102 protein-coding genes, 1 tRNA gene and 2 pseudogenes (1 of these 105 only partly in view) are annotated in these 112629 nt (G+C 65.3%); 53 read left to right on the top strand and 52 right to left on the bottom strand.

The window, feature by feature from the left end; all coding sequences use genetic code 11:
- Window positions 1–3353, top strand: partial view of a hybrid sensor histidine kinase/response regulator gene (locus ARADN35_RS0104620; RefSeq protein WP_029413282.1) — the 3' portion only. 2824 nt of this gene lie to the left of the window's left edge; 3353 of the gene's 6177 nt are visible here — the last part of the coding sequence; its start codon lies beyond the left edge, outside the window; it ends in the stop codon at window positions 3351–3353.
- A gap of 112 nt (window positions 3354–3465) precedes the next feature.
- A complete protein-coding gene (locus ARADN35_RS0104615) occupies window positions 3466–4644 on the top strand; it encodes a PilT/PilU family type 4a pilus ATPase (RefSeq protein ID WP_050812445.1) in 1179 nt (392 codons plus the stop codon).
- A gap of 9 nt (window positions 4645–4653) precedes the next feature.
- On the opposite strand, the gene ARADN35_RS0104610 is transcribed toward ARADN35_RS0104615, so the two are convergent.
- On the bottom strand, window positions 4654–6138 hold the full coding sequence (locus ARADN35_RS0104610; RefSeq protein ID WP_035197741.1) for a cryptochrome/photolyase family protein: 1485 nt from the start codon (window positions 6136–6138) through the stop codon (window positions 4654–4656).
- Window positions 6139–6159: 21 nt separating this feature from the next.
- Here ARADN35_RS0104610 and ARADN35_RS0104605 point away from each other — a divergent pair, with 21 nt between their 5' ends.
- The 9 genes from ARADN35_RS0104605 to ARADN35_RS0104565 all read left to right on the top strand — a co-directional run bounded on the left by ARADN35_RS0104605 (window position 6160) and on the right by ARADN35_RS0104565 (window position 13483).
- On the top strand, window positions 6160–6759 hold the full coding sequence (locus ARADN35_RS0104605) for a YqgE/AlgH family protein (protein ID WP_010459509.1): 600 nt from the start codon (window positions 6160–6162) through the stop codon (window positions 6757–6759).
- Window positions 6756–7175: a Holliday junction resolvase RuvX gene (ruvX, locus tag ARADN35_RS0104600; protein ID WP_010459507.1), complete on the top strand. Its 420-nt coding sequence runs from the start codon at window positions 6756–6758 to the stop codon at window positions 7173–7175. Before ARADN35_RS0104605 ends, ruvX begins: the two co-directional genes overlap by 4 nt.
- Window positions 7172–7693 (top strand): bifunctional pyr operon transcriptional regulator/uracil phosphoribosyltransferase PyrR, encoded by a 522-nt coding sequence (gene pyrR, locus ARADN35_RS0104595; protein ID WP_010459505.1) that lies wholly within the window; start codon window positions 7172–7174, stop codon window positions 7691–7693. The genes ruvX and pyrR overlap by 4 nt, the downstream gene beginning before the upstream one ends.
- Window positions 7690–8658: an aspartate carbamoyltransferase catalytic subunit gene (locus tag ARADN35_RS0104590; protein WP_225584808.1), complete on the top strand. Its 969-nt coding sequence runs from the start codon at window positions 7690–7692 to the stop codon at window positions 8656–8658. Before pyrR ends, ARADN35_RS0104590 begins: the two co-directional genes overlap by 4 nt.
- Window positions 8659–8737: 79 nt before the next feature.
- Window positions 8738–10033: a dihydroorotase gene (locus ARADN35_RS0104585; RefSeq protein WP_010459501.1), complete on the top strand. Its 1296-nt coding sequence runs from the start codon at window positions 8738–8740 to the stop codon at window positions 10031–10033.
- 27 nt (window positions 10034–10060) lie between these two features.
- Entirely contained in the window at window positions 10061–10798 is a 738-nt protein-coding gene (locus tag ARADN35_RS0104580) for a lysophospholipid acyltransferase family protein (protein ID WP_010459499.1), read from the top strand.
- Between the two features lie 207 nt (window positions 10799–11005).
- Window positions 11006–12238 (top strand): Yip1 family protein, encoded by a 1233-nt coding sequence (locus tag ARADN35_RS0104575; RefSeq protein ID WP_010459497.1) that lies wholly within the window; start codon window positions 11006–11008, stop codon window positions 12236–12238.
- Between the two features lie 298 nt (window positions 12239–12536).
- Window positions 12537–13097, top strand: a complete 561-nt coding sequence (locus ARADN35_RS0104570; protein WP_035197737.1) for a DUF4166 domain-containing protein — start codon at window positions 12537–12539, stop codon at window positions 13095–13097.
- Window positions 13094–13483, top strand: a complete 390-nt coding sequence (locus tag ARADN35_RS0104565) for a thiol-disulfide oxidoreductase DCC family protein (RefSeq protein ID WP_010459494.1) — start codon at window positions 13094–13096, stop codon at window positions 13481–13483. Before ARADN35_RS0104570 ends, ARADN35_RS0104565 begins: the two co-directional genes overlap by 4 nt.
- A 118-nt stretch (window positions 13484–13601) precedes the next feature.
- Here the strand turns inward: ARADN35_RS0104565 and ARADN35_RS0104555 are convergent, their stop codons facing one another.
- Window positions 13602–14666: an ABC transporter ATP-binding protein gene (locus ARADN35_RS0104555; protein ID WP_010459491.1), complete on the bottom strand. Its 1065-nt coding sequence runs from the start codon at window positions 14664–14666 to the stop codon at window positions 13602–13604.
- 117 nt (window positions 14667–14783) lie between these two features.
- On the opposite strand from ARADN35_RS0104555, the gene ARADN35_RS0104550 reads away from it, so the two are divergent.
- Entirely contained in the window at window positions 14784–16421 is a 1638-nt protein-coding gene (locus ARADN35_RS0104550) for an ABC transporter permease (protein ID WP_010459489.1), read from the top strand.
- 60 nt (window positions 16422–16481) lie between these two features.
- On the opposite strand, the gene ARADN35_RS0104545 is transcribed toward ARADN35_RS0104550, so the two are convergent.
- The 16 genes from ARADN35_RS0104545 to ARADN35_RS0104470 all read right to left on the bottom strand — a co-directional run bounded on the left by ARADN35_RS0104545 (window position 16482) and on the right by ARADN35_RS0104470 (window position 34864).
- The gene (locus tag ARADN35_RS0104545; RefSeq protein ID WP_010459486.1) at window positions 16482–17828 is read right to left on the bottom strand and encodes an extracellular solute-binding protein; all 1347 of its coding nucleotides are present in this window, start codon (window positions 17826–17828) and stop codon (window positions 16482–16484) included.
- 23 nt (window positions 17829–17851) lie between these two features.
- Window positions 17852–19393: a methyl-accepting chemotaxis protein gene (locus ARADN35_RS25880; RefSeq protein ID WP_081474564.1), complete on the bottom strand. Its 1542-nt coding sequence runs from the start codon at window positions 19391–19393 to the stop codon at window positions 17852–17854.
- Window positions 19394–19448: 55 nt separating this feature from the next.
- Window positions 19449–20273: a carbohydrate ABC transporter permease gene (locus ARADN35_RS0104535; protein WP_029413279.1), complete on the bottom strand. Its 825-nt coding sequence runs from the start codon at window positions 20271–20273 to the stop codon at window positions 19449–19451.
- Window positions 20274–20288: 15 nt separating this feature from the next.
- On the bottom strand, window positions 20289–21164 hold the full coding sequence (locus tag ARADN35_RS0104530) for a carbohydrate ABC transporter permease (protein WP_029413277.1): 876 nt from the start codon (window positions 21162–21164) through the stop codon (window positions 20289–20291).
- Window positions 21165–21176: 12 nt separating this feature from the next.
- Window positions 21177–22508, bottom strand: a complete 1332-nt coding sequence (locus ARADN35_RS0104525) for an extracellular solute-binding protein (RefSeq protein ID WP_010459479.1) — start codon at window positions 22506–22508, stop codon at window positions 21177–21179.
- A gap of 29 nt (window positions 22509–22537) precedes the next feature.
- A complete protein-coding gene (locus tag ARADN35_RS0104520) occupies window positions 22538–23644 on the bottom strand; it encodes an ABC transporter ATP-binding protein (protein ID WP_029413275.1) in 1107 nt (368 codons plus the stop codon).
- Window positions 23645–23659: 15 nt separating this feature from the next.
- Window positions 23660–24403: a cytochrome b561 domain-containing protein gene (locus ARADN35_RS0104515; RefSeq protein WP_010459476.1), complete on the bottom strand. Its 744-nt coding sequence runs from the start codon at window positions 24401–24403 to the stop codon at window positions 23660–23662.
- Between the two features lie 169 nt (window positions 24404–24572).
- A complete protein-coding gene (locus ARADN35_RS0104510) occupies window positions 24573–25502 on the bottom strand; it encodes a YncE family protein (protein WP_029413271.1) in 930 nt (309 codons plus the stop codon).
- A gap of 2 nt (window positions 25503–25504) precedes the next feature.
- Window positions 25505–26446: an SMP-30/gluconolactonase/LRE family protein gene (locus ARADN35_RS0104505; RefSeq protein ID WP_029413269.1), complete on the bottom strand. Its 942-nt coding sequence runs from the start codon at window positions 26444–26446 to the stop codon at window positions 25505–25507.
- A 2-nt stretch (window positions 26447–26448) separates the two neighbouring features.
- Window positions 26449–27894 (bottom strand): aldehyde dehydrogenase family protein, encoded by a 1446-nt coding sequence (locus ARADN35_RS0104500; protein ID WP_010459470.1) that lies wholly within the window; start codon window positions 27892–27894, stop codon window positions 26449–26451.
- Window positions 27895–27902: 8 nt separating this feature from the next.
- Entirely contained in the window at window positions 27903–28832 is a 930-nt protein-coding gene (locus tag ARADN35_RS0104495) for a dihydrodipicolinate synthase family protein (protein WP_010459469.1), read from the bottom strand.
- A 9-nt stretch (window positions 28833–28841) separates the two neighbouring features.
- Window positions 28842–30014: an L-rhamnonate dehydratase gene (locus ARADN35_RS0104490; protein WP_010459466.1), complete on the bottom strand. Its 1173-nt coding sequence runs from the start codon at window positions 30012–30014 to the stop codon at window positions 28842–28844.
- 32 nt (window positions 30015–30046) lie between these two features.
- A complete protein-coding gene (locus ARADN35_RS0104485; RefSeq protein WP_010459464.1) occupies window positions 30047–31078 on the bottom strand; it encodes a 4-hydroxythreonine-4-phosphate dehydrogenase PdxA in 1032 nt (343 codons plus the stop codon).
- Between the two features lie 32 nt (window positions 31079–31110).
- Window positions 31111–32211: an ABC transporter substrate-binding protein gene (locus ARADN35_RS0104480; protein WP_010459462.1), complete on the bottom strand. Its 1101-nt coding sequence runs from the start codon at window positions 32209–32211 to the stop codon at window positions 31111–31113.
- A gap of 26 nt (window positions 32212–32237) precedes the next feature.
- A complete protein-coding gene (locus ARADN35_RS0104475) occupies window positions 32238–33347 on the bottom strand; it encodes an ABC transporter permease (protein WP_010459459.1) in 1110 nt (369 codons plus the stop codon).
- Window positions 33344–34864 carry a sugar ABC transporter ATP-binding protein gene (locus ARADN35_RS0104470; protein WP_029413266.1) on the bottom strand — a complete coding sequence of 507 codons (1521 nt, stop codon included), beginning with the start codon at window positions 34862–34864 and terminating at the stop codon, window positions 33344–33346. Before ARADN35_RS0104470 ends, ARADN35_RS0104475 begins: the two co-directional genes overlap by 4 nt.
- Before the next feature lie 214 nt (window positions 34865–35078).
- On the opposite strand from ARADN35_RS0104470, the gene ARADN35_RS0104465 reads away from it, so the two are divergent.
- Window positions 35079–36017, top strand: a complete 939-nt coding sequence (locus tag ARADN35_RS0104465; protein ID WP_010459456.1) for a LysR family transcriptional regulator — start codon at window positions 35079–35081, stop codon at window positions 36015–36017.
- A gap of 184 nt (window positions 36018–36201) precedes the next feature.
- On the opposite strand, the gene ARADN35_RS0104460 is transcribed toward ARADN35_RS0104465, so the two are convergent.
- Window positions 36202–37641 (bottom strand): aldehyde dehydrogenase family protein, encoded by a 1440-nt coding sequence (locus tag ARADN35_RS0104460; protein ID WP_010459453.1) that lies wholly within the window; start codon window positions 37639–37641, stop codon window positions 36202–36204.
- 321 nt (window positions 37642–37962) lie between these two features.
- A complete protein-coding gene (locus ARADN35_RS0104455) occupies window positions 37963–38691 on the bottom strand; it encodes a FadR/GntR family transcriptional regulator (RefSeq protein ID WP_010459451.1) in 729 nt (242 codons plus the stop codon).
- Between the two features lie 127 nt (window positions 38692–38818).
- Here ARADN35_RS0104455 and ARADN35_RS0104450 point away from each other — a divergent pair, with 127 nt between their 5' ends.
- The 10 genes from ARADN35_RS0104450 to ARADN35_RS0104405 all read left to right on the top strand — a co-directional run bounded on the left by ARADN35_RS0104450 (window position 38819) and on the right by ARADN35_RS0104405 (window position 50268).
- A complete protein-coding gene (locus ARADN35_RS0104450) occupies window positions 38819–39637 on the top strand; it encodes an NAD-dependent epimerase/dehydratase family protein (RefSeq protein WP_029413265.1) in 819 nt (272 codons plus the stop codon).
- An 8-nt stretch (window positions 39638–39645) separates the two neighbouring features.
- The gene (locus ARADN35_RS0104445; protein WP_010459448.1) at window positions 39646–40542 is read left to right on the top strand and encodes an SMP-30/gluconolactonase/LRE family protein; all 897 of its coding nucleotides are present in this window, start codon (window positions 39646–39648) and stop codon (window positions 40540–40542) included.
- Window positions 40543–40599: 57 nt separating this feature from the next.
- Window positions 40600–41577 carry a TRAP transporter substrate-binding protein gene (locus tag ARADN35_RS0104440; protein WP_010459446.1) on the top strand — a complete coding sequence of 326 codons (978 nt, stop codon included), beginning with the start codon at window positions 40600–40602 and terminating at the stop codon, window positions 41575–41577.
- Between the two features lie 68 nt (window positions 41578–41645).
- On the top strand, window positions 41646–42134 hold the full coding sequence (locus ARADN35_RS0104435; RefSeq protein ID WP_010459444.1) for a TRAP transporter small permease: 489 nt from the start codon (window positions 41646–41648) through the stop codon (window positions 42132–42134).
- Between the two features lie 216 nt (window positions 42135–42350).
- Window positions 42351–43643, top strand: a complete 1293-nt coding sequence (locus tag ARADN35_RS0104430) for a TRAP transporter large permease (protein ID WP_010459442.1) — start codon at window positions 42351–42353, stop codon at window positions 43641–43643.
- A 176-nt stretch (window positions 43644–43819) separates the two neighbouring features.
- Window positions 43820–45394 carry a galactarate dehydratase gene (gene garD, locus ARADN35_RS0104425; protein WP_010459440.1) on the top strand — a complete coding sequence of 525 codons (1575 nt, stop codon included), beginning with the start codon at window positions 43820–43822 and terminating at the stop codon, window positions 45392–45394.
- Window positions 45395–45477: 83 nt separating this feature from the next.
- On the top strand, window positions 45478–46413 hold the full coding sequence (locus tag ARADN35_RS0104420) for a DMT family transporter (protein WP_010459438.1): 936 nt from the start codon (window positions 45478–45480) through the stop codon (window positions 46411–46413).
- A gap of 10 nt (window positions 46414–46423) precedes the next feature.
- Entirely contained in the window at window positions 46424–47536 is a 1113-nt protein-coding gene (locus ARADN35_RS0104415) for an aldose epimerase family protein (RefSeq protein ID WP_010459435.1), read from the top strand.
- A 76-nt stretch (window positions 47537–47612) separates the two neighbouring features.
- Complete coding sequence (locus ARADN35_RS0104410) at window positions 47613–48602, top strand: catalase family protein (protein ID WP_010459434.1); 990 nt, start codon at window positions 47613–47615, stop codon at window positions 48600–48602.
- A 145-nt stretch (window positions 48603–48747) separates the two neighbouring features.
- A complete protein-coding gene (locus tag ARADN35_RS0104405) occupies window positions 48748–50268 on the top strand; it encodes a DegQ family serine endoprotease (RefSeq protein WP_010459432.1) in 1521 nt (506 codons plus the stop codon).
- A 51-nt stretch (window positions 50269–50319) separates the two neighbouring features.
- Here ARADN35_RS0104405 and ARADN35_RS0104400 read toward each other — a convergent pair whose 3' ends face one another.
- On the bottom strand, window positions 50320–51348 hold the full coding sequence (locus ARADN35_RS0104400) for an ABC transporter substrate-binding protein (RefSeq protein WP_010459431.1): 1029 nt from the start codon (window positions 51346–51348) through the stop codon (window positions 50320–50322).
- 193 nt (window positions 51349–51541) lie between these two features.
- Between ARADN35_RS0104400 and ARADN35_RS0104395 the strand changes: the two genes are divergently transcribed.
- From ARADN35_RS0104395 to ARADN35_RS0104385, 3 genes are all read left to right on the top strand, one after another.
- The gene (locus ARADN35_RS0104395) at window positions 51542–52201 is read left to right on the top strand and encodes a response regulator transcription factor (RefSeq protein ID WP_010459429.1); all 660 of its coding nucleotides are present in this window, start codon (window positions 51542–51544) and stop codon (window positions 52199–52201) included.
- Window positions 52198–53538 carry an ATP-binding protein gene (locus ARADN35_RS0104390; RefSeq protein WP_010459428.1) on the top strand — a complete coding sequence of 447 codons (1341 nt, stop codon included), beginning with the start codon at window positions 52198–52200 and terminating at the stop codon, window positions 53536–53538. The genes ARADN35_RS0104395 and ARADN35_RS0104390 overlap by 4 nt, the downstream gene beginning before the upstream one ends.
- Window positions 53539–53779: 241 nt before the next feature.
- Entirely contained in the window at window positions 53780–54772 is a 993-nt protein-coding gene (locus tag ARADN35_RS0104385; RefSeq protein WP_010459426.1) for a 2-dehydropantoate 2-reductase, read from the top strand.
- On the opposite strand, the gene ARADN35_RS0104380 is transcribed toward ARADN35_RS0104385, so the two are convergent.
- Window positions 54773–55264 (bottom strand): Lrp/AsnC family transcriptional regulator, encoded by a 492-nt coding sequence (locus tag ARADN35_RS0104380; protein ID WP_010459424.1) that lies wholly within the window; start codon window positions 55262–55264, stop codon window positions 54773–54775. It abuts the gene before it with no gap.
- A 97-nt stretch (window positions 55265–55361) separates the two neighbouring features.
- Between ARADN35_RS0104380 and ARADN35_RS0104375 the strand changes: the two genes are divergently transcribed.
- The gene (locus ARADN35_RS0104375; protein ID WP_010459422.1) at window positions 55362–56252 is read left to right on the top strand and encodes an EamA family transporter; all 891 of its coding nucleotides are present in this window, start codon (window positions 55362–55364) and stop codon (window positions 56250–56252) included.
- 144 nt (window positions 56253–56396) lie between these two features.
- Window positions 56397–56618, top strand: a complete 222-nt coding sequence (locus ARADN35_RS0104370) for a hypothetical protein (RefSeq protein WP_010459420.1) — start codon at window positions 56397–56399, stop codon at window positions 56616–56618.
- 39 nt (window positions 56619–56657) lie between these two features.
- Here the strand turns inward: ARADN35_RS0104370 and ARADN35_RS0104365 are convergent, their stop codons facing one another.
- Entirely contained in the window at window positions 56658–57485 is an 828-nt protein-coding gene (locus ARADN35_RS0104365) for a hypothetical protein (protein WP_010459418.1), read from the bottom strand.
- A 182-nt stretch (window positions 57486–57667) separates the two neighbouring features.
- On the opposite strand from ARADN35_RS0104365, the gene ARADN35_RS25875 reads away from it, so the two are divergent.
- Entirely contained in the window at window positions 57668–58066 is a 399-nt protein-coding gene (locus ARADN35_RS25875) for a hypothetical protein (RefSeq protein ID WP_010459416.1), read from the top strand.
- Window positions 58067–58155: 89 nt separating this feature from the next.
- Here ARADN35_RS25875 and ARADN35_RS28780 read toward each other — a convergent pair.
- The 12 genes and pseudogenes from ARADN35_RS28780 to ARADN35_RS0104305 all read right to left on the bottom strand — a co-directional run.
- Window positions 58156–59154, bottom strand: a pseudogene (locus ARADN35_RS28780) (DUF3387 domain-containing protein); the annotation flags it as partial.
- A 72-nt stretch (window positions 59155–59226) separates the two neighbouring features.
- Window positions 59227–61479, bottom strand: a pseudogene (locus tag ARADN35_RS0104355) (type I restriction endonuclease subunit R); the annotation flags it as partial.
- Window positions 61480–61780: 301 nt separating this feature from the next.
- The gene (locus ARADN35_RS0104350; protein ID WP_010459410.1) at window positions 61781–63190 is read right to left on the bottom strand and encodes an ATP-binding protein; all 1410 of its coding nucleotides are present in this window, start codon (window positions 63188–63190) and stop codon (window positions 61781–61783) included.
- Window positions 63190–64458, bottom strand: a complete 1269-nt coding sequence (locus ARADN35_RS25870) for a restriction endonuclease subunit S (RefSeq protein ID WP_081474563.1) — start codon at window positions 64456–64458, stop codon at window positions 63190–63192. Before ARADN35_RS25870 ends, ARADN35_RS0104350 begins: the two co-directional genes overlap by 1 nt.
- Entirely contained in the window at window positions 64448–66064 is a 1617-nt protein-coding gene (locus ARADN35_RS0104340) for a type I restriction-modification system subunit M (protein WP_010459407.1), read from the bottom strand. Before ARADN35_RS0104340 ends, ARADN35_RS25870 begins: the two co-directional genes overlap by 11 nt.
- Before the next feature lie 157 nt (window positions 66065–66221).
- Window positions 66222–66296 (bottom strand) — tRNA-Arg (locus ARADN35_RS0104335).
- A gap of 54 nt (window positions 66297–66350) precedes the next feature.
- Window positions 66351–69881 carry a translocation/assembly module TamB domain-containing protein gene (locus ARADN35_RS25865; RefSeq protein ID WP_010459405.1) on the bottom strand — a complete coding sequence of 1177 codons (3531 nt, stop codon included), beginning with the start codon at window positions 69879–69881 and terminating at the stop codon, window positions 66351–66353.
- A 942-nt stretch (window positions 69882–70823) separates the two neighbouring features.
- The gene (locus ARADN35_RS0104325) at window positions 70824–72776 is read right to left on the bottom strand and encodes an autotransporter assembly complex protein TamA (RefSeq protein ID WP_081474562.1); all 1953 of its coding nucleotides are present in this window, start codon (window positions 72774–72776) and stop codon (window positions 70824–70826) included.
- A gap of 135 nt (window positions 72777–72911) precedes the next feature.
- Window positions 72912–74099: a vWA domain-containing protein gene (locus ARADN35_RS0104320; protein ID WP_010459402.1), complete on the bottom strand. Its 1188-nt coding sequence runs from the start codon at window positions 74097–74099 to the stop codon at window positions 72912–72914.
- A gap of 18 nt (window positions 74100–74117) precedes the next feature.
- Entirely contained in the window at window positions 74118–74720 is a 603-nt protein-coding gene (locus tag ARADN35_RS0104315) for a GNAT family N-acetyltransferase (RefSeq protein ID WP_010459400.1), read from the bottom strand.
- Between the two features lie 16 nt (window positions 74721–74736).
- Window positions 74737–74982, bottom strand: a complete 246-nt coding sequence (locus tag ARADN35_RS0104310) for a hypothetical protein (protein ID WP_010459397.1) — start codon at window positions 74980–74982, stop codon at window positions 74737–74739.
- Entirely contained in the window at window positions 74983–75837 is an 855-nt protein-coding gene (locus ARADN35_RS0104305) for an AAA family ATPase (protein WP_010459395.1), read from the bottom strand.
- 106 nt (window positions 75838–75943) lie between these two features.
- Here ARADN35_RS0104305 and ARADN35_RS0104300 point away from each other — a divergent pair, with 106 nt between their 5' ends.
- Window positions 75944–76606 (top strand): c-type cytochrome, encoded by a 663-nt coding sequence (locus ARADN35_RS0104300; protein WP_010459393.1) that lies wholly within the window; start codon window positions 75944–75946, stop codon window positions 76604–76606.
- A gap of 94 nt (window positions 76607–76700) precedes the next feature.
- Here ARADN35_RS0104300 and ARADN35_RS0104295 read toward each other — a convergent pair whose 3' ends face one another.
- Complete coding sequence (locus tag ARADN35_RS0104295) at window positions 76701–77135, bottom strand: DUF1841 family protein (protein ID WP_010459392.1); 435 nt, start codon at window positions 77133–77135, stop codon at window positions 76701–76703.
- 200 nt (window positions 77136–77335) lie between these two features.
- On the opposite strand from ARADN35_RS0104295, the gene ARADN35_RS0104290 reads away from it, so the two are divergent.
- The gene (locus tag ARADN35_RS0104290) at window positions 77336–77557 is read left to right on the top strand and encodes a hypothetical protein (RefSeq protein WP_029413244.1); all 222 of its coding nucleotides are present in this window, start codon (window positions 77336–77338) and stop codon (window positions 77555–77557) included.
- A gap of 217 nt (window positions 77558–77774) precedes the next feature.
- On the opposite strand, the gene ARADN35_RS0104285 is transcribed toward ARADN35_RS0104290, so the two are convergent.
- Complete coding sequence (locus tag ARADN35_RS0104285; protein ID WP_010459389.1) at window positions 77775–78575, bottom strand: IclR family transcriptional regulator domain-containing protein; 801 nt, start codon at window positions 78573–78575, stop codon at window positions 77775–77777.
- A 90-nt stretch (window positions 78576–78665) separates the two neighbouring features.
- Between ARADN35_RS0104285 and ARADN35_RS0104280 the strand changes: the two genes are divergently transcribed.
- From ARADN35_RS0104280 to ARADN35_RS0104260, 5 genes are all read left to right on the top strand, one after another.
- Window positions 78666–79367, top strand: a complete 702-nt coding sequence (locus tag ARADN35_RS0104280) for a 3-oxoacid CoA-transferase subunit A (RefSeq protein WP_010459386.1) — start codon at window positions 78666–78668, stop codon at window positions 79365–79367.
- A 29-nt stretch (window positions 79368–79396) separates the two neighbouring features.
- A complete protein-coding gene (locus ARADN35_RS0104275; protein WP_010459384.1) occupies window positions 79397–80050 on the top strand; it encodes a 3-oxoacid CoA-transferase subunit B in 654 nt (217 codons plus the stop codon).
- Window positions 80051–80196: 146 nt separating this feature from the next.
- Complete coding sequence (gene pcaF, locus ARADN35_RS0104270; protein ID WP_010459382.1) at window positions 80197–81408, top strand: 3-oxoadipyl-CoA thiolase; 1212 nt, start codon at window positions 80197–80199, stop codon at window positions 81406–81408.
- 20 nt (window positions 81409–81428) lie between these two features.
- Window positions 81429–82157: an SDR family NAD(P)-dependent oxidoreductase gene (locus ARADN35_RS0104265; RefSeq protein ID WP_029413241.1), complete on the top strand. Its 729-nt coding sequence runs from the start codon at window positions 81429–81431 to the stop codon at window positions 82155–82157.
- A 146-nt stretch (window positions 82158–82303) separates the two neighbouring features.
- Complete coding sequence (locus ARADN35_RS0104260; RefSeq protein WP_010459378.1) at window positions 82304–83317, top strand: Bug family tripartite tricarboxylate transporter substrate binding protein; 1014 nt, start codon at window positions 82304–82306, stop codon at window positions 83315–83317.
- Window positions 83318–83366: 49 nt separating this feature from the next.
- On the opposite strand, the gene ARADN35_RS0104255 is transcribed toward ARADN35_RS0104260, so the two are convergent.
- Complete coding sequence (locus ARADN35_RS0104255; protein ID WP_244265844.1) at window positions 83367–84068, bottom strand: TetR/AcrR family transcriptional regulator; 702 nt, start codon at window positions 84066–84068, stop codon at window positions 83367–83369.
- A 47-nt stretch (window positions 84069–84115) separates the two neighbouring features.
- On the opposite strand from ARADN35_RS0104255, the gene ARADN35_RS0104250 reads away from it, so the two are divergent.
- Together ARADN35_RS0104250 and ARADN35_RS0104245 are read left to right on the top strand one after the other, a co-directional pair.
- The gene (locus ARADN35_RS0104250) at window positions 84116–84532 is read left to right on the top strand and encodes a hypothetical protein (protein WP_010459374.1); all 417 of its coding nucleotides are present in this window, start codon (window positions 84116–84118) and stop codon (window positions 84530–84532) included.
- 80 nt (window positions 84533–84612) lie between these two features.
- On the top strand, window positions 84613–85017 hold the full coding sequence (locus ARADN35_RS0104245) for a VOC family protein (RefSeq protein ID WP_010459372.1): 405 nt from the start codon (window positions 84613–84615) through the stop codon (window positions 85015–85017).
- Window positions 85018–85066: 49 nt separating this feature from the next.
- Here the strand turns inward: ARADN35_RS0104245 and ARADN35_RS25860 are convergent, their stop codons facing one another.
- Entirely contained in the window at window positions 85067–86419 is a 1353-nt protein-coding gene (locus ARADN35_RS25860) for a benzoate/H(+) symporter BenE family transporter (protein WP_010459370.1), read from the bottom strand.
- Window positions 86420–86485: 66 nt separating this feature from the next.
- Between ARADN35_RS25860 and ARADN35_RS0104235 the strand changes: the two genes are divergently transcribed.
- Complete coding sequence (locus ARADN35_RS0104235) at window positions 86486–87988, top strand: aminotransferase-like domain-containing protein (RefSeq protein WP_010459368.1); 1503 nt, start codon at window positions 86486–86488, stop codon at window positions 87986–87988.
- A 112-nt stretch (window positions 87989–88100) separates the two neighbouring features.
- Here ARADN35_RS0104235 and ARADN35_RS0104230 read toward each other — a convergent pair whose 3' ends face one another.
- Window positions 88101–88706 (bottom strand): short chain dehydrogenase, encoded by a 606-nt coding sequence (locus ARADN35_RS0104230; RefSeq protein WP_010459365.1) that lies wholly within the window; start codon window positions 88704–88706, stop codon window positions 88101–88103.
- 130 nt (window positions 88707–88836) lie between these two features.
- Between ARADN35_RS0104230 and ARADN35_RS0104225 the strand changes: the two genes are divergently transcribed.
- Complete coding sequence (locus tag ARADN35_RS0104225) at window positions 88837–89754, top strand: LysR family transcriptional regulator (RefSeq protein ID WP_010459364.1); 918 nt, start codon at window positions 88837–88839, stop codon at window positions 89752–89754.
- Window positions 89755–89793: 39 nt separating this feature from the next.
- On the opposite strand, the gene ARADN35_RS0104220 is transcribed toward ARADN35_RS0104225, so the two are convergent.
- The 8 genes from ARADN35_RS0104220 to ARADN35_RS0104185 form a co-directional block, all read right to left on the bottom strand.
- Complete coding sequence (locus ARADN35_RS0104220; protein ID WP_010459361.1) at window positions 89794–90198, bottom strand: hypothetical protein; 405 nt, start codon at window positions 90196–90198, stop codon at window positions 89794–89796.
- 148 nt (window positions 90199–90346) lie between these two features.
- Window positions 90347–90823, bottom strand: coding sequence for a PaaI family thioesterase (locus tag ARADN35_RS0104215; protein ID WP_010459358.1), 477 nt, complete (start codon window positions 90821–90823; stop codon window positions 90347–90349).
- A complete protein-coding gene (locus tag ARADN35_RS0104210) occupies window positions 90820–91524 on the bottom strand; it encodes a transglutaminase-like domain-containing protein (protein ID WP_010459357.1) in 705 nt (234 codons plus the stop codon). Before ARADN35_RS0104210 ends, ARADN35_RS0104215 begins: the two co-directional genes overlap by 4 nt.
- A 117-nt stretch (window positions 91525–91641) precedes the next feature.
- Window positions 91642–92289, bottom strand: a complete 648-nt coding sequence (locus ARADN35_RS0104205; protein ID WP_010459355.1) for a trimeric intracellular cation channel family protein — start codon at window positions 92287–92289, stop codon at window positions 91642–91644.
- Window positions 92290–92418: 129 nt separating this feature from the next.
- A complete protein-coding gene (locus ARADN35_RS0104200; protein WP_010459352.1) occupies window positions 92419–92766 on the bottom strand; it encodes a hypothetical protein in 348 nt (115 codons plus the stop codon).
- Window positions 92763–93617, bottom strand: coding sequence for a hypothetical protein (locus ARADN35_RS0104195; protein WP_010459351.1), 855 nt, complete (start codon window positions 93615–93617; stop codon window positions 92763–92765). The genes ARADN35_RS0104200 and ARADN35_RS0104195 overlap by 4 nt, the downstream gene beginning before the upstream one ends.
- Before the next feature lie 112 nt (window positions 93618–93729).
- A complete protein-coding gene (locus ARADN35_RS0104190; RefSeq protein WP_010459349.1) occupies window positions 93730–94890 on the bottom strand; it encodes a PepSY-associated TM helix domain-containing protein in 1161 nt (386 codons plus the stop codon).
- Window positions 94891–94925: 35 nt separating this feature from the next.
- The gene (locus ARADN35_RS0104185) at window positions 94926–97130 is read right to left on the bottom strand and encodes a TonB-dependent siderophore receptor (RefSeq protein ID WP_029413234.1); all 2205 of its coding nucleotides are present in this window, start codon (window positions 97128–97130) and stop codon (window positions 94926–94928) included.
- Between the two features lie 313 nt (window positions 97131–97443).
- On the opposite strand from ARADN35_RS0104185, the gene ARADN35_RS0104180 reads away from it, so the two are divergent.
- A complete protein-coding gene (locus ARADN35_RS0104180; RefSeq protein ID WP_010459344.1) occupies window positions 97444–97842 on the top strand; it encodes a DUF7668 domain-containing protein in 399 nt (132 codons plus the stop codon).
- 65 nt (window positions 97843–97907) lie between these two features.
- Here ARADN35_RS0104180 and ARADN35_RS0104175 read toward each other — a convergent pair whose 3' ends face one another.
- On the bottom strand, window positions 97908–99338 hold the full coding sequence (locus ARADN35_RS0104175) for a Fic family protein (protein WP_010459342.1): 1431 nt from the start codon (window positions 99336–99338) through the stop codon (window positions 97908–97910).
- 210 nt (window positions 99339–99548) lie between these two features.
- The gene (gene kefC / locus ARADN35_RS0104170; protein ID WP_010459340.1) at window positions 99549–101456 is read right to left on the bottom strand and encodes a glutathione-regulated potassium-efflux system protein KefC; all 1908 of its coding nucleotides are present in this window, start codon (window positions 101454–101456) and stop codon (window positions 99549–99551) included.
- Window positions 101457–101697: 241 nt separating this feature from the next.
- On the opposite strand from kefC, the gene ARADN35_RS0104165 reads away from it, so the two are divergent.
- The 4 genes from ARADN35_RS0104165 (at window position 101698) to ARADN35_RS0104150 (ending at window position 104849) form a co-directional block, all read left to right on the top strand.
- A complete protein-coding gene (locus tag ARADN35_RS0104165) occupies window positions 101698–102336 on the top strand; it encodes a LysE family transporter (RefSeq protein WP_010459339.1) in 639 nt (212 codons plus the stop codon).
- A 108-nt stretch (window positions 102337–102444) separates the two neighbouring features.
- Window positions 102445–103062, top strand: coding sequence for a ParA family protein (locus ARADN35_RS0104160; RefSeq protein WP_010459337.1), 618 nt, complete (start codon window positions 102445–102447; stop codon window positions 103060–103062).
- 96 nt (window positions 103063–103158) lie between these two features.
- Complete coding sequence (locus ARADN35_RS0104155; RefSeq protein ID WP_029413226.1) at window positions 103159–103623, top strand: MaoC family dehydratase; 465 nt, start codon at window positions 103159–103161, stop codon at window positions 103621–103623.
- A gap of 284 nt (window positions 103624–103907) precedes the next feature.
- Window positions 103908–104849, top strand: a complete 942-nt coding sequence (locus tag ARADN35_RS0104150; protein ID WP_010459335.1) for a LysR family transcriptional regulator — start codon at window positions 103908–103910, stop codon at window positions 104847–104849.
- 26 nt (window positions 104850–104875) lie between these two features.
- On the opposite strand, the gene ARADN35_RS25855 is transcribed toward ARADN35_RS0104150, so the two are convergent.
- Both ARADN35_RS25855 and ARADN35_RS0104140 read right to left on the bottom strand, forming a co-directional pair.
- Window positions 104876–105403, bottom strand: a complete 528-nt coding sequence (locus ARADN35_RS25855) for a tRNA (cytidine(34)-2'-O)-methyltransferase (RefSeq protein ID WP_010459333.1) — start codon at window positions 105401–105403, stop codon at window positions 104876–104878.
- Window positions 105404–105475: 72 nt separating this feature from the next.
- Window positions 105476–106198, bottom strand: coding sequence for a ComF family protein (locus ARADN35_RS0104140; RefSeq protein WP_029413224.1), 723 nt, complete (start codon window positions 106196–106198; stop codon window positions 105476–105478).
- Window positions 106199–106232: 34 nt separating this feature from the next.
- Here ARADN35_RS0104140 and ARADN35_RS0104135 point away from each other — a divergent pair, with 34 nt between their 5' ends.
- The 8 genes from ARADN35_RS0104135 to ARADN35_RS0104100 all read left to right on the top strand — a co-directional run bounded on the left by ARADN35_RS0104135 (window position 106233) and on the right by ARADN35_RS0104100 (window position 112595).
- Complete coding sequence (locus ARADN35_RS0104135) at window positions 106233–107135, top strand: class I SAM-dependent methyltransferase (protein ID WP_029413221.1); 903 nt, start codon at window positions 106233–106235, stop codon at window positions 107133–107135.
- A 151-nt stretch (window positions 107136–107286) separates the two neighbouring features.
- Complete coding sequence (locus tag ARADN35_RS27175) at window positions 107287–107763, top strand: DUF2244 domain-containing protein (protein ID WP_029413218.1); 477 nt, start codon at window positions 107287–107289, stop codon at window positions 107761–107763.
- A gap of 59 nt (window positions 107764–107822) precedes the next feature.
- The gene (gene coxB, locus ARADN35_RS0104125; RefSeq protein WP_010459324.1) at window positions 107823–108992 is read left to right on the top strand and encodes a cytochrome c oxidase subunit II; all 1170 of its coding nucleotides are present in this window, start codon (window positions 107823–107825) and stop codon (window positions 108990–108992) included.
- A gap of 30 nt (window positions 108993–109022) precedes the next feature.
- Window positions 109023–110657, top strand: coding sequence for a cytochrome c oxidase subunit I (ctaD, locus tag ARADN35_RS0104120; RefSeq protein WP_029413216.1), 1635 nt, complete (start codon window positions 109023–109025; stop codon window positions 110655–110657).
- 5 nt (window positions 110658–110662) lie between these two features.
- The gene (locus tag ARADN35_RS28355) at window positions 110663–110779 is read left to right on the top strand and encodes a cytochrome oxidase small assembly protein (protein ID WP_010459319.1); all 117 of its coding nucleotides are present in this window, start codon (window positions 110663–110665) and stop codon (window positions 110777–110779) included.
- Window positions 110780–110792: 13 nt separating this feature from the next.
- Window positions 110793–111431 (top strand): cytochrome c oxidase assembly protein, encoded by a 639-nt coding sequence (locus ARADN35_RS0104110; RefSeq protein WP_010459318.1) that lies wholly within the window; start codon window positions 110793–110795, stop codon window positions 111429–111431.
- Entirely contained in the window at window positions 111428–111652 is a 225-nt protein-coding gene (locus ARADN35_RS0104105) for a DUF2970 domain-containing protein (protein WP_010459315.1), read from the top strand. Before ARADN35_RS0104110 ends, ARADN35_RS0104105 begins: the two co-directional genes overlap by 4 nt.
- A 61-nt stretch (window positions 111653–111713) precedes the next feature.
- Window positions 111714–112595 (top strand): cytochrome c oxidase subunit 3, encoded by an 882-nt coding sequence (locus ARADN35_RS0104100; protein WP_029413213.1) that lies wholly within the window; start codon window positions 111714–111716, stop codon window positions 112593–112595.
- Window positions 112596–112629: the final 34 nt, after the last annotated feature.

Genomic DNA, 112629 nt, shown 5'->3' with positions numbered 1-112629 from the left:
CCACAGCGGGTCCTGAGGTGGGCGCTCCGCCGCAGGTCACCGTGTTGCCTGATGAGCCGGTGGCGGATGGTGCTTTTGCGCTGCCTGTCGAATTGATGGACGCAGCCGAGCCGCTGGAGGTGCAGAACCTGGCAGAGCCGGAGCCGATGCTGCCAAGCACTGATGAGCTGGAATCTGTGGCCCAGGAGGAAGTGCCTGCAGAAGTCGCAGAAGATGTGGCTGCGGGAGCGGCTCCTGAAGAACCACAGGTAGCCGATGCGCTGGCGCAGGAACTGGAGGACAGTGCAGGTGATGAAGCGGTCAAGGTCATTGACACGCTGCGCATTGGCATCCCGCTCTACAACGTTTATTTGAACGAAGCCGATGAGTGGTCGCGCCGACTGGTGACCTGCTTGCAGGAATGGTCGCTGGAACTGCATGAACCTCTGCCGGACATGGCGGTGGCGCTCGCGCACTCGCTGGCGGGCAGTTCGGCCACGGTGGGGTTCAATGCCCTGTCGGAGATGGCCAGGGTGCTTGAACATGCGCTGCAGCACGTGCAGTTGCAGTCTGGCGGCACACAGGAGCAGGCCGAGGCCTTCATGGCGGCAGCCGAGGATATCCGGCGTTTGCTGCACCAGTTCGCAGCGGGTTTCCTCAAGGAACCCAGCCAGGAGGTGCTGGAGCAACTGCGTCAGATCTTGCAAACCGAGGTGGACAACACCTTGTCTCCACCCGAAGAAGAGGCTGCAGGCGAGTACCTGTTGGAGCAAGAGCCAATCACTCCAGTGGAGGCAGAAGCAGCGCAGCCGTTGCCCCCAGTAGAACCTGAACCCGACGTGGCAGCCATGTCGGAGCCCACGCCGGTCGTGGTGCCCAGGGGGCATGTGGCTCCCGCTTTGTCTGCCGTGGTCCACGACCACGACCACGACCAATACGTTGATGACGCGATTGCCCACGCTGTGGCACTCGGTTCGGATGTGGATGACGACATTGACGCGATCGACGTTATTGATCCGGATCTGTTCCCGATCTTCGAGGAAGAGGCTGCAGAGCTGTTGCCTCAGCTCGGTGGCGCGTTGCGTCAATGGGCCTCGCGCCCCGACAACCTGGGTGCCCGCAGTGAAGTGCTGCGTGCGCTCCACACCCTCAAAGGCAGTTCGCGCTTGGCCGGTGCCATGCGCCTGGGTGAAATGGCCCACCGGCTGGAGTCCGCTATCGAGCAGCTAGACGCTGAAACGGTGACAGCGGACCAGATCGAGCCTTTGCAAGGGAGTTTTGACGGTCTTCAGGCGAACTTCGACGCACTGCGCGCCATTGGCCAGGGGCCCGCTGATACGGTGGTCTCTTTGCCGGTGGAAACACCGCGCACCCGTCCCGAAGCCTCCGAGGCACAGGTGGCTCCAGCATCTGCCGCTGTCCACGCATCGGTGACGCCTGCCGCCCCAGCGGTACGCATGCCTGGTCCGTCGCAGCTTGCGCCTTTGCGCGTGGCCGCCAATCAGTCGGTGCGCGTGCGCGCCCAGTTGCTGGACCGCCTGGTCAATCAGGCGGGTGAAGTGATGATCAGCCGTTCGCGGCTGGACGTGCGATTGGGGCAGTTCCGCAGTTCGCTGACCGATTTGTCGGGGAACTTGGACCGCCTGCGCCAGCAGTTGCGGGACATCGAATTGCAAGCTGAATCGCAGATGCAGTCGCGCCTGGCCCTGTCGAAGGATTCCGCTGCCGGCTTCGATCCGCTGGAGTTTGACCGCTTCACCCGCGTCCAGGAACTCACGCGCATGATGGCCGAGTCGGTGAACGACGTGGCCACCGTGCAGCGCAACCTGCAGCGCGCCATGGAAGGTGCGGAAGATGACCTGATTGCCCAGGGCCGCCAGGCGCGGGAACTGCAGCGCGACTTGTTGCGCACCCGCATGGTGGAGTTCGAAGGCATCGCAGAGCGCCTGTATGCCGTGGTGCGGCAGGCCTCCAAGGAAACCGGCAAGCAGATCAAGCTTGATATTACCGGCGGCTCCATCGAAATGGACCGTGGCGTGCTGGATCGTATGACCCCCGCGTTCGAGCATTTGTTGCGTAACTGCGTGGCACACGGTATCGAAGATCCCCAGGTGCGCACGGCAGCGGGCAAGCCTGCTTCGGGCACGATCACCGTGGAGTTGCACCATGAAGGCAACGACGTGTCGGTGGAGTTCCGGGACGACGGGGCCGGGCTGAATCTGCCCCGCATCCGTGAAAAGGCGCTGGCGCAAGGCATCGTGGCGCCTGATACCGAGCTGAGCGATACCGAGGCTGCCAACCTCATTTTCATGCCCGGGTTCTCCACGGCCTCCGAGGTGACCGGCTTGGCAGGGCGGGGCATTGGCATGGACGTGGTGCGTGCCGAAATCAACGCTTTGGGCGGTCGGATCGAAACATCGACAGAAGCTGGCAGGGGAGCCGCCTTCCGCATGGTGCTGCCCTTGACCACGGCGGTGACGCAGGTGGTGATGCTGCGTGCCGGTGATCTGGCGATCGGTGTGCCCGCCAACGTGGTCGAGATCGTGCGGCGCACCTCGGCGGCAGACCTTGAAGTTGCATACCGCACCGGCCATTTCGACGATGGCACGGAGCAGCTGCAGTTCTTCTGGTCCGGGGCGCTGCTGCAGGCTTCTGCGCGCAGCAACGAGCCGGCTGGCAAGACGCGACCTGTGGTGATTTTCCGCAGCGCATCGCAGCGCATCGCCATGCATGTGGACGAAGTTCTGGGCAACCAGGAAGTCGTGGTGAAGAACCTCGGCCCTCAGTTGTCCCGTTTGCCCGGCTTGGCCGGCATGTCGGTGTTGGCGTCGGGTGCCGTGGTTCTGATCTACAACCCTGTGGCGTTGGCCACGGTGTACGGAGATCAGGTGCGTGCCGCCAGCGCAGGTCTGCCTTCAGTCCTGGAGGCTGATGGCTCATCAGGTGCTGGCAAGTCGGTCGTTTCTCCCCAGCTTGCTGGCCCCAGCCAGGTGCCATTGGTTTTGGTGGTGGACGATTCAATCACGGTGCGCCGGGTCACGCAGCGGTTGCTGCAGCGCGAAGGCTACCGTGTTGCGCTCGCTGCCGATGGCTTGCAAGCGCTGGAGCGCCTACAGGAAGAGCGTCCGACCGTCGTGTTGTCTGACATCGAAATGCCCCGCATGGATGGTTTCGACCTGGCGCGGAATATTCGTGCAGACGGTGCCTTGCGCGACCTGCCCATCATCATGATCACCTCGCGCATTGCTGAAAAGCACCGCGAGCATGCCATGGAGCTGGGCGTCAACCATTACCTGGGCAAACCGTACTCCGACGAAGAACTGCTGAGCCTCATTCAGCACTACGCCCGCATCGCGGCGACCGCAGAGGCCTAGCCAGCATGCAGATGCACCACAGGCCTGCCTTGAACCGGCGGGCTTGTGGCCAGCAAATGCACGCATTGATTCCGGCAGCTGCTTTGTCAGTTCCGTTCCAGAGGTTGTCCTGATGGAATCGCCGGCAACTGCTTCCTCTCCCGACCCCCGTCTCCTGGCTTGTCTGGCCGTGGTGGTGCGGGAAAAGGCCTCTGATCTTTTCATCATGGCGGGCGCGCCGCCAACGCTCAAGCGCCAAGGGGTGTTCGTGGCACTGGGGCAGCAACTGCTTTCGGCAGACGATGTCAGGCAGATGGCGTACTCCATCCTCCGCGAAACGCAGCGGCAGGAGTTCGATGCCACCATGGAGTGCGACCTCTCCCTGCAGACCCCGGAGGGTGAGCGGTTTCGTGTGAATGTGCACCGGCAGCGTGGCCAAGTGGGCATGGTGATCCGTCATGTCAGTGCCCACATCCCTAGCCTGGAGGCGCTTGGTCTTCCGCCCGTACTCCAGCAACTGGCATTTCTCAAAGGGGGGCTGGTGCTCACGGTGGGGTCGGCAGGCTCGGGCAAGACCACCACATTGGCGGCGTTGCTGGACCACCGCAATGCGCACACTGGCGGGCATATCCTGACGGTGGAAGACCCCATTGAGTACTTGCACACCCACAAAAAGTCACTCGTGACACAGCGCGAGGTGGGGCTCGATACGCTGTCCTACGACGAGGCCCTGCGCCGCGCGATGCGCGAGGCCCCGAACGTCATCATGATCGGCGAGATCCGCGACCGGGCCACCATGCAGCACGCGCTGCACTATGCCGAGTCCGGCCATCTGTGCGTCTCCACGTTGCATGCCAACAATGCGAACCAGGCGGTGCAGCGCATCCTGAACTTCTTTCCTGAAGAGGCCCACCGCCAGCTGCTTATGGACCTCTCCCTCAACCTGCGCGCAGTCGTGGCGCAGCGCCTGGTGGCGGGGCGGGCGGGCGGCCTCGTGCCTGCCACCGAGATCATGTTGCTCACGCCCTACGTGGCGGAGCTGATCCAGAAGGGCCAGATTGATGAGCTCAAGACTGCTATCACCCGCAGCGGCGAGCAGGGTATGTGGAGCTTCGACCAATCCTTGCTGGCCATGGTCGAGTCCGGCGCCATATCTCCCGAAGAAGCGATTGCCAACGCCGACAACCGCACCGATGTGCGGTTACGACTTCGGCTGGCGGCCGGTGCTTCGCTGGGGAGCGAGGGCATGCAGATGAGTCCCGACGAGCCTGCCGGGCCAGATAGCGTTCCACCGCCTACCGCGCGCCGTTGAGTGTGGGGCTCAGGCTGCGGCTGACTTCACTACTGCATACCGTTCCAGGGTGCGGTGCCGCGCCGTGTCGTGCTCCACCACCGGTAGCGGGTAGGTATCCCCCAGCCGCACTCCTGCACCTTGTAGTTCCATGGGGCGTGCCAGCCAGGGCGCGTGCAATGCCTTGGTGGGTAGCCCGGCCAGCTGCGGCAGGCAGCGGCGGATGAACTTGCCCTCCGGGTCAAACTTCTCGCTCTGGCTGACCGGATTGAAGATGCGGAAATAAGGCTGTGCATCGCACCCGCTGGAGCTGGCCCATTGCCAGCCACCGTTGTTGGCGGCCAGGTCGAAGTCATTGAGGTGCGTGGCAAAGTAAGCCTCGCCCCAGCGCCAGTCAATACCCAAGTCTTTGACCAGAAAGCTCGCCACCACCATGCGCAGGCGGTTGTGCATATAGCCCGTCTGGTTGATCTGCGCCATGGCGGCATCTACCAGCGGATAACCCGTGCGCCCCTCGCACCAGGCGGCAAACAGGGCGTCGGCCTCGGGGCCGGACTCCCACTGGATCGCGTCATACGCGGGCTTGAAACTGTGGCCCACCACATGGGGGTGGTGGTGCAGGATCTGAAAGTAGAAGTCCCGCCAGATCAGTTCGCTGAGCCAGGTCGTAGCGCCCGGGTTGCCTTGCAGCATCAGCCCGTGCGCGGTGCGCGCGAGCAGGCGCGGCGAGATGGTGCCAAAACGCAGGTGCACGCTGAGGTAGCTCGGCCCTTTGACCGCCGGAAAGTTGCGCGTGTCCTCATACCGCTCAATGCGGCCGAGAAAATCATCGAACAACTGCTGTGCGCCGCTGGCACCGGTCGGCAGCTTGAGCTGCGACAGGGCCGTGGCCTCGAAACCCAGCGACGCCAGGGTCGGCACCGCTTGGCGGTGTTCCTGTGGGCGGGGGGCCAGGCGGTGTGCATGGCGTTCCACAGGGTAGCTTGTGAGCTGAAAGGCATCCACCTTCTTGAGCCAGGCGTTCTTGTAAGGGGTGAACACGCTGTACGGGTTGCCGGTTTGCGTGAGCACCTCGCTGCGTTCCAGAATGGTGTGGTCCTTGAAGGTGTGAAAGGCCCTTCCGGCAGTGGCCAGCTGTGTGCGCACCTGGCTGTCGCGTTCCAGGGCCTGGGGCTCGTCATCGTGGTTGGCAAATACAGCTTGCACGCCCAGCGCGTTGGCCAGTGCCGGAATCGCATCGCTGGCCACCGCGTGCAGCACGATAAGGCCACCCTGTGCATGCCCAGAGAGCATGCGCAGCGTTTCATCCAGTTCCACCAGCGACTCGCGGATGAACTCCACCCGCCGGTCAGTCCGGGGCAGGGCATTCAGGATCTCGCGGTCAAAAACAAAGGCGCAATGCACCTGCTGGCACTGCGTGAGTGCGCGGTACAGGGCGGCCTGATCGTTCGCGCGCAGGTCGCGGCGGAACCAGACAAGACCGCTGGGGTAAGAGGGCTCGGAGGAGGGGGCCATGTTCACCGTTAAAATTGCCGGATGTCTTTCGATTCTGCGCCCATCAACCTGACGCATCACTTCCTGATCGCGATGCCCGGTCTGGAAGATGAGTCTTTCTCGCGCAGCGTCGTTTACCTGTGCGAGCACAGCGAACGCGGTGCACTCGGCCTCATCATCAACAAGCCTTCGGACATCACCCTCAAAGGCCTTTTTGACAAGGTGGACCTGTCCTTGCGGCGTGAAGACCTCACCAAGGAGCCCGTGTTCCAAGGCGGCCCGGTGCAGATCGAGCGCGGCTTTGTGCTGCACGAGCCCATGCTCGTTGACAGGGTCGAAACCGATGAATCGGTCTATGCCTCCACCATGACCATCCCCGGCGGGCTGGAGATGACCACTTCCAAGGACGTACTCGAAGCGCTGTCCACGGGCGCAGGCCCCCGCCGCGTGCTCATCACGCTGGGCTATTCGTCGTGGGGCGAGGGGCAGCTCGAATCCGAACTGGCCGAAAACGCCTGGCTCACCGTGGCGGCTGACCTCTCGGTGATCTTCGACACCCCTGTGCCCGAGCGCTACGACCGCGCCCTGGCGCTGCTGGGCCTCAAGGCCTGGATGCTGTCGCCCGAGGCGGGGCACGCATGACCGGCTTGCCCGCTCAGCCAGCCGTTCCTGCGCATTTCCAGACCTTTCTTGCTTTCGATTTTGGCCTCAAGCGCACGGGCGTGGCCACGGGCAACCGCATGCTGCGCAGCGCCACGCCGCAGGCCACCATCAAGGCCGAGGGCGATGCCCGTTTTGTGCAGGTGGCGCAGCGCATCAAGGAATGGCAACCCGACGCACTGGTGATCGGCGTGCCCTACCACCCGGACGGCGCGAGCCACGAGAACACCGAGCGCGCGCTCAAGTTCGGCCGCCAGTTGCGTGGGCGGTTTGGTTTGCAGGTGTTCGAGGTGGACGAGCGCTATAGCACCACCGAGGCCATCGCGGGTGGTGCCAAGGATGCCGACGCTGCGTCGGCCTGCATCATCCTGGAACAGTTTTTGAGGAATCTTCCATGAGCAACCCCTCTCCTGCAGCTTCTGGCAGCCTCGTGCTCGATGCCGAAGCGCTGTACCGCGAACTGTTGCGCGGCGTGCGCAGCATGCTCACACCCACCACGCGCCTGGCGGGCATTGCCTCGGGCGGCGCCTGGCTGGCGGAGCGCTTGCAAAAAGACCTGGGCCTGGAAGGGCCCGCTGGCGTGCTGTCGTCAGTGATGCACCGTGACGACTTTGCCCAGCGTGGCCTGTCGGCCAGCGCGCAGACCGCGCTACCGTTCGACGTGAACGGTGCCGATGTGCTGGTGCTTGACGACGTGCTCTACACCGGCCGCACCATCCGCGCCGTGCTCAACGAGCTGTTCGACTATGGCCGCCCCGCCAGCGTGCGCCTGGCCGTGCTGGTGGACCGGGGCGGGCGCGAGCTGCCCGTGCAGGCCGACTTTGCGGCTGCACGTGTGGCCTTGCCTGCCACCCAGTCGCTGGCGCTGGCGCGCGACGACAGCGGTACCTTCCACTTCCAAGTCAAAGAGGCCTGACCGTGCTGAAGAAGCGCAACCCCCAACTCAACGGCAACGGCGAACTCATCCATCTGCTGTCCATCGAGGGCCTGCCGCGCGACATCGTCACGCACATCCTCGACACGGCTGCAAACTTCGTCAGCGTCAACGACCGCGAGGTCAAGAAGGTGCCGCTCCTGCGCGGCAAGAGCGTGTTCAACCTGTTCTTCGAGAACAGCACGCGCACGCGCACCACGTTCGAGATCGCCGCCAAGCGCCTGTCGGCCGACGTGATCAACCTCGACATCGCGCGCAGCTCGGCCAGCAAGGGCGAGTCGCTGCTGGACACCATCGCCAACCTGTCGGCCATGGCGGCCGACATCTTCGTGGTGCGGCACAGCGAATCGGGCGCACCCTACCTCATCGCCCAGCATGTGGCGCCCCATGTGCACGTGATCAACGCGGGCGATGGCCGCCATGCCCACCCCACGCAGGGGCTGCTGGACATGTACACCATCCGCCACTACAAGAAGGACTTCAGCAACCTCACGGTGGCCATCGTGGGCGATGTGCTGCACTCGCGCGTGGCGCGCTCCGACATCCACGGCCTGACCACGCTGGGCTGCGCCGAAGTGCGTGTGGTGGGCCCACGCACCCTGGTGCCGTCGGACATGGCGCAGATGGGCGTGCGTGTGTGCCACACGCTCGAAGAAGGCATCAAGGACGCGGACGTGATCATCACGCTGCGCCTGCAGAACGAGCGCATGAGCGGTGCACTGCTGCCGTCGAGCCAGGAGTATTTCAAGAGCTTTGGCCTCACGCAGGAAAAGCTGCAGCTGGCCAAGCCCGACGCCATCGTCATGCACCCCGGCCCCATCAACCGGGGGGTCGAGATTGACTCCGCTGTGGTCGATGGCAAGCAGAGCGTGATCTTGCCGCAGGTCACGTTTGGCATTGCCGTGCGCATGGCCGTCATGTCCATCGTTGCCGGCAATGAGGCATGAAGCCCGGAATGAATACTCCTGTTTTCATAGCTGTTAGCGCTTATTCAATAAGCGCTAACAGCCAATTTGGCTTGAAATCATGAAGATACTGATCCAGAACGGCCGTGTGATCGACCCCGCTTCGGGCCTCGACCAGACCTGCGACATCGCCATCGCGGCGGGCCGCATCGTCGGCGTCAACCGCGTGCCGCCCGACTTTGCGCCCAAGCGCGTGGTGGACGCCACGGGCTGCATCGTGCTGCCCGGCCTGGTGGACCTGGCCGCGCGCCTGCGTGAGCCCGGCCATGAGCACGAAGGCATGCTCGAATCCGAGATGGCCGCCGCAGTGGCCGGGGGCGTGACCAGCCTGGTGTGCCCGCCCGACACCGACCCCGTGCTCGACGAGCCGGGCTTGGTGGAGATGCTCAAGTTCCGTGCCGAGAAGCTGCACCAGTCGCGCCTGTTCCCGCTGGGTGCGCTCACGCGTGGCCTCGCCGGCGAGGTGCTGACCGAGATGGCCGAGTTGACCGAATCGGGCTGCGTGGGCTTCGGCCAGGCCGAGGTGCCCCTGGCCAGCACCCAGGTGCTGCAGCGTGCGCTGCAGTACGCCGCCACCTTTGGCTACACCGTGTGGCTGCGTCCGCAGGAGATGCACCTGGGCAAAGGCGTGGCGGCCAGCGGTGCGCTGGCCACGCGCCTGGGCTTGTCGGGCGTGCCCGTGGCAGCCGAGACCATTGCGCTGCATACCATCTTCGAGCTGCTCAAGACCACCGGTGCGCGTGTGCACCTGTGCCGCCTCAGCAGCGCGGCCGGTGTCGAGCTGGTGCGCCGGGCCAAGGCCGAGGGCCTCCAGGTGACCTGCGACATCAGCATCAACACGCTGCACCTGACCGAAAACGACATTGGCTTCTTCGACAGCCGCGCGCGCCTGACGCCCCCACTGCGCCAGCAGCGCGACCGCGATGCCCTGAGCGCGGCGCTGCTGGATGGCACCGTCGATGCGCTGGTGTCCGACCACACTCCTGTTGATGAAGACGCCAAGACGCTGCCCTTTGCCGAGGCCGAGCCCGGTGCCACGGGGCTGGAGCTGCTGCTGAGCCTGGCCCTCAAGTGGTCGCAGGACAGCGGCGTGCCGCTGCAGCGCGCGCTGGCTACGGTTACGTCCGAACCTGCGCGCGTGCTGGGCAACGCCCTGGGCACCTTGCAGGCCAGCGTGGGCCAGATCGTGGAAGGCGGCGTGGGTGACCTGTGCATCCTCGACCCACAAGTCTCTTGGATCGTGCAGGACGACGCGCTGTGCAGCCAGGGCAAACACACGCCATTCTCAGGCTATGAACTGCCCGGCCGCGTGCGCATGACGCTGGTGGGCGGCCAAGTGGCCTTTGACCGCGCCTAAGCACGTGCGGCGCGGAGAGGCACTGCGGTGAAGTCTTTGCGCGCCAGCTGGCGCCTGCTGCGCCTGCTGGGCCACATTGCCAAGGGTCTGGCCATCGTGGCGCTGCGTTTCCCGGCGCTCACGCCGGACCAGCAGCATGCCCGGGTGCAGGTGTGGTCGCTGCAGCTATTGGCGCACCTCGGCATCAGCCTGCGCATTCAGGGTCAGCCGCCGCTCACCGGGCCGGTGATGCTGGTGGCCAACCACATCTCGTGGCTCGACATCCCCGTGATGCACGCGGCGCGGCATTGCCGCTTTGTGTCCAAATCGGACGTGCAGGGCTGGCCGCTGATTGGTACCCTGGCCACGGCTGCGGGCACGCTCTATATCGAGCGCAGCTCGCGCCGCGACGCACTGCGCATGGTGCGGTCCATGCAGGAGGCGCTGGAGCGTGGCGAGGTGCTGGCCGTGTTCCCCGAAGGCACCACGGGCGACGGCCGCGAGATGCTGCCCTTCCATGCCAACCTGCTGCAGGCCGCCGTGGTGGCGCAGGCGCCGGTGCAGCCCGTGGGCCTGCGTTTTGCCGACAAGGCGACGGGCGCCACCAGTTTTGCACCCAGCTACATCGGCGACGAAACCCTGGTGGGCTCGATCTGGCGCACGCTGTGCGCGCCCCCCATCGAGGCCGTGGTGCATTACGGCCCACCCGAGCGCGCGGGCGAGCGTGACCGCCGCACCTGGACGCAGCACCTGCACGATACCGTCGATCGGTTGCGGAACGCCTGAGTCGCCGGCTGGGTGCATCCCGGGTTGGCCGGTGGTGCCCGCCAAGGTGGCCTTGGTGGGCAAAAGCGTGCATATTCCACGTTTGCAGCCGCGTGGGTTGCACATCCGGTCTCAATGCCACGCAATTTCCCGTATCGTCCGCGTCTTTCGGCCTGCCAGCGCACGCAAAAGCGCTTGCAGGCCCGCCAACACTGCCGGGAGGGCACCATGAACCTGATTGAGCGCGCCAAGAGCATTCTTTTGCAACCCAAGGAGACCTGGGCCACCATCGACACGGAAAGCACCGATGTCGCAACCCTGTTCACCCGCTACGCCATGGTCCTGGCTGCCATTCCGGCGGTCTGTGGATTCATCGGCATGTCGCTGATTGGTTTTGGGGGCTTTGGCGTCACCATCCGCACGCCCTTCGTCGCCGGGTTGGTGAACATGGTGGTGTCGTATGTGCTGAGCCTGGTGGGGGTGTTTGTGCTCGGGCTCATCATCGACGCGCTGGCCCCCACGTTTGGCGGCCAGAAGAGTCCCATCCAGGCGCTGAAGGTGGCGGTGTACGCCAGCACGGCCGCGATGCTGGGTGGGGTGTTCAGCCTGCTGCCCGCGCTGGCCATGCTGGGCCTGCTGGCGGCGCTGTACTCCATCTACCTGCTCTACACCGGCCTGCCGGTGCTCATGAAGAACATCCCCGAGAAGTCGGTGGTCTACACCGTGGTGGTCATCATCGCGGCCATCGTGATGGGGGTGATCATCGGTGCCGTCAGTGCGCTTTTCCTGCCCCGTGGCGGTGCGATGTTTGGCGGGGCCGATGCACCTTCCATCACCATGAACACGCCGGGTGGCAAGGTCTCCATCGACACCGCCGGCCTGGAGGCCGCGGGCAAGAAGATGGAAGAGGCCGCCCGCAAGATGGAAGAAGCCCAAAAGAGCCAGGACCCCGCCGCCATCGCCGCCGCCGCTGGCAATGCGGCCAAGGCGGCTGCAGGAGCGTTCGGTGGAGGCCAGGCCATTGCCGCGCAATCGCTCAAGGGGGCGCTGCCAGAAAAGCTGGCAGGCCTGCCGCGCACGGGCTTTGATGTGCAGGACGGCGCGGCCCTGGGCCTGCCCACCAGCCAGGCCAGTGCGCAATACGGCAACGATACCCGGCAGGTGCGCCTGGAGATCGTAGACATCGGGGGCCTGGGGCAGGTGGCGGTGATGGCCATGGGCATGGCCCAGGGCGAAAAGGAAGACAAGACCAGCGCCGAGAAGACCTGGCAGGAAGGCGGCCGCACCCTGCACCAGCGCTACGAAAAGGATGGCAGCCATGCCGAGTTCAAGACCATCCTGAAGAACGGCCTGGTGGTCAGCATCGAGGGTGACAACATGGGCGCCAAGGAGCTGCAGGGCTTCATGTCGCAGGTAGACCTCAATGCCCTGGAAGGCTTGCAGCGCAAGGGCAAGTCCTGAGAGGCTGAGAGTCTTTTATCCATATCCATGCCCGCCCTGCACGTCAAAAAGCCCCGGATCGTCGTTGCAAATGCTCGCCATAGCCCGAGCTATGGCTGTGCTTTGCGCCTGGATCCGAGGCGTTTTGGCGCGCCTTTCGGGCTCGGCTAAAAAAACTCTCAGCCTCTGAGTGCGCGGGGCTCCCTGTTCAACCCGACAGGCCGACTGATGTCGGCCTTTTTCTTTCTTGCAGGCGGTCGGGTGGCTGGCGTGGCAGGCGATAGACTGCATTGAGGCGATCTTCCCCAGCCCCCATCACATGCACCCTTTGTCCTTGTACCAGCGCGCCATGGGCCCCGCATACCTGCGTCTGACGCCGGCATTGGCGCGGTTTCACGCGTTGTCGGGACCACAGCGTTTGTCGGGCCATGTGCTGGTGGATGCCCCCGCCAACTGGCTGGCGCGTGTCCTGGCCCTCGCACTGGGCGCGCCCCAGCGTGCTGCGCAAGGGCCGATCTCCTTCGAGCTGGATGCGCGCCCGGATGCTGAGGTGTGGACCCGCCACTTTCCCGCGCAGACCATGCAGTCCACCTTGCGCGGGGCGGCAGGCCGGGTGGTGGAGCATCTGGGGGCAGCGCGGTTGACATTTGTGCTGCACGAGACCGAAGGGCGCCTGGTGATGCAACTGCAGCAGCTGCATTTTTGCGGCATACCCTGCCCGGCGTGGCTGCGCCCCCAGGTGGTGGCGGAGGAGACCGGGGTGGGCGATGCGCTCCACTTTCATGTGCAGGCCACCGTGCCGGGGGTGGGGCGTGTGGTCCGCTACCAGGGGCACCTGATGGTGCCACCGGATGCTGTATCGGCGGGGGCTTCTGCATGATTGTGGTGTTTGATGGGCAGTGCCTGCTCTGCAACGGTTGGGTGCAGTTTCTGCTGCGGCACGACCCTGCGCAGCGCATCCGGTTTGCATCCATCCAGAGCGCGGCAGGGCAACAACTGCTGGCGCGGGCGGGGCTGAAGGTGGATGGCTTGCAGACCCTGCTGGTCATTGACGGCGACCGCAGCTGGCAGCACACCGCCGCCATCCTACAGGTGTTGCACACCCTGGACTGGCCCTGGCGGCTTGCGTGGGTGGGCTGGCTGATGCCCGCACCGGTGCGCGACGCGCTGTACCGCTGGGCGGCGCGCAACCGCTACCGGATCTGGGGTCGGTCAGACACCTGCATGGTGCCGTCGCCAGAGACCGCGGCGCGTTTCCTGGATTGATGGCGTGCCAGGGCAGCGTGGCTGCGATGGGCTACGGGGTGATGATTGTCAAAAATGATAGCTTGTCGCGCTTTGTAGATAAGCGCTAGAGCCCATTTTTATTCGAATTCTCGAACCGTCATCCCCGGGGGAAGGTCACCACATGGTCTACCTCTGCGCGGATGCCGATCCACTCGCCCAGGGCATGGTCGTGGTGGCTGGGCACGTGGGCCAGCACGGTGTGGCCACTGGCCAGGCGCAGCGTGTACAGAAACTCCGAACCCCGGAACGACTTGCGCACGATCTGCGCCTGCACGGGGGCATGGTCGTCGTGCACGATGTCATCGGCGCGCAGCAGCACATCACATTCGCCACCGGGGTAGCTGCCGGGCAGGGGGCATTCTTCCAGGTCGGTCAGCTCGCCCAGCGGCGTTTGTGCCACCACGTTGTTGCCGCGCTGCACCAGCGTAGCCGGGGCGAACACACCGTGGCCGATGAAGTCGGCCACAAACCGCGTGGCGGGGCGGTGGTACAGCGTGTACGCATCGTCCCACTGGTGCAGGTGGCCTTCGTTCATCACACCAATCACGTCACCAATGGCAAACGCCTCGAACTGGTCGTGCGTCACAAACAGGGCCGTGGCACCTGCCGCTTTCAGAATGCCGCGCACCTCGTGCGCCAGGCGCTCGCGCAGGTCCACATCCAGGTTGGAGAAAGGCTCGTCCAGAAGCATGAGCTGGGGGCGCGGTGCCAGGGCCCGCGCCAGTGCCACGCGCTGCTGCTGCCCGCCGGAAAGCTCGTGCGGAAAGCGGTTCTCGCTGCCTTCCAGCCCCACCAGCTGCAGCACTTCGGTCACGCGCGCGGCCTGTTCGGCCCGGGGCAACTGGTGGATGCCAAAGGCCACATTGCGGCCCACGGACAGGTGCGGAAACAGCGCGTAGTCCTGGAACACCATCCCAATGCGCCGCAGCTCGGGCGGCACGCTCAGCGTGGCGCTGCTGACCACACTTTTGGTCAGGCGGATCTCGCCGCCCGTCACGGGCTCCAGCCCCGCCACAGCGCGCAGCAAGGTCGTCTTGCCGCAGCCCGAGGGGCCAATCAGTACACCGATATCGCCTGCGTGCAGGCCCAGCGTGACACCTTCTACCGCTGCATGGGGGCGGCCTGTGTAGTGCACTTGGAGTTGGGAGACCTCTAGAAACATGCCGTGATTCTAGGTGGGCAGGGGCGAATGCTTAAAATTCGCATTTGCATTCCAGAACGTCGCCCGGCCTGAGCCCGGCCACGGGTGTGCGCTTCTTCCCTCTGCCGAGCCCTTGCCTTGCGCCGCACGCCTTCTTTTGCCCTTCGCACCGTTCCCCTGATCCTGTTCGCAGGTTTTCTGGCGCTGCCCGTGCTGGCGGTGCTGGCGTCGTGGCTGCCGTTTTCGTCCGCCGGGCAGGGCGATGCGCAGGCGGGCGCCATCCTGCGGGAGATGGCGGCCACCGTGTTGCCCGGTTATGTGTGGACCACGCTGTGGCTGAGCGTGCTGGTGGCCCTGGGTGCGGCCATTGTGGGCACGGGCACGGCGGCGGCCGTCACGCTGTTCGACTTTCCGGGCCGCCGCACGTTTGAATGGCTGCTGCTGTTGCCCCTGGCCATGCCCGCCTATGTCACGGCGTATGCGTACACCGACTTCCTGCAATTCAGCGGCCCGCTGCAGGTGGGCCTGCGCAACACCTTTGGCCTCGAAGGCCGCCTGCTGCCCGAGGTGCGCAGCCTGGGCGGTGCGGTGTGGGTGTTCATCTTCTCGCTCTACCCCTACGTGTACCTGCTCGCGCGCACGGCGCTCGGTGAGCGCGCGGCACACCTCATGGAAGCCGCGCGTCTTTTGGGCGCGCCGCTGCCGCGCCGCATCCGTGCCGTGGCCCTGCCCCTGGCGCGCCCCGCAGTGGCGGCGGGCGTGGCGCTGGTGCTGATGGAAACGCTGGCCGACTTTGGCGTGGCCAGCTACTTCGGCATCCAGACCTTCACCACGGGCATCTACAAGGCCTGGCTGTCCATGGACAACCGGCTGGCCGCCGCGCAGCTGGCCACCATGTTGCTGGTGGTGGTGATGGCGCTGCTGCACCTGGAACACCGCGCGCAAAAACGCATGCGTTTTGCTACGGGCGGCGGGCGTGCAGGGTCGGCCGAGGCGCAGCCGCTGGCGCTGCGCGGTGCGCGCCGCTGGGCGGCCTGGGCGGTCTGCACCGTGCCGGTGGTCATGGGTTTTGTGGCCCCCGTGGCCTTCATGCTGCGCCCTCTGGCGTCCGACTGGTCGGTGCTGCCCTGGGAGCGTTTCATGGAATGGGCCTGGCACAGCGTGCGCCTGGGGGGCATCACCGCCGCGCTGGCGGTGGTGATCGCGCTGGCCCTGGCGTTTGCGGTGCGCCGCCAGCCCGACGCCGTGACGCGCGGCGTGGTGCAGCTGGCCAGCGTGGGCTATGCCGTGCCGGGTGCCGTCATCGTGGTGGGCCTGCTGCTGCCCGTGGGCTGGCTGCAGGCGGCCATGCCGCAGTGGGGCGTGGGTGCGCTGGTCACCGCCACGGCGTTTGGCATCGTTTGGGCCTATCTGGTGCGGTTTTGTGCCGTGGCCTTGCAGTCCCTGCAAAGCGGCTACGCGCGCATTCCGCTCAGCCTGGATGACTCCGCCCGCATGCTGGGCATCGGTAGCCCCGGCCTGTTGGCGCGCGTCCACTGGCCGCTGCTCAAGCGCTCCACGGCCGCCGCGGCGCTGCTGGTGTTTGTGGATGTGATGAAGGAACTGCCCGCCACCATGGTGCTGCGCCCCTTCAACAGCGATACGCTGGCTGTGGTGGCCTACCAGTTGGCGCGCGACGAGCGCCTGGGCGAAGCCGCCTTGCCGTCACTGGCGCTGGTGGCGGTGGGGCTGGTGCCGGTGATTTTGCTGAGCCGGGCGTTGCGCAGCAGAGTGTGATCACCGCTTCTATCTGCTCGGGGTTGCTCGCCGCTCGGGCAGGACTCCCCGGCGGTGGTCTCAGTGGTGTGCAGCACCCACCAAGTAGCCTTCTCTTCGCATGATCGCGGCGACTGCCATGGCCGCCTTGTCCAGCGCCGGCTGCGCCGCGCTTTTGCCTTGCAGAACCTGGTGGACCGCCGCGCCCAGCACCTCCGTGTTGATCTCATCCCAAGGCGGGATGATGGGGCGCCAGTTCGGGTCGGCGTCGTTGATGCTGTGCCGCAAAACGGAAAACTCCGGGAACCGGGCCAGCAAGGCCGCATCAGCCAACGTGGATTGGCGTTGGGGTGCGCCGCCCAGTTCAGCGACTGCCTTGTCCTGCGCTTTGGCCGTGAGCCACTGCAGGAGAAGGAACGCGGCATCAGGGTTGCGCGCTTTCTGAGGAATCGCCAGCCCCAGACCACCCGATTGTGCGGAGTGGCGACTTCCTTTGGGGTGCCGCGCGTAGGCCACCTTGCCGTCCACGCGTGACTTCGTGGCGTCACGCACCGCGCCAAAGACGATGGTGGAGTCCAGGTACATCGTTGCCTGTCCCTGAAGGAACGCATTCATCATGGCGCTCTGGTCAAAGTCGAGCGCCCCGGCGGGGCCGGTTTCCATCACCTGGCGCAGCAGGTTCAGGGCCCGCACGCCCGAGGCATCGTTGAAGCGGGGTGTCCAGTTGTTCTCAAAAATCTTCCCTCCGATCGGGTTCAGGTGCAGCAACCATGCGTGTACACATTGGTGCCCGGCCTTGCCACGTGAGGTGAGGGCGCCAAGCCCAGTCTTTTCGCGCAGCCTGGGCAACATCCGCTCCAGCTCAAAGTAAGTGCTGGGTGGGGCGATCTGGTGGGCGTCAAACAGGTCCTTGCGGTAGGCAAGGATGGAGGTTTCTGCACCGTAGGGCAGGCCATACAACTGCGCAGAGCCGCCTGCCAGGTAGCCTTTCCAGCCGCCGACGAGGCCAATGTTTTCCAGATAGCCCGGAACGATGTCCTTGAGGTCAAAGTCGGTGGGCGTGAACGCGGCGTTCTCCAGGTATGGCGCCAGAGGCCGGATCAGGCCTCTCTTGACGTATTCACCCTTCCACATCGCCACGTAGCAGACCAGATCGAAATCGCAACTGTCCTTTTGCATCTCCGCCAGCTGCAGGCGTTTCATTTCAGGCAAAGGCTGTGGGTCGGTATCGACGCGTATTCCCGTTTCCCGGGTGAACGCGGGCAGCAGCTTGCGCATGGCGTCGTAGTGGGGGTGTGTCGGAATGCTCATGCGCACCGTCTGGCCGCGGTAGGGCGCGTAGCGTTCCTGTGCGTGGCTCGTTGTAGGGTGCAGCCATGCGGCGGCAGTCCATGATCCCAGGTGTCCCAACAGGTGGCGGCGTTGCATCGCGTGTATCTCCAGGGTGGTGGTCAGTGGGTATCTACAAGGTAGATGCCGGATGAGACAAAGGTGTTTTCAACCCGCTGGACAAACGCCTTTTTCACCATGATTTTCTGGGTGACCGGATTGAAAATATGGTACGGAGCGGACCAGCCCGAGCCCTGTTGCAAGGCCAGATCCCGTGAGTTCTTCACGATGGCGGTTCCGTTGGCGTCCCTCATGTCGATGAGGTTCTTGCCGACGTTGCCGGGGTTTGCTCCGTGCGCCAAGCTCACGCCGTCAATGCTGTAGACGGTGATGTAGAGATCACGGTCCTTGAACGCGCTGCCGTGCGTGAACTCCAGGTAGGCGCGCTCGGCACCCAGGCGCTCAATCAGGTCGACAGCCCTTTGCACCTGGGCCTGCGCTTCGGCGGGCGAGCCATTGAGCGTGAAGGCATTGACGGACTCCACCAGCCTGCCGACCTGTGCGCGCAATTGTTGGGATGCGCCGGCGGTTTGCTCCACCAGGGCGGCGTTCTGCTGCGTGGATTCATCGATCACGGTCACCGAGTGCGCCAGCGCCTCGATTTCCTGTCGCTGCAACTGGCTAGCCTGCGTGATCTCTGCCATGACATCCCGCATGGACGAGAGCGCCTTGCCGATGTCCGACAACCTTCCCGTGGCCTGCCCTACCTGTTGCACACCTTCGCCAATGCGGGTGGCACTGCCAGCGATGATCTGCTTGATCTCGCGGGCGGCTTCGGCGCTGCGCTGTGCCAGCGAACGCACTTCGTCGGCGACGACGGCAAATCCCCGGCCGTGCGCTCCGGCGCGCGCTGCTTCAATGGCCGCATTCAACGCAAGAATGTTGGTTTGAAAGGCGATGCCATCAATCAGGGCAATGATTTCGTAGGCCTTGCCTGACTCTGCTGCGATCGCCTCCATGGTCTTTTGCACTTCTTTGAAGGCATCACTTCCCCGTTGGCCGGAGGCTGAAGCATGTTCCGCCATCGTGTGCCCCGCATCCGCCGCATCAGCGACGCGGTGCACATGGGCGCTGAAGGCTTCGACTGCGGTGGTGGTGTGTTGCAGTGCAATCGCTTGTTGTTCAGTGCGCGCGGACAGGTCGGTGTTGGCATGCGATATCTCGTCGCTGGCGGTGTCCACCTCCTGGGCGCCGCTGCGGACCTTGAACACCACCCGGGTCAGAGACGCTTGCATGTCACGCAGTGCCGAGACCAGCGCTGAGAACTCGTCTTGCCCGGGGTCGAAAATGAGGCTCGTCAGGTTGCCGCCTTTCACATCGTCGGCAAACCGCTGCGCCACCGATACCCGTTCGGAAATCCGGCGCGTCACCCAGGCCGCGATGCCCAGCAAGCAGGCTGCAACCAAGGCCACGGTAATCCACAGCGCGGAGGATGCATACGCCGCCGCTCCTGGGACCCCGGTCGCAGATTCCGACGCTGGAAATTTCAGCCTATTCAGCTGCGCATGGACATGCCACGCGCCCGCAAAAAGCAGCGTGAGCACGGCCAGTGTCAGCAGCAGCATCTGGCCACCAATACCGATGTTCTTTGAAAGGAGTTTCATAGGGCTTGCGGCGGTCAAGGTGGCAGAGGCGTCGTTTTGCGCTCAGATGGACAGATCAGCCTTTGACAGCTCCGGCAGTAAGGCCGGTGATGATCTGGCGCGCCGCAACGAAGGTGAAGATCAGGGGAGGAATGGCAATGAGGCTTGCCATTGCCATCACACGGCCCCAATCCACACCCATGTCGGTGATGAAAAGCGATGCAGCCACGGGCAGCGTGCGGGTGTGCCGATCGGTGAGCACCAGGGCCAAAATGAACTCGTTCCAGGCGATGCGGAAAGTGAAGATCGATGCCGCGGCGAGACCCGGTGCCATCAGTGGCAGCAACACTTTGGTGAACACGCGCAAGGGACCGCATCCGTCGATGGCGGCGGCCTCTTCGAGCTCGATAGGCACCTGCAGCACAAAGCCGTACAGCAACCAGATCGTGAAGGGCAGGTTCACCGCCACGTACAGCAACACCAGGCCCCAAAGGCTGTTGACCAGATGCCACTCGTTCCAGATGAGGAACACCGGAATGGCCAACACTGCCAGTGGGACCGTGCGCAGCAGCAGCGTGGTGTAGGCCAACGTGCGTCGCCCGGGAAACTGAAACCGGGCGAGCCCGTAGGCCGCCATGCATCCAAGCACCAGCGTGATGGCGGTGGAGACAACGCCCACGAACAGGCTGTTGTAGAGGTAGCGGTCGAACTTGTCTTCCTGCAGCACCGCGCGGTAGTTCTCCAGCGTGGGCGCAAAAATGAAGTTCAGGGGATCGGCAAAAATGTCCACCTGCTGGCGCAAGCTGGTCGCAAAAATGACCACGATCGGGGCCATGCAGATCACCGCCAGGGTGATCAGCATGGCGTAGTGGGACATGCTAATAAAAGGCGAGCGTTTCATGGAGGGGAACCCGGGTTATCTGCGGTTGTCGAGTGGGTTGGAGATTCGCAGCGCGACCCACGACAGCCCCGCGACGACGACCAGCAGCAGCACCGAGATGGCCGCAGCAACGCCCAGCTGCTGTCCCACAAAAGCTGTCTTGTAGATGTGCAGTGCAAGGATTTCGGTGGAGTCTCCGGGGCCGCCAAAGGTGAGCACATAGATCACCTCCAGCACCCGGAAGGCATCCACCAAGCGCATCATCAGCGTGATGGCGATGACATGCGCAATCATGGGCAGCTTCACCAGCAGCGTCATCTGCCACCAGTTGGCGCCATCGATGCGCGAGGCCTCGATCACCGCACCGTCCACGTTGGCGAGCGCGGCCACCATCATGATGAAAACAAAGGGCGTCCACTGCCAGATGTCCGCGATCACGATGGCCGCAAAGGCCAGCGTCGGGTCGGCCAGCCAGGTCAGCGGTGCAATGTGCAGCAGACCCAGCACCGCATTGATGATGCCGAACTGTGCATCGAACATGTAGCGCCACGCCAGGCCCACGGCAATCGGCGCGATCATCATCGGAAGGATGAACAGGGTGCGAAAAAACGCAGTGCCACGCACCGGGCGCTCCAGAGCCAGTGCGAGGGAAATTCCCAGCACCATCTCTGCGGTAACACAGACCGCCGCAAATACCAGGGTGGTCCACAGTGACGACCAGACCCTGGCGTTGCTGAAGGCCGAGACGAAGGCGTCCAGACCCACCCAACGGGCATCGCTCCAGGGCGTGCCCATGCTCCAGTCATACAGACCGAGCTGGATCGCAGAAAAGACGGGATAGAGGCACGCCGCAGCCATGATGACAACGGCGGGCCCAAGGTAGAGGGCCGGAACCCACGAGGGAGTGCGCATGGTGCCCTGGCCTCAGACCTTGTAGCCTGCTTCGCGCATCATCTGTGTGACGGGCGCGACCAGATCGTTCAACGCAGCTTCTGCGGTCTTTTTGCCGGTGAGCGCCTCGGAGATTCCAATGCCCAGCGCCTGGACGTTGATCTTGTCCCACACGGGGATGATCGGGCGCCAGTCGGGGTTCGAATATTTGAGGGCTTCCTTGAAGGTAATGAACTCGGGGTACTGGCGCACGAGGTCTGCATCAGAAAGCGTGGAGTTGCGCGTGGGTGCTCCGCCCACCTTGGTGACGGCCCTGTCCTGCTCTTTGGACGTGAGCCATTGCATCAGCAGAAAGCCCGCGTCCGCGTTCTTCGCATTCTTGGCGATGGCAAGCCCCAGGCCGCCAGACTGCGACGCCCTGCGCGTACCGGCCGGGTGCAGTGCCCAGCTCACCTTGCCTGCCACCTTGGACTTGGTCGGATCGTTCACCAGGCCGGCCAACGAGGTGGAATCGAGGTACATGGCTGCCTGGCCCTGCAGAAAGGCGGTGTTGCTTTCACCCTGGCCATACCCCGCGATGCCCGCGGGGCCCGTGGCGACCACTTCCTGCAGAAACTGGAGTGCTTCCACGCCGATCTTGTCATTGAAGCGGGCGCGCCATTGGTCATCGAACACGCTGCCGCCCAAGGGGTTCAGGTGCAGCAGCCAGGCGTGTACGGCCTGGTGGCCAGCTTGACCGCGCGATGCCAGTGCGCCGATGCCCTCCTTGTCCTTGATCACGCGCAGCAGCTTGCGGAACTCGGTGTAGTTCTCTGGCGCCTTCAGGTTGTGCTTTGCAAAAATGTCATTGCGGTACGCCAGCACCGATGTTTCTGCGCCGTAAGGCAGGCCATAGAGTTTGGCGCCGGGGCCGGCAAGGTAGCCCTTGGGACCGCCTACCATGCCCAGGTTTTCTAGGTAGACCGGGATGATGTCCTTGAGGTCGTAGGCGGGGTCTGCAAGCGCCGGGTTTTTCAGGAAAGGTTCCAGTGGCTGGATAAGGTTCTTGGAAACGTACTCACCCTTCCACATCACGACATAGCTCCCCAGGTCGTAGTCGCCCTGGGGCTTGGCCATTTCGAGCAACTGCTTTTCTTTCATGCGCCCCATGGCCAGGCGATCCGTCTCGATCTTGATGCCGGTTTCCTTGGTGAACTCCGGCAAGATCTTCACCATCGCGTCGTAGTGTGGATGGGCCGGGATGCTGAAGGTCACGGTCTGGCCTGCGTACTTGGCGTAGCGGTTTTGTGCCCGCGCGCCGCTGAGCGGAAGCCCCGCGCCAAAGACCGTAGTGCCCGCACTTTTGACGAAATCGCGTCTTTTCATGGTGTTGTCTCCTGGGTAAAAACTGTGGTTCATGTGCGCAACGAGCGGCCTGAATCGGTCTCGAACACGTGCATGTCCTGGGGATCGAAATCGAGGTGGATGTTCTGGTGCAGCGACGCCTGGGCATTGCCCGGCAGCATGGCCGCCACCCGCTGGCCGCCGGGGGTGTTCATGTGCCCGACCACCTGGCTTTCGGTGCCCAGGTACTCCACGACATCCACCTGCAGCTTCAGCAGCGGCCTCTCGTTAGTGCCGGTGCTGGTACTGGGGCGAAACGCCTGTGGCCGTATGCCCAGCGTCAGCGCCTGGTCAGGCCGGGGCGATTGCCCAATGAGCCAGTCGGGAGCTGGCCACGCAAAGCCTTCGCCCCGTAAAAGCCCCACGCCGTGTTCCTGCGTATAGCGGGCTTTGAAGAAGTTCATCGTTGGGGTTCCGATGAAACCCGCCACAAAAATGCTGGCGGGCCGTGTGAACACTTCCGACGGCGTCCCGATCTGCTGAATGCGGCCTTTGTCGAAGATCACGATGCGAGACGCCAGCGTCATCGCTTCGATCTGGTCATGCGTCACGTAGACCGTGGTTTTGCCCAGACGCTCGTGCAGGATGGCGAGTTCGGCCCGCATGTGCCCGCGCAGCTTGGCGTCCAGGTTGGACAGGGGTTCGTCAAACAGGAACACCTTGGGTTCGCGCACGATGGCGCGCCCGATGGCCACACGCTGGCGTTGCCCACCCGACAGCTCCTTGGGCTTTCGGTTCAGCAGATGCTCAATGCTCAGGATCTTCGCGGCGGTACCGACTTTTTCGGCGATCTCGGCTTTAGGGCGCCCCAGGAGCCGCAGCGCAAACGACATGTTCTCTGCCACGTCCATGTGCGGGTACAAGGCGTAGTTCTGAAACACCATCGCGATATCGCGCTCCATCGGCGCCATGTTCGTGACGTCGCGTCCTGCGATGAAGATCTTTCCCTCCGAGGCCTCTTCCAGGCCGGCAATCATCCGAAGGGTGGTGCTTTTTCCGCAACCGGATTCACCCAGCAGTACAACAAATTCCCCCTCGTGGATCGTGAGGTCCATCTGTTGCACGACCGTCACATCGCCGAAGCGTTTGACCACGTTATTTAGTTCAAGTCCTGACATGGGTTCTCCTGGTGTCTATTGCTTTGTGGGTCGCTGGGGGCCCTGGCGGGCCGGTCCAAACTTCGTTGTCCATTCGGATGCCGCGTACCGCCGAACACCCCAGCCCGTGGGGCGCTTGCGACTGGCTTGGGTGCCGGTGTCTGGCCCCCAGATGGCTTGGTAGGTGTCCATGCACCGCCCTTGCCGTTGCATCACGACGAAGACCACCACCAGGCTGATCCACCACAGCCCGATGGCCAGCCACATCCAGCGGGGAGCGTCTGCCGCGGTGAGTCCGGTGAATACCGCAGCGACCGCAATCAGCAGCGCCAGGTAGCCTCCCGCCTTGTGCGTCCATTCGAATGTGGTGCGCCATGGCGTCATGTCGTAGTGGTCTCCGGCCATCCGCGGGTCGGTGGGGCCACCCTTGCTGCCCCGACCCCATGCCACGCCAATCTGCAGCACGCCCAGCGCGACCACCGTCCACCCCAACCTGGCATGCCAGAGCGCCGCTGCGGTGCGGCCCGAGCCCTGTCCCCAGGCGAGGTAGAGGCCGAAAAGCATGGCGATGACGCCCGTGTATTGCAGGCACCGGTGCGCGCGCCACCAGGCCTTGTTGTCCTTGACCTGCGGCCAGTCCTGCCCCGGCGTGACCTTGAAAAACCGCGCGGCCATCACGCCCAGGGGCAGCACAAAGGCCCATGCCAACACCATGAGCCGCGCATGCCAGTAGGCCCACGGCGCAATGCTGTGGGTCGGTGCCCCGCTGATGGGGGTCATAAGCCAGTGAAGCCAATCAGTCACGGTCTAGTTCTCGCAGAGGGGGGCCACGTTGTTGGAGGATGGAAGGACCACGGAGGCACGCAATCGGTGGAATTTGGGCGTAGCTCGGCCCGCGCGCCCACGGGGGGCACGTGCACGAACCGAAGTTAATTAGTGGTGGATTGCTTTAGAGCCTGACGACACGCGATACGTCGGGCTCACGTTGCGTGGACATCCAGCGATCAAAGCAAAGGGTGGTGAGGTTGAAGTACCCCAACTGGTCGTTGTCCTGGCTCACCAAGGCCAGTGGCTTGGTGGGGTGCAGGCTCAGCGCAATGGCGCGCGCCTGCATTGGAATGTGAGCGATCTCTTGCAGCGTCTCGGGGTCCACAATGGACAGGCTTCGCTCGCCGTAGTTCGTGACGATGAGCCGGCCGTCTCGGCTGAGGTACAGCCGTGTGGCGTCATCGCGCGAAGGTGCGCTGCGCTTGACTTGCATCGTGTCCGTGTCGATGGCGCACAGCGTGTTGCTCCAACGGCAGGTGACATACAAGGTCTTTTCGTCTTCGCTTAGCGCATAGCCTTCCGGCTTTTCCCCCGGGCTGCAGGCCACGGGCGAGAAGGTGGCGTCGTAGGGCCGAACCTTCGTGACCGTGTGGGACAGCAGGTTCATGGAGTACGCCGTCTGGCCATCGCGCGTCAGCGCGAAGAGATGGCTTTTGATGCCTCCGGTGGGGACCGCGCGGCGGGGGGCGACATCTGTGGCCGGGTGGTCCAGCACCACCAGTTGGGCACGGTCTTCGCTCAGTGCGTAGAGCCGGTCAAGGTTATCGATCTGCAGCCCGTGCAGGCGGTTGAATGGCGCAATGTTGATGGTGCGTTCGAGGCGGCGCTCTCTGATGTTGATCTGGAAGATGCTGGTGCCGCCCTGGCCCAGATGGCCCGAGGTTTCCACGCCATAGTGGCCGATGTAGGCAAAGTCCTGCCGGGAATCGACCACAAACTCGTGCGGAAATTCGGGCAGTGCAATGCTCGCCGTGCGCTCACCACTCTCCAGGTCGTAATAGCTAAAGCAGTGGCTGCATTTTTCGACAAGCAGCAGTACATCACGGGTCATGGTCATTGATCTCCAGAGGTGTTGAGCGAAACGCGGTACAGCGAGGTACTTGCGGCGATGAAGAGCGACTGGCCGTCCCTACCGCCGAAGGTCAGGTTGCCGACCTTCTCCGGGACCGGGACGCGTGCGAGCAGCGTTCCGTCGGGGTGGATGACCTGCACGCTGTCTGCGCTGCTGGTGTAGACCCAGCCTTGGCGGTCGACCCGAAAGCCGTCTGCCAGCCCGGGTTCTATGACAGCCAGCACGCGGGGCCTGTGCAGTTGTTTTCCCTCGACCTCAAAGGCCACGATGTGGTGGTTTCCGGAGCCGTCCTGCCGCAGCGCGGCAGAGGTGTCGCTGACGTACAGCAGGCGCTCGTTGGGCGAGAACGCGATGCCGTTGGGCTCTTCGATGAAGTCGCTGGCGATCTCCAGCGTGTGGTTTGCAGGGTCGTAGCAGAAGACGTAATTGCCTGCCAGCTCGCTGGATGCCTTGTGGCCTTCGTAGTCACTGAGGATGCCGTAGGGCGGGTCGGTGAACCAGATGGTTCCGTCGCTGCGCACGACGATGTCGTTGGGTGAGTTCAGGCGTTTGCCAAGATAGCGATCCACGATCACCGCGTCTGGAGTGTCTGCATGGATTTGGCCATTGACCAGCGGGGTGCGAACGATGGCGCGCAGGCCGTGGGAGCAGTGCAGCAGATGGCCCTCGAGGTCCAGGGTGTGGCCGTTGGTGAACTCCACGTTGCTGCGCCACACCGTCATTCCGTCAAGGGCCGACCAGCGCAGGATGCGGTTGTTGGGAATGTCGCTCCACAACACACAATCATCCTGCGACAGCCACACGGGCCCTTCGCTCCAGAGGGCCCCCGTGCACAGGTGCTCCAGGCGCGCGCCGCGCAGCACGTGGGAGGCTCGTGTGTCGAGAATTTGCGGCGGCAACAGTGCGTCAGTCGTCGTGGTCATGGTCATGCCAAGGTGTAAGCAGTCTTGATGCTGGTGTAGAAGTCGCGGGCGTAGCTGCCTTGCTCTTTGGGCCCGTAGCTGCTGCCCTTGCGCCCGCCAAAAGGCACGTGGTAGTCGACCCCCGCCGTAGGCAAATTCACCATGCACATCCCCGCCTGGATGTGGCGCTTGAAGTGCGCAGCGTGTTTCAGGCTGGTGGTGGCAATGCCGGCGGACAGCCCAAAAATCGTGTCGTTGGCGGTGGCCAGCGCCTCTTCGTAGTTCTTGACGCAGACCACACTGGCCACCGGGCCAAAAACTTCTTCCAGGTTGATGCGCATGGCGTTGGTGGTGTTCGTCACCAGTGCCGGCGCCAGGAAGTAACCTTCTTGGGCACTGCCGGTGTGGCAAGGCACGCGGTGGCCGCCGGTCACCGTGCTGCCTTCGCTGCGCGCGATGCCGATGTAGAACTGGTCCTGCTCGAGCTGGCTTGCCGATACCACCGGCCCAATGTCCGTGCCTTGCGAGAGCGCGTCCCCCACGCGCAAGCTGGCCATGCGCTCCTTAAGCGCCACAACGAAGCGGTCGTGAATACCTTGCGTCACGATTAGTCGGCTGGAGGCGGTGCATCGCTGCCCGGTCGAATAAAACGCCGATTGCGCGGAGAGCTCGACTGCCTGCTTCAGGTCAGCATCGTCAAGAATGACCTGGGGGTTCTTGCCGCCCATTTCCAGCTGCACCTTCTTGAGATTGCGCGCGCAGGCCTCTGCAATCCTGCGGCCCACTCCCACCGAGCCGGTGAAGCTCACTGCGTCCACCCCGGGGTGTTCCACCAGCGCTTCACCGACCACGCTGCCTTTGCCCATGACCAGGTTGAACACGCCTTCGGGAATCCCACTGCGCGCGATGATGTCCGCCAGCGCCCAGGCACTGGCTGGCACCAGGTCTGCTGGCTTGAAGACGACACAGTTGCCCCAGGCAAGTGCTGGCGCAATTTTCCAGGCCGGAATGGCGATGGGGAAATTCCAGGGCGTGATCAGCCCGACCACGCCCACGGGTTCGCGCGTGATTTCGACCCCAACGCCCGGCCGCACCGAAGGTAAAAGTTCTCCGCTCAGACGCAAAGACTCCCCGGCAAAGAACTTGAAGATATGGCCGGCCCGCGTCACTTCGCCAATGCCTTCCGGCAGGGTCTTGCCTTCCTCGCGGGACAGCAGTGCACCCAGCTCTTCGCGGCGCGCCAGAATTTCGGTGCCAATGCGGTCCAGCGCGTCGCTGCGTGCCTGCACCGAACCCGTGCTCCAGCTGGGCAGTGCGCTGCGAGCCGCGGCGACGGCATCGTTGACGTCGCTGGTCGACGCCATGGCGTATTCGCCGATGACGTCCGCCAGGTTGCTGGGATTGATGTTGGGGCTCAGTGAGTCGCCTTCGCGCCACTCGCCGTTGATGAAGTTGGGATGGGTTTTCATGCTTGCTTTCAACGCGCCCAGCGCAGCACCAGCGGGTCCAGCCGGCGCGCGATGTCGATGAGGCCGCGGCGCACTTCAGGGTGCATGGCCGGGAAGGGGTGGCGGCCCGCTTCGCAGGCGATCACGCCGCCTTCCTTCATCAAGGCCTTGGCCGTCAGGATGCCGCCCTGGCGGTTTTCGTGGTTGATGAGCGGCAGCCAGCGCTGGTAGAGCGCAAAGGCCTGGTCCATGTCACCCTGGCGGTGCGCCTCAATGATGGGGCGAATGCCATCGGGGAAGGCGCCGCCTGTCATGGCGCCGGTGGCACCCGCATCCAGGTCGGCCAGCAGGGTGATGGCCTCTTCGCCGTCCCACGGGCCTTCGATGGCCGCGCCGCCCAGGCGGATCAGCTCGCGCAGCTTGCTGGCCGCACCCGGCACTTCGATCTTGAAGTAAGCCAGGTTCTCGATCTCCCGCGCCATGCGGGCGAGGAAGGGGGCCGACAGCACGGTGCCGCTGGCGGGGGCGTCCTGCACCATGATCGGGATGCTGATCGCATCGGACACACGGGCGTAGAACTCATAGATCTGCGCTTCGGGCACGCGAAAGGTGGCACCGTGGTAGGGCGGCATCACCATCACCATAGCGGCGCCCATGTCCTGTGCGGCGCGGCTGCGCTCGGCGCAGACCCGGGTGCCGTAGTGGGTGGTGGTGACGATGACCGGCACGCGGCCGGCCACATGTTCCAGGGAGACGCGGGTCAGCGTCTCGCGCTCGGCGTCGGACAGCGAGAACTGCTCGGAGAAGTTGGCCAGGATGCAGAGGCCATCCACACCGACGTCGATCATGAAGTCGAGGCAGCGTTTCTGGCTTTCAAGGTCGAGTGCACCCGACTCGGCGAATGTCGTCGGAACGACGGGGAAGATGCCCCGGTAGCGGGGGGCTTGGGCGGATGCCATGGCTGCGCCTTATTCGGTGATGACGAACTGGTCGAGGAACTCCGTCTTGAGCGTGAGGCCCAGGCCGGGGGTGTGGTCGTCCAGTTGCACAAAGCCGTTGTCTGCCACCGGTTCGCCCGCAAAGATGTAATAGAACAGCTCATTGCCGACCTCCACGTCGAACATGGGGAAATACTCGGCCATGGGCGAGGCGAGAGTGCTCATGGTCAGGTGGTAGTTGTGCATCTGCCCGGCGTGGGGAATGACAGGCACGCTGTAGGCCTCGCACAGCGCGTTGATCTTGTGGGCCGCCGTGATGCCGCCCACGCGGTTGGTGTCGTACTGCACCACGCTCACGGCCTTGCGGTCGAGCAGCTGCTTGAAACCGTAGAGGCTGAATTCATGCTCGCCGCCTGAGATCGGGATGCTGGTCAGCTGGTTCAGTTCGGCATAGCCATCCACGTCGTCGGCGATGACCGGCTCTTCCAGCCAGCGGGGCTCGTACTTCTCGAGCTTGGGCAAGATACGCTTTGCGTATTCGACGTTCCAGCCCATGTAGCACTCGAGCATCAGGTCGGCGTCGTAGCCGATGACTTCACGCACTGCGGCCACCGACTTGAGGTTCTCTGCCACGCCCTGTTGCAGGTGGGCCGGGCCGTAGCCAAACCGCATCTTGAAGGCGGTGAAGCCCTGGTCCTTGAAGGTCTGGGCCTCCTTTTGCATTTCATCGAGATCCGTGCGGTAGAGCTTGCTGTAGTAGCAGGGAATTTTTTCCTTGGTGCGTCCGCCCAACAGCTTGAACACCGGCTTGTTCACGCTCTTGCCCAGGATGTCCCAGATGGCTAGGTCCACCGCCGAGATGGCGCCCATCGTCACGCCCTTGCGGCCCCAGGCGTGGGTGGCGCGGTACATGCGCTGCCACAGGTATTCGTAGTCCCAGGGGTCCTGGCCAATGACCAGGGGCGCCAGGTACTCGTCGATGATGGCCTTGGCGATCTTGGGCGCCAGGGCCACGTTGCCCAAGCCCACGATGCCGTCGTCTGTCTCGATTTCCACCACGGTCCATGAGTGGAAGCGGAAGGTGCTCATGGTCTCGGTCTTCGAATAGACGAGGTCCATGGCGTTGGAGCAGAAGTTGCCCTGGGGTGGAACGGTGGGGCCCTTCCATTCAAAGACACGGGCGCGGACGGATTTGATTTTCATGAGGCTTCCTCCTGATGTGTGGGGTATCTGGGTCAATGGAATGCGATGCCGTCGCGGTAGGACTGGCCCATGCGGCACGCGATACGGAAGGCATTGGCTGTGGCGTCGACGCTGGCGGTGCCTTTGCCGGCAATGTCGTAGGCCGTGCCGTGGGCGGGGGTCGTGATGGGCACCGGAAGCCCTCCCTGGACCGTGACGCCCCGGCTGAAGCCCAGCAGCTTGATGGCGATCTGGCCCTGGTCGTGGTACATGGTGACGATGGCGTCGAACTCGCCGTCGCGTGCCTTCAGAAAGATGGTGTCCGCCGGGAACGGGCCCGCAATCGGCAGGCCCTGTTCGTTGAGTGTCTTGACGGCCGGAATGATCGTGTCGATTTCTTCGCGGCCACAGGTGCCGCCGTCACCGCCATGGGGGTTGAGGGCGGCCACGGCCACGCGAGGCTGTGCCACGCCCGCCGCCTGCAGCGAACGGTAGATCAACTGGGTGGCTGCAATGATCCGCTCGGGCGTCAGGTAGCGGCCCACGTCCAGCAGAGGCACGTGCGAAGAAATGCGCGATGTCCACAGCGTGCCCAGCGTGTTGAATTCGCAGAAGTAACCGGTCACGCCCAGGTGCTGGGCAAAGTGGTGCAGCTCGTCCTCGTGCTGCAGGCCACCTTGCTTCATGGCAAATTTGTTGAGGGGAGCAAAGCAGATAGCGTCCACCTGCCGCGCCAGGGCGGCGTCCATGCACTGGTCCAAAACCTTGAGCACCGACTTGCCCCCCGGAGCCTGGGCCATGCCGCGTGTCACCTGTTCGGGTGCCACGGTCTGCACCTCCAAAAACGCGGGCTGCGAAAAGTCGCTGCGATGGCGCACGGCCGCGAGGCTTTCCACGCCGACGGTGGGGACCGTTTTGCCCGCGATGCGCTGTCCTTCCTCCCACAACCAGCGGTCGCCGACCAGCACCACATTGGCCAGGCGCATCAGCTCTTCCTGCGCCATCAATCGGGCGATCAGTTCGGGGCCGATGCCGGCGGGGTCACCAAGGGTCAGGGCGACCACAGGTTGGGGAGAAGAAGACATGCGTGAACTCTCTTGGTAGTGAAATGGCGGGCTTACTTCGCCCAGATTTTTTTGTAGGCGTCGCGGTAGCCGTTGTCGGGGTCGAAACTGTTTTTGGGACCGCCGTCGCCCTTGATGTTGTCTGCCGTGACCAGGTGCACGGGCGTGGAATAGCCGCTGGCTTTCTCGCCAGCGAGGGCGCGGTTGATCTCGTCCACCATCTGCCAGCCGTGCAGGTTCAGCGGCTCGGGCACGGTGCCTGCCTGGAAGCGGCCGGTGCGGATGCGCTGGTAGGCCGATTCGGAACCGTCGCCGCCCGACAGGTTCTTCAGATCCTTCGCCGCACCACCCGCCGATTGCAGCGTGGGCCCCATGAAGTCGAAGTACAGATCGTTGATGCCCAGCGAGTGCGTCCACTTGGCGCCATGGCGCTGAATCAGCGAGGTGGTCAGTTGCGGCATGCGGTTGGAGGTGTCTGCCAGCGGCGTGTCCTCCACCCCCAGCAGCGTGCAGCCGGTGCACTTCTTGATCACGTCTGCCATGGCATTGGACTTGGCAATGGCCACTGCGTAGGCGGAGTCCGTGAACACCACCACGCCGGCCTTGCCGTCGGAGGTGGCTACCGCATGCAGCGCGGCGATCTCGGCGACGTCCTGGGCGTTGGTCGTCACATTGAAGAACATGCCGTCCACTGCGCCTGCTTCCTTGGCCGCGTGCCAGCCCACCACGGGGATCTTGCTGCCGGTGGCGGTTTTGACGCCTGCAGCCTGTTCCTTGGCGTCGAAACCGCCCAGCAGGATGCCCGCGGGTTTGAGCGCGATGGCCTGATTGAAAGCGGCCGTTCGGCCTTGCACCGTGCCTTGACCGTCCAGCACACGAATCTTCCAGCCGATGGCCTTGGCGGCTTCCTCAGCGCCCTTGGACACGCCAAGCACGCCGCCGTTGCGCATGTCGGAGGCCACGTAGACGATGGTTTTATCGGCTGCCGCCTTGGGGCCCGTGGTGGGCCCATCCCATTTCGTCTTGGCGCTGGTGGCAGCAGCCACCTTGGCCTTGGCCGTGGCCAGGAAGTCCTGGGCACCGGCCATGCCGTTGAGCCCGGCGCACAGAGCGGCCGCCAGCAGGGTGTGGCGAAGGGTGGTGGATGTTTTCATGGTGCATGTCTCCTTTTTTATAGGCCTCAGACCGAGGCAGTTTTCGCGGTGGGTGCGCCGGATGGCGCGGGTGTGGGCTCGGTAGCCAGCTGCTGCTGTGCAATGCGTCGCTTGATCGACTGACCACGCTTGCGCTGTGCGTAGCCGGCGATTCCGATGGAAACCAGGAGGGTCAATCCGTTGAACAGCGGCTCGACATAGAAGGCGCCGCCAAACTGCTGGATGCCCGAGATGCCTACGGCAAGAATGGCGACGCCGACCAGCGTGCCCCAGACGTTGACCCGGCCTGGCCGGATCGTGGTGGAGCCCAGAAATGCGCCGACCAGTGCGGGCAAAAGGAATTCCAGCCCCACACCCGCCTGCCCGATCTGCAGGCGCGATGCGAGCACCACCCCGGCAACCGCCGACAGGGCGCCGGATGCGACGAACGCCCCCATCACGCAGCGCTGCAATGGAATGCCGTTGAGCACTGCGGCTTTGGGGTTGGAGCCGATCACGTACAGGGCGCGGCCAATGGGCGTGTGCTCGCTGACCAGCCACAGGATCACCGCGATGCCCAGCACGTAGAACGCTGTGATGGGCAAGCCCAGCAGGTCGCCGCCAGCCAGCGCCAGGAATCCATCCGGCAGCTCGCCCAGCACCTGGCGCCCGCCGCTGTGCCACAGCGCCACCGCGTACAGCACGGTGCCGGTGCCCAGCGTGGCAATGAACGAGTCAATTTGCGCCTGCTCCACCAGGATTCCGTTGAGCAGACCGAAGAGCGCACCACAGGCCAGCACGATGAGCACCGCCACGGGCCACGAGATGCCAAACTTCGTCTGCAGACTGATCGCCAGGATGTGCCACAACACGATGCCGTAACCCACCGTGAGGTCGATCTTCCCCGTCATCATCGGGATGGTTGCGGCCAGCGCCAGCAACGCAATGACGGCCTTGTCCGCCAGGATGGAGCGCAGGTTGAACAGCGTAGGAAAGCTGTCAGGCAGCAGCACCGAAAACAGCGCGATCAGTGCCACAGTGAGGGCGGGCAGGCCATACACCGGGACATGCCGGCTGACCCTGCCCAGCAGGCTCGTGGTCTTTCGGTCGAATGAGGGGTCCGGCTCCAGCGCGGTGGGTTTGATGGATGAGCTCATGCTGTGGCCTCTGTGGAAAGTGGGGAAGGTTGACCTGACGCAGCCACCAGCAGGCCCGCCACCGTGAGGGCATCGCCTGACAGCTCGGTGGCGACGCGGCCGTCGCGAAACACCAGTGCGCGGTTGCAGACGTTGGCCACCTCTTCAAAGTCGGTAGAGACCACCAGCACACAGGCACCGGCGCAAGCCTGGGCGTGCAAGATGGCGTAGATCTGCTGCTTGGCGCCGACATCGACACCGGCGGTGGGCTCTTCCAGGATGAGGAGCGGTTTGTTCAGATGCATCCAGCGCGCCAGCACCACCTTTTGCTGGTTGCCGCCGCTGAGGTTCTGGATGTCCGCGTGGGGCGCGGGTGGGTTCACGTCAAACCGCTGGATCAGGCCTTGCGCCTGGGTGTGTTCGGTGCGTCGCGTCAGCCGTGCCAGCAGCCGGCCCAGCACCAGCCCCGGGTTGGGAAACAGGTTTTCCTGCACCGACAAGGTGGGTGCCAGGTTTTCTTCGATCCGGTCTGCCGCGACCAACGCCACGCCCAGTGCAATGGCCTGCGCCGGGTTGCGTGGCGCGATGCGCTGGCCGTTGAGCGCGATCTGCCCGCCCGCCAGGTCTGACAGGCCAAACAGTGCGCGGCTGATCGCCTCGTGCCCGGCATCGCGCAGGCCGATGAGGCCCAGCACCTCTCCACGATGGGCGGTCAGCGTGACCGGGCCGGCGTTGGCGGTGTACACGTCCTGTAGTTGGAGGACCACTTGCTGCGTGGCGCTGCTGGCCTTGCGGGTGGGCACTTCGAACTTGCGGCCCACGATGAGTTCGACCAGCGCGTGTTCGTTGGTCTCGGCCGTGTGGCGCACTCCCACCAGCTTGCCGTCGCGCATGACGGCGGCGCGGTCGGAAATGTCCATGACCTCGTCGAGCCGGTGCGACACGTAGACCATCGCCACCCCTTTGGCGCGCAGTTGGCGCAGCAACTGGAACATGCGCTGTACGTCGGCCATGGGGAGACTGGCCGTGGGTTCATCCAGCACCAGCACACGGGCATTGGTGTCGAGCGCCCGGCCGATGGCGAGCAGGGACTTTTCAGTGCGGGTCAGCGTGAAGACGCGGCGCATGGGGTCGATGTCGCAGCCCACATGCGACAGCACGCGGCGCGCATTGGCCTGCGCCTGCTTCCAGTCGATGAACAGCCCGTGGCGGCGGGGAAACCCCATGCCGATGGCCACGTTCTCTGCCACCGTCATCCATTCCACGAGACCCAGGTCCTGGTGGATGAACGCCATGGCATGCCGGTCGTGTGTCTGGCCACGCCAGGCGCTTTCGGGGCGCCCCTGCAGGGTGATGCTGCCACTGTCCTGGCTGTAGACCCCGGCGAGGATTTTGATGAGCGTGGATTTTCCAGCGCCGTTCTCGCCCAGCAGGGCAAGAATCTCACCGGCATGCAGGTCCAGCGAGACGTCGTCCACGGCCTGGGTACCGCCAAAGCGCTTGCTCAGGTGGCTGATGGAGAGCATGGGTGGGCTCACGACAGTTCCTTTGCCAGGCGTGTGGATCGGCGTTCGACCGGGGCCGGCGAGGGCTTGCCAGTACAGGCCGTTGCGCCTGTGGCTGCGTCCGCCTTTCGCTGCCATGAGAGCTTGCTCATGTCTGTCTCCTTTATTGGTATGCGGCCGATCTTAGGAATGTGACTGATTCCTGTATATTGAAACTATTTGATTAAATGATTCCTTGGGGTTATCAATGGAGCAGACCACCGACACCACTTCCCAATTGCTCAATCGCTTGCGAATGCGGCAGGTGGCGTTGCTGTTGGCGATTGACGAGCACCGCACCCTGCATGCCGCCTCCCAGCGCATGGGCATGACCCAGCCTGCGGCGACCAAGATGCTTCACGAACTGGAGGACGCGCTGGGCCAGCGGCTGTTTGATCGGGTGGGGCGTGGCCTGCAGCTCAATGCGGCAGGGCAGGCGGTGATGGGCACGTTTCGCGGCATGCGCGGCACCATGGAGGCGCTGAACCGGGAGCTCCAGGCCCTGCGCCTGGGAGGCGCTGGCAAGCTGTGCATCGGCTCCATCATGGCGGCTTCGCCCGAGCAGCTCACGGACACGCTGATTCGGCTGAAAGAGGACTACCCGCTGCTGTCCATTGAAATTTCAGTGGACACCAGCGACCGGCTGGTCGACCAGATGCGCGAAGGCGCACTGGACCTGGTCATCGGGCGCATGCTGGGCCCGGTGCGTGACAACCTGCTTTTTCGGCCGATCGGCGAGGAGCCTCTGTCCATCGTCGTGGCCACCGACCACCCGCTGGTGGGGCGCAAGCGAGTGCTGTTTGAGGACATGCTGCAGTTTCCGTGGATCCTGCAGCCGCACGGCAGCCCGATGCGCGAAGTGCTTGACCAGGAGTTCCGGGACCACCACGCTGGCTTTCACAGTGGGCTGATCGAGACCTCGTCCATCCTGACCACCACCAACCTCATCTTCAAGACACAGATGATCGCGGTGATTCCCGAGTCCAGCGCCAGCCGTTATCAGGCCCACGGGCTGCTCAAAATACTGCCCTACACCATCAGCCACCGGTTGGCTGCCTATGGGAGCATCGTGCGCAGCGACCGGCCCGTGGGCAAGGCCGCTGCCCGGTTTCTTGAGCTTCTGCACGCCCCCTCCCAAGAGGGGTAAGAGCCCATCGCTGGATGGCCAGGGGCCGCTGGCGCCTTGCCTAAAACCCCATTTGTAGAGAAATGAATATTGCTATCAAAAAAATAGCTGCTAGCGCTTTATAGATAAGCGCTAGCAGCCATTTTGACCACATTTTCACCGCGCACCAGTGGTGCGCCGCCCGGTCCGGGCGCTTGCGCTGGCTTTATGCCTGCGTGTACGCCGTCTTCACCGTCGTGTAGAACTCGGCGGCGTAACGTCCCTGCTCGCGCGGGCCGTAGCTGCTGCTCTTGCGGCCGCCAAACGGCACGTGGTAGTCCACGCCGGCCGTGGGCAGGTTCACCATCACCATGCCGGCTTGCGCGTGGCGCTTGAAGTGGGTGGCGTGCTTGAGGCTGGTGGTGGCGATGCCGCTGGCGAGGCCAAACTGCGTGTCGTTGGCCAGGGCCAGCGCTTCGTCGTAGTTCTTCACGCGCTGCACGCTCACCACGGGGCCAAAGATCTCTTCGCGGTTGATGCGCATGCCAGGCGTGGTTTCGGTGAACAGGGCGGGGCGCATGTAGTAGCCGGGCGCGCCATCGGCGTTCTTCTCCAGGGCTTCGCCGCCGAAGGCGAGCTTGGCGCCTTCCTGCTGGCCGATGCCGATGTATTCCAGGTCTTGCGCCAGCTGGCGGTCGTCCACCACGGGCCCGATGTCGGTGCCGGCCTTGCGGGCGTCGTCGACCTTCAGGGTTTTCATCTTCTCGATCACGGCGGCCACGAAGCGGTCGTGGATGCCTTCGGTCACGATCACGCGGCTGCTGGCGGTGCAGCGCTGGCCGGTCGAGAAGAAACCGCTGTTGACGGCAGCGCCCACGGCCACGGCCAGGTCGGCGTCATCGAGCACCACGAAGGGGTTCTTGCCGCCCATCTCCAATTGCACCTTGGCGCCGCGCGGCACGCAGGCCGCGGCCACGCGCTGGCCCGTGCCCACCGATCCGGTGAAGCTCACGCCGGCAATGCGCTCGTCTTCCAGCAGCACCTGGCCCACTTCAGCGCCGCGGCCCATCACCAGGTTGAACACGCCGGCTGGGAGGCCCGCGCGGTGCAGGATGTCGGCCAGCGCCCAGGCGGAGCCCGGCACCACTTCGGCGGGCTTGAACACCACGCAGTTGCCGTAGGCAAGCGCGGGCGCGATCTTCCAGGCTGGGATGGCAATGGGGAAGTTCCACGGCGTGATGATGCCGATCACGCCCAGTGGCTCGCGCGTGATCTCGATGCCCACACCCGGGCGCACCGACGGGATCAACTCGCCGCCGGGGCGCAGCGCCTCGCCCGCAAAGAACTTGAAGATGGCGGCCGCGCGGCCCACTTCGCCGATGGCTTCGGGCAGGGTCTTGCCTTCTTCGCGGGCGAGCAGGTCGCCCAGCTCGGCCTTGCGCGCAATGATCTCGTTGCCCACTGCGTCCAGGATGTCAAAACGCTGCTGGGGCGTGGACAGGCTCCACGCGGGGAAAGCCGCATGCGCCGCTGACACGGCTTCCAGGGTTTGCTCGCGGCTGGCCACGGCGTAGTCGCCGATCACGTCGCGCGTGTCGGAGGGGTTGGTGTTTTGGTAAGTGCGGACGCCGTCGGTCCAGGCGCCGCCAATCAGGTTTGCATGCATGGTGGTGTGGTGGTTAGGAGGAGGGGGTTGAGAAAAAGGGCGGTCGCATGCCGAGCGCGCATGTTGCGCAGCGCAAGCAGGCTCTGGCACCCAGAAAGTCTTTCAATGTGCGCTGCGATGCCTCGCTACCGGCACATCCTGGTGCCTTGGAAGGTGCCGCAGCCCGCGAGCGTGCCGTGCCGTGTCAAATTGCGTTGTATGTCATCGTACAACATAAGGAGATCCCTTGGATTTCGGGTAACTACTGATGGAACAAACGGGCACCTCGCCTTCCTTCGGATTCACCCAGTTCATCAAGGAGCGGCGAGCGTGTAGGGCGATTCAGCTCGCTTCGGCCTGCGCACGCCGCCGGCGTTCGCGGCTGTTGGCCAGGTGTGTGCGCATGGCGGCCCGGGCGCCGTCGGGGTCCTGGCCCACGATGGCGTCATAGATGCTTTCATGCTCGCCGTTGACCCGGCGCAGGTACTGGCGTCGCTCGTCGTTGACCGAATCCATGGCGGCCAGGCGAGCGCGCGGAATGATCATGCTGCCCAGCGTGCCCATCAGTTCGGCGAAATGGCTGTTCTGCGTGGCGCGTGCGATTTCCAGGTGGAACTGGAAGTCCGCCGCCACAGCGTCGCGGCCCGCATCCACGGCGGCAGCCACGGCGTCCAGCGCCTCGCGCATGGCTTTCAGGTTGGCTTCGGTACGGCGCTGGGAGGCCAGTGCCGCCGCCTCGGTTTCGACGCCGATGCGCAGCTCCAGCACGGCAATCACGTCGCGCAGTGTGCTGAACTGGTCGGGGGTGATCTTGAAGCCGGGCGCCTGGCCCAGCCCCAGGACAAAGGTGCCGATGCCGTGGCGCGTTTCCACCAGGCCAGAGGCCTGCAGCTTGGAAATCGCCTCGCGCACCACGGTGCGGCTCACGCTGAACTCGGCCATGATGGCCGCCTCGGTGGGCAGCTTGTCGCCCAGTGCCAGGCGGCCGTCGCGGATGCGGTCTCCCAGGGATTCGACAAGCTCCAGGGCCAGGGTGCGGGGCTTGCGGCGAAGCAGGGTATCGGTGGTCATTTCTTGGTGTTATCCCTATGGGGCGCCGGGGGCAGAAGCGGTACATTGCTCTTCGTTGTACGACAACTGATGACGTTCAACAGAATCTGTCGCCACTGTACCAAGAACCTCAGCCTTTGTAACTGCCATGCCTTGCCATCCGACGCCCATCCGTTTCCAACGCCTGCTATTGACCGGGGCTGCCGGAGGGTTGGGCCAGGAGTTGCGCTCGCGCCTGAAGGCCTACTGCACCACGCTGCGCCTGTCGGACATCGCAGACCTGGGTGTTGAGGCGGAGGGCGAGGAAGTGCGCCCCGCGCGGCTGGAAGATGCAGGCGCCGTGCTCAGCCTGCTGGACGGCGTGGATGCCGTGATCCACCTGGGCGGCGTGTCCACCGAGCAGCCCTGGGACCTGATCCTGCAGGCCAACATCGTCGGCGCATACAACCTGTACGAGGCCGCCCGCAAGCAGGGCGTCAAGCGCGTGGTGTTCGCCAGCTCCAACCACGTCACCGGCTTCTATCGCCAGGACGAAGTGGTTGCTCTGGACGACCCTGCCCGCCCCGACGGCCTGTACGGCCTGTCCAAAGCGTTTGGCGAAGACCTCTCGCGTTTCTATTTCGACCGCTACGGCATCGAGACCGTGTGCCTGCGCATAGGCTCCTCGTTCCCAGAGCCGCGCAACCGCCGCATGCTGGCCACCTGGATGAGCTACGACGACCTGGAGCGCCTGGTCGTCGCCAGCCTGACCGCGCCGGTCGTGGGCCACAGCACCATCTACGGCATGGGCGACAACACCACCACCTGGTGGGACAACACCCTGGCGCGCCACATCGGCTACCGCCCGCAGGACAGCTCCGAGCCCTTCCGCGCCAAGGTCGAGGCCGCCGACCCCCACCCCGACCTGACCGACCCCGCCGTGATCTACCAGGGCGGTCCCTTCGTGCGCACCGGCCCTTTCGAATGAGCGCCCCGATGACGCCTTCCGTGGACCTGCTGCTGCCCGACCACCGCGACCAGGTGGGCGAAAGTCCGGTGTGGAGCCCTGCCGAGCAGGCGCTTTACTGGGTGGACATCGAAGGCCGCAAGCTGCACCGCTGGACCTATGCGGACCAGCACGTGCAAAGCTGGGAGACCAGCGAACGGCCCGCCTGCATCGCGCTGCATTCGGCCGGTGGCTTGATCGCCGGCATGGACACGGGCGTGTTCCACCTGCGGCCCGATGCCTCGGGCGCGCTGGCCGCCACGCTGCTGGCAGGCGTGGACCACCCCCAGCCCGGCATGCGCTTCAACGACGGCCGCTGCGACCGCCGGGGCCGCTTCTGGGCGGGCACCATGGTGCGCGACATGTCGCTGGCTCAGCCTGCAGGCAGCCTGTACCGCATGGACGCACAGCGCGGCCTGTCGGCACCGCAGGTGCAAGGCCTGATCACGCAAAACGGCCTGGGCTTCAGCCCCGACGGCAAGACCATGTACCTGAGCGACAGCCACCCGAGCGTGCAGCAGATCTGGCAGCTGCCATTGCACGACGATGGGTCTCTGGGTGAGCGCTCGCTGTTTGTGGACATGCGTGATCTGCCCGGCCGGCCCGACGGCGGCGCGGTGGATGCCGACGGCTGCTACTGGATCTGCGGCAACGACGCAGGCGTGGTGCACCGCTTCACGCCCGACGGCCGCCTGGACCGTTCCATCACAGTGCCCACCAGCAAGCCCTCGATGTGCAGCTTCGGCGGCCCGGGGCTGGATGTGCTGTTCATCACCTCCATCCGCCCCGGGCAGCCGCAGGGCGACGACGTGGCGCTCGGCGGCGCCCTCTTTGCCACCCGGCCCGGTGTGGCGGGGTTGCCGGAAACACCCTATCGGAGCGCCTGAGGACAACAGGCCCCGGAACTCTCCCCAATTCACAACACTTCAACCCAGGAGACAACCATGAAAATCCCCCATCTGTTTGGCCGCGTCGCATTGGCTGCCAGCGTCCTGTTCGGCGGCCTGGCTGCGCAGGCCACGGAGTTCCGCTCGTCGGACATCCACCCAGAGGACTACCCCACCGTGCTGGCCGTGCGCCACATGGGCGAGACGCTGTCCAAGGCCACGGGCGGCAAGCACAGCATCAAGGTGTATGCCAAGGGCTCCCTGGGCATCGAGAAGGACACCATCGAGCAGACCAAGCTGGGTGCGATTGCCATGACGCGTGTGAACGTCGCGCCGATGAACAACATCTGCCCTGCGACCATGGTGCCCACCATGCCTTTCCTGTTCCGCGACAAGGAACACATGCGCAAGGTGCTCGATGGCGCCATCGGCGACGAGATCCTGAAGGACTGCGAATCGCAAGGCTTCGTCGGCCTCGCGTTCTATGACTCCGGCGCCCGCTCGATCTACACCGTCAAGAAACCGGTCAAGACCCTGGCCGACGTCAAGGGCCTGAAGGTGCGTGTGCAGCAGAGCGATCTTTGGGTGTCGCTGCTCGAAGCCATGGGCGCCAACGCCACCCCCATGCCGTTCGGCGAGGTCTACACCGCGCTCAAGACCGGGCTGGTGGACGCTGCCGAGAACAACTACCCCAGCTACGAAAGCTCGCGCCACTTCGAAGTGGCCAAGTACTTCAACAAGACCGAGCACTCGATGGCGCCGGAGATCCTGCTGTTCAGCAAGCGCGTGTGGGACACCCTGAGCGCCGATGAGCAAAAGGCCATCCGCGCTGCAGCCAAGGAATCGGTGGGTTTCATGCGCAAGATCTGGGACGAGCGTGAAGAAAAGTCCCTGGCCACGGTGAAGGCCGGCGGCGCGCAGATCGTCGAGATCGACAAGGCAGCCTTCAAGACAGCCATGAAGCCCGTCTACGACAAGTTCCTGAAGGACCCCAAGCTCCAGGACATGGTCAAGCGCATCGACGCGGTGCAGTAATTTGCACGAGCCCCGGCGAACTGCGGTGCGCTGGGGCCCATCCCATTTTTGTCTTCTGAATGTCTCTTATGTATACGCGTCTCTGCGCTTTCATCGCGCGCACCTGCCTTCAGCTAGGTGTCGGGGGGCTGGTGCTGCTGGTGTGCGCCGTGCTCTATCAGGTCGTTGGCCGCTACATCTTCAACAACACACCCACCTGGGCCGAAAGCAGCGCCGTGCTGCTGGTGCTGTACGTGACCATGCTGGGCATGGCCGTGGGGGTGCGTGATGCCGGACACATCGGCCTCGAATCGTTCCTGGTGCTCGCGCCCGACTGGCTGCGCCACAAGCTGGAAATCGTGATCCACGTGCTGGTGTTGATCTTCGGCGTGGTCATGGCCTGGAACTGCGGCGTGCTGGCCGAGTCCGTGGCGCCCTACAAGATTCCCACGCTCGGCATCTCCGAAGCGTTCAAGTACGTTCCCCCCGCGCTCGCTGGTGTGCTGGTGGCGATGTTCTCGCTCGAGCACATCATCGCCCTGGTCCGCGGCACAGAGGTCGAGCCCGCCTGGCATTGAGATGAACGACACCCCCCTGAGCGCCTGCGGCGCTTCCCCCCGCTCTCGCATGGCTGCGCCACGCGGGCAGAGGGACGCAGCCCTCGCTGCGGGGCGGCCCTTGCTCGGCTGCCCTGGCAGGGGTCACGCCCGCTTCATGCGCTGTGCGGAGATGACCGAAGCGGTCCCTGCATGCGTCCCTCCGCACCCTAATGTTCCAGTAAAGATTCCACCATCATGGCGTTGACCATTCTGTGCGTGACCTTCACGCTCCTGCTGCTGCTGGGCGTGCCCGTGGCCTTTTCCATCGGTTTGTCGTCACTGGCGACCATCCTGTATGAAGGCCTGCCGCTGGCGGTGGGCTTCCAGCAGATGATTTCGGGCATGAACCCGTTCTCGTTCCTGGCGATTCCGTTCTTCATCTTCGCGGGCGAGATCATGATGTACGGCGGCATTGCCGACCGCATTGTGGTGTTCGCCAAGAGCGTGGCCGGCCATGTGCGCGGCGGGCTGGGCATGAGCAACGTGCTGGCCTGCACGCTGTTCGGCGGCGTCTCGGGCTCGCCCGTGGCCGACGTGTCTGCCATGGGCGCCGTGCTCATCCCGCAGATGAAGAAAGAGGGCTACCACGCCGACTACGCGGTGAACGTGACCACGCACGCCTCGCTGGTGGGCGCGCTCATGCCCACGTCGCACAACCTGATCATCTTCACGCTGGCTGCCGGCGGCAAGGTGAGCATTGCCGCGCTGATCCTGGCCGGCATCGTGCCTGCGCTGCTGCTGACCGTGTGCAACCTGCTGGCCGCCTACCTGGTGGCCGTCAAGCGCGGTTACCCATCGGGCACGTTCCCCGGCTGGGAGATCGTGTGGATCTCGTTCCGGGCGTCGGTCCCCGGGCTGGCGGTGGTGGTCATCATCATCGCGGGCATCTTGTCGGGGGCGTTCACGGCCACGGAGTCCGCCTCGGTGGCGGTGATCTGGGCGTTGCTGCTGTCGGTGTTCGTCTACAAGAAACTCACCCGCGAGCAGTTTCTCAAGGCCGCCTCCAAGGCCGTCAAGACCACGGGCACCGTGCTGCTGCTGATCGGCATCTCATCGATGTTCGGCTACCTCATCGGCCTGTACGGTGTGGCCGAGCTGACCGGTGAGGCACTCAAGTCCATGAGCACGTCGCCGTGGGTCATCTTCCTGTGCGTGAACATCATCCTGTTCATCCTGGGCACGTTCCTGGACATGGCGGCCACCATCCTGATCTGTACGCCGATCTTCCTGCCCATCTGCCAGCAGTTCGGCATGAGCACCGAGCAGTTCGGCATCGTGATCCTGATCAACTGCGCGCTGGGGCTGAACACGCCGCCGGTGGGGACCACGCAGTTCATTGGCTGCACCATCGGAGGCATCTCCGTGGGTGAGGTGATGAGAACCATCTGGCCGTTCTACAGCGCGCTCATCGTGGCGCTGATGCTGGTGACGTACGTGCCGCAGTTCTCGATGTGGTTGCCGGACCTCGTGCTTAAGGGTGGTGGGTGAAGCGCGGGGGGCTGGCCGCAACCAGCCGGCCCCCTGCCTTGGCTTGTCCACCGGGTGTGACGATGTGAAGGCAGTGCCATGTGCGCGGCGCCTGGGATGACCCTGGCAGCGGCATGGCGCGATTTTTTGTGCAAGCTGTGTAGCGCCAGCAAGAAGTTAAAGAAGTGACAGACCCGATGCGAGAAGCCCTCACCATCCGCATGCATGCGGAAGACAACGTCGCCATCGTCGCCAACGACGGTGGCCTGCCCGCCGGCACCGTGCTGCCGCCGGGCGTGCCCGGTGCAGGCATCGCGCTGCGCGACAAGGTGCCCCAGGGCCACAAGGTGACACTGGCGGACATTCCTGAAGGTGCCGTGGTGCGCCGCTACAACGTGCCCATCGGCTACGCGCTCAAGGACATCCCCGCAGGCAGCTGGGTGCACGAGCGGCTGCTACAGATGCCTGCAGCCCGTGCGCTGGAAGGCCTGCCCATGGCCACGGTGAAGCCCCCGGTGCTCGAACCCCTCACTGGCTACACCTTCGAGGGCTACCGCAATGCGGACGGCTCGGTGGGCACGCGCAACATCCTGGCCATCACCACCACCGTGCAGTGCGTGGCCGGCGTGGTGGCGCAGGCCGTGCACCGCATCAAGACCGAGCTGCTGCCGTTGTTCCCGAACGTCGACGACGTGATCGGCCTGGAACACACCTACGGCTGCGGCGTGGCCATCGACGCGCCCGACGCGGTCATCCCCATCCGCACGCTCAAGCACATCAGCCTGAACCCCAACTTCGGCGGCGAGATCATGGTGGTGAGCCTGGGCTGCGAAAAGCTGCAGCCCGACCGCCTGCTGCCCCCGGGCAGCTTCCCCATCACCGACGAGCGCGACGCCGCACTCGGCCCCGAGACGGTGTGCCTGCAAGCCGACCACCACGTGGGCTTCATGTCGATGCTCGACGACATTCTGCAAAGCGCCAGGCCCCACCTCGCGCGCCTGAATGCCCGCCGCCGCGAGACCATCCCGGCCAGCGAGCTGGTGCTGGGCGTGCAGTGCGGCGGCAGCGACGCGTTCTCGGGCGTCACCGCGAACCCGGCCGTGGGCTTTTGCGCCGACCTGCTGGTGCGCGCCGGCGCCACGGTGATGTTCAGCGAAAACACCGAGGTGCGCGATGCGGTCGAGCAGCTCACCAGCCGCGCCGCCACGCCCGAAGTGGCCGAAGCCATCGTGCGCGAACTGGGCTGGTACGACCGCTACCTGGACCGCGGCCGCGTGGACCGCGCGGCCAACACCACGCCGGGCAACAAGGCGGGTGGCTTGTCCAACATCGCCGAGAAGGCCATGGGCTCCATCATCAAGAGCGGCACCGCGCCCGTCTCGCATGTGCTGGCCCCCGGCGAGAAGCTGCGCCGCGACCAGCGCGGCCTGGTGTACGCCGCCACGCCCGCCAGCGACTTCATCTGCGGCACGCTGCAACTGGCCGCTGGCATGAACCTGCACGTGTTCACCACCGGCCGGGGCACGCCCTACGGCCTGGCCGAATGCCCCGTGGTCAAGGTGGCCACACGCAGCGACCTGGCGCGCCGCTGGCACGACCTGATGGACATCAACGCCGGCAAGATCGCCGATGGCGAGGCCACCATCGAAGACCTGGGCTGGGAGATGTTCCGCCTGCTGCTCGACGTGGCCAGCGGCCGCAAGAAGACCTGGGCCGAGCACTGGAAGCTGCACAACGCGCTGGTGCTATTCAACCCCGCACCCGTCACCTGAACCCCGCCGGGCCCCGGCCCTTTGTGTTCCCTCTTCAACAGCCCTTGCCTGCAAGGGCTGTTGTCCTTGAAAGACCGTTTCTCATGGGTCACACCCGATTTTCCGACCGCAAGGTCGTGGTGGCGCTGGCGCTGCTGTGTTGCCTGCTGTGGGGCAGCTCGTACCCCGCCATCAAGACCGGCTACGCCTGGTTTTGCATTGCCAGGAGCGACATTCCCTCGCAGCTGGTATTCGCCGGCTGGCGCTTTCTGGGCGCGGGGCTGATCCTGCTGGCCTGGGCCGTGGCCACGCGCAAGGCCATCTGGGGTCTGGGCTTTGCAGCAGGGCGGCAGCTGATAGTGCTTGGGCTGGCGCAGACCACGCTGCAATACGTGTTTTTCTACGTGGGGCTGGCGTACACCACAGGGGTCAAGGGTTCGATCATGAATGCCACGGGCACCTTCTTCAGTGTGCTGCTGGCGCACTGGGTCTATCACAACGACCGCCTGAGCCACGCCAAGCTGTGGGGCTGTCTGGTGGGCTTTGTCGGAGTGATGGTGGTCAACCTGGGTCGCGGCACGTTGGACATGGATTTCACGCTGCTGGGCGAGGGCTTTGTGGTGATCGCCGCGTTGGTGCTGGCCGCGGCCAGCATCTACGGAAAGCAGGTGTCGCAGCGCATGGATTCGGTGGTCATGACCGGCTGGCAGCTGGGGCTGGGTGGCGCCGCGCTGCTGGCCATCGGCGGGGCGCTGGGCGGCTCGCTCACCGGCTTCACCTGGGGCTCCACCGCGCTCCTGGTGTACCTGGCGCTGCTGTCGTCGGCCGCGTTCTCGCTGTGGAGCATCTTGCTCAAGCACAACCGCGTGAGCCAGATCACTGTGTTCAACTTCACGGTGCCGATCTTCGGCGCGGCGCTGTCGGCGCTGTTCCTGGGCGAGGCGCTGCTGGAGTGGAAGAATCTGCTGGCCCTGGTGCTGGTGTGCGCGGGCATCTGGCTGGTCACGCGCGATACGCCCGAGCCACCTGTTGCCAAATAGACTTGCGGCCATGGCCTATTCCCTATCACTCGAAGCGTTTCAGCGCGACCTGCACGGGCAGCGCACCGATCTTTTCACCCTGCGCGGCGCAGGCGGCCTGCAGGTGGCCGTGAGCAACTACGGCGCCCGCCTGGTGCAGGTGGCGGTGCCCGACGGGCAGGGCGGCCTGGCCGATGTGGCACTGGGTTACGACAGTCTGCAGGGCTACCTGGACGGGCAACTCTCCATGGGCGCATTGATCGGGCGCTGGGCCGGGCGTTTGCGCGCAGGCAAGCTCACCCGGCCGGATGGTTCGCTTCTGCAATTGCCCACCAACAGCGGCCCACACCACCACCATGGCGGGCCACGGGGCAGCCGCTTTCAGGTGTTCGCGGTCGAAGACGTGCAGGCCGATGCGCTCACCCTGAGCCATACCTTTCGCACCGAAGACGACGGTGTACCCGGTGACGTGCACGTGCAGCTTCACCTGCAGGTCACGGCCGACAACGCACTCCACATGGCCTGGACGGCGGAGGCGCTGCACGCTTCCACCATGCTGAACCTCACCGGGCATGCGTTCTTCAACCTGGCGGGCCGTGGCAGCACTCACGGCCATACCTTGCAGGTGGCCGCCAGCCGCTATGTGCCGCTGGCAGCCGACGTGTGCCCCACGGGCGCGCTGGCTGGCGTGTTGGGCACGCCATTCGACTTCCGCGAGGCCAGCCGCGTGGGCGACGCAGTGGCAGCGCCCAGCGAGCAACTGGCCCTGGCTGGTGGGCTGGACCACTACCTGGTGCTGGACGAAGCGGATGCATCCCATGCGCCGCCCGTGTCATCCATCACCCCAGCCGGCCTGCGGCTGGCCGCGCTGCTGAGCGAGCCCGGCAGCCGCCGTGCGATGGAGGTCTGGAGCACAGCGCCCGGTGTGCAGGTCTATGCGGGCCATGGCCTGAAGGCGGACCCGGCGCGGGACCTGGGCCGTGGCGCGCGGCAGGGCGACTGGCTCTGGCAGCCAGGCGACGGCATCTGCCTGGAGCCCATGGAGTACCCTGATGCGCCCAACCACGCCGCCTTTCCCATGCGCTGGTTGGCGCCCGGGGAGATGGTGCGGGGGGCGATCGTGTACCGGTTTCGCAGCCTCTGAGCGCAGTGGTCAGCGGGGTGCCCGTTTTTCGGCATGCCGCGCTACCATGCCCCCTGGCTTTCAACCGAGGTCGTTCATGGACACAAGCTACACCCCCAGTACCGATTGGCAAGAAGTGGTGGCCCCCGACGAGGCCCAGCGCTTTGCCGGATATGCGCGCCAGTTTGCCGAACTACAGGCGCGCAAGTCGCACAAGTACGGCACAGGCCGGGGCTTGCACCGCAAGCAGCTCACCGCCGCGCGGGGCCAGCTGCAGGTGCTGGGCGATCTGCCTGCATTTGCGTCCCACGGGCTGTTTGCCCAGCCCGGGCAGTACGACGTGCGGGTGCGGCTGAGCAATGGCGGCATGGACAAGACCTCCGACCGCAAGCCTGACATCCGGGGCTTTTCGTTCAGCGTGTTGGGCGTGCAGGGCGATTCCGCCCTGGGCAATGGGCCCGCCAAAAGCCAGGACTTCACGCTCATCAACCAGGAGAAGTTCGCCTTTCCCCAAAGCGGCGAGTTCGTGGACTTTGTGGTGGCGGCCTCGCATGGCGGCGGCGCGTTGATCAAGTTCCTGGTGCAGCGCCACGGGCTGCTGGGGGCCGCCAAGCAGATCGCCAAGACGGTCAAGACTTTCGGCCGGCCCTTCGGCGGCTTTGCAGCGCATGCCGTGCACAGTGCTGCGCCCATCGCGTGTGGGCCCTATGCCGTGCGCGTGCGGCTGGTGCCCCATGTCGCCAATGGCGCACCGGTCACCCAGGTGCAGGACGATTGGAACGCCGAGTTTTCTGCCCGTCTGCGCCAGCAGGACCTGCAATGGGATTTGCAATTGCAGCCCTTTGTGGACGAGGCCACCACCCCCATCGAAGACGCCAGCGTGGACTGGCCCACGCCCTACACCACCGTGGCCCGGCTGACCTTGCCCCGGCAAGACCCTGCAGCCGACCCCACGCTGGCCGAGCAGGTGGACGCGGCCGTGTTCGACCCCTGGCAGGCTCTGGCGGCGCACCGCCCGCTGGGCGATGTGATGCGCGCCCGCAAGGTGGTGTACTTCGAGAGCCAGAAGGGGCGCGGGGCCGCATAGTCTGCGGCTTTTTTTGCAGGGAGCCCCGCCGTCCACGGCGTCCGCCCCGTGCCACCGGAGCGCCCCGGAGTGCCTCTAAGTTTCGTCTAAGTGTTGGTGTCCACACTGCCCTCCATCGCAACTCCGATTGGAAAGGCACCACACCATGAACACGACCACGCTGACCTCCAACCCCCGCCACCTCATCCTGGCCCTGGTGGCCGCAGGGGCGGTGGGCGCCACGGGCGCGGGCCTCATCACCGGGCACCAGGCACGCGCTTTGACCCCCACCGCGCCCATCGTTGCGCAGACCCCGGCCGCCCCCGGCGGCGCGCTGCCCAGCTTTGCCCAGATCACCGCGCAGAACGGCCCGGCCGTCGTCAACATCAGTGTCACGGGCAGCACCAAGACGGCGATGGCCAGCGACGAAGACGACGATGAAGGGCAACCCGCAGCGCGCCAGCGCCGGGGCCCGCAGATCGATCCGAACGATCCGTTCTACGAGTTCTTCCGCCAGTTCGGCTTTCCCGGCGCGGGCGCGCAGGGCCAGCCCAACGTGCCCACGCATGGCCAGGGCTCGGGCTTTATCGTCAGCCCCGACGGCCTGGTGCTGACCAATGCCCACGTGGTAAAGGGTGCGAGCGATGTCACCGTCAAACTCACCGACCGGCGCGAATTCCGCGCGAAGGTGCTGGGAGCCGACCCCAAGACCGACGTGGCCGTGCTCAAGATTGACGCCAAGGATCTGCCCACCGTGCGCCTGGGCAGCACGCGGGACCTGCAGGTGGGCGAATGGGTGCTGGCCATCGGCTCGCCCTTTGGCTTCGAGAACAGCGTGACGGCGGGTGTGGTCAGTGCCAAGGGCCGCTCGCTGCCCGACGACAGCCTGGTGCCCTTCATCCAGACCGACGTGGCCGTGAACCCCGGCAACTCGGGTGGGCCGCTGTTCAATGCGCGCGGCGAGGTGGTGGGCATCAACTCGCAGATCTACAGCCGCTCGGGCGGCTACCAGGGCGTGTCGTTCTCCATCCCCATCGAGCTGGCCGCCAAGATCAAGGACCAGATCGTCGCCACCGGCAAGGTGCGCCACGCGCAATTGGGCGTGGCCGTGCAGGAGGTGAACCAGGCGTTTGCCGAATCGTTCGCGCTCGACAAACCCGAGGGTGCGCTGGTCGCCAGCGTCAGCAAGGGCAGCCCGGCCGACAAGGCGGGCCTGCAGGCTGGTGACGTGATCCGGCAGGTGGACGGCCAGCCCATCGTGGCCTCGGGCGACCTGCCCGCCTGGGTGGGCCAGGCGCAGCCGGGGCAGCAGGCCAGGCTGTCGGTGTGGCGCCAGGGCAAGCCGCTGGAGCTGACCGCTACGCTGGGTGATTCCAGTGACAAGGCCAGCAAGCAGGCGCGCAATGACGATGCCGTAGGCAAGGGCCAGCTGGGCCTGTCGCTGCGCCCGCTGGACCCCGAGGAGCGCCGCGAGGTGGGTGTGAGCGAGGGCTTGGTGATTGAACAGGCGCGTGGCCCCGCTGCGGCGGCCGGTGTGCAGCCGGGCGATGTGCTGCTGGCCATCAACGGGGCACCCGCCAGGAACATCGACCAGGTCCGCACGGCCATGGCCAAGGCGGGCAAGTCGGTGGCGCTGCTGATAGAGCGCGATGGCAACAAGATCTTTGTGCCAGTGCGCCTGGGGTAAGCCGTGAGGAGCGCCTGCCGTCGGCAACGCCCTTGCGGCGGGCGGCTCCTGTCAGCGCGGCAGCGCCTCCACCTCCTTGGTCCAGCGGTCAATCAGGCGCCTGCGCTCGGCAGCCTTGCCGTATTTTTCAAAGTCGTATTTGATGAGCCTGACGTTGTCCAGCGTCGGGATGCGCGGGTCCATCTTGAAGCTCTTGTTGGCCGGCACCTGGTAGCTGCCCACCTGGGCGCCCACGGCCTGGCCTTCGGCGCTCATCAGCCAGTCGTAATACTTCTTGGCGTTCTCCATGTTGCGCGCACCTTTGATCAGGGCAATGCCACCGATCTCGTAGCTGGTGCCTTCGCAGGGGGCCTGGGTCTTGACCGGGTACTTGTCGGCCTTCCACTTCTCGAAGTTGAACATGAAGGTGATGCCCACCCCCACTTCGCCCTTGGCCACATTGGGCGCTTGCGCCTGGCCGCTGCGGGTGTAGGTGGTGGTGTTCTTGTGCAAGGCCTTGAGGTAATCGAAAGCCTTGTCCTCGCCCATCAGCTGCACCAGGCCTGCAATCACGGTGTAGGCCGTGCCGCTGGAGGCCGGGTGCGAGATTTCCACCTCGCCCTTGTACTCGGGCTTGATCACATCGGCCCAGCATTGCGGCTCGGGCAGTTTCTTCTTCTTGAGGGTATCGGTGTTGTAGCCAAAGCCGATGGCCGAACTGTAGAAGCCCCCCACCTGGTTCCCCGACATCGCGTACTGGCGCACGCTCCAGCCGTGCAGATCCTGGAGATAGCCCGGGCGGTATTCGGCCAGAAGACCTTGCTCGGCCACTTGAAGGAACGGGTCGCCCGTGCCACCCCACCAGATGTCGGTCTTGGGGTTGTTGGCCTCGGCACGCAGCTGCGCCGCGATTTCGCCCGTACCCTTGTGCGCCTGGTTGACCTTGATGCCGGTCTTTTTGGTGAACTCCTTGGCGGCGGCTTCGCACCAAGAGGCGTCGGTGCTGCACAGCGCATTGACCACGCCTTGTGCCTGCGCGCCTGCCGACAAGGTCGCCAGCGCGGCCGCCGCAGCAATGAACCGGATTTTGTGGAATGCCATCGCTCTTGCTCCTTACGTTCTGTTTTTGTGGCCCGACACGGGGATCGGGTTGTTCGCCCAGCGCCCGTTGATTGTGGCAGTGATGTGACATGACAAACGGTGCGCCTCCCCGTGAGGCCCTGTCCACGGCAAGCCGTGGCACCGCCGCTATCCTTGGCGGACTACATTTCACCGATCCTTTGGACCCGTTGCCATGCGCCTGCTGCTCGTTGAAGACGACCCCATGATCGGCGAAGCCGTGCTGGACCTGCTGCGTGCCGAGCACTACGCCGTGGACTGGGCGCGTGACGGCGATGCGGCTGATACCGCCCTGCGCACCCAGCCCTACGACCTGGTGCTGCTCGACCTGGGCCTGCCCAAACGCGACGGCCTGGCCGTGCTGCGCGACCTGCGTGCCCGCAAGAACCGCACCCCCGTGCTGGTGGCGACCGCCCGCGATGCCGTGGGACATCGCATCGAGGGGCTCGACGCCGGGGCCGACGACTACGTGCTCAAGCCCTACGACCTGGACGAGTTGCTCGCCCGCATCCGCGCCCTGCTGCGCCGCGCTGCGGGGCGGGCCGAGCCGGTGTACGAACACAAGGGCGTGTGCATCAACCCCGCCACGCGCGAGGCCACGGTGCAGGGTGTTCCTGTCGTGCTGTCGGCGCGCGAATGGGCGGTGCTGGAGCCGCTCATCGCCCGGCCTGGCATGGTGCTGTCGCGCCAGCAGCTCGAAGACAAGCTCTACGGCTGGGGCGACGAGGTGAGTAGCAACGCGGTGGAGGTCTACATCCACGGCCTGCGCAAGAAGCTGGGGGCCGAGGTGCTGCTCAACGTGCGCGGCGTCGGCTATTTAGTACCCAAGGTATGACCTACAAGCTCACCCCGGCCCTCCACGGGCTGCTTCCCCGATCACTGCGCATGCGGTTGTTGGTGTTTTTGCTCGCCGCCATCGTGCTGGCCGGTGCGGTGCAGGGGGCGCTGGCCTACCGGGGCGCACTGGCCGAGGCCGACACGCTGTTCGACTACCACATGCAGCAGACCGCGCTGGCGCTGCGCTCGGGCCTGCCGGTGGACGCGCAGGGCCTGGGCCCGGGGCTGGACCCCGAGGACGAGAACCACGAATTCGTCGTGCAGGTGTGGACCAACGAGGGCCTGCGCATTTTCGAATCCGCCGTGGGCGCGGAGCTGCCGCAGATCGCCGTGCTGGGTTTTACCGATGTGCAGGCGCGCGGCGGCACCTACCGCGTGTTTTCGATGCAGACGCGCTCGCAGGTCATCCAGGTGGCGCAGAACATGGCCGCGCGGCGCGACATGGCCCGCAGCCTGGCACTGCGCACGCTGGCGCCGTTGGCCATCATGGCGCCGCTGTTGGTGCTGGCCGTGTGGTGGGGCGTGAGCCGGTCGCTGGCCCCGGTGGAACGCGTGCGCCGCCAGCTGGCCCAGCGCCAGGCCGACGACCTCTCGCCCGTGAGTGATGCGCAGCTGCCCGACGAAGTGCAGCCGCTGGTGAGTGAACTCAACCTGCTGTTCGAGCGTGTCCAGCGCGCGTTCGATGCCCAGCAGCACTTTGTGGCCGACGCCGCGCACGAGCTGCGCTCGCCCCTGGCCGCGCTGCGCCTGCAGCTGCAGGGTCTGCAGCGCGCGGGCGACGACACCGCGCGTGCTGCCGCCATCGAACGCCTGTCGGCCGGCATCGACCGCGCCACGCGCCTCGTCGAACAGTTGCTGACGCTGGCTCGGCAGGAGGCCGCCGCAACACCGGCCGAACCCGTGGACCTGCGCGCCACCGCCCAGCTGGCCCTGGCCGACGTGGCCCCCGCGGCGCAGGTGCGCAGCATGGACGTGGGCCTGCTCGACTCCGACGCCGCCACCGTACCCGGCAATGCCGAGGCCCTTCGCATGCTGGCGCGCAATCTGCTGGACAACGCGATCAAGTACACCCCACCCGGCGGCCAGGTGGACCTGCAGGTGCGCAGGGAGGGCGGCCACGCCGTGCTCACGGTGGAAGACAGCGGCCCCGGCATCGCCCCCGAGCACCGCGAGCGCGTGATGCTGCGTTTTGTGCGCGAAACCTCGGAAGGCGCCCCCGGCAGCGGCCTGGGCCTGGCCATCGTGCAGGCCATTGCACAGGCCCACGGCGCCACGGTGCAACTGGGCGCTTCGCCGCGCCTGGGGGGCCTGCTGGTGACCGTGCGGTTTGGCTGATGCTTGGTGGCGGGAAAGCCCCTTGGATGCAGGTTCTGTCTGTTGATAATGCTTCAAATTTAATAGCTATTGACGCTTGATAGAAAAGCGCTGGAGGCCAAAAAACTTCAAAATTTGAAGCTGAAAATACCTGCAGACGCCGTCGCCTCTGCGCCAGGCCCCGTGAGCGCGTCGCCGCACAATGCGCGGGCGCCGCATCCATCGCGGTGCCCTATCTCCCGCTGTCAAAGGACCCCACCGCATGCACTTCATCGTTCTCGGCGCAGGCGCCATTGGTTGTTATGTGGGTGGGCGCCTGGCAGCGCACGGCCTGCCGGTGTGCCTGGTGGGCCGCCCGCATGCGCTGGAGCCCATCGCGCAGCAGGGCCTGAAGGTGTCTGACCTGGGCGGTTTTGACCGCACCGTGCCCGTGTCCGCGCTGCAACTGGCGCACACACTGGCAGACGCCGCGCCCGGCGCCGACAGCATCATCCTGCTGTGCGTCAAAAGCGGCGCCACCGAATCCGCCGCACGCGAGCTGGCTACGGCTTGTGCGCCCGGCACCCCGGTGATCTCGCTGCAGAACGGCGTGGACAACGTGGCCCGCGTCGCGGCGCTGGCGCCCGGCCTGAACGTGCTGGCCGGCATGGTGCCCTACAACGTGGTGCTGCGCGGGGCCCACGTGCACCGCGCCACCGCGGGCCACTTGCAGCTGCAGCGTGATGCCGTCACCGAACGCATCGCGCCAGTCTTCAACGCCGCAGGCCTGGCCACGGTGCTGCCCGTCGGCATCCGTGCGGTGCAGTGGGGCAAGTTGCTGCTCAACCTGAACAACCCGGTCAATGCGCTGTCTGATCTGCCCCTGCGGCAAGAGCTGCTGGACCGCGACTGCCGCCGTGTCTTCGCCGCCCTGCAGACCGAGGCGCTGAGCGTGATGGCCCGCGCGGGCATCACACCCGCCCAGGTCGCCGCCGTGTCGCCCACGCTGCTGCCCCATGTGCTGCGCCTGCCCAACTGGCTGTTCACGCGGCTGGCCAAACGCATGCTGCAGATCGACGCCACGGCCCGCTCGTCGATGTGGGACGACTTGGAAGCCGGGCGCGTGACCGAGATCGATGCGCTCAGCGGCGCGGTGGTGCGGCTGGCGGCGCAGCACGGGGCGCAGGCACCGCTCAACGCCCGCATGTGCGAGCTGCTGGGCGGACCGCGCCAGCGCCTCACGGGTGCGCAGATATGCAAGATGCTGGGGCTGTGATCAGGCGGCTGGCAGCGCACGGTCCAGCGGCACATGCAGCCCGGCCTTGAGGCAGCCCAGCGCCACCGAGGTTCGGAACCGCCGCACGTTGTCATCCCCCTCGAACAGGCGCCGCGTCAGCGCTTCGTAGTCCTCCATCGACGCCACGGTCACCACCAGCAGGTAGTCCGCCTCGCCCGTCACGCTGTAGCACTGCTGCACAGCGTCTTCGGCGGCAATGCGCGCGCGCAGCGGGGCGGTGCGGTCGGGGCGCTCGTTTTCCAGGTGCACCTCCAGCACGATGGTCAGCGGTTTGCCCACCTTCACCGGGTCCAGCACGGCGACGTTGGCGCGGATCACGCCGCTGTCCTTCAGCCGCTGGATGCGACGCTGCACAGCGGGCGCCGACAGGTTGACCGCCTGGGCAATCACGCGCTGGGGCGTGGTGTTGTCGGTCTGCAGGATGTCCAGGATGGCGAGGTCAAAGCGGTCGAGGGCGGCGGGGGCGGTCATTCATGGCTCCGGTGGATGGGCGGCGGCGAGTGAAAGTTGCGTGGAAGGCCTTCAAACAGAGCCAAAAACACGCACAGGTCGAACTATATTTTTACGCATGAGCGCTTCTCTCTTTCAACGTTTTTTCCCCTTCCTCGCCGTCTTGGGCTCCGTCACCGCGTTGGGCATCGGCACCTCCTGGGCCAAGCACTGGCTGTTTCCCGTGGTGGGCGCGCAGGGCACCACCGCCGTGCGGGTGGGCTTTTCGGCCTTGTTGGTGCTGCTGCTGTGGCGGCCCTGGCGCTGGCATTTGTCGCGGGCCGATGCGCGTGCCGTCGTGTTGTATGGCGCGGCCCTCGGCGCGATGAACCTCATGTTCTACATGTCGCTGCGCACCCTGCCGTTTGGCCTGGCGGTGGCCATCGAGTTCTCGGGGCCGCTGGCGGTGGCCATCTGGTCGTCACGGCGCGCCGTGGATTTTGTGTGGGTGGCCCTGGCCATGGCCGGGCTGGGCATGCTGCTGCCGCTGGGGCTCAACGGCAGCACGCTGGACCCGGTGGGGGTTTTGTACGCGCTGGGCGCAGCGGTGTTCTGGGCGCTGTACATCGTGTTTGGCAAACGTGCTGGGCATCTGCATGCGGGGCATTCGGTGTCGCTGGGCTTACTGGTGGCGGCGCTGGTGGTGGTGCCGGTGGGTGTGGCGCATGCGGGCGCTGCGCTGCTGTCGCCCACGGTGCTGCTCATCGGCGTGGCGGTGGCGGCGGTCTCCAGCGCCATCCCGATCTCGCTGGAAATGATGGCCTTGAAGCGCCTGCCCAAGGAGGCCTTCGGCATCATGATCAGCATGGAGCCTGCGGTGGCCGCCGTGCTGGCCCTGGTGCTGCTGGGCGAGCACCTGAGCGCCATCCAGTGGCTGGCCATTGGCTGCATCGTGGCGGCGTCGATGGGCAGTGCCATGACCGCCGGCCGGCCCCAGGCCAACGACCGCGCGGCGCCGCTGCCAGCCTGAAGGCGCCCGGTGCCATCGCGCCCGCCTGGGCAGATCAAGATCCGCCAAGGATGGCCTTCGCGCTGACACCTTGGCGTGGGCAAAGGATGACACGCGCAGCGCATGCTCCATGGCCAGAATGGGTCTATCTCACAGGAGCCGCCCATGATGCGCATTTCGCCGTTGCCACAATCCGAGGTCGATGAGGCTGAACGCAAAGTCAGCGCCATCCTGGCAGACCTGGAAGAAGCGACCCATTCAGAGGTCAAGGACATCGATCTGGAAGATGTGGTGGAAACCGACACCGCCAGCGGCCAGCCTGCCGTGCACCAGAGTGTGGACATCACCATACAGCCGCGCGCGCAGCGCAAGTGGCTCACCAAATAGCGCAAGCAACCTGGCGCCCCTGACCGGGCTGTCAGCCAGTCAGCCGGCGTTGGACTGGCGGCCTTGGCGCAACTGCAACACCCGTGCAATGAGGTTGGCATAGCCTTCCTCAGCCTGCGCCAGCAGGGGCAAACCCGTCTCGCGCACAGCGCGGTCTACCGCGTCGGCCCAGGCGGGTGTATTGGGCTCTGCCTGGGCGCAGGCCATGGCACCCAGCACCAGCTCCTGCCCCCAGAAGTACACCTGCGTGGCGAGCACGTTGGCCTGCATGCGCTGCACCTCTGCCAGGGTTTGCGGCTCCGCCAGGTACAGCCAGATGTCTGCGTACAGAAAGTCAACGGGCGCGCCCTGGGGTTGCCACTGCAGCGCGTCGGCCTGTACCAGCTCTACCTTGCGCGCTGCGGCCTCCGGCAGCCCCTCCAGCACGCGGCAACGGCGAAACAGCTCCAGCACGTCCCCATCCCGCTCCACCACGGTCACGCGCTCCACCGTGGGCTGCAGCGCGATGTTGGCCGCCACCCAGCCCATGCCCAGGCCCATCACCACAGTGTGGCCCCGCGCATGGCGGCAGGCCAGTTCCTGGCTTTCCACTTCCATCGGCGACAGCGACATCCAGGTTTCCCACCCGCCCGCAGCGCCCTGCCGCATCAGCACCGTCGAGCCCGAGGTGACACACGGGCCGCTGTGGTAACCACGGTCCAGCCCCACGCCGGTGCGCTTCATCTGCCATGGCCCCACGGCCCCGTCGGGGTACTGCGGCATGTGCCAGTGCGGGGCAAAGACGGGCAGCCCCAGCGCCTGCGCCAGTGCGCTGGCGGATGGTTGGGGGGCAAAAGGGACGGTGGAGGGGGAAGGGGATGCCGACATGGGCTTGATCTTAGGTGGGTAAATGGCAGATGGGCTTGAGAATCTGCGCGTCCGTAGGGGCACCGGGCATTGTCCGACAGCCTCACGGTCTGCAGGATGGCGTCCAACGCGTGGAGCGGGCCCTAAAAGAGATGGAGATGAAACCCTGTTTGTTTCGTCGGCCACCTTCTCAGGAGACGCACATGCATCCATCCACTATTTCCAGTCCAGGCTCCCTGCCTGCTGATGAGGACCTGGCCGAACAAGCCCGCCCCGGCTACGGCATTCCGTCGCAAGACCCGCGGCCAGGGGCGCAGACCGCCCTGGAGCCTGAGGAGGCCGATCGCGAGGCCCATTCCGTGCTGGTGGGCGGCGGCATGATGGCGGGCGCGGCTGCCGGCGCGGCGGTGGGCGTTGCGGTCGCCGGCCCGGTGGGCGTGGTCGTTGGGGGCACCTTGGGCGGTATTGCCGGGGCGCTGGGCGGCGCGGCTGCTGGTACGGCGGTCAAGACCGAAGATGCTGGAGAGGCGGCTGACCCCGCATCAATAAGCACTGAGCACCCAGGCGCAGACAAACGCAACCGGGCCGATCAGACGCCCTGATTGGGCTGTTGAGCTGTGTTGCTCTGTAGAGGAAGCAGCCTTTTGGATTCAATGCGGCTCGGGGCTGCACGTCCGTCGGAACGTTTCAATCAGGCGGTTGCCAGCTCGCTCCATGCTTCGCCCAGCGCCTGCGCTTGCTGTAGCACCAGCTCCACGGCGGCAGCTTCCAGGTCGGGCGGGTATTTGTATTTGCGCAAGATGCGTTTCACCATGAGGCGCAGCTTGGCTTGCACACTCTCGCGCTCGGTCCAGTCCACCGTCAGGTTCTTGCGCAGGTTGTCGGTCAGTTCGTGGGCGATTTTTTTCAGCGTGTCGTCGCTCAGCTCGCGCACCGCTGCCTCGTTCTCGGCCAGCGCGGTGTAAAAGCGCACCTCGTCTTCGGTCAGCCCCAGCTTGTCGGCCAGGCCATGTGCCTCGCGGAACTTGCGGGCCATGTCCAGCAGTTCTTCCATCACCTGGGCGGTTTCAATGCTGCGGTTCTGGTAGCGCACGATCACCCCACCCAGCAGCTCCGAGAACTTTTTGCTCTGCACCACGTTGCTGGCAAAGCGGCTTTTGATCTCGCCCTCCAGCAGGCGCTCCAGCAGCTCCACTGCCAAGTTGCGCTCGGGCAGCGCCCGCACCTGGGCCAGAAAGCCTTCGTCCAGCAGGCCAATGTTGGGCTTCTCCAGCCCCACGGCGTTAAAGATGTCCACCACGCTTTCAGACACCACGGCCTGGCTGATGATCTGGCGCACCGCCAGCTCGCGCTGCTCGTCGGTGCGTTGTTTGGCGGTGATGTCGCGCTTGGTCAGGATCACCTTCACCGCCTGCATGAAAGCCACTTCCTCGCGCACCGCCTTGGCCTCGTCCAGCGTGCAGCTCAGCGTAAAGGCCTGGCTCATCGCCAGGGCCGTGTCGGCAAATCGCTTTTTGCCGTCTTGCCCGGCCTGGCGCGGCAGGCCCAGCACATGGTTGGCCGCACCCGCGAGCACGCGGTGCCCGCCCGTCAAAAAGCCGCTGTAGTCAAGCCCGTGCAGCAGGGCGCGCAGAACATCGAGCTTTTCCAGCACCACGCTGAAGGCCTCGTGCGCATCCACTGTGGGGCGCCCCCGGCCCTGCGCGGCGGTGTACTCCTTCATGGCGGCTTTGAGCTCGTTGCCAATGCCGATGTAGTCCACCACCAGGCCGCCCTGCTTGTCCTTGAACACGCGGTTCACGCGGGCAATGGCCTGCATCAGGTTGTGGCCCTTCATGGGTTTGTCCACATACAGCGTGTGCACGCAGGGCGCATCAAAACCCGTCAGCCACATGTCGCGCACGATCACGATGCGCAGCGGGTCGGCCGGGTCTTTGAAGCGTTTTTCCAGCCGCTTTTTCACCTGCGCGCTGTAGATGTGCGGGCGCAGCAGGGCCTTGTCGCTGGCGCTGCCCGTCATCACGATCTTGATGGCGCCCAGCTCGGGGTCGGCATGGTGCCAGTCGGGGCGCAGGCGCACGATCTCGTTGTACAGGTGCGCGCAGATGTCGCGGCTCATGGCCACCACCATGGCCTTGCCGCGCTGGGCGGTGTTGCGCTCTTCAAAATGCGCCACCAGGTCCTGCGCCACACGCGCCACGCGGGGCTCGGCGCCCACCACCTGCTCCAGCGCGGCCCAGCGGCTTTTCAGGCGCGACTGCACGCTTTCTTCTTCGTCTTCGGCCAGCTCGTCCACTTCGGCGTCGATGCTGGGCAGCTCGTCGGCCTTCAGGCCCAGCTTGACCATGCGGCTTTCGTAGTAGATGGCCACGGTGGCGCCGTCTTCCTTGGCCTGCTGCATGTCATATACATGGATGTAGTCGCCAAACACGGCCCGTGTGTCGCGGTCGGTGCCGCTCACGGGCGTGCCGGTAAACGCGACAAAGGTGGCGTTGGGCAGTGCGTCGCGCAGGTGCTGGGCGTAACCCACTTGGTAGTGTTCCCGGGTGGGCTCCACCGTGTTCGTCTCGGTGCCAACCCGGTAGGTGGGCGGCGCAAACTCGGCGCGGTGTGCGGGTGCGGTGCCGCTGCCTGTGGTGATGGGGTTTGCTACTGTATTAATAGCTGGTTGCGCTTGTGTATCAAGCGCTAGAGCCTGAATTTGCTTGAAATTTTCCTTGCCTTCGGCCTTGCGCACCTTCAGCCGGGCCTCAAACCCGTACTGCGTGCGATGCGCCTCATCGGCAATCACCACGATGTTGTGGCGGTCCGACAGCATGGGGTAGCTGTCTTCGTCCTCGCCGGGCATGAACTTCTGGATGGTGGCAAACACAATGCCGCCCGAGGGCCGGTTGCTCAGCAGCGTGCGCAGCTCCTGCCGGGTGCGGGCCTGCACGGGCTGCTCGCGCAGCAGGTCTTGCGCCAGGCCAAACACGCCCAGCAGCTGGCCGTCCAGGTCGTTGCGGTCGGTGATCACCACGATGGTGGGGTTCTGCAGCGCGGGCTCTTGCATCACGCGGGCGGCAAAGCAGGTCATGGTGATGCTCTTGCCGCTGCCCTGCGTGTGCCACACCACGCCGCCCTTGCCTTTGATGGCCGGGTTTCCTGGGTCTACGCCACCACCCGGCATGGCAGCAGCCACCACCTGCGCAATGGCGGCGCGTACCGCATGAAACTGGTGGTAGCCCGCGATCTTTTTCACCAGCTGGCCATCGTCCTCAAACAGCACAAAGTAGCGCAGGTAGTCCAGCAGATATTGCGGCGCCAGCACGCCGCGCACCAGGGTCTGCAACTCGTTGAACTGGCCCAGCGGGTCCAGCGTGGCGCCGTCAATCGTGCGCCACGCCATGAAGCGCTCGGCGCTGGCGCTCAGCGACCCCAGCAGCGCCTCGGTGCCGTCCGATATCACCAGCACCTCGTTGGTGTGGAACAGGTCCGGGATCTGCTCTTTGTATGTCTGGATCTGGTCGTACGCCTTCCACACGCTGGCGGCCTGGTCTGCGGGGTTCTTCAGCTCCAGCAGCACCAGCGGCAAGCCGTTCACAAACAGCACCACATCGGGCCGGCGCGTGTGGCGCGGCCCGCGCACGCTGAATTGGTTCACCGCCAGCCACTCATTGCGCTCGGGCACGGCCCAGTCCACCAGGCGCACAAAGTCGCCCACCGTCTCGTTGCCGCGCTGGTACTGCACCGGCACACCCGCCACCAGCAGCCGGTGAAACCGCCGGTTGGCCGCTAGCAGCGCGGGCGCACCCAGGTCTTGCACCTGCGCCAGCGCGTCGTCGACGGCCACCACGGGCACGGCAGGGTTCAGCCGCACCAGCGCCGCCCGCAGGCGGCCCGCCAGCAGCACCTGGCGGTAGTCGCTGCGCTCGGGCGCGGGGCCGTCGGGGGCGATGTCGGGGCCTGCAATGGGGGTGTAGCCCACGTCCTGCAGCCAGGCCAGGGTTTCGCGTTCGAGCTGGTCTTCGGTCATGCGGTCAGACCCTGGGCTGAGAGGTGGCGGATGTGTCGATGCCATCGACAGGTATGGAGGATATGCTTAAAAAAACACAAAAAATCGACACGTTATGGTGATCTGTCGATGCCGTCACCATAGGGTCCGCCTCTCAGCGCTGACACAAGACGTCATGTGATGCGGCACAGCATGCATCGAGGAGTTGCAAGGTAATTGCAATTGGAGTTGCAATCGGAATTGCAATTAAATTGCTAAGTTGTTGATTCGATTTGATATTTTTCAAATTCTAAGAGCCAATCGGATTTGCGTTTAAGCACTTCTACGCCCAAAAGGGCAGGTACCGGGCATATCGGGTCGATGCGGTCTCCGACTCGTCCGCCTTGATGAGGCCTGCATCTTTGGTGGCCCCAATGACCTGCGAAGCCGTTACCGCTTTGGATTCTGGGAGTTTGAAGCGATCCCGCAAGCTTTGATTGGACATCCGCTCGTTGCTGACGTACTTCAGACAGCAATGCTGGTAGCAGGCCCGTATGCGGTCAGGCTTGCTCATGTCGGCAAAGTCGCGGTGCGCAAACAGGATCGCCATCGTGCGTGTTTCGCTGGTGCGAAAGTCTGGCGCAGGCAATTGGAACACTTCGGCCAGATGGACAACCTTGTCGATGCCGCTGCCTTTTTCCTCGCACACCCGCATGCGACGCAACAGCTCTGCCAGGCGCTCGTTGCAAGAGCGGAATTCATCGATGAAACGCTCCACCTTGATCGGGGGTAGCCCCGGGTTGGACACCTCCAGACGATCCGCGTACATCTCAATCATGACGGACTGCCCGGTGGCTTCGAAAGACTGGTGCACCAGCGCGTTGGCTATCAACTCGCGAATGGCCTGGCGCGGAAACATCTTGACCTCTTCGCGCAGCGCCTGCTCCACAAAGTGGTTGCGGGGCGCAGAGGAGTGCACAAAGTCCACCAGCTTCTCAAAGCCCACCGCGTACCCTTGGTGCTCGGGTTCGTCGTAGCGCGTGGCCAGCTTGTTGACCCCTTCGTAAATCACCACCCGTGGCGCCTTGCGCGCCAACTCTGGCGAGAAAGCATCCAACCGCTTGGCCAAAAGAATGGCGGCCAGATTGGTGATGTGCCAGCCATCAGCTTTCCGCTCAATCAGCCGCTCCTGCGAAAGGCGCTCCAGCACCCCGTCGCGGCTGGTGGGGTAGGGCAGCTTCATCAAGTCAAAGAAAGACTGGGTATCCAGCAAGGCCACCACATCATCGGCACTGGCCCCTGTGTGGGCGGGGTGCCCAAACCAGTCTGGCCCACCTTCCGCAAAGATGCGTTTGAGCTGATCCGGCGACATCGGCACCAGCTCTTCGCCAGCACGCATCAAATACGCGCCCTCATGGTGCAAGGGTGTGGCTGCCGGACGAGGGGGAATGCTGAACACCAGCACGCGGCCATCAGGGTGCTGCAGTTCCTGCACATCTACACGCAGGCGCAGGGCCTCCAGAATGCGGGCCGTGATGTCGCCCCGGTTCTGAAAAGCCTGGGTGCCCACCACCTGCCTAGGCCGCTTGTCTGAAACACCCAGCACCAGATGGCCACCGCCCTCATTGGCCAGCGCCACGCAGTAGCGCATCAGCTTGGTGGTGTCGTATTGCTGCTTGGCCTCTTTGAACTCTAGGTGTTCATCCTCGGGCGCTTCCACCAACCAGCGGTTCAAAGTGTCTAAGGTCATCATCACGCGGCCTCCATGGGCATTTCAGCCATTGTGTCGGACAAGCGCAACTGGCCGGAGATCAGGCGGGGGAGCAGGGTGTCGCGGAGGGTGGAGAGGGTTTGGGCTTGCGCTTCGCTATGGTCGATGCTGTTTCTTAATGCATTGGCCGACGCATCGAACACTGCGAGAACGTTCGCAGGAGCATCTGGAACGAGCAAGCGATAGACGTTCTCTCTGTTCAACCCAGGGACCGCTGCATCGGTATCCATGTCATGCAAACCCAAAGTCTTCAAAAGCTGGTGGCAATACGTCAGCGGACGCTTGGCCTTCACGTAAAAGACCGTATCGATTGGGTAGAACGGGCGGCTCTCCCAGTAGAGGCTTCCAACTGTGCCCTTACGACCAACGATGATCGACGGGCTATCAATCAGCGGTTTCTCGTGCCACCCCGTAATTCCGCCAGACCCATACACAGGCACTGGACCGGGAATTCGGTTTTCTGCCTTGAGTGCCTTGCCGTAAGCAAGCTCCAAAAACGAGTCCAGTCGAATGGGTAGCCACCCCTTCGGCACCCACCCCAACTCCGATTCCTCCAGCGCATCGGGAAACAGCGCGGCGGTGGCTTCGTCCATGCCTTCGGGGGCGCGGCCTTCCATCTTGGCGCGCACGGGGTCGAAATCGACAAACCACGACTTAAACAGCGCCTGGGCAATAGCTTCGAGTGTGACGTTGGTTTCGCGCAGGAGGGTGATGCGGTCGTCGAGTACGCCGACAAATCTAGCAATTCGTTGCTGCTCCTGAATTCCCGGGAATGAGATTGGAAGCGCCTGAACGATGGCCGTGTTTAGATTCGGCATAACAGCGCCGACTGCATGTGTCCTTAGCCAGCCATATGCAGTCTCACTGGACAAATACATCGCAAGATATCGGGGGTCAACCCGTGGGCTTTGCACGCGGAGTAGCAGAGCGCCGGTACCGCAGAGCGCTCCTTCAAATCTTTCATCCACAATTGCAGACAGACCTGTGGCCTGGGCGCCGCGTCGCGCGAACAAGATGTCACCAAGTCGAAGCCGATGCCGGGACAGTTCAGATGCTTTTGCCGCATCAACCCGGGGAACTGGGATGTCAAGAATCCGGCCTCTTCCAATCGCTTCAGTCGGAATCACGGCCGTCCCTGAGACCACGTAATCATGACTGTGCAGTTGCGAGCCGAATGGGCCAGTTTGAACTGATGCCTCTCCGTCGCGCACCAAATCACCGATTGTGAGAGAGGCCCACTCAGAACTCATACCCCAGCCCCCCCAGCTTCTGCCGAATCACCGCATCCAGCTCCGCGCCCTTGGCCATCTGCTCGCCCAGCTTTTCCGTCAGCTTCACCATCTTGTCGGCAAAGGCTTCGTCGTCGTCCTCCACCGCCTCGGCGCCCACGTAGCGGCCGGGGGTGAGTACGTGGCCGTGCTGGGCGATCTCGGCCAGGGGCACGCTGCGGCAGAAGCCGGGGATGTCCTGATAGGGGGCGGGGCGGTGGGGATGGGCTTCAACGGGCTCAGCCTGAACGGAATTCGCGGTGGGCGTAACGGCGGTGGGCGCGGGCTCGCCGCGCCAGGCGGCTACGGTGGCGGCGATGCGGTCGATGACTTCGTCGGTCAGCTCGCCTTGCACGCGGCTGATCATGGTGGCGAGCTTGCGGGCGTCGATGAACAGCACTTCGCCCTTGCGCTTTTTGCTCTTGGCCAAAAACCACAGGCACGCCGGGATTTGCGTGTTGAAAAACAGCTGGCCGGGCAGGGCGATCATCACTTCCACCACGTCGGCATCGACCATGGCGGCGCGGATCTGGCCTTCGTTGTTCTGGCTGCTGCTCAGGCTGCCGTTGGCCAGCACGATGCCCGCGCGGCCGGTGGCTTTGAGGTGGTGCAGCATGTGCTGCAGCCAGGCGGTGTTGGCGTTGCCGTGGGGTGGGTCGCCGTACACCCAGCGGGCGTCGCCCTCCAGGCTGGGGTGCCACCAGTCGCTGATGTTGAAGGGCGGGTTGGCCAGGATGAAGTCGGCGCGCAGGTCGGGATGCTGGTTGCGCACAAAGGTGTCGGCGGGTTCGGTCCCCAAGTTGAAGTCGATGCCGCGAATGGCCAGGTTCATGGCGGCCAGGCGCCAGGTGGTGGGGTTGCTTTCTTGCCCGTAGATGGAGACATCGCCCTTTTTGCCGCCGTGGGCTTCGATGAACTTCTCGCTCTGCACAAACATGCCGCCGCTGCCACAACACGGGTCGTACACCTTGCCGGTGTGCGGGTTGAGCACGGCCACCAGGGTTTTGACGATGCTGGCGGGGGTGTAGAACTGCCCGCCGCGCTTGCCTTCGGCGCTGGCGAACATGCCCAGAAAGTATTCGTACACCTGGCCCAGGGTGTCGCGGGCCACGTCGGGGGTGTCGCCAAAGCCGATGGTGGAGACAAGATCGACAAGCTCGCCCAGCTTGCCGTCGGGCAATTGCGCGCGGGCATAGCGTTTGTCCAGGATGCCTTTGAGCGTGGGGTTCTCGGCCTCGATCAGCGTGAGCGCGTCATCGATGCGTTTGCCAATGTCGGGCTGCTTGGCGCTGCTGCGCAGTTGCTCCCACCGGGCGGCTTCGGGCACCCAGAAGACGTTGGCTTCTTTGTAGTAGTCGCGGTCTTCCAGCTCGGCGGCAATGTCGGCGGGGTCGGCATCGCCGTAGAAGTATTCGTCGTCGGGGTCTGCCAGGCGCAACACCAGCGTGGCGTGGTGGGCGGCAAAGGTGTCAGAGATGTATTTGACGAAGATGAGGCCGAGCACCAGGTGCTTGTATTCGGCGGCGTCCATGTTGGCGCGCAGCTTGTCGGCGGTGGCCCACAGGGTTTTCTTTATGTCTTGGAGCATGTGGCTGCGGTGTGTGATGCGCTTATGGCAGTCGGCGGGCAGGCCCGCCGCACACACTGCGAAGACCCTGCCACGGGGTTGCTTCTTTGAATACTACTATTTTGATAGCTACTAGCGCTTATCCAATAAGCGCTAGGGGCAATTTTGACCATAAATCTGGTCCCCTCGACAGGAATCGAACCTGTATCTAGCGCTTAGGAGGCACTCGTTCTATCCATTGAACTACGAGGAGGCAAGACAGCCGCGCATTGTAGTGGCGTGCGGGGGCCTTCCCGGAGGCAGGGCCTCAGTCGTACTTCACCGTGTAGATGATGTCCACCGCACTCTTCTCGCCGGTCTGCCCGCGTAGCGTGAGGCGGCGGGAGAGGTCGTAGAAGATGTACAGCGTGCCCAGCGTGCCCGACAGGCTGCGCTCGTACGTCACGTACAAATCCTTGGATAGGCGCTTGCCGAAGGTGAGGGCGGTGGCGCTGGCGTCTTCACCCGCGGTGGCGCTGCGAAAGCCGATCTCGTCCAGGCCGATGCGGCTGGCGATGTTGGCGCTGGTGTTGCCGCCGCCCTTGCGGCCCAGCAGGGCCAGGGCGGCTTGCTGCATCACGGCGGCTTCGGCGCCGCCGGCGGAGGCGTTGCGGCCCAGGACCACCCACGAGAGTTTTTCGGCATCGGGCAGCTCGGGGTCGGAATACAGCTTGACGCGCGGCGCCTGGGCGCTGCCGGTGACCTGCACCCCAGCGCGCACGCTGATGTTGGGGCGCAGGGCCAGGATGTCGAGCGAGGGGTTGTTGTAGGGGCCGTTGAAGCGGATGAGCCCCGTCTCCACGTCCAGCATCTGGCCCCAGGCGCGGTAGCGGCCTTCGTCGGTGCGCACTTCGCCGGTCACGCGGGGCGGGGCGCCGGGCACGGCGTTGCTGCGGATGTCCACCTCGCCTGTCAGCCGCGTGGTGATGCCGCGGCCATGCAGCGCAAAGTCGCGCCCCAGGTTGAGGGTGATGGCAATGTCGGGCGGCTTGGCGGTTTCGGCCTGCGCTGCCACCTGGCTGGCCTTGGCGGCGGCCTGGGCCTTGGCCTGGTCTTCGCGGTCCTTGGCGACAGAGCGCACGACCACGTCCGAGCCCAGGCTGGGCGCGGTTTCGTCGGGCAGGATGATGGTGGCGCGGTCGGTGGTGAGCTTGCCGCGCAGGCTGATCTGGCCTTGCTGCAGCTGCGCCTGCAGTTGGCCCGACACGCTGATCTGCCGGTCGGCGCGCACCAGCACTTGCAGGGCCTTGGCCTCGGCTTGCAGTGACATGGTGATGCCTGACAGTCCCTTGGTAGCGGTGGCGCTGTCGCCCCAGTTCACGCGGCCGGTGGCGGTGAGCGTGCCGCCGTCCTGCGGGGCAGCCGTGCGGTTGCCGCTGAAGCCTGCAATGCGCGCGCCGCTGCCGCGCCCGCCCTGCAGGCGGAACTCGGTGATGCTGAGCTGATTGCCTTGCAGCGTGGCACGCAGGCGGCCGCCCTGCAGGTCTACGCCATTGACCACGGAGCGCACGGCCATGTCGTCGGCGCCCAGCGTGCCGGCCCAGCGCGGCGCATTGCGGGTGCCTGACAACGTGGCGCTGGCGTCCAGTGTGCCGCGCACACGCCAGCCGGGCGGGGCCAGGGCCGACCACACGCCCACGTCGGGCAGGCGCGCGCGCAGGGTGCCGGCCAGTGGCGCATCCGGAGCCCAGGTGAAGGGTGAGGACATGGCGGGCGAAGAATTGACGGGCGAGGAGGGGCTGGCGCCCGCAGCGGCGGGGGCGCCGGGCGCTCCGGGTGTGAGGCGGGTGCTGACGTTGGCCTGCACCTCGCCCGCCCGGTCGCTCGCCCAGGCCAGTTGGGCGCGCAGGGCCTCGCCTTCGATCTCGACGGTAATTTCGGCCTGGCGCACACCGGCGGCGGTGCCTGCCCCTGCACCGGATGCAGCACCTGGTGCCGCATCTAAGGCCGATGGGTTGGCCGAGGCCTCGGTGGCGATCACCGCCGTGGCGCCCGCGCCCGTGCCCTGGCCGCTGCTTTGCACGGCGGTGATGGCGGTGGCGTCGCCCGCCAGGATGCGCAGGTCGCCGCTGGCGCGGCGCAGGCTGGCGCTGGCGCGCAGGGGGCCTTGGGTGTTGTCCACGTTCCATTGCCCGTCGAGCACGATGTTGGTGGCCAGCCCCATGCGGGCAAGCAGCGGCTGGGCAGGGCGGCCAGCGGCGGCCGGGGTGTTGCCCAGGCCCAGGGCATCGACCCAGGCCATGGGCAGGCCCTGCAGGGTGCCCTGGGTCTGCAGTTGCACCGGGTTCGCGCCAGTGGTCACGCGCAGGGGTTGCCACCGCAGCGTGGCGGTGCCGGGCAGGGGGCCGGTCAGGCGGGCTTGGCCTGCCGAGGCCAACACGGTGTAGCCCGCTGCCGACGACGCGCCGGGGCCAGGGGCGGCGCGCGCGGTGAGGGACAAGGGATCGGCCAGTTGCAGCGTCCAGGGGCCGGGGCGTGCAGCGTCTTGCGCCACAAGCCGCAGTTCGCTGATCTGCACCTGCGCCCCTTGCGTGGATGTGGTCAGCCCGCCCGTGGCGCGGGTTTGCAGGGCCAGCCGCTGCATCTGCTGGGGCTGGGAGGCGTTCAGGCGGGCTTCGCCGTCCAGTGCCAGCGTGGCCTGCGCCAGGGTGCCGGAGAGTTCGGCCTTCACGGCGCGCAGTTGCACGGCGGTGGCGCCGCCGCCTGCGCCTTTGCCGGGGGGCAGTGACAGGTCCAGTTGCGGGGTGGAGAGGGCGGCTTGCAGCTCGAAGGTGGCCTTGTCCGAGGGCGGTGTGCTGCCCGCGCGGCTGGCGTTGGCATGGGCGTTTGTAGCGGTGGCGGCTTGCAGTTGCCGGGCCAGTGTTTGCCAGCCACCTTTCCACCGGGCGGTCAGCTGCGCTGCGCCCTTGGCGGTGGCGCCCTGCAGGGCTTCTTGCAGGCGGGTGCCCACCAGCGGCAGGGTTGCCAGCCAGCGCTGGGTCTGGTCCACGTCGGCCCATTGCACCTGCAGGTCGCCTGCGCCCGCTTGGGGTGCCATGCTGCCCTGGGCGCGCGCTGTGGCGCCAGGCGCGGTCAGCGTGATCTGGCCCTGGCCCGACAAATCGCCGGGTGCCACGCGCAGCTGGGTGGCTTCGACGCGTGCCTGCAAAGCGTCCAGCAGCAGGCGATCCAGCTGCAAGGTGCCGCCGGTCTGGGTGGGCGAAGCAGGCTGCCAGCTGCCTTGTGCGGTGAGCATGTTGATGCGCAGCAGTACGGGGCGGTTGGGAGCGGTTTTGACAGGCGCAGAAGCGGCGGGGCCGGTGGCCCGGATGTCTGCTGTAAAACGCACCACATCGCCCTGCATCTGCGCACCCACGCGGCCCGCCAGCGGGGCGGCCGCCCACGCGGTGTGCAGGGCGTCCGGGCGCAGGTTGCGCAGTTCGGCCTGGCCCTCCAGCGCGCCGGTGGCGGTGTTGTAGTTGCCTTGCAGGGTGACTGCGCCGGTGCCTGCATTCACCGTGGCGCCGGGCACCGCCCAGCGTGTGCCGTCGTAGTTCGCGTCGGCTTGCAGGGCGGTGATGGGCAGGCGGGCCTGGTCCCACGGGCCTGCCAGTTCGTTGCGCAGCTGTGCCTGCAGGGCCCAACCGTTGCCCACTGGGGCGGTCCCCCCGGTGGGCCCCGCTTGCACGGTGCCATGCAGCCGGGTGGCCGGGGCCTGGGGCCACAGGGCCGCCAGGTTGACGGCACGCAACGTGGCCTGGGCCGACTGCAGGGGCTGCGCGGACCACGGGGCCAGCGTGGCCTGCATGTCGGCCTGCATGGGTTCTGCGGCGGGCGGCGTCGGTGGTGGTGCTGCAGATTTGGTGGAGGGGGGATTTGGCAGGGGGCGAGGGCGTTGGCGGGGGCTCCGCCTGGGCCGTGGTGGGGCTGATGCGCGCCTGCAGTTGCAGTTGCGCCGCCGCGGTGGCGAGCGTGCCCTGCAGCGTGGCATGTGCGCCCACCCGCATGGCGGTGGTGCCACCGGGCACGGCGGCGCGCACCGTGCCGTCCACGGTGGCGTTCAGCGCCATGGGGGCTTGGGCCTGCAGCGTCAGCCGCGCGGTGTATTGGCCTTGGGCCAGCTCCAGGCTGCCGATGTTCAGGCGGTGCTCCTGCCCGTCAAAGCGGTAGTCGCCGGCCAGGCCCCGGGCTTCCACGGCCGGGGCGCCTGCCCATTGCAGCTGGTCCACGCGGAACGGCACACCGATGTGCAAGGGCAGTACCAGCTGGGTCAGGGGCGTGGGCGGCTCTGCGCCGGCCGGGCTGGCCAGCGGCGTGATCTGCACGCGCGCGGCATGCACTTCGCCCAGCTCCAGGCGGCGTTGCAGCAAGGGGGCCAGCTGCCAGCCCAGGCGGATGTCGGTCACCTCGACGGACAGGCCTGGGCTGCGCCAGCGCAGCCAGCCAATGCGCCCGCCGCTGCGCAGCGACCCAGTGACCTCGCGGCTCTCCAGTTGCTGGTTGGCGGGCAGGTACTGCGCCGCGCGCGCCAGCGCCAGGGCCAGCGATGTGTTGCTGCCAGCCCACCACCACACGGCAGCGGCTGCGGCAATCAGCAGCGCAATCACTGCCACCAACAGCCAGCCCAGTGCACGCAGCACACGGCGGCCACGGCGCGGCGAAGGGCCCGGGCCACCCTGGTGGCTGGGCGACGCCCCTGCGCTGAAGTCAGAGGAGCGGGCGCGGGGTGTCGGGGAGTGGGGGGGCATGGGTTGACCGTCCATCAGAAGCTGAACCCGAGCCGCAGGTGCAGCCGCACCTCCTTGGTTTTCACGCCGTAGGCCAGGTCGGCCTGCAGGGGGCCCACAGGGCTGCGCCAGCGCACGCCAGCCCCCACGCCAACGCGCGGGTCCATGTCGCCCAGGCGGTCGGCCACGGCGCCAGCATCCACGAACAGCGTGCTCTCCCAGTCGGTCATGGCGCCCTGGTAGACGATGGGGCGCTGCCATTCGACGCTGCCCACGGCCAGGTAGCGGCCGCCGTAGAGCTGGCCCTTGTCGGTGCGGGCGCCGATGCTGCGGTAGCCGTAGCCACGCACGGTGGTGTCGCCCCCGGTCAGGAAAAGCTGGGTGACCGGGATCTGCGCGCCATCGCGCGCCAGCACGGCCCCGCCCTCTGCGCGCAAGGCCACGCGGGCGCTGCGGCCCACACCGACGGCGTCCTGCACGCGGCCCGCAGGGATGAACGACTGCCAGCGTACCAGGGTGCGCACAAACGGGTCGCGCTCAGGCCGCAGCGTGGTGCCCAGCCCCAGTTCCACGGCGATGCCGTGGCCGCGCGTGGGGGCGGTGGGGCTGTTGAAGTAGCGACCTGTCCAGCCGTAGTTCACGCTGAGGGCTGTGCTGGTATCAGAGGGCGACTGCACGTTGGCATCCAGGCCCTGGCTGTTGGCGTAGTCGTACTGCAGGAAGTAGTTGCGGTCGATGTTCTTCGTGCTTTTGCTGCGGCCTGCGCGCAGGCGGCCGCTGTTGACGTCGTAGTCGCCCGTGGATTCGCGCTGCAGTTGCCCGCCTGCAAACCAGCGCCAGCCCCGGTTGTCGGGCAGGTCGGTCCATTCGGTGCTGGCCAGTTTGGTTTCGCGGTCCAGCGACAGCTTGCTCACGGCGCGCCAGCCGATCACGGGCAACTGGTTATGGATGTGCTCCAGCGACAGGCGCGCGCCGCTGTCGGTCGAGAACCCTGGCCCGAACACCAGCTTTTGCACCTTGGCCTCGCGCACCTGGGCCACCACGGGCGCGGCCTGCGGGTCGGTGTCCTCGGTGTCGAGCGTGAGGAACACCGCGTCGTAGTAGCCGCTGCTGGCCAGCCGCAGTTGGGCGTCGAGCAGTTCGGCCTCGTCGTAGACCGCGCCTGTGGGCAGGCGCGCCAGGCGCCGGGCGCCGTCGGGGTCGTAGCGCTCGCTGCCCTCCACCCTGAGTGGCCCGAAGCGATAGGGCGGGCCGGGCTCGTAGGTCACGCTGAGTTTGGCCTCGTGCTTGTCGGCGTCGATCTCGGCCCGGCTGGTAGCGATGCGGGCAGTAGGGTGGCGGCGTGCTTGCAGCTGGCGCAGGCCGTCGTTCTTGGCCGAGTCCCAGGCAGACTGGGTGAACGGCTGGCCGGGCTGCAGGGACCAGTTGCGCTGCACACGCTGCTGCTGGCGGATGCTGGCGCTCTGGGAGTCGGTTTCTTCTGGCGATTGCGCCGTGTTGATACCGCCCGTGTTGCCAGTGAAGTCGATGTCCGCGCTGGCAATGCGGGTCTGCGGGCCGGGCTGCACCGTGACCACCACCGTGCGCGGGCCGGCCTTGCTGTCGGGCGTTTCGGTCAGCTCCACCGTGATGGTGGGCGCGAAGTAGCCCATCGTGCCCAGCAGTTCGCGGGCATTGGCGTCGGCTGCGCCCAGCAGGCGCTGCAGCTCGTTGGCGTGCAGGTCGGGCAGGTGGCGAAAGCGCTGCAGCTCCAGGTGGCGCTCCAGTGTCTCGCGCACGCCGGCGGGGGCATTCACCTGCACGGCGAAGGAGGGCGCGCCGGATTCGGCAATGGCCGGGGTGGCGGCGGCAGATGCGGCGCTATCTCCGTCCTCACCGCGCGGCAGCAAGCTGCAGCCCTGCAGGCACAGCGCGCTGAAAAGCAGCAACGCCGGCCATGGGGCCGGCGTTGAGGAAGAGGAGGTAGAGCGCAGGACGCGAAAAGGCACGGCAGGAAAACGGTGGTTTTAGAAAGTGGGGGCGGGCTGCAAAACCAGCCCACCACCACTATGCACCGAAAATCAGGCCCGCCGTGTCAGACAGTTCCGCGCGATGGGCTACCAAGCGCTGGTGCCCCATCCCGCCTACTTCGACAGCAGTCGCATGGTTTCTTCCAGCCCCTTGAGCGACAGCGGGTACATGCGGTTGCCCACCAGCTGCTGGATGATGCTGATGCTCTGGCGGTACTGCCACACGCCTTGGGGCTCGGGGTTGATCCACGCAAACTTGGGGAAGGCATGCGTGAGGCGCTGGATCCACTCGGCGCCCGGCTCCTCGTTGTTGTATTCCACGCTGCCGCCGGGCTGCAGGATCTCATACGGGCTCATGGTCGCGTCGCCCACGAAGATCAGCTTGTAGTCCTTGTTGTACTTGCGGATGATGTCCCAGGTCGGAAACTTCTCGGCAAATCGGCGGCGGTTGTTCTTCCACATGAAGTCGTACACGCAGTTGTGGAAGTAATAGAACTCCAGGTGCTTGAACTCCGTCTTCACGGCGCTGAAAAGTTCTTCCACGCGCTGGATGTGCTCATCCATCGTGCCGCCCACGTCCATCAGCAGCAGCACCTTCACGTTGTTGTGGCGCTCGGGCACCATCTTGATGTCCAGGTAGCCCGCATTGGCCGCCGTGCTGCGGATGGTGTCGGGCAGGTCCAGCTCCAGCTCGTGCCCTTCGCGTGCGAACTTGCGCAGGCGGCGCAGCGCCACCTTGATGTTGCGTGTGCCCAGCTCCTGCTGGTCGTCGTAGTCCTTGTAGGCGCGCTGCTCCCACACCTTCACGGCGCTCTTATTCTTGCCGGCGCCGCCGATGCGCACACCCTGCGGGTTGTAGCCACCGTGGCCGAACGGGCTGGTGCCGCCGGTGCCGATCCACTTGCTGCCGCCCTCGTGGCGTTCCTTTTGCTCTTCGAGGCGCTTTTTCAGCGTCTCCATGAGCTCGTCCCAGCCCATCTTCTCGATGGCGGCTTTCTGCTCGGGCGTGAGTTCGTTCTCCAGGATCTTGCGCAGCCAGTCGGCCGGAATCTCCTTGGTGAAGTCGGCCACCATTTCCACGCCCTTGAAGTAGGCGCCGAAGGCCCGGTCGAACTTGTCGTAGTGCTTCTCGTCCTTGACCAGCGTAAGGCGCGAGAGGTTGTAGAAGTCGTCCAGGCTCCACGCGTCATCCGACTTGGGGCCCACCACACCCGCCTGCAGGGCTTCGAGCAGGGTGAGGTATTCCTTCACGGACACGGGCAGCTTGGCCGTGCGCAGGGTGTAGAAGAAGTCGATGAGCATGTTTTTGGCCTCCAGCGCTTATTCAGTAAGCGCGTGGCGCTCTAAAAGATATAGCAGTTGTGCCTTGGCCTCCGGCCATTCGCCCGAGCGCATGCTGTACATCACTGTGTCGCGGATGGTGCCGTCGCGGCGCAGCGCGTGGCCGCGGATCACTCCGTCCTTCCGGGCGCCCAGGCGCTCAATGGCCTTCTGCGATGCAAAGTTGTAGTTGTCGGTGCGCCAGCCCACCACGTGGCAGCTCAGCGTATCGAAGGCGTGGCCCATCATCATCAGCTTGCAGGTGGTGTTCACATGGGTGCGCTGCACGCTTGTGCAGTACCAGGTGTAGCCAATCTCCACGCGTTTCACGGCGGGCAGAATGTCGTGGTAGCTTGTGGAGCCCAGTACCTTGCCAGTGGCGTCCTCGACCACGGCGAAGGCGAAGCGGTTACCGTCTTCGCGCATCTTGAGGGCTGTCTCGATGTACGCGCGGGTGTCCTGGGGTTCGGGCACCGAGGTGATGCGCAGTTTCCACAGCTCGCCGTCGGCCGCAGCGGCCGCCAAGCCGTGTTCATGGGACAGCGCCAGGGGCTCCAGGCGGATGCCCCGGTCGCGCAGGGTGACTGGTTCTACAAAGGCCATGGGTCTTTTCTCTTCGTCAATCCTTGGAGGGTTTACTCTGCCGGCTGGCCTGCCAGCGCCGCGCAGCGTGCAGGCCCAGGCCACCGCCGATGCCCACCATGGCGATACCGATCAGGCTGCCGGTGCCGTAGCCAGGCGCGAAGACGTCGAACCCGAGCAACGTGCCCAGCCAGAAGCCCAGCAGCGCACCACCCACAAAGCCCACGGCATCCGCAAAGCCGTTGACCAGCAGTTGGCGGGTATCGTTGTTGCCGTCGCTCACTCAGCGGTTCCTCTGGTTCATGAACACCAGCTTTTCAAACAGGCTCACGTCTTGCTCGTTCTTGAGCAGTGCGCCCACCAGCGGCGGCACGGCCACCTTGTTGTCGGCGCTTTGCAGGGCCGTGAGCGGAATGTCCTCTGCCACCAGCAGCTTGAGCCAGTCGAGCAGTTCGCTGGTCGATGGCTTCTTCTTCAGGCCGGGCAGGTTGCGCACGTCATAAAACGTCTTCATCGCCACGCCCAGCAACTCACTCTTGAGCGTGGGGAAGTGCACGTTGACGATCTGGCGCATCGTGTCGGCTTCGGGGAACTTGATGAAGTGAAAGAAGCAGCGGCGCAGGAACGCGTCAGGCAACTCCTTCTCGTTGTTCGACGTGATGAACACCAGCGGGCGGTGCTTGGCCTTGATGAGTTCGCGCGTTTCGTAGCAGTAGAACTCCATGCGGTCGATTTCTCGCAGCAGGTCGTTCGGAAACTCGATGTCGGCCTTGTCGATCTCGTCGATCAGCAGGGCGACCGGGCGGTCGGCCGTGAAGGCCTGCCACAACACACCCTGGATGATGTAGTTGCGGATGTCCTTCACGCGCCCGGCGCTGTCGCCGTCATTGAGCTGGCTGTCCCGCAAGCGACTTACGGCGTCATATTCATACAGGCCCTGCTGCGCCTTTGTGGTGGACTTGATGTGCCACTGCAGGAGCGGCATGTCCAGCGCCTGCGCCACTTCCTCGGCCAGCATGGTCTTGCCGGTGCCGGGTTCTCCCTTGATGAGCAGCGGGCGTTGCAGGGTGATGGCCGCGTTCACGGCAAGCATCAGGTCTTGGGTGGCGACGTAGTTCTGGGAACCTTGGAATTTCATGAGGGAAATCACCGGATCGTTGATGAATGGGGCTTGACAGGCGCTGGCTATAATCGGCGGTTGATCAGAGCCCAGAGCTGAACTTCCACGAGATTGTGCGCGCAAAATGAACAAAACGCTGACCACGCTATTTGCCCTGGCTGTCGCTTCCGTGACCGCCTTGTCCCATGCCCAGGAAGCCAAAGGCGACGTGGAAGCCGGCAAACAAAAGATTGCCATGTGTATTGGATGCCACGGCATTGTTGGCTACCAGGCCAGCTTTCCTGAGATCCACAAGGTGCCCATGATCTCGGGCCAGAGCGCCAAGTACATCTCCGCTGCGCTCGTGGCCTACCAGAAGGGTGAGCGCAAGCACCCCACGATGCGTGGCATCGCCGACTCGCTCTCTGAAAAAGACATCGCCGATGTGTCGGCCTACTACGAACAGCATGGCAAGACCGGTGCCGAGCTGCCCGCCAAGCCATCGCGTGAACCCAGTGTGCAGGTGGCAGAGCTGCTCAAGAAGGGTGCCTGCGTGTCTTGCCACGGCGACAACTTTGCCAAGCCCATTGATCCTTCGTACCCCAAGATCGCTGGCCAGCACGCCGACTATCTCTTCGTGGCCCTCAAGGCCTACAAGGTCGAGAAGAACGCCAACGTGGGCCGTGGCAACGCCATCATGGGCGGCGTGGCCAAGCAGTTCACCAATGCCGAGCTGAAAGCGCTGTCGGGCTACATCAGCGGCCTTGACGGCGATCTGCACGTGGTGCCGCAATCGCGCTTCCGTTGATCGTTCATCTTTGCAGAGTCCGCAAGGACTCCAAGTAAAAAGCCCGCGCAAGCGGGCTTTTTATTTTGGGTGCGCGCCAGCTGTTGGGGCGGCATCAATCCCGTGTGGCGCGCCGCTGCACGCAGGCGATGTAGGCGTCGCCATCGGGCGGGCGGCCTGCGCGCTGGCTCTCCCACAGCATTTCGCCCAGGCAGTCCATGGCCGCATGGTGGGCGTCGTGCAGCGAATCGAGCCGCGCTGTCAGCAGTTCCACCGCCTGGCGGATGCCGCGGGGCTGGTCAATGCTGCACTGTTCGCTGATCGACAGGTGCATGGACAGGTGCAGGAACGGGTTGGTCTGCCCCGGCGTCTCGTCGTAGTTGCGGGCCACGGCAGCGTCGGCGTCGGACAGGTCGGCGTGGTATTCGGGGTGCTCGGCAATCCACAGGCTGGCCAGCGTTTCGATGGCTTCCATGGGGGCGCCGCTCTGGGTCTTGGCATGCACACCGCACAGAAATCGGCGCACGTCGGCTTGGGAGGGGCTGAACATGGGGCGTGAGGGTAGCACGCGGGTGAAGGGCCCAGAGTGCACAGGGTGGTGGGGTGCGGATCGCGACCGCTTGCTACATCTGGCCGGGGCGGCGTCCTACGTTGGCGCCATGCGGATGCCCCTACATTGGCCTTGCGCAAAGACATGGAGCCGGGTCCGCTTTGCCACAGTCATCAAAACCCGGCCTTGGGAGAACTGTCATGAATGCAATGCGAATCGTGGGTGTGCTGTTGTTGGTGCTGGGCTTGGCCGGGTTTTTGACCGGTGGCTTCAGTTTTACCAAGGACACGACCCAAGCCAAACTGGGCCCGTTGGAGCTGACGGTGAAGGAAAAAGAGTCCGTGAACATCCCGCAGTGGATGAGCCTGGGGGCCATGGTACTTGGCGGCGTGGTTCTGGTGCTGGGGTTTCGCAAAAATTGATGAACGCACCTGCCTTCTGCCCGATGGCAGGCGCCTCCTCCGCCATCTGGAGCAACCATCGTGGCAAGTGGATGGTGTTGCCGCTCCGGTTCTTGCTCTATTCAAGTCGGCGCTTAGGCCCTCAAACACGCAAAACGCGAGGCGGAGCGTGAACACTGGCCGGTCGTGGCGGTGGGTGACCGCTGGCTCCTGCCGGTAGCGGTCTTTCCTACACACCTCAACCTCTTGGCGCGCCCATCATCCGTGAGATGGTTTTGGCCGCGCGCAGCAGCGCAGGCAACAAGCTCTCCTGCATCACCGCCGCACTCGTGCGGTTGGCCTGCCCGCTGATGTTGAGCGCCGCCACCGTCTGCCCCGTGCGGTTGGTCAGCGGCGCGGCAATCGATATCAAACCCTCTTCCAGCTCCTGATTCACCAGGCACCAACCCTGCTGCCGCGCCAGGCGGATGTGGGCGAGCAGAGTGTCCCCATCCGTGGTGGTGTGCTCGGTAAAACGGTCCATGGGGTGGCCCCGCAGCCGGGCCTGCAACTCGTCATCCGGCAGGCCCGCCAACAGCATGCGGCCCATCGAGGTCCAGCACGCGGGCAGGCGCGAGCCCACGCCCAGCGTGGTGCGCATGATCTTGTGCGTGGGCACGCGCAGCACATAGACGATGTCCAGGCCGTCGAGCACGGCGGCCGATGACGACTCGCGCACCTCCTCCACCAGGTCTTCCATCACCGGCTCGGCCAGGTTCCAGATGGGCAGCGATGAGAGGTAAGCAAATCCCAAATCCAGAATGCGCGGGCTCAGCCGAAAGAGCTTGCCGTCCGTCTCTACGTAACCCAGCGTCTGCAGCGTGAGCAGGATGCGGCGCGCGCCCGCGCGGGTCAGGCCGGTCTGCGCGGCCACTTCGCTCAATGTCTGCTGCGGCCGGGCGGCGCTGAACGATCGGATCACCTCCAGCCCGCGGGCGAACGACTGCACATAGCTGTCGCTGGGTTTGGGGTCTTTGGCTTCAGGGGTTTGGAAATTCATACGTATGCCAACTATAATTCTTTATGCGAACATTTGTTCTATAAACGAACAAATTCTATCTGGAGTCAAGCACGTCATGAAAGCAGTTCGATGATCAACAAACTGGCGGAGTCGGTGGCCCAGGCCCTTGCAGGGGTGAAGGATGGTGCCACGGTGTTGATAGGCGGGTTTGGCACGGCAGGCATTCCGGGCGAGCTGATCGACGGCCTGATCGCCCAGGGCGCGCGCGACCTCACGGTGGTCAACAACAACGCCGGCAATGCCGACCAGGGCCTGGCCGCGCTGCTCAAGGCCGGCCAGGTGCGCAAGATCATCTGCAGCTTTCCGCGCCAGGTCGACAGCTATGTGTTCGACGACCTGTACCGCAGCGGCAAGCTCGAACTCGAACTCGTGCCCCAGGGCAACCTGGCCGAGCGCCTGCGCGCTGCGGGTGCGGGCATCGGCGCCTTTTTCTGCCCCACGGCCCACGGCACCGAGCTGGCGGCCGGCAAGGAAACGCGCGAGATCAATGGCAAGCACTACGTGCTCGAATTTCCCATCCACGGCGACGTGGCGCTGATCAAGGCCGAGCAGGGCGACCGCTGGGGCAACCTGACCTACCGCATGTCGGCGCGCAACTTCGGCCCGGTGATGGCCACGGCCGCCAAGACCACGATCGCCACCGTGCACGAGGTGGTCGAACTGGGCGCGCTGGACCCGGAAGCCATCGTCACGCCCGGCATCTACGTGACCCATGTCGTGAAGATCGACCGCACCGCCACACAGGCCGGCGGCTTCAGGAAGTCGGCATGAAATCGGCCCCTACCGCACAAGGAACCAGCGTGAGCAGCTATCAAAAGCGTAGTAAAGAAGTACTGGCGAAGCGCGTGGCGCAGGACATCCACGACGGCGCCTACGTCAACCTGGGCATCGGCCAGCCCACCCTGGTGGCCAACCACATTCCCGCGGGCCGTGAGGTCATCCTGCAAAGCGAGAACGGCATCCTGGGCATGGGCCCGGCGCCAGCTGCGGGGCTGGAGGACTACGACCTCATCAACGCTGGCAAGCAGCCGGTGACGCTGCTGCCCGGCGGTGCGTATTTTCACCACGCGGACAGCTTCGCGATGATGCGCGGCGGGCACCTCGACATCTGCGTGCTGGGTGCCTTCCAGGTCAGCGCCACGGGCGACCTGGCCAACTGGAGCACGGGCGAGCCCGGCGCCATCCCTGCCGTGGGCGGCGCCATGGACCTGGCCATCGGCGCCAAGCAGACCTGGGTGATGATGGACCTGCTCACCAAGCAGGGTGCCAGCAAGATCGTGACGCAATGCACCTACCCGCTCACCGGTGTCGCCTGCGTGAAGCGCATCTACACCGATCTGTGCACACTGGCCTGCACGCCCACGGGGCTGCAGCTCATCGACACCGTGCCCGGCCTGCAGTTGCCTGAGCTGGAACAACTGGTGGGTCTGCCCATCCGTGCAGCCGCCGTTTGAATGCGTCATTTCGTCATCACCACACCCCACCCGTTCGGGCTGAGCCTGTCGAAGCCAGGGCGCTGTCAGCGCGGCCCTTCGACAAGCTCAGGCCGGACGGTCTGGGGGCATTTCCACTGAGTCCATAGAAACGAGGAGACAACACCATGAGCCCACAACGCCAAGCCTTCATCTGCGACGCCATCCGCACCCCCTTCGGCCGCTACGGCGGCGCGCTCTCCAGCGTGCGCACCGACGACCTGGGCGCCATCCCCATCAAGGCGCTGATGGACCGCAACCCCGGCGTGGACTGGGCGGCCGTGACCGACGTGCTCTACGGCTGCGCCAACCAGGCCGGTGAAGACAACCGCAACGTGGCCCACATGAGCAGCCTGCTGGCGGGCTTGCCCATCGACGTGCCCGGCGCCACCATCAACCGCCTGTGCGGCTCGGGGCTCGATGCCGTGGGCACCGCAGCGCGCGCCATCAAGGCGGGCGAGGCGGGCCTGATGATCGCGGGCGGCGTGGAGAGCATGAGCCGCGCGCCCTTCGTCATGCCCAAGGCCGAGTCGGCCTTCAGCCGCAACAACGCGGTGTACGACACCACCATCGGCTGGCGCTTCATCAACAAGCTGATGAAGGAAAAGTACGGCGTCGACTCCATGCCCGAAACTGCCGAGAACGTGGCCACCGACTTCGGCATCGAGCGCGAAGCACAGGACCGCATGGCCCTGGCCAGTCAGCTCAATGCCGTGGCGGCGATCAAGGCCGGCCACCTGGCGCGCGAGATCGTGCCGGTGCACATCCCGCAAAAGAAGAGCGACGCCATCATCGTCAGCCAGGACGAACACCCGCGCGAGACCAGCCTGGAAGCGCTGGCCAAGCTCAAGGGCGTGGTGCGGCCCGACGGCACGGTGACCGCGGGCAACGCCAGCGGCGTGAACGACGGCGCCTGCGCGCTGTTGCTGGCCGACGAAGCCCATGCCGCCAAGTACGGCCTCAAGCCCCGCGCCCGCGTGGTGGGCATGGCGGTGGCCGGTGTGGCGCCGCGCATCATGGGCTTTGGCCCCACGCCCGCCACGCAAAAGGTGCTGGCGCAGACAGGCCTGACCATCGACCACCTGGACGTGATCGAGCTCAACGAAGCCTTTGCCGCGCAGGGCCTGGCGGTGCTGCGCGCCCTCGGCATCAAGGACGACGACGCACGTGTGAACGCCTGGGGTGGCGCCATTGCGCTGGGCCACCCGCTGGGTGCCAGCGGCGCGCGCCTGGTGACCACCGCTGTGAACCGCCTGCACGAACATGCCGGCCACTATGCGCTGTGCACCATGTGCATCGGCGTGGGGCAGGGCATCGCCATCATCCTGGAGCGTGTGTGACCGTGGCAGATTCCAAGAGCATTTCTGCCACCGCCGTCACCGTCATCACCGGTGCGAGCAACGGCATCGGCCGCGCCATCGCCGAGGCCGTGCTGGCCCAGGGCCGCGCCGTGGTCAACCTGGACTACGTGCTGCCCAGCTGGAGCCACCCGCAACTCACGTCCTACCAGGGCGACCTGACCGACGAGGCCTCAACCCGCGATCGCGCGGCGGAGATCGCCGCAAAGCACAACGTCACGGCGCTGGTGAACAACGCCGGCGCCACACGCCCCGGCACCATCGACACCGCCACCACGGCGCACCTGGACGACGTGGTGGGCCTGCATCTGCGCGCGCCCATGCTGCTGGTGCAGGCTTTTCTGCCCTCGCTGCGCGCCAGCGGTCAGGGCCGCATCGTCAACATGTCGTCGCGCGCCGCACTGGGCAAGGCCGACCGCATCGTGTATTCGGCCACCAAGGCCGGAATGATCGGCATGACACGCACGCTGGCCATGGAGCTGGGGCGTGACGGCATCACCGTCAACGCCATCGGCCCCGGGCCGATTGCCACCGAGCTGTTCCGCCAGAGCAACCCCGACGGTGCGTCGCAAACGCAGCGCATCCTGAACAGCATTGCCGTGGGCCGCATGGGCACGCCCGACGACGTGGCGCGCGCGGCGCTGTTCTTCCTCTCGCCCGACAACGGTTTCGTGACCGGGCAGGTTTTGTACGTGTGCGGTGGTACGACGCTCGGCGTGGCACCTGTCTAGCCACCTGAACGCATTTTTACTGCAGCCCTGAAAGGGGCGCACCCCTGTTCTCGCCCGGAGGCCTCGGCGCCCGGTTGAGGCCACGGCGCGGCGGATTCCGCGCTCGTGAGACCCATTTCCATCCACCTTCCTGAAGGAGACAAACCATGACCCGTTCCATCCACACCACCCGTCGCTTCGCACTGTCGGCCGCTGCCTGCGCGGGCGTCGCCGCCATCGCCGGTGCTGGCCTGCTGGGCAGCAGCGCAGCAATGGCCCAGGCCTATCCCACCAAGCCCGTCACCATCGTCGTGCCCTTTGCCGCAGGCGGCACCACCGACATCCTGGCCCGCATCATCGGCCAGGCGCTGACCACCGAACTCGGCCAGTCGGTCATCGTGGACAACCGCGCCGGTGCGGGCGGCAACATCGGTGGCGCGCTGGCGGCCAAGGCCTCGGCAGATGGCTACGCCCTGTTCATGGGCACGGTGGGCACCCACGCCATCAACGCCAGCCTGTACAAGAAGATGCCGTTCGATCCCATCAAGGACTTCGCGCCGCTCTCGCGTGTGGCCAATGTGCCCAACCTGCTGGTGGCCAACCCCGCACAGCCCTACAAGAGCGTGAAGGAGCTGATCGCCTACGCCAAGGCCAACCCGGGCAAGGTCAACTTCGGCTCCTCGGGCAACGGCAGCTCCATCCACCTGTCGGGCGAGCTGTTCAAGAGCCTGGCCAAGGTGGACATGGTGCACGTGCCTTACAAGGGCAGCGCACCGGCTGTGACCGACCTGCTGGGCAACCAGATCGGCATCATGTTCGACAACATGCCCTCGGCCATCCAGCACGTGCGCAGCGGCAAGCTGGTCCCCATTGCCGTGACCACGGCCAAGCGTTCGCCCGAGCTGCCCAACGTGCCCACCATCGCCGAAGCCGGCGTGCCCGGGTATGAGGCCACGTCGTGGTTCGGCATGTTCGCGCCCACGGGCACGCCCGCACCGGTGCTGGCCAAGCTGAACACCGCGCTGGTCAAGGTGCTGAACCAGGCTGAGGTGAAAAAGAAGATCAACGAGCAGGGCGCCGAAACGTATAGCGAGACGCCCGAGCAGTTCGCCGCCTTTATCCAGTCCGAGTCGGTGAAATGGGGCAAGGTCGTCAAGGAGTCTGGCGCTAGCCTGGACTGATCTTGTGGCGGGGCCGGGCCCCGCCGCCACGGACCTTCCGGCCCCGGATTCAGCGGGCTTTGCCAGGGCCCTTGTGGCCGGCCGCCGCGCCGAGCAATGCCTGTTCCGCCACCGCCGCGATCTGGTCCGCGAAGGCTTCACTCCCCACCGCCCGCGCAAGCGTGACGGCGCCCACCAGCGAAGACAGGGCGGCGCAGGCGGCACCCAGCTCCCGCGGCGCGCCGGGTGAGGCGGGGCCATCGATGATTGCCTGCGCCACATCGCGCAAGGCCACTTCAAAGCTGGCGCGGGAGGCCTCGTCCGCCCGCGCGACTTCCGGTGGCATGGTTTGCAGCGTGCAGCTTTCCGACAGGTCGCAGGTGCGCTTGGCACGAAGGTAGAAGCGCACGAATTCAGGCCACCAGGCGCGCCCATGCTCCGCCTGGTAGTACTGCACGCCGCCTTTCAATTCGGCCATGCCTTGCGCCACCGATTCGCGAAACGCGTGGGCTTTGGAGTCGAAATGAACATAGAAAGCGCCCGAAGTCAGTCCCGCTTCCTTCGCCAGGCCATCCACCCCGACCCCGCCGAATCCTCCCTTGCGAAACCCGCGCCCCGCGGCTTCCAGGATGCGTTGGCGCGTCAGCACCTTTTGCTCGGACCTTGAAACCACGTGGAACTCCTCTGGCGTGTGATGCAGACGATTGTAGTTGTTCAAAGAACGATCGTTATGTATTATTAGATAACGATCGTTACTTGAAATGTCCTGCACACGGCAGGGCATGAGTTCAACGCCGTTGTCTTGACCTGGAACCACCCATGCCACTCACTCTCACCCTCACCAAAGGCGTCCTGCCCGAAGGCCAGGAAAAAGTCGCCTTCAGCCGACTGTCCGATGCCATGCTCAAGTGGCATGGGCTGGCGGGCAACGAAGCGATGAAACGCAATATCGTGGGGTCGATCCACCTTGTGCCGAAGGAGCACACGTATTCCGGGTCCCAGGAGGCCTCCGTTGTTTTCGTCGAATGGAAGGTCCCTTCATTCGCCTTCGCCAGCCGCGAGGTGCAAGTCGGCTACGTCGAGGAGGCCACGGACATCATTCATGAGCTGTCGCTCGCGCAGCATCCCAGGGAACGTATCTGGGTCAACGTGGTGCACGCCGTGGATGGGGCCTGGGGCATTGCCGGGATGGCTCTGACCAACGCGCAGCTCGGTGCAGGGGTTGCCGCGGCCTGATAGCGCCGGGGCTGCCAAGCCAATTTGCGGAGCGGGGCCGACAGTGTCGCAACCTCGCTCCGCGTTTCAGGGATACGACCATGCAACTCTCGAACTATCTGTTCTTCACCACAACCTGCGACGAAGCTCTGGATTTCTATGCGCGATGTGGTCTTGGCCACGTCGTGGAGGTGCTGCGCTACGGTGTCGACGGCATGCCCGTCAAGAATGAGGCCCTGCGCGGCAAGGTCATGCACGCCAAGTTTCAGGGCCCCGGCCTTCTCTTCTATGCCTCGGACAACGATGACGCCGAGCCCATGCGGGGCTCTGCGCACTTGCTGGCAATGGACAACCGGGATGCCACGAACAAGCTCTTTCAGGCCCTGGGGGTTGGCGGGACCGTCACAACCCCCTTGGGCATCCAGGCTTGGGGCGACTACTACGGCAAATTGACCGATCGGTTTGGCGTTCAGTGGATGCTGAACTGCGCAAAGGGAGATGGTTGAGAGCCTGTCGCTCCATCCCCCGCGCCGCAGTACACGGGCCGGCAACCCCCTATGCCCTGGCGGGCACAGCGGCGGTGCAGGGTTTGAGCACCCACCAGGTCAGCAGCCCCAACGCCAGCCCCCAGCAGGCCGAGCCCAGGCCCAGCAGGCTCACGTTGGAGGCGGTGACCACAAAGGTGACGAGTGCGGCTTCGCGCTCGCTGGGCTCGGCCAGGGCACCGATCAGTCCGTTCTGGATGGCGCCCAGCAGTGCCAAGCCGGCCACGGTGCTCACCAGCGCGGCGGGCAGCTGTGCAAAGGCGTAGGTGATGGCGCCTGCAAAGCTGCCCAGCAGCAGATAGAACGCACCGCAGGCCACGCCGGCCACCCAGCGCTTTTCGGGCAGCGGGTGGGCTTCTTCGCCGGTGCAGATGGCGGCCGTGATCGCCGCGAGGTTGATGCCGTGGGCACCGAACGGCGCCAGCAGCAGGCTGGCCAGGCCGGTGCCCGCGATGAGCTGGTTGTTGTGGGCGGTGTAGCCTGATGCGCGCAGCACGGCCACGCCGGGCACCTGCTGGCCGGTAAGGCACAGCACTGCCAGGGGCAACGCGGTGCTCAGGATGGCCGTCCATGAAAATTCGGGCGTGGTCCACACCGGCAACGCCAGCCCCCAGGCGGAGGGCGATGTGCCCAGGGCGCTGGCGGCGGGCTGTGCCGCAACCTGCCCCCAGCCCAGCCATTGCCACAGGGCCACCCCGAGCAGCAAGGTGAGGGCAATCGCATAGCGGGCTGAGCGCTGCTTGAAGAGCAGGTAGCCCGCAAACATGGCGCCCACCAGCCAAGGCGCGCCCTCCACCGTGCTGCGGGCGGCGCCAAAGGCGTCCACGCCAAAACGCAGCAGGATGCCCGCCAGCATGGCGGCGCACAGGCTGCGCGGGATGCGCGCCATCAGCCGGTCGAAGACGCCGGTCCACCCGATCAGCAGCAATGCCGCCGCGGCCACCAGATAGGCGCCAATCACCTGGCTGTAGGGCAGGGCCACCAGCGCGCTGGCCAGCAGTGCCGCGCCGGGCGTGTTCCACGCGCAGACCACGGGCACGCGCTGGCGCCAGCTCATCCACAGGCCGCACGCCCCGGCGCCGATGGAGATGGCCCATACCCACGAGGTGACCTGCGCCGCCGTCAGGTGCCCGGCTTGCGCGGCCTGCAGCACCAGCAGCAGGGGGCCGGCATACGAGATCAGCACGGCCACCAGCCCCGCCACCACGGCGGGGAAAAGGTCGTGGGCTGTGGCCGTCCAGCGGGTGCCGGTTGCGGGGTTGCGTATTGCGGAGGCCGTGGGGGTGGGTGTGGTGCCCGCAACCTGGGTCGAGGCGGTCGCCAATACCGGCGATGGGTGGGTGGGGTGGTGCTGCGTTGTCATGGGGCCATGGTGCCCGCAGGCCACCCGCCGGGCAGGCACAGTGCGCCCACGGTTTATGCTGTACAGATGGCTGAATCTTCATCTGTACTGCAGCACAGTTACCTGCAGCTTGCACAGCTGGTGCGCCGCGACATTGCCCAGCAACGCTATGCGCCGGGCGAGCGCCTGCCTTCGGTGCGTGCGCTGGCCGCGGCGCAGGGCGTGAGCGTGGCCACCGTGGTGCGCTGCTACCGCCACCTGGAGGCCCTGGGCGCCGTGCAGGCGCGGCACAAGTCCGGCATGTATGTCGCAGAGCCCACCGCCCAACGCGCGCTGCCCCGGGATGAGACTGGCGCTGACATGCAGGGCGGACGCAGCACACCGGCCCGCGCGCACTCCACCCCGCCGCCGGTCGAGTTTGACCGCCTGGTGTCGCTGGAGCACCGCATGACCCAGCTGTATTCGCTGACCACCCAACAGCCCCTGCAGTGGGGGCTGCACCTGGCCAACGCCGCGCCCGTGTGGTACCCCACCGAGGCGCTGGCCCGCATCGCCCAGCGCCTGCTGCGCAGCCAGCCCGAGATGCTGGGCACCTACCCCACCGGCAGCGGCCTGCCCGCGCTGCGCACCGAGCTGGTGGGTTGGATGGCGACCTACGGCCTGGACCTGCAGCCCGAAGAACTGCTGGTGACCAATGGCAGCACCGAGGCCCTCAACGTCGCGCTGCGTGCTGTGGCCCGGCCGGGTGATGCGGTGGTGGTGGAGTCGCCGGTGTACTTTGGCTTGCTGCAGATGCTGGGCAACCTGGGCTTGCGCGCCATCGAGCTGCCCTGCACGCCGGGCGAGGGCATGAGCCTGGAAGCCCTGGAGTACGCGCTGGAGCACCAGAGTGGCGTGCGCGCCGTGGTCGCCATGCCCAACTTCCAGAACCCGCTGGGCCACGTGATGCCCGACCGCAACAAGCGCCGCCTGCTGCGCCTGGTGGAGCAGCACGACCTGGCGCTGATCGAGGACGATGTGTTCGGCGATCTCTCGCACACGCCACACCGGCCTCAGCCTGTGAAAGCCTGGGACCGCCACGGCCGCGTGATCTATTGCGGTAGCAGCAGCAAGAGCCTGGCGCCTGCGTTTCGCCTGGGTTGGACGTCGGGCGGGCGTTGGCATGCGCGCATGGAGTCGCTCAAGCTGAGTACCTCGCTCGCGGCCCCATGGCTGGAGCAGGCGGTGATGGCCGAGTTTCTGCGCAGCGGCGCGCTGCAGCCGCACCTGCGCCGCCTGCGAGAGCGGCTGGCCCAGACCACGCCGCGCGCGACCGAGGCGGTGCGCAAGCATTTCCCGGCTGGCACGCGGGTGCACAGCCCGGCGGGTGGATGGTGGCTGTGGCTGGAACTGCCCGAGCCCGTGGATTCGCTCGCGCTGCTGCGGCCGGCCGTGGCGCAGGGCATTGCCTTCACGCCCGGAGCGCTGTTCTCGACCACCGCCAAATACGCGAGCTACCTGCGCCTGAACATCGCCCGCCCCTGGACGCGTGAGCTGGAGCAGGCGGTGCGCCAGCTGGGGCACCTTGCCGGGAGCCTCCCCTCGGGTTAGAGAGGAAGGCGCTGGCCCTGGGTGTTGCCGAATTTTGGATAAAAATGGCCGCTAGCGCTTGATTGGTAATGCTTTATTGCTACTAAAAATATAGCACTGTGCGATGGTGCCATCAGGCATTCACGCGGTACACCTGCCCCGTCTGTCCGCCCTCCACGCTGCGCTGGTAGGCACGGGCTGCGCGTTCAGCGGGCACGGGCTCGAACCCGGGGAAGAACGGCCCATACACCCCCACCGACTCCGTCAGGATGGTGGGGCTCACGGCGTTGATGCGCAGCCCGCGCGGCAGCTCGATGGCAGCGGCGGCCACGAAGCCTTCAATGGCGGCATTCACCGCCGTGGCGTTGGCGCCGTTGCGGATGGGCTCGATGGAGAGCACCCCACTGATCAGCGTGATGGAGCCGCCATCGTTCAGGTATTTGTGGCCCAGCAGCGCCAGTTGCACCTGGCCCAGCAGCTTGTCCTGCAAACCCAGGTTGAACTGCTCGGCCGTCATCTCGGTGAGGGGCCCAAAGTGCAGGTTGCCGGCGGTGTTGACGATGGCGTCCACCCGGCCCACCGCGGCAAACAGCGCAGCCAGCGACGCGGGCTGAGACAGGTCTGCGCGGTGCGTGCCGCTGCTCCTGCCCACGGTGATCACGTCGTGGCGTGCGCCCAGGTTGGCTTGCACGGCCTGGCCGATGGTGCCGCTGGCGCCGATGATAAGAATCTTGGACATGGTGATTTCCTTGAAGTGAAAGAAGGGTTGAAGAAGAGCAACAATCGACAGCCCCGATTCTTTTGTGAATCAATCAATGCATAAAGTACATTGAAGTTCTTCTTGTACTAACCATTGATTAGGAATCGCCATGGACAAGCTCCGCAACATGGAGGTCATGGCCGCCGTGGTCGAGGCCGGCAGTTTTGCCGCCGCCGCGCGCCAGCTGGGCATCTCCGCCGTGATGGTGGGCAAACACATCCAGCAGCTCGAGGGCCACCTGGGTGCGCGGCTTTTCCAGCGCAGCACGCGCCAGAACAGCCTGACCGAGGTGGGCGCTGCGTTCTATGAAGACAGCAAGCGCGTGCTCGAGCAGGTGCGCTGGGCCGAATCCGCCGTGGAGCGCAGCCGCGCTGTGCCGCAGGGCCTGCTGCGTGTGAGCGCGCCGTTCACGCTGGGCAACCACGTCATCGCGCCGCTGGTGGCCGACTTTCTGCAGCGCCACGAACAGGTGCGCGTGGACCTGCAGCTCACCGACAGCGTGGTGGACCTGGCGGGCGAGGGCTTTGACGTGGCGGTGCGCATCGGCAAAGTGTCTGACGAGGGTCTGGTGGCCCGCCCGCTGCGCCCCTACCGCATGGTGATTGCCGCCGCGCCGGCCTACCTACGGCGCCACGGCACGCCCGAGCGCGCGGCCGATCTGGCCCGCCACCAGTGCCTGAGCCACTCGGTGTGGCAGCGCCGTGTGGAATGGACGCTGCGCGACGGCAACGAGGAATTCTTCTGGCCTGAGCATGCCCGCCTGACCTGCAACCAGGGCGACGGCCTGCGCCAGGCCGCGCTGCGCGGGCTGGGGCTGATCATGCAGCCCGAGGTGCTACTGGCCGACGACCTCGCCAGCGGCGCCCTGGTGCCGGTGATGCAACCCTGCCTGCCCGTGGCGCGCGCCGTGCACCTGGTTTATGCGCCAGACCGGCGGCAGCTGCCAAAGCTGGCGAGGTTTGTGGAGCATGTGGTGGGGGTGCTGGGGATTGCGGGCGATGCCAAGGGCGCTGCGCCGCAGGCATAGCGCGCACCAGGCCTGAGGGGGGCCCGCTACGCGCACCTGTTACCCGGCGTGGTCTACCGATGCGGCCACGGCAAGGCGCCCGTCCTCGCCGCGCACCAGTGTGTACGACTCACGCCAGGTGCTGAGCACGCTGGCGTCCTCGCGCAGCAGCTCCCAGGTCACGGTGGCCAGCGCGCCGCTGGGGCCAAGGGCCTGCACCTCCAGGTCGCAAAAGCGGCAACTGCGGCAGCCCTGGCCGTGGTATTGCATGACCACCTGCTGGAAGTAGTCCCCTGTTTCGCCGCCCGTGTGGAAGCGCTGCCACGCGCCCCGTGCATCCACGGCCACATAGGGCGCGCCATAGCGCTCGGCGATGCGCGGGCCGCTGAAGGCGCTGAACGCGGCAACGAAGTCATCGAAGAAGTGCTGCACTTCGGTGCGCAGGTCGGGGGCCGTGGGCGTCATGGAGGTCCTTGTGTGTTAAGGGTGCTGGTGTCGCTGAGAGCAGCTAACCAAACTCAGCGAAGCGGTTCTGGCTAGGCGCTGCGTCGCAGGCAGTACGAGTAATACGACAAGACGCGGCAACAACGCCAGAAGAGTTTCGTTCGCCGCTCTAAGCCGGCCCCACGGGCCCGATCTTGAATACCCCGCTCACCCGCGCGCAGGGCTCGCCGTCCGCAGTAACCAGGCCCTGCGCAAACACCAGCGAGCGTGTGATGCGCAGTGGCTCGGCCTCGCCCTGCACCCACATGCCCAGCCGGGCGGGGGCCAGGTAGTCAACCTGCAGGCTGATGGTGGGCAGAAACCGGTCCGCCACGGCCGTGCTCTTGCTGTGCACCGACAGGGGCAGCAGCATGTCGCAGAACGTGGCCATCATGCCGCCGTGCAGGTTGCCCATGGTGTTCACGTGGCGTTGCTCCACGCGAAAACCAAACTGCACCACGGTGCCCTCACGCCGCACGTACAGCGGGCCGTTATTTTGGATGAAGGGTCCGCCCATGGCCAGCATCACAAAGCCTTCGGGGATTTCGGGGCCTCTGGCGGCGGGGGGCGTGCTGTCCGAGGCGCTGTGCGCAGGGGCGTGCGTCATCGCGCGGCCTCCTGCTCCACGTCGCTCTCAAAGCTTGCCCCGTGCAGTGCGCTGGTCGTGCCGCTGCCACCACTGGCGCTGTCGAGCCAGCCGCCGTACACCGCCTGGAAGTCCGCCACGATCTGCGCCAGCGGCATGTCGTCGAAGGCGCCGCGCTGGTGCACGTACTCCATGTGGCGCTGGCCGGACTTGTCGAACGGGTGGTAGATCGAATCGTTCTCGCCATCGAACTCCAGCGGCAGCAGCCCGAAGCGGTCGCACAGCTCGATGTTGAAGGCCGGCGTGGCCTTGCGCCACTGGCCATCGAGCCAGATGTCGGTGTAGCCGTGCCAGATGAAGAGGTCGGTCTTCATGGTCTCGCGCATGCGCTCGGTGGAGAGGTGGTTGCGCACGTCGGCAAAGCCCATGCGGGCGGGTATTCCCGCTGCGCGGCATGCGGCGGTGAGCAGCGCGGCCTTGGGCACACACCAGCCGTAGCCATTGCCCAGCACAGTGCTGGCCGTCATCCCTGCGGGCGAGAGGTCGATGCGGTACGGGTCGTAGCGAAAGCCGTCGCGCACGGCCAGGTAGAGCGCGACGGCGCGTTCGCGGTCGGTGGCGCCGCGTGCGTGTTCGGCCGCGAAGGTCTGGATGACGGGCGCATCACTGTCGATGATCGTGGTGGCGCGCAAGTGTGCGGGCGTGGGGTGGTCCTGGGTCATGGTGGGAAGGCTCCTTGCGGCCAGTGTGCAGGCCCACGCAGTGCAGGGCTGTCACGGTGGTGCCATGGGCAGTGTGCCGGATAGCGCGCGCCGGCCGCTGTCCATGGGTTTTGTGGGTCATACCCGCCAGGCCGGCAGCTCCCAGTTGCGCCACAGCGCCAGCCCGCGCAGCCCGGCCGTGAGCAGCACGCAGGCCACGAGCGGAGCCCAGTCGGGCGCCTGCATCTGGCGCAGCGCCACATCGGCCCAGCCGCCTGCAAAGGCGCACAGCGCGTAGGGGCGGTGGTCGCTGAAGGCCTGAGGCACTTCGTTGCACAGCACGTCGCGCAGCACGCCGCCAAAGACGCCGGTGGTCACCCCCATCATCACGCTGATGATCGGCGGCATGCCGATGGCGGTGGCGATGTCCACGCCCACCGCTGCGAACAGGCCGAGGCCAATCGCGTCGGGCAGCAACATGGCGCGCTCGGTGGGCTGAAAGTGCCGCTGGCGCATGAACAGCATCGCACCCACACACAGGGCCAGGATGCCCCAGACAAAACCGGTGTGGCGGATCCAGAAGAAGGGCCGCTGGTCCAGCAGCAGGTCGCGCAGCGTGCCGCCGCCAAAGGCTGACACGAAGGCCACCACACACACGCCCACGGCGTCGAGCCGCTTGCGTGCCGCGGCGATCACCCCCGAGAGTGCAAACGCGATGGTGGCGGCCACTTCCAGAAAGAAGCGCAGGGTGTGCACCCAGGGGGCGTCGAGCAGCAACTGGTCCATGGCCGCGATTGTGCCGTGGCGCCGGGCGGGCACTCAGCATTCAGCGCATGACTGCGATGCTATAAAAATAGTAGCTGCTTGCGCTTTTCTATCCAGCGGTAGCGGCCTTTTTGATTGAAGAAAGAAGGCTCAGGCCTGGAAGAAGTGCCGCGCCAGTGCCAGCACACAGCCCGCGCCGCCCAGCCCGCCCAGTCGGCGAGCCCAATGCAGGCTGGCGGTAGGCCACTGGTTCATGGCCAGTACCAGCAGCCAGCCCAGCACCATCCACGCGGCGACCACCAGGGTGACCCCTGCCGCCAGCCCCGCCGCTGCAGTGGCGGTCAGTACCTGCAGCACGATGGTGGCCAGCGCCACGGCCCAGGCGCGGCGGGGTGCCGGACTGCCGTCGCCCCATGCACGGGTAGGCACGGCGCGTGCCCAGCAGGTCAGGGCCATCAGCGAGGCGAGTGCGGCACACAGGCCGGTGAGTTCGTTCATGCAGCCTCCGGCGGGTGTGGGTCAGCCGCTGGGGCTGGAGCGTGCGGCGCGTTACTGCCCGTCCGCCGCCAGCGCAGTGCCCGCCGCGCGCGCAACAGCAGTGGGGCCCCGGCTGCCAATGCGCACAATGCAGACGCCACCACCCACTGCAGCAGCCCGGCCTTGGCCGCCAGGCCGCCATATGCCAGCGCGGCCAGCACCCACAGCAGCACGGTGGTGCGCGGCGCCCAGTGGCGCAGTGTGGCAGCGGGCAGGGCGATAAAGAAGGCGAGCAGCAGGCCCAGCATGCCGGACGACCGTGCGGGCTCGGTGGCCACGATGTGGGCCAGGCGGAAAGACTCCACGGCCAACAGGCCGCTCAGCCAGAAGGACAGATGCGCTGACACCACAAAGCGGCCCCAGCCGCGCGGATGCCAGCGCGGACGGGGAGCGACCGGGTGCGCTGCAGGGCCCGACGTGGCCACGGTGGCGTGCCGCGCTGCCTTGCGCCGGGGCGCCTGCACCCGCTGCGGCCCGATGAATGCGGCGATGCCAGCGCCAGCCAGGCCCACGGCGGCCAGGCTGGCGCACATGCCCGCCGCGTGTGCGCTGCCCAGCACCAGGCCCACGACGCCGGCAACCACCAGCATCAAGCCCGCACCGCCCAGCGCCACCCGCCACAGCGCGAGCGTGCGCAGTGCCCACGCGCTCACGACCGACATCAACAGCCACACTCCTATGAGCACCCAGGTCGCCCACACCGGCCGCTGTGCCAGCGAGGGCAGGCCGGAGGGCCCCCACAAATGCACGAACACTGCCACGACGAGCGCGGCGGGCGTGGTGGCGTGCAGGGCCAGGAAGAAGCGTTGCATGGTCAAGGAGAAAAACGAATCGGGGAGCCTGGAATTCAATGCCGCTCGGGCTGTGCCTGTCGAAGCCTGGTGCGGCGCTTCGACAGGCTCAGCATGAACGGTTCAATGGCCATCAGCCCGCCGCCGCGATGCCGCCGCCAGTAGCCTCGGCCTCGCGCCGCCGCTGCTGGCGCGCGTCGAGCCAGATCAGCGTGCCCGAGATCGAGAGGAACGCGGGCGTCATGCCCAGCAAGAAATACAGCCACTTGAGCGTCAGCCCGCCAAAGTCGCCAAAGTGCAGCGGCTCCATGAGGCCGTTGACCAGCGACCAGAAGCCCGCCGTCCGCGGGTCGTGCACCTTCTTGGGCAAGCCGGTGGCGGCGTTGATGTCCACCCGCGCAGTGCTGGCCAGGTGGTCGCTCAGGTTGCCGGTAAAGCCCGCCTCGGCGGTGTCGGTGCCCCAGCGGCGCATCGACACATAGCGCGCCTCCAGCCCCGGCACGGCCTGCTGCGCGGTGATGTACAGGGCATCGAGCGACTGCATGCGCACGGGCTCGGCGGCATCGCCGGCGGCCTTGCGCGCAGGCTTGGGGGCCTTGGCTGCATCGGTGCCGCTGGTGCTGCTGTTGGCGGTGGTCACGTATTTGTAGCCCTGCTCGAACAGCGGCGCCAGGCCCATCCAGGCGCCCGTGGTGGCGATCAGGATGTGAAAGAACAGACCCCAGATGCCTGCCGACTTGTGCAGGTCGGACATCACCACGCGAAAGCTGCGGCCCCAGCGCTGGGTGAAGAGCTCGGCCAGGATCTTGCGGTGGATGACGATGCCCGTGACGATGAGCACCAGCATGGCCGCACCGAGAAAGCCCACGATCCACCGCGGCCCGAAGAACAGGAACACGTGCAGCATGCGCAGGTACTGGCCGAGCTGGCTGTCCACGGGGCCCACCACCGTGCCCGTGTCCGAGCGCAGGGCCACCTTGGTGCGCGTGTTGGCGGGCGCGCCGCGCTCGCGCACAAAGGCGAAGTAGCTCGGGTTGACCGCATCGGGCAGCGCGATGGTCTCCACCGTGGCGCCGGGGTAGCGTGTGTGCAACTGGGTCAGCACCGCGTCGAGCGATGCGGGTTTTTCAGAGCGCGGCAGTTGGGCCAGCGACGGGTTGGCCCATAGGTCGATCTCGTTCTTGAACACCACCACCGCGCCCGAGAAGCACACGATGAACAGCAGCAGCCCCGTGACGATGCCCGCCCAGGAGTGCAGGACGAAAAGGCGGTTCAGGGTGCGCTGGCTGGTCATGGTCGGCTCGCGGTGGCGGGGTGATGGCGCTGCGGTCAGAAGAAGTACGTCACGCCCAGGCTGAAGCTGCGCGGCAACGCGGGCGACACCACGTTGGCATTGATCGCGCCGTCGTAGTACGCCTTGTTGAACACGTTCTTCACGCCCGCCGTCACGCGGTAGTTGTCGCCCGCGTAGCTGATGGACGCATCGGCCACCACGTACGACGGCAGCGTGAAGGGGTAGGAGCCGATCTGCTCGCTGACGTAGCGCCCACCCATGCCCAGCGTGATGCGCTGGACCTTTGGCAGCTTGTAGGTGGCCCAGGCGGTGAGCGTGTGGCGCGGCGTGAGGTTCAGCGGCAGGCCCACGATGGCGGCGTTGTTGTCGCGCGTGACCTTGGACTGCGTGTAGGTGTAGGCGCTGGTCAGCTTCCAGCCGTTCTTCATGTCCGCGCCCAGTTCCACCTCCAGGCCGCGTGCGCGCTGCTGTCCGGTCTGCACGCTGAAGCCCGTGTTGACTAGGTCGGCGGTGGTCACGTTTTCGCGCACCAGGTCGAACACGGCGAGTGCGCCGGTGAGCTGGCCATTGGGCGACTCGTACTTCACGCCGGCTTCCCACTGTTTGCCGGTCTCGGGCACGAAAGGCGAGCCTGCAAACGTCAGGCCCGACTGAGGCAGGAACGATTCGCCATAGCTGCCGTACGCGGCCCAGCCGGGCTTGAACTCATACACCAGGCCGGCGGACAGCGTGGTGGCGTTGTCCTTCTGGCGGGTTTGTTGGCGGGCCACCCTGTCGTCGATGTCGTTGGTCGACCAGTCGCGGCGCAGGCCCACGAGGGCCGTCCAGCCCTGGCCGAACTTCATCTGGTCTTGCGCATACAAGCCCATCACATTGAGTTTTTCGGGGGCATCGCTGGTGAGATTGACGGGGCAGCTAGCGGACATGCCGTAGACCGGGTTGAACAGGTCGAGCGCACCGATGGTGCAGCGGCGCTGCCCCAGGTAGGAGTGGCCGGAGCGCGCGTCCAGCCCGGTCACCAACTGGTGCTTCATGCCCAGCGCCTCGAAGCGCGTGAGCAGCGAGGTGTCGGTGGCCAGCAGGTCGTAGTCCATGTATTGGCGCGATGCCTGGCGGTTCTGAAGCCGCTGGTTGGCTTGCAGCGCCTGGTTGGAGACGAAGTTGCCCGTGCCCTTCTCGGTCTCGTAGCGCACGTTCTGGCGGAAGGTCATGGCGTCGGACACCTTGTGCTCCAGCGCATAGCCCAGCGTGGTGCTCTCCACGTCGTACACGCCGAACGCAGGGTCGCCGGTGAACATCGTGCGGGACAGCGTGCCGTTGCGGTTGGGCAGCAGCGTGCCGTACGGCGTGATGCCCTGCTGGCGCATCCACTCGCTGCGGCTGTAGGTGGCAAACAGCACCAGGTCGGTCTGCGCGCCCAGGTCGATGGACAGCGAGGGCGCGAACCACCGGTCCTTGCGGTAGACGAACTGCGTCGGGTCGTCGGAGTCGGACACCTGGGCGTTGATGCGCAGCGCCGTCTTGCCCGATTCGGACAGCGGCTTGTTCACATCGGCCTGCAGCGTGCGCTGGCCGAAGCTGCCCACTTCCACACCCACTTCGTTCAGCGCATCCTTCTTGGGCCGCTTGCTCACCGCGTTGACGATGCCGCCGGGCTGCACCTGGCCGTACAGCACAGATGCCGTGCCCTTGAGCACCTCGAAGCGCTCGTAGCCGTAGGGCTGCAGCTTGGCCCACATGCCGGGGCTTTGCACCAAGCCATCGACCAGGATGGATTCGGTAGAGCGAAAGCCACGGATGTTGATGTCGTCAAACCCCCGGCGCCCGAAGTTGACGGGGCTCACGCCCGCCACGGTCTGCAGCGCCTGCTGCACGTTCACGATCTGGCGCGACTCCATCTGCTCGCGCGTGACCACGCTGACGGACTGCGGGGTCTCGAGCCGGCGCATGGGCGCCTTGCCGGCGGTCTGTGCCTCGACGGGGGCAAAGCCCATGTCTTTTTCGGTGCTGGCGTTGATGCGGACTTCTTGGAGCTGGGGGGCGGTGGCGCTGGTGGCTGCTGCGGCCGGGTCGGCGGTTGGCGTTGCATCGGCCTGCTGCGCCATGGCGGCGTGCGCGAGGCACAAGGCCAGCGGGGTCAGGGCGAAGAGGGTGGCCTGGCGGGCAGACGGACGTGAGGGCGAACGAAGACGGGCGAGCGAAGAGCGCGGCGACACCGCACGCGAGGGCTGAGAAGACATGGGGGTCCCGGTGGAGAGTGGGCAAAAACGCGAGGTGCACTGGCTCGCGTTGTGTGTCCGGGACGCTGGCTGGCTGTGAGGTGAATTCTAATGCGAATAGTTATCGTTTGAAAATTAAAAAGGTGCTACCGAGATAGTCGTTTTCTGCTGCTTTGCTGCGAGCGACGTTCATGTTGTGAAAGCGCACTGAATGAACAGATGCCTTCAGTCTCCAATCTTGAATGGGAAACTTCGCCCGCAGCAGTTCCATGCTGAATGGCCGAAACGGGAGAAGTCCCGTTCTTTTTGAATTTGTAAGTGAGGCGATCAAAGCATGAGCAATCGGAGTTCAAGTGTTGAAGTACTGCCGTCCGAAGACGGCTCGACAGAGCAGCCTGTTCCCACCGCCTGGCGGCCAGTATTCCGGGAGATTGTTCTTGCTTTCGCCCAACAGAACTACCGTCTGCTAGATGTCGAGACCGGAGCAGAGGCGCTTTCGCTGGAGGCAGCGGCAAGAATCCGTGACTACGTCGAAGATTACGGGGCTGTGCTCACGGAGTTGCCGGAAGACACTTGGGAGTCCTCCGTCTGCGTCCGATCCGGCAAGCACTGGAGCGTTCTGGTGGATCTATGGACGCAGTCCGAAGGACGAAGTGATCTCGTGTTGAGTGCTCGTGTCTTAGCTCTGGACTCAGGTTTCGCATTCAAGAATCTGATGGTCTATGTGCCGTAACAGTGGCGACTCTGCATCCTCAGGAAGTCAGCTGTCGATAGGCTGCCCTGTGGATGAGATTCGAATCAGGCGCCATGACTTGCATCCCCGCGATCCCGCCCTGCCCACTCCCCAAACTCCAACGGCCGAATCCCAAACCGCACCGCATTCCCCGCATGCAGCGCGCCAAACTCGGCCAGCGCCAGCTGCACAAAATGCGTGTGGTCGGCCTCTGGGACAGAAGCAGGCATCCTGCGCTTCACAGCATCCTCCGTAGCCGCCTCCCCCTGTCGCACGATGGCCGCAATCACCTCTGCCAGTGCCTGCCGGTGGCGCAGTCGAAAAATGTCCGGCGGCACCAGGTTCTGCTTCACCGCCACGTATTGCTGGCAAGACCGCTCGTAGGCCCACACGAACACATCGCGCAGCAGGTCCACGCGGTTGAGTTCGTACACGCCCAGCATGGCGTCTACATACGCTTGTTGCGGCACGTCGATGAACGACAGCGGGCACAGGTTGTGGCGAATGAACGGGATGTTGGCCGCCAGGCGCGATACGCGTTTGTTCACGTCCTCGAACGGCTGCAGGTACGGCAGGTGCACCATCAAAAAGAAGGCTTGCTCGAACGGGTCGGTGATCTCGGCGGCCATTTGGGTGACGATGCCGAAGAGTTCTTCGAGCCGCTGGGGCAGGGCGATGGGCAGGTAGACGCTGCCGCCGATCTCCACGGCGCGGCGGCGGATGCGGCCCACGGAGGCGGGGTCGGCCATCAGGCCGTCGGACAGGAAGGCGTGCAGCGCTATCAACGTGTCAGTACGTACCTGTGCGTTTTCGGGCTGGAGCACCAGGTATTCGATGGCCTGCTTGTGGTTCAGGATCATCTGGGTTTCCAGCGCGTTCTTGCCTTCGGCGGCCTGGCCGAACTCGATCAGGCGTTCGGTGTCGAGGCGGCTGTAGGTGTTGCCCTCGAGGTGGGACGAGGCCCAGGAGAGGTCGATGAGCAGGCGGTTGAGGATGTCTCTGGCGAAGGTGCCTGCGGGGGTTTGGTCGGCGGGGGATCGGCCTAGCCCATGCAGTTGCTCGCGCAGGTCGTGCGGCAGGTAGGCCGTATCGTTGGGGTGGTACTGCGACAAAAAGTCCAGCTGGTAGCCCACCGGTTTGCGCAGATGGCGCGACTGGGAGATGGCGGCACGGATTTCTGCGCCTTCTGCGGATGTGGGGACGTAGTCGGCGATGGCGGGTGCGGCGGTCCCCCATGCTGCGGGCGGCGCGGCTTCGGCAGGCGGTTGCTGCGGATGGCTTGGATTGCTGGGGTGGTAGCGCGTGGCCCGGCCCTCGCCGCGCACCGTGATGCGCCCTTGCTCTGACAGCCGTGCCAGGCGGCGCTGCAGCGTGCGGCGCTCGTGGGTGCCCCCCAGCAGTTGCAAGAGGGCGTCGCTGCCGACTCCGGCGGGGCCTGCGTTGTGAATCAACACAGCGAGTTGGTCCAGCTCCTGGGCAAGGGTAGGGCGGGGCATGGCAGGGGCTCCTGGTGTCGTAAACGCAAATCGCGACAGACTTTTGTCGTGAAAGTAGTTTAAGCGACAAAATTCTGTCGCGAAAGCGGTTTGCGCGTCATGGCGTGGTGCTTCTCGCAGCTAAGCCCTTGGCATGCAGCCCATCCACCCGGGATGGATTGCCGATAGTTACTGCGAAAAATATAGCTGTTTGCGCTTGACGGGTAAGCGCTACGGCCTCTTTTTATCCAGATCTGCTGCATGGGCAGCCGCATCGCCTTCTTGTGCACCGTCCACCCCGCCATACCCCGGGTACTGGCCGCCAACGGCCCCCATCGCCGCGCTCTCCTGCCGCTCTTTGGCCATTTGCTCTGCCAACTGGTTGCGCCCCTCGCGCGCCACGGCGATGAACTTGGCCTGGTCTTTGTAGTGCGGGTACATGCGGTCGGCCAGTGCGATGTTGTGGGTGCGAAAGCGCTGGGTGATGGCGGTGGCCTGCGCGGCGGGCAGGCCCATCAGCTCCAGCACCGTGTGGGCGCTTTGCAGGCTGGACTCGAACAGCTCGCGCTGCACCAGGGTCACGCCCAGGTCGCGCAGCTTGTTCCAGTGGGAGATGTCCCGTGCGCGGGCGACCACCTGCAGGTGGGGGAAATGTTCGCGTGCCAGCTTGGCGATCTGGAGCGATTGCTCGGCGTCGTCCACCGCCACCACCAGGATGCGGGCGTGTTCGGCCCCCGCGATGCGCAGCAGGTCGAGCCGCGTGGCATCGCCATAGAACACGCGATAGCCAAAGGTGCGTGCCACCTCCAGCATGTCCACGCTGTGGTCCAGCACGGTGGTGCGCAGGCCCTGGGCCAGCAGCACGCGCGAGACAATCTGCCCGTAGCGGCCGAAGCCCGCGATGATGATGGGCGCCTCTTGGGGCTCGGAGATTTCTTCAGCCTGGGGCGTGGTTTTGAGCTTGGCGTAGCGGCGCAGCAGCACGCGGTCCAGCACCACGAGCAGCAGCGGGCTGATCAGCATCGACAGCGCCACGGCACCGATGAGCAGAGACGCGGTCTCGGCCGGGAATACGCTGGCGCCGGCTGCGGCCTGGAACACCACAAAAGCGAATTCACCACCCTGCGCCAGCAGCAGCGTGAACACCGGGCGCTCCTGGTAGGGGATGTTGACGACCTTGGCCAGGGTGTAGATGACGATGGCCTTGGCCGCGAGGAAGCCGACCAGGATGGCCGCCATGAGGCCCGGCGAGCGCAGGATTACGCCGAAGTCGATGCTCATGCCCACGGCAATGAAAAACAGCCCGAGCAGCAGGCCCTTGAAGGGTTCGATGTCGGCCTCGAGCTCGCGCCGGTATTCGCTGTCGGCCAGCAGCACGCCGGCCAGAAAGGCGCCCAGCGCCATCGACAGCCCCACCATCACCATCAGGTAGGCGATGCCCACCACCAGCAGCAGCGCGGCGGCGGTGAAGATCTCGGGCGTGTTGCTCTTGGCGATCCAGCGCAGCACCGGGCGCAGCAGCAGGCGCCCGCCGAGGATGATGGCGGCGATCACGCCCACGATCTTGAGCACCTCCAGCGCCACTTCGCCCGGCGTGTGGCCGGCGCCATCACCCGCAGCGGCGCCCAGCACGGGTAGCAAGGCCAGGATGGGGATGGCCGCCACGTCCTGGAACAGCAAAATTGAAAAGCCCGCCTGCCCGCTCTGGGTGCGCATGAGATTGCGCTCGGCCAGCGACTGCAGCGCGATGGCCGTGGACGACAGCGCCAGGCCCAGGGCGCCCACCAGGCTCACGCGCCAGGGCAGGCCGGCGAGGGCACCCAGCGCAAACAGCACGGCCGCGCAGCCCAGCACCTGGGCGGTGCCGGTGCCGAAGATGGGGCGGCGCAGCGCCCACAGGCGGCTCGGTTGCAGCTCCAGCCCGACGAGGAACAGCATCAGCACCACGCCGAATTCAGCGAAGTGCAGGATGTCCTGCACGTTGCTCACCAGCCCCAGGCCCCAGGGCCCGATGGCGATGCCCGCCGCCAGGTAGCCGATGATGGCCCCGAGGCCCAGCGCCTTGGCAATGGGCACGGCCAGCACCGCGGCGGTGAGGTACAGGAAGCCGTAGGTGAGCCAGGTGGGGGCGTGTTCCATAGAGGGAGATGCGGGCGATGGCGTTGGGGGAGGTGTCGCAGGGATGCGGGCGTGTCAGGATTCTGGCATTGCCGCAGCGATGTGGGAGGGCGCGCGTGGCACACTAATAGAGTGCTTCTGTTTTGATAGCTTTCGGCGCTTGCTGGTTGTGCGCTAGAGGGTACTTTTTTCCAGATCGTCGCAGCGGAGCGGGGGCGTTGTTAAGATGTTTGCCCTTCTTCGCACACGGGCACGGTGACTCATGGACTTGCAGACTTGGCTGGCTTTTTTCGCGGCATCGTGCCTGATTGCGGTGTCGCCGGGCTCGGGGGCTGTGTTGTCGATGAGCCATGGCCTGTCGTTCGGCGTGCGCAAGACGGGGGCCACGATCTTTGGCCTGCAACTGGGCCTGCTGCTGATTTTGCTGATCGCCGGGGCGGGTGTGGGTTCGCTGCTGCTGGCGTCCGAGGTGGCTTTCAGCGTGGTGAAGGTGCTGGGCGCCTGCTACCTGATTTACGTGGGCTTCAACCAGTGGCGTGCCGGCGATGTATCGCCCGTGCAAGGCGATGAGGCTGCGTCTGCAGGCACCTGGAAAAAACGCTGCCTGACGGGTTTCCTGACCAATGCTACCAACCCCAAGGGCATCATCTTCATGGTGGCCGTGTTGCCCCAGTTCATGACCGACACACGCCCGCTGTGGAGCCAGTTGCTCGTGATGGCTGCTACCACGCTGACGGTGGACGTGGTGGTGATGCACGGCTACGCTTTTGGCGCCAGCGCCCTGCGCCGCCTGATGCGCAGTGCCCGTGCCGTGCGCACGCAGAACCGTGTGTTTGGTGGCCTGTTGATGGCGGTGGGCGCCGGGCTGTTCTTCGTCAAGCGTGGCGGGCAACACGCTTGATGGGATGTTGATGCTTTGATTTTGATAGCCTCTGGCGCTTGTCAATCAAGCGCCAGAGGCTGATTTGGCTTGGTTTTTCATGGGCCCGCAGATTCCAAGGAGGTTGTCATGCCAGTAGTTGTTGTTGCCAATCCCAAGGGTGGCGTGGGCAAGTCCACGCTGTCCACCAACATCGCGGGCTACTTTGCGAGCCAGGGGCACCCCGTGATCCTGGGCGACACCGACCGGCAGGAGTCCGCCAAGCTCTGGCTGGGCCTGCGTCCTCCCGCCGCGCGCGCCATCGGCGCCTGGGACAGCAGCTCGGATGTGATCAGCCGCCCGCCCAAGGGCACCACGCATGCGGTGCTCGACACGCCCGCCGGCCTGCACGGCTGGCGCCTGAACGACGTGCTCAAACTGGCCGACAAGATCATCGTGCCGCTGCAGCCCAGTGTGTTCGACATCTTCGCCACGCGCAGCTTTCTGGACCAGCTGGCCGAACATCGCCACGCGGCGGGCGTGCAGGTGGGCATCGTGGGCATGCGCGTGGACGCGCGCACCAAGGCCGCCGAGCAGTTGCACCACTTTGTGGACAACCTGGGGTTTCCGGTGCTGGGCTATCTGCGCGATACGCAGAACTACGTGCATCTGGCGGCGCACGGTCTCACGCTGTTTGACGTGGCGCCGGGCCGCGTGGCACGCGACCTGGAGCAATGGCAGGGTATCTGTGCGTGGCTCAATTCTTGAAGGACAGCGTGAAGCAGAACGTACAACAAGGCCCCCGGGAAAACACCTGTCACACGGCAGACAAGGCGCGCCTGGGTGCAGGGCTACATTGCAACGATGAAAATCTTTCGCTCATATTCCGAAGTCAGCGCCTGCGTGGGCCAGGAGGTCACCGTGACCGACTGGATCACCATCACGCAGGAACAGGTCAACCTGTTCGCCCAGGCCACGGGCGACCACCAGTGGATCCACGTGGACCCCGAGCGTGCCAAGGCCGGGCCGTTTGGCGCGCCGATTGCGCACGGGTTTCTCACGCTGTCGTTGATTCCGCAGTTCTTCGAGACGGGCTTGACCATCGAGGGCGCGCGCATGGGCGTGAACTACGGCCTCAACAAGGTGCGTTTCACGTCGCCGGTGCCGGTGGGCAGTCGGCTGCGTGCGCGACTGACCTTGCAGGCTGCCGAACCGATTGCGCCCGATGGCATGCAGATGACCTGGCTGGTGACGGTGGAACGCGAAGGCAGCGACAAGCCCGTGTGCGTGGCGGAATCGCTGGCGCGCAACTTCGGCGCCCCGGCGTAGCAGGACAACCCCCTGAGCGGCTGCGCCGCTCGGTGCCGCCGCCAGAGGCGACGGCTCTTCGGGCACGTCCATGCCTGCGCAGGCAGGCATGGAGCCGCGGCCCTCAGCCCCTTCTCTCGAATGGCTGCGCCATTCGGGAGGGGGGACACCGCCAGCGCACGCAAGTGAAGCGCCGCTGCGCAGCGTGGGTGGCCCTTGCGCGGCGGTCGCTGGCCTGGATCGCGCGTGTTCCACGGACTGCGCTCTCGTTAGACGCTCGTGTTTTTAGGCAGGAGGCTTGAACCATGGACCGTCTGCAAGCCATGAAGATTTTCGAGCGTGTGGTGGAGGAGGGCGGCTTTGCCGCCGCCGCCCGCGCCATGGACATGTCGCCCCCTGTGGTCACCCGCATGGTGGCCGAGCTGGAGCAGCACCTGGGTACGCGGCTGCTGCAACGCACCACCCGTAAGCTGGCGCTCACCGACGCGGGCGACGCCTACCTGCAGCGGGTGCGCACCATCCTGCACGAGATCGACGACGCCGAAGCGGCGGCGGCCGCCAACACGCGCGATCTGCGCGGCACCATCCGCATCGTTGCGGCGCCGGTGCTGGCCACCAATTTTCTGGCGCCCATGGTGGCGCTGTGGCACGCCGAGTTCCCCAAGCTGCTGCTCGATATTGACCTGGACGCCTATGCCTCGGCGCGGGTGGATGAGTACGACGTGACCATCATGGTGGCGGGCGAGGACTTCGACGCGAACATCGTTGCGCGTCCGCTGCTGCAGGGCGAGGCCATTGTGGTGGCGTCGCCCGACTACCTGGAGCGCAAGGGCATTCCGCGCGAGCCGCAGGACCTGCTGCAACACGACTACCTGCGCGATTCCGGCATGGCCGCCCGTTCCCAGACAGGGCCTGGCCGCAAGCTGCGCCTGCAATCCATCAACGGCAACCTGCCGGCCCAGGAAATCGACGTGCCGGCGGTGCTGCAGTCTGTCAGCACCGAACTGCTGCTGCGCGCGGCGGTGGACGGCGCAGGGGTGGCCGTGACTTCACGTCTCTTGGCGGAAGAGCACCTGGCCCGGGGGGAACTGGTGCATATCCTGCCCGCGTGGATCTTTTCGCGCTACACCATCTATGCAGCGTTGCCGTCAGGCCGCATGTTGCCCGCGCGCACGAAAGTGTTCCTGGACTTTCTCAGCGAACAGGTGCCTTTGGCCATGGCTGAACAGCGCGGGCAGGCCAGATAAACCGGGGCCACGGGCCAAGTGGCCTATCAACCCAGTTGGGCAAATCCGCTGATGATGGTGCCTTCCGGCTCCACGGTAATTTCGCCGTCGGGCATGGCAAAACTGTTCTGGCGCCAGGCCTCGAACACCGTCACGGCCACGGCGTTGGACAGGTTCAGGCTGCGCTGGCCCGCCACCATGGGCAGCCGCAGGCGCTGCGCAGGTGGAAAACTCTCGCGCAGCTCGGGCGGAAGCCCCCGCGTTTCGGCCCCAAACACCATCCAGTCGCCCGGCAGGAAGCAGGTGGAATGCACCGGCTGCGAGCCGTGCGTGGTCATGGCGAACATGCGTGTCGGGTCAGGCTGGGCGTTGCGCAGGAAGGCCGTCCAGCCCGGGTGGACTTGAACTTGGGCGTACTCGTGGTAGTCGAGCCCTGCGCGCCGCATCTGGCGGTCTTCCATCGAGAACCCCAGGGGCTCGATCAGGTGCAGGGTGCATCCCGTGTTGGCCGCCAGGCGAATCACATTCCCGGTGTTGGGCGGGATCTCGGGTTCGACGAGGACGATATGGAACATGCCCACAATTGTCATCGCTCGTCGTGTGAGTTGAGCAACCGCTCGTAATCAAAAGTATCCCTTTGGTACTTTTCAATCCAGCCCCGTGCGCGCCAGGACGGCGGCGGTGACATGCGCCACGCCCGCCTCGCGCAGTGCCAGGGTGGCCGCCTGCAGCGTTGCGCCAGTGGTCATCACATCGTCAATCAGCACCACCCGCTGGCCGTGCAGGGCCGCAGCGCGGGCAGGCTCGACGGCGAAAGCGCCCCGCAGATTGCGCAGGCGTTGTGACCGCGGCAGGCTGCTTTGCGCCTCGGTGGCGTGCAGGCGCAGCAGGGTGCGGTGGTCGGCCTTGGGCCCCGCCAGGTGCCCTGCCAGCAGCGCCGACTGGTTGAAACCCCGCTCGCGCAGACGCTCTGTGGACAGGGGCACCGGCAGCACGCGGTCTGCGGTTTCCAGCGCCGGTTCCATCCAGGGCGTGCTGCGCATCAGCGTGGACAAGGCCCTGGCCCATCCTGGATCACCGCGAAACTTGAAGTGCGCCAGCGCATCGGCCCAGGGGTAGGCGTAGTCCACGGCGGCGATGCAGGCGTCGAAGCTGGGCGGGCTCTGGAGGCAGGCGCCACAAATGGCAACGCCCGGGGGCACCCGCAGGGCGCAGCGCTGGCAGCGCGTGGCGGGCTGGGCAAATCGCGCCACGCAGGCGTTGCAGACCCGCTGCGAGGGCCACGCGTGGCAAAAGGCGCACTGGCTGGGCACTTTGTCCGCCCAGGCGCGGAGATGGCGCGAAATCCCTGTCAAACCGGTAAGAGGCATGAATCAATATACTCGCGCGTCCTAGTGCCCTGCCATGTCCTCCGAGCGTCCTCCCACCATTGATCCCGTTGCTGCAGCCCGCTGGCATGCAGCGGCCCCCGCTGTGTCCCCCTGGCTCCATGAAGAAGTGGCCCGCCGCATGGAGGACCGCCTGCAGTGGATTCGCCAGGCCCCCGAGTCGTGGTGCCATTGGGACGCAGTGCGTGGAGGCCTGCAGGCGCATGCGCTGGTGAGCGCGCGCTATCCCAAGGCGCGCTGCCAGATCTACGAAACAGCCGTGCACTGTGAGGACACCGCCCGGCAGGCACTGGCCAAGCCCTGGTGGAGCCCTGCCCGCTGGAGTGCTGGCAACCCGCAGCTGGGGCTGCCTGGGGATGCCAGTGTGCAGATGCTTTGGGCCAACATGGCGCTGCACACGGCGGCCGACCCGCAGGCGTTGATCGCGCAGTGGCACCGTGCCCTGGCGGTAGATGGCTACCTGATGTTTTCCTGCCTGGGGCCCGATACGCTGCGTGAACTGCACGCGGTGTATGCCGAGCTGGGCTGGCCCGCAGCTGGGCACGCCTTCACGGACATGCACGACTGGGGCGATATGTTGGTGCATGCGGGCTTTGCCGAACCGGTGATGGACATGGAGCGCATCACGCTCACCTTTGCCACACCCGAGCGGCTGGTTCAGGAGCTGCGCGAGCTGGGCTGCAACCTGCACCCTGATCGCTTTCCCTCATTGCGCGGCCGGCGCTGGCGCGAGAAGCTCTATCAGGCACTGTCGCTTCGGCTGGCAGATCCGCAGCAGGGAGGTCAGTTGGCACTGACTTTCGAAATCATTTATGGCCATGCCTTCAAGCCTGCACCGCGTGTGCGGGTGAGTTCCAGCAGTGCTGTGTCGCTGCAGGACATGCGCACCATGTTGCGCCAGGGCGGCAAAGAGAACTAGCCTGTAACGGCGTGTCAATGACATGGAACAAGGCACGCTACAATTCCGGGTTATTGAGATTTTGGGCATCTTCCCGCGCAACTTTGCTGGCTGCGCCTGTCTTGCCAACGGCAGACGGGCACCACGGCTGGCAGTCTTGTGAGCACTTCCGGTGACGGGCTTGGTTTTTCGTTTTGCCACGGTGTCGGGTCAGCGCATTGACTGGCGTCTCGTTCGCAACTGTTCGGTCACGCCGGCGCAGTTGGGGTGGATGTATCTGTCCTTGTGTGTCGTGTCCCTGGGTATCGCAACATGCTTCTGGATACTCGGTGCTCGTCTGGTCATGCCTTTTGCATGGCTTGAAATCGTGGCTGTAGGAGTTGCATTCGCCATGTACGGTCGCCATGCGGCGGATGGCGAGAGGATTTCGCTGCAGGGCTCACGCCTTGTGGTGGAACTGGAGACGGCAGGCAAACTGGAACGCGCCGAGTTTGATCGGACCTGGGTTCGCGTAGAGCCCAAGTCCGGAGACCGTTCGCTGATCATGCTGTCTGCGCAGGGCCGTACGGTGGAAGTGGGGCGCTACATGCGCCCCGAACTTCGACCGGCCCTGGCATCGGAGATCCGCATGGCCTTGCGCGCCGCCTGACCCCACGCAGGCGCGCGAAAGGGATTGGTTAAATTGAGGCTTAGAAGTAAGTGAGAACTATGAAGAGCATTTCCAACAAGCTGGCTTCTCTGCTGCTGATTGCCGGTGCATGGGTGGGCTCCGCAGCCCATGCCGTTCAGGACCTTCCTGGCGGCCCTGCAGTCAACCAGCTGAATCTGGCACCTCCCGTCACCAAGATCGCAGAAGAACAGCACTTTCTGCACTGGATGATGATGGTCATCTGCACGGTGATCTTTGTTGCAGTGTTCTCCGTGATGTTCTACTCGATTTGGAAACATCGCCGCTCCAAGGGCGCCAAGTCGGCCAATTTCCATGAGTCGGTGACGGTGGAAGTGGTCTGGACGATTATTCCGTTCATCATCGTGATCGTGATGGCTCTGCCCGCGACCAAGGTGCTGGTGGCCCAGAAGGACACCACCAATGCGGACCTCACCATCAAGACCACGGGATACCAGTGGAAGTGGGGCTATGACTACATCACCGGCGAAGGCGAGGGCTTGGCCTTCATTTCCACCCTGGACAGCAGCCACCGCGTGATGTCCGACAGCGGCAACGTCAAGGACGCTCCCGCCAACTACCTGCTCAAGGTGGACAACCCGATGGTGGTGCCGGTCAACAAGAAGATCCGCATCATCACCACCGCCAACGACGTGATCCACGCCTTCATGGTGCCAGCCTTCGGCATTAAGCAGGATGCGATCCCCGGATTTGTGCGCGACACCTGGTTCCGTGCTGAGAAGATCGGCGACTACTATGGCCAGTGCGCCGAGTTGTGCGGCAAGGAACACGCCTACATGCCCATCCACGTGAAGGTCGTGTCCGCTGAGGATTACACCGCCTGGGTGGCCGACCAGAAGAAGAAGGCTGCGGCCAAGCTGGATGACCCCACCAAGGTCTGGGCGCTGGACGACATCACGAAGCGTGGCGAAAAGGTCTATGCCGCCAACTGTGCGGCCTGCCACCAGGCCAATGGCAAGGGCGCGGGCCCCATCAAGCCCCTGGATGGTTCAGCCATCGTGCTGGATGCGGACCATGCCAAACAGATCCAGGTCCTGCTTAAGGGTGCGGCCAATGGCGCGATGCCTGCCTGGGCCCAGCTGAGCGATACCGATATCGCTGCAGTGGTGAGCTACACGAAGAACTCCTGGTCGAACAAGACCGGCCAGCTGGTGCAGCCTGCTGAAATCGTGGCCCAGCGTGGCAAGTAATCACCGCCCTATCGTATTGAGGAATCCAAAATGAGCGCAGTTCTCGACAACCACGGGCACGCGGGCGATCACGCACACGACGGCCACGATCATCACCACGGCCCTACTGGCTGGCGTCGCTGGGTGTTTGCCACCAATCACAAAGACATCGGTACGCTGTACCTGCTGTTCGCCTTCGCCATGCTGATGGTCGGCGGTGTGCTGGCCCTGCTGATCCGCGCCGAGCTGTTCCAGCCCGGCCTGCAGCTGGTCAACCCCGAGCTGTTCAATCAGCTGACCACCATGCACGGCCTGATCATGGTGTTCGGCGCCATAATGCCGGCCTTCGTGGGCTTTGCGAACTGGATGATCCCGCTGCAGATTGGGGCATCCGACATGGCTTTTGCGCGCATGAACAACTTCAGCTTCTGGCTGATGATTCCTGCGGCGATCATGCTTGTGACGTCGTTCTTCATGCCCGGTGGCGCACCCGCTGCTGGCTGGACGCTGTACGCACCGCTCACGCTGCAGATGGGCCCCTCGATGGACGCCGGCATTTTTGCCATGCACATCCTGGGTGCGAGTTCCATCATGGGCTCGATCAACATCATCGTGACCATCCTCAACATGCGCGCCCCCGGGATGACGCTGATGAAGATGCCCATGTTCGCCTGGACCTGGCTCATCACCGCCTACCTGTTGATCGCCGTGATGCCCGTACTGGCCGGCGCCATCACCATGACGCTGACGGACCGCCACTTTGGCACCAGCTTCTTCAACCCCGCCGGCGGCGGTGACCCAGTGATGTACCAGCATATCTTCTGGTTCTTCGGCCACCCCGAGGTGTACATCATGATCCTGCCGGCCTTCGGCATCATCAGCCAGATCGTGCCCGCGTTCGCCCGCAAGAAGCTGTTCGGCTATGCCTCCATGGTGTACGCCACCTCGTCCATCGCCATCCTGTCGTTCATCGTGTGGGCCCACCACATGTTCACGACCGGCATGCCTGTGACCGGCCAGCTGTTCTTCATGTACGCCACCATGCTGATCTCCGTGCCCACGGCCGTGAAGATCTTCAACTGGATCGCCACCATGTGGCGCGGCTCCATGACGTTTGAAACCCCCATGCTGTTTGCCGTGGGCTTCATCTTCGTGTTCACCATGGGTGGTTTCACCGGCCTGATCCTGGCCATGGCGCCCATCGACATCCAGCTGCAGGACACCTACTACGTGGTGGCCCACTTCCACTATGTGCTGGTGGCTGGTTCGCTGTTCTCGATGTTTGCGGGCGTGTATTACTGGCTGCCCAAGTGGACCGGTGTGATGTACTCGGAGACGCGCGGTCAGATCCACTTCTGGTCGTCGCTGATCTTCTTCAACATCACCTTCTTCCCGATGCATTTTCTGGGTCTGGCTGGCATGCCCCGCCGCTATGCCGATTACCCCATGCAGTTCGCCGACTTCAACGCCATCGCGTCTGTCGGAGCATTTGGTTTCGGCCTGGCACAGGTGTACTTCTTCCTGGCCGTGGTGGTGCCTGCCATGCGTGGCAAGGGTGAAAAAGCTGCTGCCAAGCCGTGGGATGGCGCCGAAGGCCTGGAATGGGAAGTCCCATCGCCAGCACCGTTCCACACGTTTGAAAACCCACCCAAGCTGGACGCTACGGCAACCCGCGTGATTGGCTGAAGACCATGCCCGTGACACCCGAACAGAAAAAGAGCAACCTGCGGATGGCGCTGATCCTGGCGTCCGTGGCGGTTGTCTTCTTTGTCGGGTTCATGGTCAAGGTAGTTCTGCTGTCCCGCTGAACCGGCAACCTCCATGAGCCTGCACCGCGAAAACGCCAAGATGGTCGGCAAGCTGGTCGTGATTGCGGCCGGCATGTTCGCTTTCGGCTATGTGCTGATTCCTATCTACAAGCACATTTGCGAGATGACGGGCATCAACATCCTGTCGCTCTCCGAGCGGCAGGTGCCGGGCAATGGCGTGGCGGGCAAGGATGTCAAGGTGCCTGCGAATACGCAGGTGGACAAGACCCGCACGATCACGGTCGAGTTTGATGCCAACGCGCGCGGCCCCTGGGATTTCAAGCCTGCCCAGCGCTCGGTGAAGGTGCATCCGGGCGAGCTGACCACGGTGATGTACGAGTTTCAGAACATCCAGAACCGTCGCATGGCTGCGCAGGCCATCCCCAGTTACGCACCGCGCCAGGCCGCGGCGCACTTCAACAAGCTGGAGTGTTTCTGCTTTAACCAGTACACGCTGGAGCCCGGCGAGAAAAAAGAATGGCCGGTGGCGTTTGTGATTGATCCACGTATCTCCAAGGACGTGACGACCATCACCTTGTCCTATACGTTCTTTGAAGTGGGTGGCAAGACGCCTGCGGCCCCGGAATCCACTGCCGCCCTGGACTTGGCTGTGCCTGCCATCATCCCCACAGTGGCAGGAGCGGGCTCATGAATGCCCCATTGGACCAGCCCGTGGTGAAGCCGCATGAACGCAAGGGATCTTTGCTGCGCACGGTGCGTGCGGTGGCTTGGTCGCTGATTGGCCTGCGCAAGGGCAGCGAGTACCAGCAGGATGTCGAAAAACTCAATCCACTGCACATCATCGCGGTGGGATTGGTGGCGGTTTTTCTGCTGGTCATCGGCCTGATCGGGCTGGTGAACTGGATTGTGTGAGTGTGTGCTGGTTGGTACGAACAAATACTGAAAACAAAGATTTTGAGAGTCAGGAGCTGAAATGAGTGCATCAACCCACGGCGGAACCCCGTACTACTATGTACCCGCAGAGTCGCGTCACCCGGTGATGGCGGCGGCCGGTCTGTTCTTTGTCATTCTGGGCGCAGGCCAGTGGATCAATGGCCACGACTGGGGCAAGTATTCGCTGGCCTTGGGCCTTGTATGGTGGTTGTTCACGCTGTACCAATGGTTCGGTGATGCCATCCGCGAGAGCCAGGGTGGCCTCTATGGTCACAAGATCGATCTGTCCTACCGCTGGAGCATGAGCTGGTTCATCTTCTCGGAAGTGATGTTCTTTGGTGCGTTCTTTACGGCTCTTTGGTGGGCGCGTTCGCATTCTGTGCCTGCCCTGGGCAGCCTGGACAACGCATTGCTGTGGCCCAATTTCAAGGCAGTCTGGCCCAGCCTCGCCGCCGGGGTGACCGCTTCACCCGCTGGCATCGTCGAACCCTTCCAGACGGTGGGCCCTTTCTGGTTGCCCACCATCAACACGGCGCTGCTGCTGACCTCGGGTGTGACGCTGACCATCGCCCACCACGCACTGCGCGAAAACCACCGCGGCAAGACGATCGGCTTCATGTGGGCCACGGTGCTGCTGGGTTTTGTCTTCCTGCTGGTGCAAGGGTACGAGTACTACCACCTCTACACCGATCTGAACCTCAAGCTCAATTCGGGCGTGTTCGGCTCGACGTTCTTCATGTTGACCGGATTCCACGGGTTCCACGTGTTCCTGGGCATGTTGATGCTGCTGGTGATTACCCTGCGCCTGCAAAAGGGCCACTTCACGGCGGAGAAACACTTCGGTTTTGAAGGTGCTGCCTGGTACTGGCACTTTGTGGACGTCGTATGGCTGGGCCTGTACGTGCTGGTTTACTGGATGTAAAGAGCGCCTGCCGCCCACAAAAAAAAGCGCCTCG

Origin of the sequence: Acidovorax radicis N35 (genome assembly GCF_000204195.1) — a bacterium.
Taxonomy (GTDB): domain Bacteria; phylum Pseudomonadota; class Gammaproteobacteria; order Burkholderiales; family Burkholderiaceae_C; genus Acidovorax; species Acidovorax radicis.
This window is presented reverse-complemented; position numbering and strand designations above follow the sequence as displayed.

What these genes read in the sequence shown, in the direction of transcription:
- ARADN35_RS0104615 (WP_050812445.1), top strand. Translation starts at nt 3,466, where the DNA reads ATGGAATCGCCGGCAACTGCTTCCTCTCCCGACCCCCGTCTCCTGGCT.
- ARADN35_RS0104610 (WP_035197741.1), bottom strand. Translation starts at nt 6,138, where the DNA reads ATGGCCCCCTCCTCCGAGCCCTCTTACCCCAGCGGTCTTGTCTGGTTC.
- ARADN35_RS0104605 (WP_010459509.1), top strand. Translation starts at nt 6,160, where the DNA reads ATGTCTTTCGATTCTGCGCCCATCAACCTGACGCATCACTTCCTGATC.
- ruvX (WP_010459507.1), top strand. Translation starts at nt 6,756, where the DNA reads ATGACCGGCTTGCCCGCTCAGCCAGCCGTTCCTGCGCATTTCCAGACC.
- pyrR (WP_010459505.1), top strand. Translation starts at nt 7,172, where the DNA reads ATGAGCAACCCCTCTCCTGCAGCTTCTGGCAGCCTCGTGCTCGATGCC.
- ARADN35_RS0104585 (WP_010459501.1), top strand. Translation starts at nt 8,738, where the DNA reads ATGAAGATACTGATCCAGAACGGCCGTGTGATCGACCCCGCTTCGGGC.
- ARADN35_RS0104575 (WP_010459497.1), top strand. Translation starts at nt 11,006, where the DNA reads ATGAACCTGATTGAGCGCGCCAAGAGCATTCTTTTGCAACCCAAGGAG.
- ARADN35_RS0104570 (WP_035197737.1), top strand. Translation starts at nt 12,537, where the DNA reads ATGCACCCTTTGTCCTTGTACCAGCGCGCCATGGGCCCCGCATACCTG.
- ARADN35_RS0104565 (WP_010459494.1), top strand. Translation starts at nt 13,094, where the DNA reads ATGATTGTGGTGTTTGATGGGCAGTGCCTGCTCTGCAACGGTTGGGTG.
- ARADN35_RS0104555 (WP_010459491.1), bottom strand. Translation starts at nt 14,666, where the DNA reads ATGTTTCTAGAGGTCTCCCAACTCCAAGTGCACTACACAGGCCGCCCC.
- ARADN35_RS0104545 (WP_010459486.1), bottom strand. Translation starts at nt 17,828, where the DNA reads ATGCAACGCCGCCACCTGTTGGGACACCTGGGATCATGGACTGCCGCC.
- ARADN35_RS25880 (WP_081474564.1), bottom strand. Translation starts at nt 19,393, where the DNA reads ATGAAACTCCTTTCAAAGAACATCGGTATTGGTGGCCAGATGCTGCTG.
- ARADN35_RS0104535 (WP_029413279.1), bottom strand. Translation starts at nt 20,273, where the DNA reads ATGAAACGCTCGCCTTTTATTAGCATGTCCCACTACGCCATGCTGATC.
- ARADN35_RS0104530 (WP_029413277.1), bottom strand. Translation starts at nt 21,164, where the DNA reads ATGCGCACTCCCTCGTGGGTTCCGGCCCTCTACCTTGGGCCCGCCGTT.
- ARADN35_RS0104525 (WP_010459479.1), bottom strand. Translation starts at nt 22,508, where the DNA reads ATGAAAAGACGCGATTTCGTCAAAAGTGCGGGCACTACGGTCTTTGGC.
- ARADN35_RS0104520 (WP_029413275.1), bottom strand. Translation starts at nt 23,644, where the DNA reads ATGTCAGGACTTGAACTAAATAACGTGGTCAAACGCTTCGGCGATGTG.
- ARADN35_RS0104515 (WP_010459476.1), bottom strand. Translation starts at nt 24,403, where the DNA reads ATGACCCCCATCAGCGGGGCACCGACCCACAGCATTGCGCCGTGGGCC.
- ARADN35_RS0104510 (WP_029413271.1), bottom strand. Translation starts at nt 25,502, where the DNA reads ATGACCCGTGATGTACTGCTGCTTGTCGAAAAATGCAGCCACTGCTTT.
- ARADN35_RS0104505 (WP_029413269.1), bottom strand. Translation starts at nt 26,446, where the DNA reads ATGACCACGACGACTGACGCACTGTTGCCGCCGCAAATTCTCGACACA.
- ARADN35_RS0104500 (WP_010459470.1), bottom strand. Translation starts at nt 27,894, where the DNA reads ATGAAAACCCATCCCAACTTCATCAACGGCGAGTGGCGCGAAGGCGAC.
- ARADN35_RS0104495 (WP_010459469.1), bottom strand. Translation starts at nt 28,832, where the DNA reads ATGGCATCCGCCCAAGCCCCCCGCTACCGGGGCATCTTCCCCGTCGTT.
- ARADN35_RS0104490 (WP_010459466.1), bottom strand. Translation starts at nt 30,014, where the DNA reads ATGAAAATCAAATCCGTCCGCGCCCGTGTCTTTGAATGGAAGGGCCCC.
- ARADN35_RS0104485 (WP_010459464.1), bottom strand. Translation starts at nt 31,078, where the DNA reads ATGTCTTCTTCTCCCCAACCTGTGGTCGCCCTGACCCTTGGTGACCCC.
- ARADN35_RS0104480 (WP_010459462.1), bottom strand. Translation starts at nt 32,211, where the DNA reads ATGAAAACATCCACCACCCTTCGCCACACCCTGCTGGCGGCCGCTCTG.
- ARADN35_RS0104475 (WP_010459459.1), bottom strand. Translation starts at nt 33,347, where the DNA reads ATGAGCTCATCCATCAAACCCACCGCGCTGGAGCCGGACCCCTCATTC.
- ARADN35_RS0104465 (WP_010459456.1), top strand. Translation starts at nt 35,079, where the DNA reads ATGGAGCAGACCACCGACACCACTTCCCAATTGCTCAATCGCTTGCGA.
- ARADN35_RS0104460 (WP_010459453.1), bottom strand. Translation starts at nt 37,641, where the DNA reads ATGCATGCAAACCTGATTGGCGGCGCCTGGACCGACGGCGTCCGCACT.
- ARADN35_RS0104455 (WP_010459451.1), bottom strand. Translation starts at nt 38,691, where the DNA reads ATGACCACCGATACCCTGCTTCGCCGCAAGCCCCGCACCCTGGCCCTG.
- ARADN35_RS0104450 (WP_029413265.1), top strand. Translation starts at nt 38,819, where the DNA reads ATGCCTTGCCATCCGACGCCCATCCGTTTCCAACGCCTGCTATTGACC.
- ARADN35_RS0104445 (WP_010459448.1), top strand. Translation starts at nt 39,646, where the DNA reads ATGACGCCTTCCGTGGACCTGCTGCTGCCCGACCACCGCGACCAGGTG.
- ARADN35_RS0104440 (WP_010459446.1), top strand. Translation starts at nt 40,600, where the DNA reads ATGAAAATCCCCCATCTGTTTGGCCGCGTCGCATTGGCTGCCAGCGTC.
- ARADN35_RS0104435 (WP_010459444.1), top strand. Translation starts at nt 41,646, where the DNA reads ATGTATACGCGTCTCTGCGCTTTCATCGCGCGCACCTGCCTTCAGCTA.
- ARADN35_RS0104430 (WP_010459442.1), top strand. Translation starts at nt 42,351, where the DNA reads ATGGCGTTGACCATTCTGTGCGTGACCTTCACGCTCCTGCTGCTGCTG.
- garD (WP_010459440.1), top strand. Translation starts at nt 43,820, where the DNA reads ATGCGAGAAGCCCTCACCATCCGCATGCATGCGGAAGACAACGTCGCC.
- ARADN35_RS0104420 (WP_010459438.1), top strand. Translation starts at nt 45,478, where the DNA reads ATGGGTCACACCCGATTTTCCGACCGCAAGGTCGTGGTGGCGCTGGCG.
- ARADN35_RS0104415 (WP_010459435.1), top strand. Translation starts at nt 46,424, where the DNA reads ATGGCCTATTCCCTATCACTCGAAGCGTTTCAGCGCGACCTGCACGGG.
- ARADN35_RS0104410 (WP_010459434.1), top strand. Translation starts at nt 47,613, where the DNA reads ATGGACACAAGCTACACCCCCAGTACCGATTGGCAAGAAGTGGTGGCC.
- ARADN35_RS0104405 (WP_010459432.1), top strand. Translation starts at nt 48,748, where the DNA reads ATGAACACGACCACGCTGACCTCCAACCCCCGCCACCTCATCCTGGCC.
- ARADN35_RS0104400 (WP_010459431.1), bottom strand. Translation starts at nt 51,348, where the DNA reads ATGGCATTCCACAAAATCCGGTTCATTGCTGCGGCGGCCGCGCTGGCG.
- ARADN35_RS0104395 (WP_010459429.1), top strand. Translation starts at nt 51,542, where the DNA reads ATGCGCCTGCTGCTCGTTGAAGACGACCCCATGATCGGCGAAGCCGTG.
- ARADN35_RS0104390 (WP_010459428.1), top strand. Translation starts at nt 52,198, where the DNA reads ATGACCTACAAGCTCACCCCGGCCCTCCACGGGCTGCTTCCCCGATCA.
- ARADN35_RS0104385 (WP_010459426.1), top strand. Translation starts at nt 53,780, where the DNA reads ATGCACTTCATCGTTCTCGGCGCAGGCGCCATTGGTTGTTATGTGGGT.
- ARADN35_RS0104380 (WP_010459424.1), bottom strand. Translation starts at nt 55,264, where the DNA reads ATGACCGCCCCCGCCGCCCTCGACCGCTTTGACCTCGCCATCCTGGAC.
- ARADN35_RS0104375 (WP_010459422.1), top strand. Translation starts at nt 55,362, where the DNA reads ATGAGCGCTTCTCTCTTTCAACGTTTTTTCCCCTTCCTCGCCGTCTTG.
- ARADN35_RS0104370 (WP_010459420.1), top strand. Translation starts at nt 56,397, where the DNA reads ATGATGCGCATTTCGCCGTTGCCACAATCCGAGGTCGATGAGGCTGAA.
- ARADN35_RS0104365 (WP_010459418.1), bottom strand. Translation starts at nt 57,485, where the DNA reads ATGTCGGCATCCCCTTCCCCCTCCACCGTCCCTTTTGCCCCCCAACCA.
- ARADN35_RS25875 (WP_010459416.1), top strand. Translation starts at nt 57,668, where the DNA reads ATGCATCCATCCACTATTTCCAGTCCAGGCTCCCTGCCTGCTGATGAG.
- ARADN35_RS0104350 (WP_010459410.1), bottom strand. Translation starts at nt 63,190, where the DNA reads ATGATGACCTTAGACACTTTGAACCGCTGGTTGGTGGAAGCGCCCGAG.
- ARADN35_RS25870 (WP_081474563.1), bottom strand. Translation starts at nt 64,458, where the DNA reads ATGAGTTCTGAGTGGGCCTCTCTCACAATCGGTGATTTGGTGCGCGAC.
- ARADN35_RS0104340 (WP_010459407.1), bottom strand. Translation starts at nt 66,064, where the DNA reads ATGCTCCAAGACATAAAGAAAACCCTGTGGGCCACCGCCGACAAGCTG.
- ARADN35_RS25865 (WP_010459405.1), bottom strand. Translation starts at nt 69,881, where the DNA reads ATGCAGGCCGACATGCAGGCCACGCTGGCCCCGTGGTCCGCGCAGCCC.
- ARADN35_RS0104320 (WP_010459402.1), bottom strand. Translation starts at nt 74,099, where the DNA reads ATGCTCATCGACTTCTTCTACACCCTGCGCACGGCCAAGCTGCCCGTG.
- ARADN35_RS0104315 (WP_010459400.1), bottom strand. Translation starts at nt 74,720, where the DNA reads ATGGCCTTTGTAGAACCAGTCACCCTGCGCGACCGGGGCATCCGCCTG.
- ARADN35_RS0104305 (WP_010459395.1), bottom strand. Translation starts at nt 75,837, where the DNA reads ATGAAATTCCAAGGTTCCCAGAACTACGTCGCCACCCAAGACCTGATG.
- ARADN35_RS0104300 (WP_010459393.1), top strand. Translation starts at nt 75,944, where the DNA reads ATGAACAAAACGCTGACCACGCTATTTGCCCTGGCTGTCGCTTCCGTG.
- ARADN35_RS0104295 (WP_010459392.1), bottom strand. Translation starts at nt 77,135, where the DNA reads ATGTTCAGCCCCTCCCAAGCCGACGTGCGCCGATTTCTGTGCGGTGTG.
- ARADN35_RS0104290 (WP_029413244.1), top strand. Translation starts at nt 77,336, where the DNA reads ATGAATGCAATGCGAATCGTGGGTGTGCTGTTGTTGGTGCTGGGCTTG.
- ARADN35_RS0104285 (WP_010459389.1), bottom strand. Translation starts at nt 78,575, where the DNA reads ATGAATTTCCAAACCCCTGAAGCCAAAGACCCCAAACCCAGCGACAGC.
- ARADN35_RS0104280 (WP_010459386.1), top strand. Translation starts at nt 78,666, where the DNA reads ATGATCAACAAACTGGCGGAGTCGGTGGCCCAGGCCCTTGCAGGGGTG.
- pcaF (WP_010459382.1), top strand. Translation starts at nt 80,197, where the DNA reads ATGAGCCCACAACGCCAAGCCTTCATCTGCGACGCCATCCGCACCCCC.
- ARADN35_RS0104260 (WP_010459378.1), top strand. Translation starts at nt 82,304, where the DNA reads ATGACCCGTTCCATCCACACCACCCGTCGCTTCGCACTGTCGGCCGCT.
- ARADN35_RS0104250 (WP_010459374.1), top strand. Translation starts at nt 84,116, where the DNA reads ATGCCACTCACTCTCACCCTCACCAAAGGCGTCCTGCCCGAAGGCCAG.
- ARADN35_RS0104245 (WP_010459372.1), top strand. Translation starts at nt 84,613, where the DNA reads ATGCAACTCTCGAACTATCTGTTCTTCACCACAACCTGCGACGAAGCT.
- ARADN35_RS25860 (WP_010459370.1), bottom strand. Translation starts at nt 86,419, where the DNA reads ATGACAACGCAGCACCACCCCACCCACCCATCGCCGGTATTGGCGACC.
- ARADN35_RS0104235 (WP_010459368.1), top strand. Translation starts at nt 86,486, where the DNA reads ATGGCTGAATCTTCATCTGTACTGCAGCACAGTTACCTGCAGCTTGCA.
- ARADN35_RS0104230 (WP_010459365.1), bottom strand. Translation starts at nt 88,706, where the DNA reads ATGTCCAAGATTCTTATCATCGGCGCCAGCGGCACCATCGGCCAGGCC.
- ARADN35_RS0104225 (WP_010459364.1), top strand. Translation starts at nt 88,837, where the DNA reads ATGGACAAGCTCCGCAACATGGAGGTCATGGCCGCCGTGGTCGAGGCC.
- ARADN35_RS0104220 (WP_010459361.1), bottom strand. Translation starts at nt 90,198, where the DNA reads ATGACGCCCACGGCCCCCGACCTGCGCACCGAAGTGCAGCACTTCTTC.
- ARADN35_RS0104215 (WP_010459358.1), bottom strand. Translation starts at nt 90,823, where the DNA reads ATGACGCACGCCCCTGCGCACAGCGCCTCGGACAGCACGCCCCCCGCC.
- ARADN35_RS0104210 (WP_010459357.1), bottom strand. Translation starts at nt 91,524, where the DNA reads ATGACCCAGGACCACCCCACGCCCGCACACTTGCGCGCCACCACGATC.
- ARADN35_RS0104205 (WP_010459355.1), bottom strand. Translation starts at nt 92,289, where the DNA reads ATGGACCAGTTGCTGCTCGACGCCCCCTGGGTGCACACCCTGCGCTTC.
- ARADN35_RS0104200 (WP_010459352.1), bottom strand. Translation starts at nt 92,766, where the DNA reads ATGAACGAACTCACCGGCCTGTGTGCCGCACTCGCCTCGCTGATGGCC.
- ARADN35_RS0104195 (WP_010459351.1), bottom strand. Translation starts at nt 93,617, where the DNA reads ATGCAACGCTTCTTCCTGGCCCTGCACGCCACCACGCCCGCCGCGCTC.
- ARADN35_RS0104190 (WP_010459349.1), bottom strand. Translation starts at nt 94,890, where the DNA reads ATGACCAGCCAGCGCACCCTGAACCGCCTTTTCGTCCTGCACTCCTGG.
- ARADN35_RS0104185 (WP_029413234.1), bottom strand. Translation starts at nt 97,130, where the DNA reads ATGTCTTCTCAGCCCTCGCGTGCGGTGTCGCCGCGCTCTTCGCTCGCC.
- ARADN35_RS0104180 (WP_010459344.1), top strand. Translation starts at nt 97,444, where the DNA reads ATGAGCAATCGGAGTTCAAGTGTTGAAGTACTGCCGTCCGAAGACGGC.
- ARADN35_RS0104175 (WP_010459342.1), bottom strand. Translation starts at nt 99,338, where the DNA reads ATGCCCCGCCCTACCCTTGCCCAGGAGCTGGACCAACTCGCTGTGTTG.
- kefC (WP_010459340.1), bottom strand. Translation starts at nt 101,456, where the DNA reads ATGGAACACGCCCCCACCTGGCTCACCTACGGCTTCCTGTACCTCACC.
- ARADN35_RS0104165 (WP_010459339.1), top strand. Translation starts at nt 101,698, where the DNA reads ATGGACTTGCAGACTTGGCTGGCTTTTTTCGCGGCATCGTGCCTGATT.
- ARADN35_RS0104160 (WP_010459337.1), top strand. Translation starts at nt 102,445, where the DNA reads ATGCCAGTAGTTGTTGTTGCCAATCCCAAGGGTGGCGTGGGCAAGTCC.
- ARADN35_RS0104155 (WP_029413226.1), top strand. Translation starts at nt 103,159, where the DNA reads ATGAAAATCTTTCGCTCATATTCCGAAGTCAGCGCCTGCGTGGGCCAG.
- ARADN35_RS0104150 (WP_010459335.1), top strand. Translation starts at nt 103,908, where the DNA reads ATGGACCGTCTGCAAGCCATGAAGATTTTCGAGCGTGTGGTGGAGGAG.
- ARADN35_RS25855 (WP_010459333.1), bottom strand. Translation starts at nt 105,403, where the DNA reads ATGTTCCATATCGTCCTCGTCGAACCCGAGATCCCGCCCAACACCGGG.
- ARADN35_RS0104140 (WP_029413224.1), bottom strand. Translation starts at nt 106,198, where the DNA reads ATGCCTCTTACCGGTTTGACAGGGATTTCGCGCCATCTCCGCGCCTGG.
- ARADN35_RS0104135 (WP_029413221.1), top strand. Translation starts at nt 106,233, where the DNA reads ATGTCCTCCGAGCGTCCTCCCACCATTGATCCCGTTGCTGCAGCCCGC.
- coxB (WP_010459324.1), top strand. Translation starts at nt 107,823, where the DNA reads ATGAAGAGCATTTCCAACAAGCTGGCTTCTCTGCTGCTGATTGCCGGT.
- ctaD (WP_029413216.1), top strand. Translation starts at nt 109,023, where the DNA reads ATGAGCGCAGTTCTCGACAACCACGGGCACGCGGGCGATCACGCACAC.
- ARADN35_RS28355 (WP_010459319.1), top strand. Translation starts at nt 110,663, where the DNA reads ATGCCCGTGACACCCGAACAGAAAAAGAGCAACCTGCGGATGGCGCTG.
- ARADN35_RS0104110 (WP_010459318.1), top strand. Translation starts at nt 110,793, where the DNA reads ATGAGCCTGCACCGCGAAAACGCCAAGATGGTCGGCAAGCTGGTCGTG.
- ARADN35_RS0104105 (WP_010459315.1), top strand. Translation starts at nt 111,428, where the DNA reads ATGAATGCCCCATTGGACCAGCCCGTGGTGAAGCCGCATGAACGCAAG.
- ARADN35_RS0104100 (WP_029413213.1), top strand. Translation starts at nt 111,714, where the DNA reads ATGAGTGCATCAACCCACGGCGGAACCCCGTACTACTATGTACCCGCA.